The 93,272-nt window shown below is 60.4% G+C and carries 93 protein-coding genes and 1 pseudogene (1 of these 94 cut by a window edge); 53 read left to right on the top strand and 41 right to left on the bottom strand.

The window, feature by feature from the left end:
• Window positions 1–340: 340 nt before the first annotated feature.
• Together NPS56_RS06030 and NPS56_RS06025 are read right to left on the bottom strand one after the other, a co-directional pair.
• On the bottom strand, window positions 341–1,561 hold the full coding sequence (locus tag NPS56_RS06030) for a CaiB/BaiF CoA transferase family protein (RefSeq protein ID WP_274073866.1): 1,221 nt from the start codon (window positions 1,559–1,561) through the stop codon (window positions 341–343).
• A 12-nt stretch (window positions 1,562–1,573) separates the two neighbouring features.
• On the bottom strand, window positions 1,574–2,755 hold the full coding sequence (locus NPS56_RS06025; protein WP_008064832.1) for an acyl-CoA dehydrogenase: 1,182 nt from the start codon (window positions 2,753–2,755) through the stop codon (window positions 1,574–1,576).
• A 158-nt stretch (window positions 2,756–2,913) separates the two neighbouring features.
• On the opposite strand from NPS56_RS06025, the gene NPS56_RS06020 reads away from it, so the two are divergent.
• The 10 genes from NPS56_RS06020 to NPS56_RS05975 all read left to right on the top strand — a co-directional run bounded on the left by NPS56_RS06020 (window position 2,914) and on the right by NPS56_RS05975 (window position 12,799).
• Window positions 2,914–3,813 (top strand): LysR family transcriptional regulator, encoded by a 900-nt coding sequence (locus NPS56_RS06020; protein WP_274073865.1) that lies wholly within the window; start codon window positions 2,914–2,916, stop codon window positions 3,811–3,813.
• 435 nt (window positions 3,814–4,248) lie between these two features.
• The gene (locus NPS56_RS06015; protein WP_046818713.1) at window positions 4,249–5,370 is read left to right on the top strand and encodes a Re/Si-specific NAD(P)(+) transhydrogenase subunit alpha; all 1,122 of its coding nucleotides are present in this window, start codon (window positions 4,249–4,251) and stop codon (window positions 5,368–5,370) included.
• Window positions 5,371–5,381: 11 nt separating this feature from the next.
• Window positions 5,382–5,738, top strand: a complete 357-nt coding sequence (locus tag NPS56_RS06010; RefSeq protein WP_008064823.1) for an NAD(P) transhydrogenase subunit alpha — start codon at window positions 5,382–5,384, stop codon at window positions 5,736–5,738.
• Window positions 5,735–7,168 carry an NAD(P)(+) transhydrogenase (Re/Si-specific) subunit beta gene (locus NPS56_RS06005; RefSeq protein WP_274073864.1) on the top strand — a complete coding sequence of 478 codons (1,434 nt, stop codon included), beginning with the start codon at window positions 5,735–5,737 and terminating at the stop codon, window positions 7,166–7,168. Before NPS56_RS06010 ends, NPS56_RS06005 begins: the two co-directional genes overlap by 4 nt.
• A 215-nt stretch (window positions 7,169–7,383) precedes the next feature.
• Complete coding sequence (locus tag NPS56_RS06000) at window positions 7,384–8,877, top strand: acetyl-CoA hydrolase/transferase family protein (protein WP_274073863.1); 1,494 nt, start codon at window positions 7,384–7,386, stop codon at window positions 8,875–8,877.
• A 319-nt stretch (window positions 8,878–9,196) separates the two neighbouring features.
• Window positions 9,197–9,412 carry a DUF1127 domain-containing protein gene (locus NPS56_RS05995; protein WP_007902752.1) on the top strand — a complete coding sequence of 72 codons (216 nt, stop codon included), beginning with the start codon at window positions 9,197–9,199 and terminating at the stop codon, window positions 9,410–9,412.
• Between the two features lie 337 nt (window positions 9,413–9,749).
• Window positions 9,750–10,067 carry a DUF2388 domain-containing protein gene (locus tag NPS56_RS05990; protein WP_274073862.1) on the top strand — a complete coding sequence of 106 codons (318 nt, stop codon included), beginning with the start codon at window positions 9,750–9,752 and terminating at the stop codon, window positions 10,065–10,067.
• Window positions 10,068–10,174: 107 nt separating this feature from the next.
• Window positions 10,175–10,492, top strand: a complete 318-nt coding sequence (locus NPS56_RS05985; RefSeq protein WP_274073861.1) for a DUF2388 domain-containing protein — start codon at window positions 10,175–10,177, stop codon at window positions 10,490–10,492.
• Window positions 10,493–10,520: 28 nt separating this feature from the next.
• A complete protein-coding gene (locus NPS56_RS05980; protein WP_020798084.1) occupies window positions 10,521–10,841 on the top strand; it encodes a DUF2388 domain-containing protein in 321 nt (106 codons plus the stop codon).
• The gene (locus tag NPS56_RS05975) at window positions 10,838–12,799 is read left to right on the top strand and encodes a DUF4105 domain-containing protein (protein WP_274073860.1); all 1,962 of its coding nucleotides are present in this window, start codon (window positions 10,838–10,840) and stop codon (window positions 12,797–12,799) included. The genes NPS56_RS05980 and NPS56_RS05975 overlap by 4 nt, the downstream gene beginning before the upstream one ends.
• Before the next feature lie 71 nt (window positions 12,800–12,870).
• On the opposite strand, the gene NPS56_RS05970 is transcribed toward NPS56_RS05975, so the two are convergent.
• From NPS56_RS05970 to trpB, 3 genes are all read right to left on the bottom strand, one after another.
• The gene (locus tag NPS56_RS05970; RefSeq protein WP_274073859.1) at window positions 12,871–13,317 is read right to left on the bottom strand and encodes an anti-virulence regulator CigR family protein; all 447 of its coding nucleotides are present in this window, start codon (window positions 13,315–13,317) and stop codon (window positions 12,871–12,873) included.
• A 121-nt stretch (window positions 13,318–13,438) separates the two neighbouring features.
• Window positions 13,439–14,251, bottom strand: a complete 813-nt coding sequence (trpA, locus tag NPS56_RS05965; RefSeq protein ID WP_274073858.1) for a tryptophan synthase subunit alpha — start codon at window positions 14,249–14,251, stop codon at window positions 13,439–13,441.
• Window positions 14,251–15,486, bottom strand: a complete 1,236-nt coding sequence (gene trpB / locus NPS56_RS05960; protein ID WP_274073857.1) for a tryptophan synthase subunit beta — start codon at window positions 15,484–15,486, stop codon at window positions 14,251–14,253. Before trpB ends, trpA begins: the two co-directional genes overlap by 1 nt.
• 114 nt (window positions 15,487–15,600) lie before the next feature.
• Here trpB and NPS56_RS05955 point away from each other — a divergent pair, with 114 nt between their 5' ends.
• A complete protein-coding gene (locus tag NPS56_RS05955; RefSeq protein WP_274073856.1) occupies window positions 15,601–16,518 on the top strand; it encodes a LysR family transcriptional regulator in 918 nt (305 codons plus the stop codon).
• On the opposite strand, the gene NPS56_RS05950 is transcribed toward NPS56_RS05955, so the two are convergent.
• Window positions 16,491–16,817, bottom strand: a complete 327-nt coding sequence (locus NPS56_RS05950; RefSeq protein ID WP_077185133.1) for a DUF883 family protein — start codon at window positions 16,815–16,817, stop codon at window positions 16,491–16,493. The two genes, NPS56_RS05955 and NPS56_RS05950, sit on opposite strands and share 28 nt — an antisense overlap.
• Before the next feature lie 157 nt (window positions 16,818–16,974).
• Here NPS56_RS05950 and NPS56_RS05945 point away from each other — a divergent pair, with 157 nt between their 5' ends.
• Window positions 16,975–17,190 carry a dodecin gene (locus NPS56_RS05945; protein ID WP_010465710.1) on the top strand — a complete coding sequence of 72 codons (216 nt, stop codon included), beginning with the start codon at window positions 16,975–16,977 and terminating at the stop codon, window positions 17,188–17,190.
• 121 nt (window positions 17,191–17,311) lie between these two features.
• On the top strand, window positions 17,312–17,536 hold the full coding sequence (locus NPS56_RS05940; protein ID WP_274073855.1) for a DUF1161 domain-containing protein: 225 nt from the start codon (window positions 17,312–17,314) through the stop codon (window positions 17,534–17,536).
• A gap of 77 nt (window positions 17,537–17,613) precedes the next feature.
• Here the strand turns inward: NPS56_RS05940 and NPS56_RS05935 are convergent, their stop codons facing one another.
• Window positions 17,614–18,615, bottom strand: a complete 1,002-nt coding sequence (locus NPS56_RS05935; RefSeq protein WP_274073854.1) for an LLM class flavin-dependent oxidoreductase — start codon at window positions 18,613–18,615, stop codon at window positions 17,614–17,616.
• A 240-nt stretch (window positions 18,616–18,855) separates the two neighbouring features.
• Between NPS56_RS05935 and NPS56_RS05930 the strand changes: the two genes are divergently transcribed.
• On the top strand, window positions 18,856–19,287 hold the full coding sequence (locus NPS56_RS05930) for an OsmC family protein (protein ID WP_274073853.1): 432 nt from the start codon (window positions 18,856–18,858) through the stop codon (window positions 19,285–19,287).
• 146 nt (window positions 19,288–19,433) lie between these two features.
• Complete coding sequence (locus tag NPS56_RS05925; protein WP_274073852.1) at window positions 19,434–19,667, top strand: DUF1161 domain-containing protein; 234 nt, start codon at window positions 19,434–19,436, stop codon at window positions 19,665–19,667.
• 6 nt (window positions 19,668–19,673) lie between these two features.
• On the opposite strand, the gene NPS56_RS05920 is transcribed toward NPS56_RS05925, so the two are convergent.
• Window positions 19,674–20,093 (bottom strand): hypothetical protein, encoded by a 420-nt coding sequence (locus tag NPS56_RS05920; RefSeq protein WP_274073851.1) that lies wholly within the window; start codon window positions 20,091–20,093, stop codon window positions 19,674–19,676.
• A gap of 40 nt (window positions 20,094–20,133) precedes the next feature.
• Complete coding sequence (locus NPS56_RS05915; RefSeq protein ID WP_274073850.1) at window positions 20,134–20,556, bottom strand: hypothetical protein; 423 nt, start codon at window positions 20,554–20,556, stop codon at window positions 20,134–20,136.
• A gap of 59 nt (window positions 20,557–20,615) precedes the next feature.
• Between NPS56_RS05915 and NPS56_RS05910 the strand changes: the two genes are divergently transcribed.
• The gene (locus tag NPS56_RS05910; RefSeq protein ID WP_274073849.1) at window positions 20,616–21,692 is read left to right on the top strand and encodes an aminopeptidase; all 1,077 of its coding nucleotides are present in this window, start codon (window positions 20,616–20,618) and stop codon (window positions 21,690–21,692) included.
• A gap of 109 nt (window positions 21,693–21,801) precedes the next feature.
• Here NPS56_RS05910 and NPS56_RS05905 read toward each other — a convergent pair whose 3' ends face one another.
• Both NPS56_RS05905 and NPS56_RS05900 read right to left on the bottom strand, forming a co-directional pair.
• Window positions 21,802–22,452 (bottom strand): HAD family hydrolase, encoded by a 651-nt coding sequence (locus NPS56_RS05905; protein WP_274073848.1) that lies wholly within the window; start codon window positions 22,450–22,452, stop codon window positions 21,802–21,804.
• A 28-nt stretch (window positions 22,453–22,480) separates the two neighbouring features.
• Window positions 22,481–23,026 (bottom strand): gamma carbonic anhydrase family protein, encoded by a 546-nt coding sequence (locus NPS56_RS05900; RefSeq protein ID WP_274073847.1) that lies wholly within the window; start codon window positions 23,024–23,026, stop codon window positions 22,481–22,483.
• A gap of 89 nt (window positions 23,027–23,115) precedes the next feature.
• On the opposite strand from NPS56_RS05900, the gene prlC reads away from it, so the two are divergent.
• The 5 genes from prlC (at window position 23,116) to NPS56_RS05875 (ending at window position 29,213) form a co-directional block, all read left to right on the top strand.
• A complete protein-coding gene (gene prlC, locus NPS56_RS05895; protein WP_274073846.1) occupies window positions 23,116–25,167 on the top strand; it encodes an oligopeptidase A in 2,052 nt (683 codons plus the stop codon).
• A complete protein-coding gene (locus NPS56_RS05890; RefSeq protein ID WP_046818691.1) occupies window positions 25,164–25,451 on the top strand; it encodes a YheV family putative zinc ribbon protein in 288 nt (95 codons plus the stop codon). The genes prlC and NPS56_RS05890 overlap by 4 nt, the downstream gene beginning before the upstream one ends.
• A gap of 113 nt (window positions 25,452–25,564) precedes the next feature.
• Window positions 25,565–26,623, top strand: coding sequence for a PA0069 family radical SAM protein (locus tag NPS56_RS05885; protein ID WP_274073845.1), 1,059 nt, complete (start codon window positions 25,565–25,567; stop codon window positions 26,621–26,623).
• Window positions 26,624–26,864: 241 nt separating this feature from the next.
• Window positions 26,865–27,596 (top strand): carbonic anhydrase, encoded by a 732-nt coding sequence (locus NPS56_RS05880; protein ID WP_046818688.1) that lies wholly within the window; start codon window positions 26,865–26,867, stop codon window positions 27,594–27,596.
• A gap of 90 nt (window positions 27,597–27,686) precedes the next feature.
• Window positions 27,687–29,213, top strand: a complete 1,527-nt coding sequence (locus NPS56_RS05875) for a SulP family inorganic anion transporter (RefSeq protein WP_274073844.1) — start codon at window positions 27,687–27,689, stop codon at window positions 29,211–29,213.
• A 101-nt stretch (window positions 29,214–29,314) separates the two neighbouring features.
• Here the strand turns inward: NPS56_RS05875 and NPS56_RS05870 are convergent, their stop codons facing one another.
• Entirely contained in the window at window positions 29,315–29,965 is a 651-nt protein-coding gene (locus NPS56_RS05870; protein ID WP_274073843.1) for a hypothetical protein, read from the bottom strand.
• A gap of 370 nt (window positions 29,966–30,335) precedes the next feature.
• Here NPS56_RS05870 and coxB point away from each other — a divergent pair, with 370 nt between their 5' ends.
• From coxB to NPS56_RS05850, 4 genes are all read left to right on the top strand, one after another.
• On the top strand, window positions 30,336–31,463 hold the full coding sequence (gene coxB, locus NPS56_RS05865) for a cytochrome c oxidase subunit II (RefSeq protein WP_274073842.1): 1,128 nt from the start codon (window positions 30,336–30,338) through the stop codon (window positions 31,461–31,463).
• A gap of 82 nt (window positions 31,464–31,545) precedes the next feature.
• A complete protein-coding gene (gene ctaD / locus NPS56_RS05860) occupies window positions 31,546–33,144 on the top strand; it encodes a cytochrome c oxidase subunit I (RefSeq protein WP_274073841.1) in 1,599 nt (532 codons plus the stop codon).
• 123 nt (window positions 33,145–33,267) lie between these two features.
• Window positions 33,268–33,819, top strand: a complete 552-nt coding sequence (locus NPS56_RS05855) for a cytochrome c oxidase assembly protein (RefSeq protein ID WP_034149469.1) — start codon at window positions 33,268–33,270, stop codon at window positions 33,817–33,819.
• A 25-nt stretch (window positions 33,820–33,844) separates the two neighbouring features.
• A complete protein-coding gene (locus NPS56_RS05850) occupies window positions 33,845–34,732 on the top strand; it encodes a cytochrome c oxidase subunit 3 (protein WP_274073840.1) in 888 nt (295 codons plus the stop codon).
• Between the two features lie 100 nt (window positions 34,733–34,832).
• On the opposite strand, the gene NPS56_RS05845 is transcribed toward NPS56_RS05850, so the two are convergent.
• Complete coding sequence (locus NPS56_RS05845) at window positions 34,833–35,036, bottom strand: twin transmembrane helix small protein (RefSeq protein WP_075947087.1); 204 nt, start codon at window positions 35,034–35,036, stop codon at window positions 34,833–34,835.
• A gap of 70 nt (window positions 35,037–35,106) precedes the next feature.
• Here NPS56_RS05845 and NPS56_RS05840 point away from each other — a divergent pair, with 70 nt between their 5' ends.
• Genes NPS56_RS05840 through NPS56_RS05820 form a run of 5 tightly spaced genes read left to right on the top strand, consistent with a single transcriptional unit; the run spans window position 35,107 to window position 39,009 of the window.
• Window positions 35,107–35,847: an SURF1 family protein gene (locus NPS56_RS05840; protein ID WP_274073839.1), complete on the top strand. Its 741-nt coding sequence runs from the start codon at window positions 35,107–35,109 to the stop codon at window positions 35,845–35,847.
• A complete protein-coding gene (locus NPS56_RS05835) occupies window positions 35,813–36,406 on the top strand; it encodes a hypothetical protein (protein WP_274073838.1) in 594 nt (197 codons plus the stop codon). Before NPS56_RS05840 ends, NPS56_RS05835 begins: the two co-directional genes overlap by 35 nt.
• A gap of 10 nt (window positions 36,407–36,416) precedes the next feature.
• The gene (locus NPS56_RS05830) at window positions 36,417–37,490 is read left to right on the top strand and encodes a COX15/CtaA family protein (protein ID WP_274073837.1); all 1,074 of its coding nucleotides are present in this window, start codon (window positions 36,417–36,419) and stop codon (window positions 37,488–37,490) included.
• Complete coding sequence (gene cyoE, locus NPS56_RS05825) at window positions 37,478–38,377, top strand: heme o synthase (protein ID WP_274073836.1); 900 nt, start codon at window positions 37,478–37,480, stop codon at window positions 38,375–38,377. The genes NPS56_RS05830 and cyoE overlap by 13 nt, the downstream gene beginning before the upstream one ends.
• Window positions 38,374–39,009, top strand: a complete 636-nt coding sequence (locus NPS56_RS05820) for an SCO family protein (RefSeq protein ID WP_274073835.1) — start codon at window positions 38,374–38,376, stop codon at window positions 39,007–39,009. Before cyoE ends, NPS56_RS05820 begins: the two co-directional genes overlap by 4 nt.
• A 152-nt stretch (window positions 39,010–39,161) precedes the next feature.
• Here NPS56_RS05820 and NPS56_RS05815 read toward each other — a convergent pair whose 3' ends face one another.
• The 3 genes from NPS56_RS05815 to NPS56_RS05805 all read right to left on the bottom strand — a co-directional run bounded on the left by NPS56_RS05815 (window position 39,162) and on the right by NPS56_RS05805 (window position 41,706).
• Window positions 39,162–39,935 carry a MetQ/NlpA family ABC transporter substrate-binding protein gene (locus NPS56_RS05815; RefSeq protein ID WP_274073834.1) on the bottom strand — a complete coding sequence of 258 codons (774 nt, stop codon included), beginning with the start codon at window positions 39,933–39,935 and terminating at the stop codon, window positions 39,162–39,164.
• 89 nt (window positions 39,936–40,024) lie between these two features.
• Window positions 40,025–40,699 carry a methionine ABC transporter permease gene (locus NPS56_RS05810; protein ID WP_008027679.1) on the bottom strand — a complete coding sequence of 225 codons (675 nt, stop codon included), beginning with the start codon at window positions 40,697–40,699 and terminating at the stop codon, window positions 40,025–40,027.
• Complete coding sequence (locus NPS56_RS05805) at window positions 40,699–41,706, bottom strand: methionine ABC transporter ATP-binding protein (protein ID WP_274073833.1); 1,008 nt, start codon at window positions 41,704–41,706, stop codon at window positions 40,699–40,701. The genes NPS56_RS05810 and NPS56_RS05805 overlap by 1 nt, the downstream gene beginning before the upstream one ends.
• Window positions 41,707–41,906: 200 nt before the next feature.
• Here NPS56_RS05805 and katE point away from each other — a divergent pair.
• Window positions 41,907–44,054, top strand: a pseudogene (gene katE / locus NPS56_RS05800) (catalase HPII); the annotation flags it as partial.
• Window positions 44,055–44,138: 84 nt separating this feature from the next.
• Here katE and NPS56_RS05795 read toward each other — a convergent pair.
• From NPS56_RS05795 to NPS56_RS05780, 4 genes are read right to left on the bottom strand one after another with little or no spacing between them, the layout of a single operon-like run.
• Window positions 44,139–44,852 carry a PA5502 family lipoprotein gene (locus NPS56_RS05795; protein WP_274073832.1) on the bottom strand — a complete coding sequence of 238 codons (714 nt, stop codon included), beginning with the start codon at window positions 44,850–44,852 and terminating at the stop codon, window positions 44,139–44,141.
• 37 nt (window positions 44,853–44,889) lie between these two features.
• Window positions 44,890–45,678: a zinc ABC transporter permease subunit ZnuB gene (znuB, locus tag NPS56_RS05790; protein ID WP_274073831.1), complete on the bottom strand. Its 789-nt coding sequence runs from the start codon at window positions 45,676–45,678 to the stop codon at window positions 44,890–44,892.
• Window positions 45,671–46,456 carry a zinc ABC transporter ATP-binding protein ZnuC gene (znuC, locus tag NPS56_RS05785; RefSeq protein WP_274073830.1) on the bottom strand — a complete coding sequence of 262 codons (786 nt, stop codon included), beginning with the start codon at window positions 46,454–46,456 and terminating at the stop codon, window positions 45,671–45,673. Before znuC ends, znuB begins: the two co-directional genes overlap by 8 nt.
• Entirely contained in the window at window positions 46,456–46,938 is a 483-nt protein-coding gene (locus NPS56_RS05780; RefSeq protein ID WP_274073829.1) for a Fur family transcriptional regulator, read from the bottom strand. Before NPS56_RS05780 ends, znuC begins: the two co-directional genes overlap by 1 nt.
• 66 nt (window positions 46,939–47,004) lie before the next feature.
• Here NPS56_RS05780 and NPS56_RS05775 point away from each other — a divergent pair, with 66 nt between their 5' ends.
• Window positions 47,005–47,925 carry a zinc ABC transporter substrate-binding protein gene (locus tag NPS56_RS05775; protein WP_274073828.1) on the top strand — a complete coding sequence of 307 codons (921 nt, stop codon included), beginning with the start codon at window positions 47,005–47,007 and terminating at the stop codon, window positions 47,923–47,925.
• Window positions 47,926–48,033: 108 nt separating this feature from the next.
• Here the strand turns inward: NPS56_RS05775 and NPS56_RS05770 are convergent, their stop codons facing one another.
• Entirely contained in the window at window positions 48,034–48,984 is a 951-nt protein-coding gene (locus NPS56_RS05770) for a homoserine kinase (protein WP_274073827.1), read from the bottom strand.
• A gap of 59 nt (window positions 48,985–49,043) precedes the next feature.
• On the bottom strand, window positions 49,044–49,334 hold the full coding sequence (locus NPS56_RS05765) for a DUF2782 domain-containing protein (protein WP_046818667.1): 291 nt from the start codon (window positions 49,332–49,334) through the stop codon (window positions 49,044–49,046).
• Window positions 49,335–49,408: 74 nt separating this feature from the next.
• Here NPS56_RS05765 and polA point away from each other — a divergent pair, with 74 nt between their 5' ends.
• Complete coding sequence (polA, locus tag NPS56_RS05760; RefSeq protein ID WP_274073826.1) at window positions 49,409–52,222, top strand: DNA polymerase I; 2,814 nt, start codon at window positions 49,409–49,411, stop codon at window positions 52,220–52,222.
• Between the two features lie 336 nt (window positions 52,223–52,558).
• Here polA and yihA read toward each other — a convergent pair whose 3' ends face one another.
• On the bottom strand, window positions 52,559–53,203 hold the full coding sequence (gene yihA, locus NPS56_RS05755) for a ribosome biogenesis GTP-binding protein YihA/YsxC (RefSeq protein WP_046818665.1): 645 nt from the start codon (window positions 53,201–53,203) through the stop codon (window positions 52,559–52,561).
• Window positions 53,204–53,394: 191 nt separating this feature from the next.
• Here yihA and NPS56_RS05750 point away from each other — a divergent pair, with 191 nt between their 5' ends.
• The 7 genes from NPS56_RS05750 to NPS56_RS05720 all read left to right on the top strand — a co-directional run bounded on the left by NPS56_RS05750 (window position 53,395) and on the right by NPS56_RS05720 (window position 60,583).
• Window positions 53,395–53,685 (top strand): c-type cytochrome, encoded by a 291-nt coding sequence (locus tag NPS56_RS05750; RefSeq protein ID WP_274073825.1) that lies wholly within the window; start codon window positions 53,395–53,397, stop codon window positions 53,683–53,685.
• 43 nt (window positions 53,686–53,728) lie between these two features.
• Entirely contained in the window at window positions 53,729–54,358 is a 630-nt protein-coding gene (locus NPS56_RS05745) for a c-type cytochrome (RefSeq protein ID WP_274073824.1), read from the top strand.
• Window positions 54,359–54,558: 200 nt separating this feature from the next.
• Window positions 54,559–55,200 (top strand): thiol:disulfide interchange protein DsbA/DsbL, encoded by a 642-nt coding sequence (locus NPS56_RS05740; protein ID WP_274073823.1) that lies wholly within the window; start codon window positions 54,559–54,561, stop codon window positions 55,198–55,200.
• A gap of 14 nt (window positions 55,201–55,214) precedes the next feature.
• Window positions 55,215–56,090 (top strand): endonuclease/exonuclease/phosphatase family protein, encoded by an 876-nt coding sequence (locus NPS56_RS05735; RefSeq protein WP_274073822.1) that lies wholly within the window; start codon window positions 55,215–55,217, stop codon window positions 56,088–56,090.
• Complete coding sequence (locus NPS56_RS05730; protein ID WP_274073821.1) at window positions 56,091–58,013, top strand: GGDEF domain-containing protein; 1,923 nt, start codon at window positions 56,091–56,093, stop codon at window positions 58,011–58,013.
• 101 nt (window positions 58,014–58,114) lie between these two features.
• Entirely contained in the window at window positions 58,115–58,894 is a 780-nt protein-coding gene (locus NPS56_RS05725; protein WP_274073820.1) for an N-acetylmuramoyl-L-alanine amidase, read from the top strand.
• A gap of 75 nt (window positions 58,895–58,969) precedes the next feature.
• A complete protein-coding gene (locus NPS56_RS05720) occupies window positions 58,970–60,583 on the top strand; it encodes an EAL domain-containing protein (protein WP_274073819.1) in 1,614 nt (537 codons plus the stop codon).
• Between the two features lie 6 nt (window positions 60,584–60,589).
• On the opposite strand, the gene NPS56_RS05715 is transcribed toward NPS56_RS05720, so the two are convergent.
• Window positions 60,590–62,380, bottom strand: coding sequence for a KinB sensor domain-containing domain (locus NPS56_RS05715; protein WP_274073818.1), 1,791 nt, complete (start codon window positions 62,378–62,380; stop codon window positions 60,590–60,592).
• Between the two features lie 10 nt (window positions 62,381–62,390).
• Window positions 62,391–63,737, bottom strand: a complete 1,347-nt coding sequence (algB, locus tag NPS56_RS05710; protein WP_274073817.1) for a sigma-54-dependent response regulator transcription factor AlgB — start codon at window positions 63,735–63,737, stop codon at window positions 62,391–62,393.
• Window positions 63,738–64,172: 435 nt separating this feature from the next.
• Here algB and NPS56_RS05705 point away from each other — a divergent pair, with 435 nt between their 5' ends.
• The 5 genes from NPS56_RS05705 to NPS56_RS05685 all read left to right on the top strand — a co-directional run bounded on the left by NPS56_RS05705 (window position 64,173) and on the right by NPS56_RS05685 (window position 68,613).
• Complete coding sequence (locus NPS56_RS05705) at window positions 64,173–64,460, top strand: hypothetical protein (protein ID WP_274073816.1); 288 nt, start codon at window positions 64,173–64,175, stop codon at window positions 64,458–64,460.
• Between the two features lie 72 nt (window positions 64,461–64,532).
• On the top strand, window positions 64,533–64,697 hold the full coding sequence (locus NPS56_RS05700) for a DUF1328 domain-containing protein (RefSeq protein WP_003170804.1): 165 nt from the start codon (window positions 64,533–64,535) through the stop codon (window positions 64,695–64,697).
• A 2-nt stretch (window positions 64,698–64,699) separates the two neighbouring features.
• Entirely contained in the window at window positions 64,700–65,164 is a 465-nt protein-coding gene (locus NPS56_RS05695; protein ID WP_274073815.1) for an inhibitor of vertebrate lysozyme family protein, read from the top strand.
• Between the two features lie 673 nt (window positions 65,165–65,837).
• Window positions 65,838–67,169, top strand: a complete 1,332-nt coding sequence (gene gltP, locus NPS56_RS05690) for a glutamate/aspartate:proton symporter GltP (protein WP_274073814.1) — start codon at window positions 65,838–65,840, stop codon at window positions 67,167–67,169.
• Between the two features lie 214 nt (window positions 67,170–67,383).
• Complete coding sequence (locus NPS56_RS05685) at window positions 67,384–68,613, top strand: nucleoside recognition domain-containing protein (RefSeq protein WP_150773141.1); 1,230 nt, start codon at window positions 67,384–67,386, stop codon at window positions 68,611–68,613.
• A 91-nt stretch (window positions 68,614–68,704) separates the two neighbouring features.
• Here NPS56_RS05685 and NPS56_RS05680 read toward each other — a convergent pair whose 3' ends face one another.
• From NPS56_RS05680 to NPS56_RS05640, 9 genes are all read right to left on the bottom strand, one after another.
• Entirely contained in the window at window positions 68,705–69,331 is a 627-nt protein-coding gene (locus NPS56_RS05680; RefSeq protein ID WP_274073813.1) for an ABC-type transport auxiliary lipoprotein family protein, read from the bottom strand.
• The gene (locus NPS56_RS05675; protein ID WP_274073812.1) at window positions 69,328–70,266 is read right to left on the bottom strand and encodes an MlaD family protein; all 939 of its coding nucleotides are present in this window, start codon (window positions 70,264–70,266) and stop codon (window positions 69,328–69,330) included. The genes NPS56_RS05680 and NPS56_RS05675 overlap by 4 nt, the downstream gene beginning before the upstream one ends.
• A gap of 1 nt (window position 70,267) precedes the next feature.
• Complete coding sequence (locus tag NPS56_RS05670) at window positions 70,268–71,071, bottom strand: ABC transporter ATP-binding protein (protein ID WP_274073811.1); 804 nt, start codon at window positions 71,069–71,071, stop codon at window positions 70,268–70,270.
• Entirely contained in the window at window positions 71,068–72,216 is a 1,149-nt protein-coding gene (locus NPS56_RS05665; RefSeq protein WP_274073810.1) for an ABC transporter permease, read from the bottom strand. The genes NPS56_RS05670 and NPS56_RS05665 overlap by 4 nt, the downstream gene beginning before the upstream one ends.
• 54 nt (window positions 72,217–72,270) lie before the next feature.
• Window positions 72,271–73,299: a DUF5924 family protein gene (locus tag NPS56_RS05660; RefSeq protein WP_274073809.1), complete on the bottom strand. Its 1,029-nt coding sequence runs from the start codon at window positions 73,297–73,299 to the stop codon at window positions 72,271–72,273.
• A 64-nt stretch (window positions 73,300–73,363) separates the two neighbouring features.
• Window positions 73,364–74,740 (bottom strand): M16 family metallopeptidase, encoded by a 1,377-nt coding sequence (locus NPS56_RS05655; protein ID WP_274073808.1) that lies wholly within the window; start codon window positions 74,738–74,740, stop codon window positions 73,364–73,366.
• Between the two features lie 190 nt (window positions 74,741–74,930).
• Complete coding sequence (locus NPS56_RS05650; protein WP_274073807.1) at window positions 74,931–76,589, bottom strand: Na/Pi cotransporter family protein; 1,659 nt, start codon at window positions 76,587–76,589, stop codon at window positions 74,931–74,933.
• Between the two features lie 269 nt (window positions 76,590–76,858).
• On the bottom strand, window positions 76,859–77,626 hold the full coding sequence (locus NPS56_RS05645; RefSeq protein WP_274073806.1) for a TerC family protein: 768 nt from the start codon (window positions 77,624–77,626) through the stop codon (window positions 76,859–76,861).
• An 85-nt stretch (window positions 77,627–77,711) separates the two neighbouring features.
• The gene (locus tag NPS56_RS05640; RefSeq protein ID WP_274073805.1) at window positions 77,712–79,019 is read right to left on the bottom strand and encodes a CitMHS family transporter; all 1,308 of its coding nucleotides are present in this window, start codon (window positions 79,017–79,019) and stop codon (window positions 77,712–77,714) included.
• A gap of 400 nt (window positions 79,020–79,419) precedes the next feature.
• Between NPS56_RS05640 and NPS56_RS05635 the strand changes: the two genes are divergently transcribed.
• Entirely contained in the window at window positions 79,420–79,821 is a 402-nt protein-coding gene (locus tag NPS56_RS05635) for a GFA family protein (protein ID WP_274073804.1), read from the top strand.
• Here NPS56_RS05635 and NPS56_RS05630 read toward each other — a convergent pair whose 3' ends face one another.
• Window positions 79,822–80,148, bottom strand: a complete 327-nt coding sequence (locus NPS56_RS05630; RefSeq protein WP_274073803.1) for a DOPA 4,5-dioxygenase family protein — start codon at window positions 80,146–80,148, stop codon at window positions 79,822–79,824.
• Window positions 80,149–80,228: 80 nt separating this feature from the next.
• Here NPS56_RS05630 and NPS56_RS05625 point away from each other — a divergent pair, with 80 nt between their 5' ends.
• Window positions 80,229–80,894 carry an NAD(P)-dependent oxidoreductase gene (locus NPS56_RS05625; protein ID WP_274073802.1) on the top strand — a complete coding sequence of 222 codons (666 nt, stop codon included), beginning with the start codon at window positions 80,229–80,231 and terminating at the stop codon, window positions 80,892–80,894.
• Between the two features lie 45 nt (window positions 80,895–80,939).
• Here the strand turns inward: NPS56_RS05625 and NPS56_RS05620 are convergent, their stop codons facing one another.
• A complete protein-coding gene (locus NPS56_RS05620) occupies window positions 80,940–81,890 on the bottom strand; it encodes a choline sulfate utilization transcriptional regulator (protein ID WP_274073801.1) in 951 nt (316 codons plus the stop codon).
• A gap of 114 nt (window positions 81,891–82,004) precedes the next feature.
• Here NPS56_RS05620 and betC point away from each other — a divergent pair, with 114 nt between their 5' ends.
• The 3 genes from betC (at window position 82,005) to NPS56_RS05605 (ending at window position 86,166) form a co-directional block, all read left to right on the top strand.
• Window positions 82,005–83,519 carry a choline-sulfatase gene (gene betC / locus NPS56_RS05615; RefSeq protein WP_274073800.1) on the top strand — a complete coding sequence of 505 codons (1,515 nt, stop codon included), beginning with the start codon at window positions 82,005–82,007 and terminating at the stop codon, window positions 83,517–83,519.
• 16 nt (window positions 83,520–83,535) lie between these two features.
• Window positions 83,536–84,456, top strand: coding sequence for a choline ABC transporter substrate-binding protein (gene choX, locus NPS56_RS05610; RefSeq protein WP_274073799.1), 921 nt, complete (start codon window positions 83,536–83,538; stop codon window positions 84,454–84,456).
• Between the two features lie 141 nt (window positions 84,457–84,597).
• Entirely contained in the window at window positions 84,598–86,166 is a 1,569-nt protein-coding gene (locus tag NPS56_RS05605) for a SulP family inorganic anion transporter (protein ID WP_274073798.1), read from the top strand.
• 80 nt (window positions 86,167–86,246) lie between these two features.
• Here the strand turns inward: NPS56_RS05605 and aroE are convergent, their stop codons facing one another.
• Both aroE and hemF read right to left on the bottom strand, forming a co-directional pair.
• Window positions 86,247–87,068, bottom strand: coding sequence for a shikimate dehydrogenase (gene aroE / locus NPS56_RS05600; protein WP_274073797.1), 822 nt, complete (start codon window positions 87,066–87,068; stop codon window positions 86,247–86,249).
• Window positions 87,069–87,080: 12 nt separating this feature from the next.
• Complete coding sequence (hemF, locus tag NPS56_RS05595; RefSeq protein WP_274073796.1) at window positions 87,081–87,995, bottom strand: oxygen-dependent coproporphyrinogen oxidase; 915 nt, start codon at window positions 87,993–87,995, stop codon at window positions 87,081–87,083.
• A gap of 163 nt (window positions 87,996–88,158) precedes the next feature.
• Here hemF and NPS56_RS05590 point away from each other — a divergent pair, with 163 nt between their 5' ends.
• Window positions 88,159–89,136 carry an NADPH:quinone reductase gene (locus NPS56_RS05590; protein WP_274073795.1) on the top strand — a complete coding sequence of 326 codons (978 nt, stop codon included), beginning with the start codon at window positions 88,159–88,161 and terminating at the stop codon, window positions 89,134–89,136.
• A 99-nt stretch (window positions 89,137–89,235) separates the two neighbouring features.
• Here NPS56_RS05590 and NPS56_RS05585 read toward each other — a convergent pair whose 3' ends face one another.
• The 3 genes from NPS56_RS05585 to NPS56_RS05575 form a co-directional block, all read right to left on the bottom strand.
• The gene (locus tag NPS56_RS05585; protein ID WP_008064654.1) at window positions 89,236–89,793 is read right to left on the bottom strand and encodes an L-threonylcarbamoyladenylate synthase; all 558 of its coding nucleotides are present in this window, start codon (window positions 89,791–89,793) and stop codon (window positions 89,236–89,238) included.
• Window positions 89,794–89,847: 54 nt separating this feature from the next.
• Window positions 89,848–90,954, bottom strand: a complete 1,107-nt coding sequence (dprA, locus tag NPS56_RS05580) for a DNA-processing protein DprA (protein ID WP_274073794.1) — start codon at window positions 90,952–90,954, stop codon at window positions 89,848–89,850.
• Between the two features lie 80 nt (window positions 90,955–91,034).
• A complete protein-coding gene (locus tag NPS56_RS05575; protein WP_274073793.1) occupies window positions 91,035–92,060 on the bottom strand; it encodes a LysM peptidoglycan-binding domain-containing protein in 1,026 nt (341 codons plus the stop codon).
• Between the two features lie 172 nt (window positions 92,061–92,232).
• On the opposite strand from NPS56_RS05575, the gene def reads away from it, so the two are divergent.
• The gene (gene def, locus NPS56_RS05570) at window positions 92,233–92,739 is read left to right on the top strand and encodes a peptide deformylase (RefSeq protein ID WP_046818630.1); all 507 of its coding nucleotides are present in this window, start codon (window positions 92,233–92,235) and stop codon (window positions 92,737–92,739) included.
• A gap of 68 nt (window positions 92,740–92,807) precedes the next feature.
• Window positions 92,808–93,272, top strand: the start of a protein-coding gene (gene fmt, locus NPS56_RS05565; RefSeq protein ID WP_274073792.1) for a methionyl-tRNA formyltransferase. It continues 495 nt past the right edge of the window; the window shows 465 of its 960 coding nt (coding positions 1–465); it begins with the start codon at window positions 92,808–92,810; its stop codon lies beyond the right edge, outside the window.

The raw sequence follows: 93,272 nt of genomic DNA, 5'->3' as shown, positions 1-93,272 counted from the left end.
TTTTCAAGGAATCCTTAACAACTTCAACCACTTGCGCTTCAGATCTCTCATCAGCGGGAGGCGAATTCTACAGCGTTACGCGCTGCTGTCAACACCCCTTTTTCAACTTCCTGCTGGCTTCGATGAACTGAAGCAACCTGCTGTCAAAACTGCGTAACTCATTGTTTACCAAGGAGTTTTCCGTTTCGACTGCGCCGGAAGTGGGGCGAATTATAGGCTTCCAGAATCTGCCGTCAAGCATTGATTCCGGCGTTCTATCAATAACTTGCAGGAGGCGCCAAAACGCCCTGATTGAACCCTATCCAGAAAGACAAACGCTCCTCTATATAGAAAAGCGCCATCAGAGAACGCCCGAAGCCTTCAAAGCAGACACGGCTCCAGCCTCCAGGCCAAGCACCCGCTGCAGAACCTCCAGCGTATGCTCGCCCAGCAAAGGTGGCGCATACCGGTACTCCACCGGCGTCTCGGACAACCGAATCGGACTGGCCACCTGCGGCACCATGCCAGCCAGGGCGTGAGGCAACTCGATCGCCAACCCGCGCGCCTTGACCTGAGGGTCTTCAAACATCTGCGCCAGATCATTGATAGGGCCGCACGGCACACCGGCCTGTTCCAACTGAGCAACCCACTCAGCGGTCGTCTTGAACACCGTAGCCTGGCGGATCAGGGGAATCAGCACCGCCCGGTTTGCCACCCGCAGCTTGTTGGTCGCAAAACGCGGATCATCGGCCCACTGGGGCTGCCCCGCCACTTCGGCAAATTTGCGAAACTGCCCATCGTTGCCGACAGTCAGGATGAAATCGCCATCTGCCGTAGGAAAGTCCTGGTAAGGCACGATGTTCGGATGAGCATTACCCAGACGCTTTGGCGCATTGCCCGTTGTCAGGTAATTCATCGCCTGGTTGGCCAGGCACGCGACCTGGACATCCAGCAACGCCATATCGATATGCTGCCCGCCACCATCGTGGTCTCGATGCGCAAGCGCCGCCAAAATGGCAACCGTGGAATAGAGTCCGGTGAGAATATCCGTCAGCGCCACGCCAACCTTGACCGGCCCGGCTCCCTCTTCGCCTTCAGGTCGACCCGTCAGGCTCATCAGGCCACCCAGGCCCTGGATCATGAAGTCATAACCCGCACGCTTGGCGTAAGGACCGGTTTGCCCAAAACCGGTAATCGAGCAATAAATCAGTTCAGGATTGATCGCCTTCAGCGACTCATAGTCCAGACCGTAGGCCGCCAGGCCGCCGACCTTGAAATTCTCGATCAGGATGTCCGACCTGGCCGCCAGCTCACGCACCAGCTTCTGTCCCTCAGGGCGCGTGAAGTCTATGGTGACCGATTGCTTGTTGCGGTTGGCCGACAGGTAATAGGCGGCCTCGCTGGTATTTTCGCCATAGGCGTCCTTGAGGAACGGCGGGCCCCAGGCGCGCGTGTCATCGCCATTGCCCGGACGCTCGACCTTGATCACTTCGGCGCCAAGGTCGGCGAGGATCTGCCCGGACCACGGCCCGGCCAGCACCCGCGATAAATCCAGTACCCGTAGATGCGAAAGCGCGCCCATAACGTTCTCCTATTAATAGAACGCCTGGATGCCGGTCTGCGCGCGACCGAGGATCAGGGCGTGGACGTCATGCGTACCCTCATAGGTATTCACCACTTCCAGGTTGACCAGATGGCGGGCAACCCCGAACTCGTCCGAGATACCGTTGCCGCCCAGCATGTCGCGGGCCATGCGCGCGATATCCAGGGACTTGCCGCAGGAGTTGCGCTTCATCATCGAGGTAATTTCAACCGCCGCAGTACCTTCGTCCTTCATGCGACCCAGGCGCAGGCAGCCTTGCAGCGCCAGGGTAATTTCGGTCTGCATGTCGGCCAGTTTCTTCTGGATCAACTGGGTGGCGGCCAATGGGCGACCGAACTGCTGGCGGTCCAGGGTGTATTGACGGGCGGTGTGCCAGCAGAACTCGGCGGCACCCAGTGCGCCCCAGGAGATGCCGTAACGGGCCGAGTTCAGGCAGGTGAAAGGGCCCTTCAGACCACGGACGTCAGGGAAGATGTTTTCTTCCGGAACGAACACGTTGTCCATGACGATTTCACCGGTGATCGAAGCACGCAGGCCAACCTTGCCGTGAATCGCAGGGGCGCTCAGGCCTTTCCAGCCCTTTTCCAGCACGAAGCCACGGATGTCGCCGGCATCGTCCTTGCCCCAGACCACGAACACATCGGCGATCGGGCTGTTGGTGATCCACATCTTGCTGCCGGTCAGGCTGTAGCCGCCTTCCACTTTGCGAGCACGGGTGATCATCGCACCTGGATCGGAGCCATGGTTAGGCTCGGTCAGGCCGAAGCAACCGATCCACTCGCCCGACGCCAGTTTTGGCAGGTATTTCTGTTTCTGCGCCTCGGTACCGAACTCATTGATAGGCACCATTACCAACGAGGATTGCACGCTCATCATCGAGCGATAGCCGGAGTCGACACGCTCGACTTCACGGGCGATCAGGCCGTAGCTGACGTAGTTCAGGCCACTGCCGCCGTACTGTTCCGGGATGGTTGCGCCCAACAGGCCCACTTCACCCATTTCGCGGAAGATCGCCGGGTCGGTCTTTTCATGGCGGAAAGCTTCGAGCACGCGCGGCGCGAGACTCTGCTGGGCGAACTGCGCAGCGGTGTCGCGGATCATGCGTTCTTCTTCGGTGAGCTGTTGATCCAGCAGCAGGGGATCGATCCAGTTGAAGCTAGCTTTACCGGCCATGAGTGTGTCCTCTCGAAACAGGGTCAAATAACGTGCAGTGATCCTAGGCCGGGTTCGACGCTTGGGCAAACGAGGATTTCGCATACTGTTGTGCTAATTTCTCACTCCGAAACGTCGCAAATCCCTTTCAAGGCGATGTATTAGTGAGGTTGACGTACATGCGCAGGAAAATACCCAGCACAACGGCCCTGATCAGCTTCGAGGCGGCCGCACGCCATGAAAGCTTCACCAAGGCCGCCCAGGAGCTTTCGCTGACCCAAGGGGCCATTTGCCGACAGATCGCCAGCCTCGAGGAGTTCCTCAGCGTGGAACTGTTCCGACGCTCCCGGCGCGGGGTCAAGCTGACGGAGGCGGGCCTTTCCTACAGTCGCCGGGTGGCCACTCAACTCGATGCGGTCGAGCGCGACACCTTGTCCGTGATGGGCCAGCAGGGCGCCAACGTAATCGAACTGGCCGTGGTTCCGACCTTCGGCACCCAGTGGCTGCTGCCCAGGCTCAAGGACTTTCAGCAGAAACATCCGGAAGTGACGGTCAACCTGACCAACCGCACGCGCCCATTCCTGTTTGCCGACACCGATTTCGACGCCGCGATCTATTTCGGTGATGCGGATTGGTCGGGTACTGAATCCCACAGGTTGATGGGTGAAAACCCGATGCCCGTGTGCAGCCCTACCCTGCTGGGCAACAAGAATGTCCTGACACCCGCCGAAATCGCCGACCTGCCCCTACTGCAACAGACCACCCGCCCCTATGCCTGGCGCCAATGGTTCGCCTCTCAGCACCTGAATGTGCCGCGGGACATGACAGGGCCGCGCTACGAGCTATTCTCCATGCTGGCCCAGGCCGCGATGCACGACATGGGGATTGCGCTGATCCCGCCATTCCTGATTCAGCGCGAACTGGCCGAGGCGCGCCTGGTGATCGCCAACCCCCAGGCACTCTCCAGTATCAAGGCCTATTACCTGATGATTCCGGAGAGAAAGGTCGAATCGGCGTCTTTAAGGGCTTTTCGGGACTGGCTGGTAACTCAGGCCCATGGCTACAGCCTTGAAGGATAAGGCCCCCTGGCAATTATCTGACCTCGTAGTCAGAAAAATTAAAACCCTACAGATATAAGTATTTGTCGCATGGAGGAAAACTGTAAAACCAAGCAGTACAAACGTGCCACAAGCGCCTGACGACGCGGCTTTGCGCCACTATTTCATCACCATATCGCATCATTCATATGGCCGATGTGTAATTTGTTGGATTGGCCCCAGAATCCACGAAAGGCACGGCCTAGACGGGATTGAGCCGTTTGGTTGCGACATTCGGTCACGGGGTGACTTGTAGTTAATTTTCCGTCACCCGTCATAATCCCTTGAAGGGCACAAAGTTCGCCTGCAAAATGCCGCGCCCCGCCTGAATTTAGCGGGGTCGTGCTGATCGGCCGCCCCAGCCGCACCATCCGTAGTGCATGGGTTTACTCAATAAGATCACGCAGGAGATTTGACGTGCACATTGGTGTTCCTCTCGAAACCCAGACCGGTGAAACACGGGTTGCTGCAACCCCCGAAACCATCAAGAAGCTGATCGGCCAGGGTCACAAGGTCACTGTACAAAGCGGCGCCGGCGTCAATGCCAGCGTTGTCGACAGTGCCTATGAAGCTGCCGGCGCAACCATTGGCAGCGCCAGTGAGGCATTTGGTGCAGAGCTGATTTTGAAGGTCGTCGCCCCCAGCGACAGCGAGCTTGCGCTGATAAAGAGCGGCACCGTTGTGGTGGGGATGCTCAATCCGTTCAACAACGAAACCATCGCCAAGATGGCCGAGTGCGGCATTACCGCCTTTGCCCTGGAGGCCGCACCTCGCACCTCCCGCGCCCAGAGCCTGGATGTGTTGTCCTCGCAAGCCAACATCGCCGGCTATAAAGCCGTGTTGCTGGCCGCTCATCATTATCCGCGCTTCATGCCGATGCTGATGACCGCTGCGGGCACCGTGAAAGCGGCGCGGGTGCTGATTCTCGGCGCCGGTGTTGCCGGATTGCAGGCCATTGCCACGGCCAAGCGCCTGGGCGCGGTGATCGAAGCGTCCGACGTGCGTCCTGCGGTGAAGGAGCAGATCGAATCCCTGGGCGCCAAGTTCGTCGACGTGCCTTACGAGACCGATGAAGAGCGTGAATGCGCCGTCGGTGTCGGCGGTTACGCCCGCCCGATGCCGGCCAGCTGGATGCAGCGTCAGGCCGTGGCCGTGCACGAGCGCGCCAAGCAGGCTGACATCGTCATCACCACGGCACTGATTCCGGGTCGCAAGGCACCGACACTACTCAGCGCGGAAACCGTGGCGCAGATGAAACCCGGCTCGGTGGTCATCGACCTCGCCGCAGCCCAGGGTGGCAACTGCCCTTTGACCGTGGCCGATCAGGTGGTCGTCGAAAACGGCGTGACCATCGTTGGCCCGACCAACCTGGCTGCCGCCGTAGGCGCCGATGCCTCGGCCCTGTATGCACGCAACCTGCTGGACTTCATGAAACTGTTGTTCGATAAAGAAGGACAACTGGTGATCAACCTTGAAGACGATATCGTCGCCGCGTGCCTGATGTGCCGCGACGGCCAGATCGTGCGCAAGAACGGCTGAGGATAAAAACAATGGAAGACATGCTGATCTCTCACGGTATCTACAACCTGATCATCTTCGTGCTGGCCATCTATGTCGGCTACCACGTGGTCTGGAACGTGACGCCTGCACTGCACACCCCACTGATGGCCGTGACCAACGCGATCTCGGCCATCGTCATCGTCGGCGCCATGCTCGCTGCCGCCCTCACCGTGACCCCGCTGGGCAAGACCATGGGCACCCTGGCCGTGGCCCTGGCCGCGGTCAACGTGTTCGGTGGCTTCCTGGTCACCCGGCGCATGCTGGAAATGTTCAAGAAGAAAGCGGCTCCAGCAAAGGCTCCGGCAGCCAAGGCCGAAGCAATCAAGGCTGAGGTGCAGCAAGCATGAGCATGAACCTGGTTACTTCCCTGTATTTGATCGCCTCGGTCTGCTTCATCCAGGCGCTCAAGGGACTCTCGCACCCCACCACCTCGCGTCGCGGCAACCTGTTCGGCATGCTCGGCATGGGCCTGGCGATCCTCACCACGGTCGGCCTGATCTACAAGCTCGGTGCTGAGCTGGCCCATGACGGCATCGTCTACGTGATCGTCGGCCTGCTGATCGGCGGCACTGTCGGTACGATCATGGCCAAACGCGTTGAAATGACCAAGATGCCCGAGCTGGTCGCCTTCATGCACAGCATGATCGGCCTGGCAGCGGTGTTCATCGCCATTGCGGCGGTAGTCGAGCCGCAGTCGCTGGGTATCGTTGCGCAGCTGGGTGACGCGATCCCGGCCGGTAACCGCCTGGAGCTGTTCCTCGGTGCCGCCATTGGTGCGATCACTTTCTCCGGTTCGGTAATCGCCTTCGGCAAGCTGTCGGGCAAGTACAAGTTCCGCCTGTTCCAGGGCGCACCCGTACAGTTCACCGGCCAACACAAGCTGAACCTCCTGCTGGGCGTGGCGACACTCGGCCTGGGCATCACCTTCATGTTGACGGGAGACCTCAGCGCCTTCGCCTTGATGCTGGCCCTGGCCTTCATCATGGGTGTGCTGATCATCATCCCGATCGGTGGCGCGGACATGCCAGTGGTCGTATCCATGCTCAACAGCTACTCCGGCTGGGCGGCGGCAGGCATCGGCTTCTCGCTGAACAACTCGATGCTGATCATTGCAGGCTCCCTGGTGGGCTCGTCCGGTGCGATCCTCTCGTACATCATGTGCAAGGCGATGAACCGCTCCTTCTTCAACGTACTGCTTGGCGGCTTCGGCAATACCGCCGAGGCAGGTCCTGCAGGCGCCAAGGAAGCCCGTCCGGTGAAATCCGGTTCGGCTGACGACGCGACCTTCCTGCTGACCAACGCCGACACCGTGATCATCGTTCCGGGTTACGGCCTGGCGGTAGCACGGGCACAGCACGCACTGAAGGAACTGACCGAGAAGCTGACCCATCGCGGCGTGACCGTGAAGTACGCGATCCACCCGGTCGCCGGTCGTATGCCCGGCCACATGAACGTCCTGCTGGCCGAGGCCGAAGTGCCTTACGACCAGGTGTTCGAGATGGACGACATCAACTCCGAGTTCGGCCAGGCCGACGTGGTGCTGGTGCTGGGTGCCAACGACGTGGTCAACCCTGCCGCGAAGAACGATCCGAAATCGCCGATTGCCGGCATGCCGATCCTCGAAGCGTTCAAGGCCAAGACCATCATCGTCAACAAGCGCTCGATGGCCAGCGGCTACGCCGGCCTGGACAACGAACTGTTCTACCTGGACAAGACCATGATGGTGTTCGGCGACGCCAAGAAAGTCATCGAAGACATGGTTAAAGCCGTCGAGTAAGACCGCTTGGCAATACCACAACGCCCCGACTCGTCGGGGCGTTTTTGTTTGCGTTAATCGTCGGGAAAAGGGCCGCTTTGTTACCGAAACGGTAACGGTGTTTTGTCTGGAAGTGCCGAAATAGACGCCTCGTTTGCGACCTTGGTAGCGGGACAGGGCATCAACAAATTCTCTAGACTGGACATCCTGCTACCCGTTGCCCGAGATAACAATTCATGTACCGTGACCGTATTCGCCTGCCTTCGTTGTTGGATAAAGTGATGAGCGCCGCCGAGGCTGCCGCTCTGATTGAGGACGGCATGACCGTCGGCATGAGCGGCTTCACCCGCGCCGGCGAAGCCAAGGCCGTACCCCACGCATTGGCCGAACGGGCCAAGGTCACTCCGCTGAAGATCAGCCTGATGACCGGCGCCAGCCTGGGCAACGACCTCGACAAACAACTCACCGAGGCCGGCGTATTGTCGCGACGCATGCCGTTCCAGGTGGACAGCACCCTGCGCAAGGCGATCAACGCCGGCGAGGTGATGTTCATCGACCAGCACCTCTCGGAAACCGTCGAGCAACTGCGCAATCAGCAACTGAAGCTGCCGGACATCGCGGTGATCGAAGCCGTGGCCATTACCGAGCAAGGCCATATCGTGCCGACTACGTCCGTGGGCAACTCGGCCAGTTTCGCGATTTTCGCCAAGCACGTCATCGTCGAGATCAACCTGGCGCACAACGCGAACCTCGAAGGCCTGCACGACATCTATATCCCGACCTATCGTCCGACTCGTACGCCGATTCCCCTGGTCAAGGTCGACGATCGCATTGGCAGCAGCGCCATCCCGATTCCACCGGAAAAGATCGTCGCGATCGTGGTCACCAACCAGTCCGACTCACCGTCCACCGTGCTGCCACCGGATGTGGATACCCAGGCCATCGCCGATCACCTGATCGACTTCTTCAAGCAGGAAGTCAGCGCCGGGCGCATGACCAACAAGCTCGGCCCGTTGCAAGCCGGTATCGGCACCATCGCCAACTCGGTGATGTGCGGCCTGATCGATTCGCCGTTCGAAGACCTGACCATGTACTCCGAGGTCCTGCAGGACTCGACGTTCGACCTGATCGATGCCGGCAAGCTGAGCTTTGCATCCGGCAGTTCGATCACCTTGTCGAGCCGGCGCAACGCTGACGTGTTCGGCAACCTGGAGCGCTACAAGGACAAACTGGTCCTGCGCCCCCAGGAAATTTCCAACCACCCTGAAGTGGTCCGTCGCCTCGGCATCATTGGCATCAACACCGCCCTTGAGTTCGATATCTATGGCAACGTCAACTCCACCCACGTCTGCGGCACGCGGATGATGAACGGCATTGGCGGCTCGGGCGACTTCGCGCGCAACGCCCACCTGGCCATCTTCGTGACCAAGTCGATCGCCAAGGGCGGGGCGATTTCCAGCGTGGTTCCGATGGTCAGCCACGTTGACCACACGGAACATGATGTCGACATCCTCGTCACCGAGGTCGGCCTGGCGGACCTGCGTGGCCTGGCACCCCGGGAGCGGGCGCGCGTCATCATCGACAACTGCGTACACCCGGGTTACCGCCAGGCCCTGAACGACTACTTCACGGCGGCCTGCGCAATCGGCGGGCACACGCCGCATATCCTGCGTGATGCACTGAGCTGGCACATGAACCTGGAAGAAACCGGAAGAATGATCGCCGTGTAATTGATACAGATGGCAGCTGACGCAAACACAGTTTCGTCAGCTTGCCGTTGCCGAGCAGAATCCCGACAAAAACTGTACTGCTGTACCGGTCATTTCCTACCGAATTTTCCTACACCACCCCCTCAAATCACCAAAATTGCACCACAATAGAGCAGACAGGTACAGTTGCCTCATTTTCGACCAGTACACCCCCTATAAACAGTTAACTGAGCTCTCACAATACAGATGAACTGTATCTACAGAGACTAGGCAAACGAGAGGATCATGGGCACCAGTCAAGCCACTACCTAATCCCGCCATAAGCGGAAGGATGTAAACCATGGAACGTACACTCAGTTCCGAACTGTTCTTCGAAGACACCGCTGCAAAAACCCAGGCTTCCATGCCTCTGCGCGTTATCGCCAACCTGATGCTGTGGCAGCGCCGCATCTCCAGCCGCCACCAGCTGGCTCGCCTGGATTCGCGTCTGCTGGCTGACGCCGGGATTAGCGAAGCACAACGCTACGAAGAGCTGAGCAAGCCGTTCTGGCGCTAAGTTAGCGTCGCTGGCTCTGACCTCAGGGTCCACCGCCAGCAACCCGAATTGAACAAGCAAAGCCCGTCGTGGGAAACCACGACGGGTTTTGTCGTTTCACCGGCTGTTAACGCATAACCAGTACAGTTTTCTCATTTATCGATTACACCGCTACAGTTGAGCAAACGGTTTTTCATCCGTTCAAACTGATTTCCAGCAACCTTTTCTCTTATAGGCTGTTCGAAACGTCCTGCTCAGGCCTAATATCAAGCCAGAACGTGGCGCCCCCCGAGTGTCTGGCGTCTGATCATCAGACACTGCACCACCTCTTTATCGTCACATCCAAAGGAGTTACACCATGTCCCGTCTTCGTCTGCTCAGCGCTGCAGCCCTGCTTGCCGTGGCGGCCAATGCCCACGCCACCAGCTTCATCGTGACGACCGATGCCGTCGTCGGTGCACTCAAAGCCACCTCCGACGCGACTTCCGACATCACGTCTTCGTTCAAGGATGACAAGATCGTGCTCGCGGCCCGTGACGACGCTGCCAGCTTCGTCGCCAGCGAAGGCAGCATCCGTGGGGTAAAACTGGAAAGCGCACTCGATCACATTCGCCATCAGGCTCCACAGCTGAACGCAACAGACGCACAATTGGCCCAGGCCATCCTGACCATCTAAGCGTTTGCCTTGATGTGGGACACGCATGCCGTGTCCCAATGTTTCCGCGCTGGCTCTAGCCCGGGCCTTGCGCTAGCCTTGGGACTCACTTTCAACTGTCGAGTCTCATGCGTTTTCTTTCAAATCTGTTGATAACCCCAGTATTTCTTGCAGCCAGCTACTCGGGGGCGGCCCATGCCTTCGATGCGTTCAACCTGTCTACCCAGGGCATTGTGGCCAGCAGTTATGCCTCAAGCCTGGTGACCTCTGCCCCCTTCGACCATAAACTGTTGCTCGCCGCCCGGGATGATGCCGCGGCATTCGTCGCCAGTGATGGTCAAATGAGAGGCGTACGACTGGAATCGGCCTTGTCTTACCTGCGCCACGCCCAGCCAAAACTTCATGCCAGCGACCTTGAACTGGCACAGGCAATTCTCGTCCAATAGTTATCCCAAGTTCCTCCGGAGTCGTTCCATGCGTAACCCGCTGATTGTTGCCACCCTTGGCCTGCTGTTGTTGGCTGATGTGGCCCAGGCCCAAACCCTGGTTGCCACCAGCAACATCCTCATTCGTGCCACCCAGCGCACACTGGACTTCACTTCCGACACGACGACGTCGATCCGCGACTCGAAAATCGTCCGCGAAGCCCAGGACGATGCTGCGAGCTTCGTCGCCAGCAACGGCGATATTCGTGGCGCGCACCTGGAATCCGCTCTCAATTTGTTGCGCACTCGCGTTCCGGAAGCCCGCGATGCCAGTGACCAGGATCTCGCCGAAGCCATCCTCGCACTGTGAGGTCTCCAGTTGCCTTGCTGTTGGCCGGGGTCGTGCTGCTGTTTGGCAGCACGGCCCACGCCGACCTCGAACTGCACCTCAAGACCGAAGGCCTGAGCCCCGCGCAACAACAGGCCAGCCAGGCGTTGCTTAATGAAGCCATGCAGGCATTGCCGCCGCGGTTCATCGAGCAACTCGACCGGCGCATCGACGTCGGCTGGACCGATGACATGCGCAGCGATGCCTATGGCCAGGCGTCGCCGGTATCCGAACTCGACCTGAATCGCAAACTGCTGGCCAGCCTCACCGACGGCAGTGCGGCGAGCAAAAAAACCAATCGCCCCCATGGCACTGTGCGCCGGGAACTGCTGGCCACGGTGTTGCACGAGCTGACTCACATTTATGACCGCTCGCGCTTGTGGCCTACGTCGGAACGCACGTTGATTCAACGCTGCACCCGCCAGGAGAGCAGCTCGGGGCTGGTGGGCATTCCCGACCAATGCCGTGGTCAATCGGGCCGGCGCTTCACGCTCAGCGATGACCCGCGCCTGCTCGACCTCGCCGGTTGGCAGCAATACGTTGGCCGGCGTGGCGAGCGCGAACAGCACAACCGCCAGATCGCCCGCAGCCCGGACATCTACGAGATCAGCAGCCCGAAGGAATTCGTCGCGGTCAACATGGAGTATTTCCTCCTCGACCCGAGCTACGCCTGTCGTCGCCCGGCGCTGTACCGCTACTACGAGGAGCACTTCGGCTGGGCTCCCGCCGCCAAAGGCGATTGCGCCAGGACCTTCGCATTCCTCAACGCCGGCAATGACTTCGCCAAGACCCCCCTGGGCCAGGTCGATCCGGAGCGGGTCTACGCCGTCGACTACTTGCTGGCAGAGGCCAACCAGAACTGGGTCAGCCGTTGGGGCCACAGCATGTTGCGCCTGGTGATCTGCGCCCCGGGCAGACCCCGCGGGCCGGATTGCCGCCTGGACCTGGACCAGCACCTGGTACTGTCCTACCGCGCGTTCGTGGGCGACGTGCAGCTATCGAGTTGGGATGGCCTGGTGGGTAAATACCCGTCCCGCCTGTTCGTGTTGCCACTGGCCCAGGTGATCGACGAATACACCAAGACCGAGTTGCGCAGCCTCGCCTCCGTGCCACTGAACCTGTCGCGTGACGAGATTGAAAACGTGGTGGAGCGTGCCGCCGAGATGCACTGGAGTTACGACGGCAACTACTTCTTCCTGTCGAACAACTGCGCCGTGGAAGAGCTGAAGCTGCTGCGTGGTGGCACCAACAACTCAAAACTGGTTGCCCTGGACAACATCATGCCCAATGGCTTGCTGGAAGTGTTGAAGGGCCGCGGGCTGGCGGATACCAGCGTGCTGGACGACCCGCGTGAAGCCCTTCGCCTGGGTTATCGCTTCGACTCTTTCCGCGATCGCTATCAAGCGATGTTCGAGGTGTTGAGAAAGCGCCTGCCGATCAAACAGGAAAAGGTCGAAGACTGGTTGTCCCTGACTGCAGCAGAGCGCCGCCAATGGTTCGATCAGGCAGACTTGCGTACCAGCGCGGCATTGCTCCTGCTGGAGCAGGCAAGCTATCGCCAGCAGTTGCTCCTGGCCCAGGACGAGGTAAAGCAACGGTATCTGGGAGCCCGTGAGCTGAAAAACGGCGGAATGGACAAAGCCAACGCGACTCTGAGGCAAATTCTCGACAACAGCGGTTTCCTCAGTCGCCCGGCGGAACTGCTCGGCAGCGGCGGCTATGGCCTGCCGCAACCTGCTGAATGGCAACGCCTGGAATCGGAAACCAGCCTGCGGCAGAAGCAGCTTCAGGTATTGACCGGGGATCTGGACAAGGAAGTCAGGGCGCTCCTCGATCCAGATCGTGCAGCGGAAATGGCAGCCAATGAAGCCAACGTGAGACAGATTGGCGAACATTTGCGCAAGTTGCACAAGGCATCGGGTGGATTGGAGTTGCCATGAGGTCATAAAAGCAAAGATCGCAGCCTCCTGTAGGAGCTGCCGAAGGCTGCGATCTTTTCACGCTGGCCCCATCAATACAAAACGCCCTGCAACACCTCGTAGACAATCCCCGTACCCGCAGCAATCAGCACAACATCCCCGCCCGCACGACGCCATTCGTAACCCGGGTAATACGGCAGTCGCTCCAACGCCCTGTTATCCAGGCGTTCGCCGTAATAACCACGGGGCAGCGGCCGACCACGCTCCAGATGAATGCCTGGTGGCAACGGCGCACCACGGACGAAATACTCGCGCTGGTCATGAATCGTCTGACGCACCGGGGCAAAGTCCCGAGGAGGCGGCCCACCGCGATGATTGTCCTGCCCGCCACGATGGTCATTGTCACGGTTATCGTAATGGCCCTGTTGCGGGCCGCCGTGGTCATGATCGTCGCGCTGATCGGCGCTGGCGTGCAGCAATGGGGTCGCACTGAGCATCAGCACACCCAGGCTGGCAATCAGACGTTTCGGCATTTTCATTGGGTCTTTCCTCAGAACACCTGCAGCAAAAAGGGCTTCAGAACATGGTCCTGAAGCCCTCGGTCTTGCTGGTTAGTCTGTGTTGGGAGGCTCTAATTCCTCTGTATCAGGAACTTTACCTTCAGCTGACACGGGCCTTACGCACGCCATCGGCCAACGCCGAGCACAGGCTCAAAACGCCATCGACCGCTTGCTCCGCAGTCGTGGCATTGGCGATCTGATCGATCAACGCCGAACCCACGACCACGCCATCGGCCAGACGCGCGATGTTCGCCGCCTGCTCCGGCGTGCGGATGCCGAAACCGATGCTGATCGGCAGGTCGGTATGGCGACGCAGACGCGCCACTGCTTCTTCGACGTGCTCCAGGGTTGCCGCGCCCGCACCGGTCACACCGGCCACCGACACGTAGTACACAAACCCGGAGCTGCCGTTGAGGACGGTTGGCAGACGCACATCATCGGTGGTCGGTGTGGTCAGGCGGATGAAATCGATGCCCGCGGCCTGGGCCGGGTCGCACAGTTCACCGTTATGCTCGGGTGGCATGTCGACCACGATCAAGCCGTCGACACCCGCTTCTTTCGCCTCGGCAATGAACCGCGGCACGCCGTATTTGTGGATCGGGTTGAAGTAGCCCATCAGCACCAGGGGCGTTTCGTTGTTGTCCTTGCGGAACTCACGCACCATTTCCAGGGTTTTCGCCAGGTTCTGCTTGGCCTCCAGGGCACGGATGTTGGCCAGCTGGATCGCCGGACCGTCAGCCATCGGATCGGTGAAGGGCATGCCCAGCTCGATCACGTCGGCGCCCGCCGCTGGCAGGCCCTTGAGGATCGCCAGGGAGGTGTCATAGCCCGGGTCGCCCGCGGTAACGAAAGTCACCAAAGCGGCGCGATTCTGTTCCTTGAGTTCGGCAAAACGCGTTTGCAGGCGGCTCATCAGTGTTTCTCCTGCTTGGATGGCTCTTGTTGAGAGTGTTCCATGTGGTGCATCACGGTCTGCATGTCCTTGTCGCCACGGCCAGACAGGTTGACCACCATCAGGTGATCCTTGGGCAGGGTCGGCGCGCGCTTGAACACTTCAGCCAGGGCATGGGCGCTTTCCAGAGCAGGAATGATTCCTTCCAGGCGGCAGCACTGGTGGAAGGCCGCGAGTGCTTCGTCGTCGGTCACCGAGGTGTACTGGACACGGCCGATGTCATGCAACCAGGCGTGTTCCGGGCCGATGCCCGGGTAGTCGAGGCCAGCGGAGATCGAGTGGGCGTCGATGATCTGGCCATCGTCATCCTGCAACAGGAAGGTGCGGTTGCCGTGCAGTACACCCGGTACGCCGCCGTTCAGGCTGGCCGCGTGCTTGCCGGTCTCGATGCCGTAGCCGGCCGCTTCCACGCCGATGATCTCGACGCTCTTGTCGTCCAGGAACGGGTGGAACAGGCCCATGGCGTTGGAACCACCACCGATGCACGCCACCAGGCTGTCGGGCAGGCGGCCTTCCTGGGCTTGCAGCTGGTCACGGGTTTCCTTGCCGATCACGGCCTGGAAGTCGCGAACCATCGCCGGGTAAGGGTGCGGACCGGCCACGGTGCCGATCAGGTAGAAGGTGCTGTCGACGTTGGTCACCCAGTCGCGCAGGGCTTCGTTCATCGCATCCTTCAGGGTGCCGGTACCGGCCACGACCGGGATCACTTCGGCGCCCAGCAGCTTCATGCGGAACACGTTGGCCTGCTGGCGTTCGATGTCGGTGGTGCCCATGTAGATCACGCAGTCCAGGCCGAAACGCGCGGCCACGGTGGCCGTCGCCACGCCGTGCATGCCGGCGCCGGTTTCGGCGATGATGCGTTTCTTGCCCATGCGCCGCGCCAGCAGGATCTGGCCGATGCAGTTGTTGATCTTGTGCGCGCCGGTGTGGTTGAGCTCTTCACGCTTGAGATAGATCTTTGCGCCGCCACAGAATTCGGTCAGGCGCTCGGCGAAATAAAGCGGGCTTGGACGACCGACGTAATCGCGCTGGAAGTAGGCAAGTTCTTCCTTGAAGGCAGGATCTTCCTTGGCCGATTCGTATTCACGGGCCAGGTCGAGGATCAACGGCATCAGGGTTTCGGCAACATAACGGCCACCGAACGCGCCAAACAGGCCGTTGGCGTCAGGGCCGTTGCGCAGATTAGTCTGGGTCATGGGGCGCTCCAGTTGAATTGCGTAGGAATACAATGGGCACCACTCTACCCCCTGACGCCCCGGGCTGAAAACCGATAAGATCGCTGCAACCTGTCAGGAAAACTCACAGATCAAATGAGCCACGACCTCCCACCGTTGAACGCCCTGCGCGCCTTTGAAGCCACGGCCCGCCTGAACAGCGTCAGTCAGGCTGCCGAACAGCTGCACGTCACCCATGGTGCGGTCAGCCGGCAGTTGAAAGTGCTTGAAGAACACCTCGGCGTGAGTCTGTTCATCAAGGATGGGCGCGGCCTGAAACTCACAGATGCCGGCATGCGTTTGCGTGACGCCAGCGGCGAAGCGTTCGAGCGCTTGCGCAGCGTGTGCGCCGAACTCACGCAAAGCACCGCGGATGCGCCGTTCGTCCTCGGCTGCTCGGGAAGCCTGCTGGCGCGCTGGTTCATACCGCGTCTAGGACGGCTGAACGCCGACCTGCCCGACCTGCGCCTGCACCTGTCAGCCGGTGAAGGCGATCTCGATCCCCGTCGCCCGGGGTTGGACGCCCTGCTGGTGTTTGCCGAGCCACCCTGGCCCGCGGACATGCAGGTCTTCGAACTGGCCAGCGAACGGATCGGCCCGGTCATGAGCCCTCGGTTCGCCGGATATGAGCGCCTGCAAACGGCGCCGGCCCAGGCGCTGCTCACTGAATCGTTGCTGCACACCACTTCGCGTCCGCAAGCCTGGCCCAGTTGGGCGCAGCAAAGCGACCTCGACGCCAAGGCGTTGAAGTACGGTCAGGGGTTCGAACATCTGTATTATTTGCTGGAAGCAGCCGTGGCCGGGCTGGGCGTGGCTATCGCCCCCGAGCCGTTGGTGGCCGAGGATTTGAAGGCGGGTCGCCTGGTTGCCCCATGGGGATTTTGTGAAACCCCCGCTCACCTGGCCTTGTGGTTACCCAAGCGCGCCGCGGACGGGCGCGCCAGGCAACTGGCGCAATGGCTCAAGAATGAGCTGCGCCAGACCGATCATTCCCCGCGTTTAAACAGCAGGTAGGCCGCCAGCAGGCCCAGCGCACCGACAGCAACCCCGGCGGTCGTCCAAGGGTGCTCCTGCGCGTAGTCCCGAGTGGCAATGCCGGTCTCACGGGTTTTGACCTTGACCTCTTCATAGGCATCGGTGAGCAGATGGCGCGAATGCCTCAGAGCGTTCTCCGCATTGCCTTTCAACACCTTGAGGGTTTTACGCGACTCGTCCGAGGCGTCGTCCTTCAGGCTTTCCAAGGATTTGAGCAGACTCTCGATCTCCGCTTCCATGCTTTGCAATGAGGCTTTACGTAACGAGCTGTTGGCCATGGTGGCTCTCCTGCATTGTTGATGAGTGGCGTGTGTTGGTTGGGACTTCAGGGACTCGAGAAAGTGCAGTAAATGTGAGCATCCATGTCGCACCGACCGAAGGCAGTAAGACGGAAAATCACTGCTAGGCTGTAATTCACACCCTAAGGAGAACGCCATGACTGACCATCACACCTATAAGAAAGTCGAACTCGTCGGCTCATCCACCAGCAGTATCGAAGACGCGATCAACAACGCCTTGGCCGAGGCCAACAAAAGTATCAAGCACTTGGAATGGTTTGAAGTGACCGAAACCCGCGGACACATCAAGGACGGCAAGGCTGCGCACTTCCAGGTGACGCTCAAGGTCGGGTTCCGGATTGCCAGCAGTTGAGGTTGGTCTAGTCTTCTGAACTTGCGCGCTGGCCGAGTGCCATAGGGAATGGCAATGCGCTAGATGCGTTTCCGGCCAATGGCTGGATGCCTTTTTTTGATCCGACCAGAGAATGCGACCGATGAAGAAGTTTATTTTGGCGGTAGGCTTGTTGAGCCTGGCGGGTACTGCCTTCGCTGAAGGCGGCAAGTCCTGCGAAGAATTGAAAGCCGAGATCGCGGCAAAGCTCGATGCCAAGGGCGTTTCCGGTTATTCGCTGGAAATTGTCGATAAAGGCAATGCGTCTGGCGGAAAAATCGTCGGCACCTGCGAAAAGGGCAGCAAGGAAATAGTCTACAAGCGATAGCCCCGACAAACGGTGGCCCCAACCAATTGCTAGCAAAAAGCCGACGCCATCGCGTCGGCTTTTTGCGGTTAGCTTGCTTAGCCCTTCATGACCTGCGCCAGCAGCTCATAGGAATGCAGACGGTCCGCGTGTTCGTACAGGTCGCAGGTGAAAATCAGCTCGTCGGCTTGGGTCTGCTCGATCAGGACTTCCAGCCTGGCGCGGATTTTTTGCGGGCTGCCGATCATCGCCAGCCCCAGGAAATCACTGACGGCTTCCTTCTCATGAGGCAGCCATAGCCCGTCCATGGTTTTCACCGGCGGACGTTGCACCAGGCTCTGGCCACGCATCAGGGCGAGAATGCGCTGGAACACCGAGGTCGCCAGATAGTCGGCCTGTTCATCCGTGTCGGCGGCCACCAGCGGCACGCCAAGCATCACGTAAGGCTTGTCCAGCACGGCCGAAGGTTTGAAATGATTGCGGTAGACACGAATAGCCTCATGCATGAAGCGCGGAGCGAAATGCGAGGCGAAGGCATAGGGCAAACCGCGTTCGCCTGCCAGCTGCGCACTGAACAGGCTTGAGCCCAGCAGCCAGATCGGAACATTGGTGCCGGTGCCCGGCATCGCGATGATGCGCTGGTCCGGTGTGCGTGGGCCGAGATAACGCACCAGTTCGGCCACGTCTTCCGGGAAGTCGTCGGCACTGCCGGAGCGCTCGCGGCGCAGTGCGCGGGCAGTCATCTGGTCGGAACCAGGCGCACGGCCCAGCCCCAGGTCAATGCGCCCCGGATACAGGCTTTCCAGCGTGCCGAATTGTTCGGCGATCACCAGTGGCGCGTGGTTGGGCAGCATTATCCCGCCAGAACCGACACGAATGGTCGAGGTACCACCGGCCAGATAGCCGAGCAGCACGGAGGTCGCGGAACTGGCAATGCCGTCCATGTTGTGGTGTTCGGCGACCCAAAAGCGGTTATAGCCGAATTTCTCGACGTGTTGCGCCAGGTCCAGCGAGTTGCGCAACGATTGCGCGGCGCTGCCGTTCTCCCGAACGGGCACCAGGTCGAGGGTCGAAAACTTGATATCGGACAGTCGTTTCATGAACCTGCTTCTCCAATTGAGGGCGCAGGTTTCTTGATACAAACGAAAACCTGCCGAATCCATAAGCGTGTTTCATGCAATGAGGGCATATACCCGAGTTTCAATAGCACAGAGAAATTTACTGACAAAATGACGCTGCGATCAGATGCGCTGAACTTTGCTGCCCGGTCTATCCTCAGAACCCTAGCGAACGAAACCACAACGGCGCGACGCTTCGCGCCGGATCTTGAGGAGACAGGCATGGCTATCACAAAGAAAGCATCGGCCCACTGGGAAGGCGATCTGAAAACCGGCATCGGCTCGATTTCCACCGAAACCGGTGTGCTCAGGGACGCGCCGTATGGCTTCAAGGCCCGCTTTGAAGGCGGCAAGGGCACCAACCCGGAAGAGCTGATCGGCGCCGCCCACGCGGGCTGTTTTTCAATGGCGTTTTCCATGATTCTCGGCGATGCCGGCCTCAAGGCCGACAGCATCGACACCAACGCCGAAGTGACCCTGGATCAGGTAGAGGGTGGTTTTGCAATCACGGCGGTGAAATTGATTCTCAAGGCAAAAATCCCCGGCGCGAGCCAGGCGCAATTCGATGAGTTGAGCAACAAGGCCAAGGAGGGATGCCCGGTATCCAAGGTGCTGAACGCGAAAATCAGCCTGGATGCGACTTTAGTCAGTTGAATCCAAAAGATCGCAGCCCTGTAGGAGCTGCCGAAGGCTGCGATCTTTTTTGCGTTATGTAAGATTTGCCGGGCAAAACTGTGGTCGAATAAATGACAGCAGCAAAAACGCATGACCTGTGCGCGCTGCCTGAAGGAGCTTCAACCATGAAACGTTTTGCCTTGGTGGTTATCTGTTGCGCCCTGGCCACTTCGGCCCTGGCGGCACCTAAACCTTGTGAAGAACTCAAGGCCGAAATCGAAGCCAAGATCCAGGCCAGCGGGGTGGCGTCCTATACCCTGGAAATCATTACCAATGACGAAGTGCACGATCAGAACATGGTCGTTGGCTCGTGCGACGGCGGCACCAAAAAAATCATCTACCAGAAGAATGACCGCTGACCGCTCCTACGGCACACAGTTGACCTGGCTGTCTTCGGCGACGATCTCGCGCTTGGCGTTATAGAGGCGCGCTTCAGGGGTGAACGCCATGGAGCGGGCTTGCAGCAGATATCGCTGACCGGCTTCGAAATGATCGTATTTGATGATCATGTAGCACAGCCGCTCGGTGGAGCCGCCGAACAAGTCCGAGCCTCCGCCTGGCACCTCGAAATCGAAGCGCACGGTGAGCACATGGCTACCGGGAGTGACCTGGAAAAATCGTCCGTCGCGCAAGCGCTGGTTATCCAATCGCTCGCCCATCAGCAATTTATCGTTGGGGAATGGCGTAGAGAAGTCGACCCACGCCATATTGGGATTGGCCGCCGGCATCGGCGACAAACAGCCGGCCACTGCACTTGCGGCGAGTAACAGCATCATCCTGCGCATGATGAATGTCCCAATGTCGGGATACTCAGAATAGCGCCGATCAGGTCCGTTGGCAGCCAGCCGGTGTGCCCTGTCCAATCACTTTTCGCTGCTGATCATAAAGCTTGGCCCATGGCCGGAAGCCGATATTCCCCGCTTGCAGCTGGTAGCGCTCGCCCGCATTGAAGTCGCTGAATTTCACATTCATCTGGCAGTCACGCCACAGAGGTTCCGCATTGGGGCCGATATTGGTGGGCTGGACCGGGAACTGGTAACGAACGGTCAGCTCATGGCTGCCGGGTTGAACCTCGAAATAGCGCTTGTCGGTGGCTGCTTTGTTGTCCACCTCCAGCGCCACCAGGGCCGAGTCTTCCTGATGGGATTCCAGATCGATCCAGGCTTGCGTCGGATCATGGTGAGGTAAGCCGAATCCGGCACAACCGGCCAGCGTCAGCAGGCCTCCCGTCAGCATCAACTTGCGCATAGCGGAGCTCCAGTCAAGCGGGATAGTCTTGCGAGCAGACTCTCCAGGGATTTTTTATTTTGATCAGGCCGCGTCGAAGCCATGGGTTACTTGATCGCGTTTTACGCATTTTGTTTCCGGGTGTGTTGTTTTTGTTACTCAACGGTTGTTCCAGCATCAGCTACTACAGTCAGTTGGCGAGTGGCCAGCTGCAACTGCTGCGGGCACGGGAGCCCGTTGCCCGGGTAATTGCCGATCCACAGCGCGATCAGAAATTGCGTACGCACCTGGCCCAATCACAAAGGGCCCGGACCTTCGCCAGCCAGCAACTGCACCTGCCGGACAATCAGAGTTACCGCTTGTATGCCGACATTGGCCGCCCCTATGTCGTCTGGAACGTGTTTGTCACCCCGGAATTTTCCCTGAAACCGCAAAACCACTGCTTCCCCATCGCCGGTTGCGTGGCCTATCGCGGCTATTACAGCCAGGGCGCGGCTCGCGGCGAGGCGGCAGTGCAACGCCTGCAAGGCATGGACGTGTCCATCGGTGGCGTAGAGGCCTATTCGACCTTGGGCTGGTTCAACGACCCGATCATGAACTCCATGATGGGCTGGGGCGATGAACGCCTGGCCACGCTGATCTTTCATGAGCTCGCGCACCAGCGCGTTTATGTGAAGGACGACACTGAGTTCAACGAGTCATTCGCCACCTTCGTCGAGCAGGAAGGCACCCGCCAATGGCGGGCGTTTCGGGGCCTGCCGCCGGACAGCACCTTGCTGTCGCAACAACGGGACCAGTTCATTGCGCTGGTGCTGGATACCCGCACCCGGCTGGAAAAACTCTACAGCCAGCCGCTGCCGCCTGAGCAAATGCGCCAGCGAAAAGCAGCGGAATTCGAGCGCCTGCGCAGCGAATACCGACAGCTGCGTGACAGCCAATGGGCCGGGGACAAACGTTATGACGCGTGGATCAATGCGCCGATGAACAATGCGCGGTTGCTGCCGTTTGGCCTGTATGACCAGTGGGTGCCGGCGTTTGCGGCGCTGTTCAGGCAAGAGGGCGGGGATTGGGTGAGGTTTTATGCGCAGGTCGAGAAGTTGGGTGTGTTGCCGGTTGTTGAGCGCAAGACGGCGTTGAAGGAGTTGGCTGGATCCTGAATCTTCGGTGGCAGTGAGGTCCTCTTCGCGGGCAAGCCCGCTCCCACAGTGATTTGTGTCGACGACGCAATACCCTGTGGGAGCGGGCTTGCCCGCGAAGGCGTTCTGATCAACGCTGCAAAAACGCCTGATGCATCTCATCCAGCGTTTCAAAATGATAGGTCGGCGCTTCTGCGCTTAACTCTTCCCGACTGCCAAACCCATACCCAACAGCCGCCACATCCAGCCCATTGCTGCGCGCACCGATCAGGTCATGCTTGCGGTCGCCAATCATCAGGGTATTGGCCGGATCCAGGCCCTCCTCGGCCACCAGATGGGCAATCAGTTCGACCTTGTTAGTCCGGGTGCCGTCCAGTTCGCTGCCGTAGATCACCTTGAAGTGTCTGGCGAAGTCGAAATGCCGAGCGATTTCCCGGGCGAAAACCCAGGGCTTGGAGGTCGCGATGTACAGCTGTCGCCCTTGCCCGCCAAGCATTTCCAACAACGGCGTGACCCCGTCGAATACGCGATTTTCGTACAGCCCGGTGACCTTGAAGCGTTCACGATAGAAGTTCACCGCCTCCCAGGCCCTGGCCTCGTCGAAGTCATAGAACTGCATGAAGGCCTGTAACAAGGGCGGACCGATAAAGTGCTCGAGCTTGCTCAGGTCGGGCTCATCGATGCCCAGCTTGCCCAGGGCAAACTGAATCGAACGGGTAATGCCTTCGCGCGGGTCGGTCAGGGTGCCATCAAGGTCGAACAGTACGGTTTGGTAATGCATGAAAATTCCTGGGCAATAGCGAGACGTTTCAGATCCGGTCGTAGCCTTCGGCCAGATGCAGGTCCTTGAGCTTCACGTAGTTCGCCGCGCTGTAGGTGAAAAAGGCTTGTTCCTTATCGGTCAGCGGGCGGATCTGTTTCACCGGGCTGCCCACATACAGGAAACCGCTGTCCAGGCGTTTACCCGGAGGTACCAGGCTGCCGGCACCGATGATGACGTCGTCGGCGACCACCGCACCGTCCATGACGATACTGCCCATGCCGATCAACACCCGGCTGCCCACGGTGCAGCCATGCAGCATGACTTTGTGGGCGATGGTCACGTCATCGCCGATCAACAACGGGAAACCGTCGGGGTTGAACGGCCCGGCATGGGTGATGTGCAGTACGCAGCCATCCTGCACGCTGGTGCGAGCACCGATGCGGATGCGGTGCATGTCGCCGCGGATCACCGTAAGGGGCCAAACGGAGCTGTCTTCGCCGATCTCGACATCGCCGATCACCACCGCCGAGCCGTCGACAAAAGCGCCCTTGCCGAGCAGTGGCGAGTGATTCTGGTACTTGCGAAGGTTCACGATAGGATTTCTCTCTGTTGCTGATAGCTGCGGTGAGCGTCGATTGTAATTAAGATGGCTGCATGTTTCTTCCAGCCAAGGTGCCAACCGTGAGCGTGAACAACCCTCTTTTGCAGTCCTACGACCTGCCGCCGTTCTCCGCGATCCGTGCCGAGCACGTGCAACCGGCCATTGAACAGATCCTGGCTGACAACCGCGCCGCCATTATCGAGATCCTCAAGACCCAGGGCAAACAACCGACCTGGGCCGGGCTGGTGCTGGCAATGGACGAGCTCAACGACCGCCTGGGTGCGGCCTGGAGTCCGGTCAGCCACTTGAATGCCGTGTGCAACAGCGCCGAACTGCGCGAAGCCTACGAGGCTTGCCTGCCGGCGTTGAGCGCCTACTCCACCGAAATGGGCCAGAACCGTGAACTGTTCCAGGCCTATGAGGCCCTGGCCAACAGCCCGGAAGCAGGCGGTTTCGACGTAGCGCAGAAAACTATCCTGGAACACGCCCTGCGCGATTTCCGTCTATCGGGTATCGACCTGCCGGAAGCCGAGCAGAAACGTTACGCCCAGGTGCAAAGCAAACTGTCGGAGCTGGGCAGCCGCTTCTCCAACCAGCTGCTGGATGCTACCCAGGCCTGGACCAAGCACATCACCGACGAGTCCACCCTCGCCGGCCTGACCGATTCGGCCAAGGCGCAAATGGCCGCCGCCGCGCAAGCCAAGGACCTCGATGGCTGGCTGATCACCCTGGAATTCCCGAGCTACTACGCGGTGATGACCTACGCCCACGACCGCGCCCTGCGCGAGGAAGTCTACGCCGCCTACTGCACCCGCGCGTCGGACCAGGGCCCGAATGCCGGCCAGAATGATAACGGCCCGGTCATGCAGGAAATCCTCGACCTGCGTCAGGAACTGGCAAAACTCCTGGGTTTCGCCAGTTTCTCGGAACTGAGCCTGGCCACCAAAATGGCTGAATCCAGCGATCAGGTACTGAGTTTCCTGCGCGACCTGGCCAAGCGCAGCAAACCGTTCGCCGCCCAGGACCTGGAACAGCTCAAGGCTTACGCCGCCGAACAGGGCTGCCCGGACCTGCAAAGCTGGGACAGCGGTTTCTATGGCGAAAAACTTCGCGAGCAGCGTTACAGCGTTGCCCAGGAAGCCCTGCGCGCCTACTTCCCGATCGACAAGGTGCTCAGTGGGCTGTTCGCCATCGTTCAGCGTCTGTACGGCATCGAGATCGCCGAGCAAAAAGGTTTTGATTCCTGGCACCCGGATGTCCGCCTGTTCGAAATCAAGGAAAACGGCCAGCACGTCGGCCGCTTCTTCTTCGACCTGTACGCCCGCGCCAACAAACGCGGTGGTGCCTGGATGGACGGTGCCCGTGATCGTCGTCGCACCGCCGAGGGCGTGCTGCAGAGCCCGGTGGCGAACCTGGTGTGCAACTTCACGCCGGCCGACAGCGGCAAGCCTGCCCTGCTGACCCACGATGAAGTCACCACCCTGTTCCACGAGTTCGGTCATGGCCTGCATCACTTGCTGACCCGCGTCGAACATGCCGGCGTGTCCGGCATCAACGGCGTGGCCTGGGATGCGGTCGAGCTGCCAAGCCAATTCATGGAAAACTGGTGCTGGGAGCCCGAGGGGCTGGCGTTGATCTCCGGTCACTACGAAACCGGTGAACCACTGCCCCAGGACCTGCTGCAGAAAATGCTCGCGGCGAAAAACTTCCAGTCCGGCCTGATGATGGTTCGCCAACTGGAATTCTCGCTGTTCGACTTCGAACTGCACGCCACCCACGGTGACGGTCGCAGCGTGCTGCAAGTGCTTGAAGGCGTGCGCGACGAGGTGTCAGTGATGCGCCCTCCGGCCTACAACCGTTTCCCTAACAGCTTCGCGCACATTTTCGCCGGCGGTTACGCGGCGGGTTACTACAGCTACAAATGGGCTGAAGTGCTCTCGGCCGATGCTTTCTCGAAGTTCGAGGAAGAAGGTGTGCTCAATGCCGATACCGGCCGGGCGTTCCGTGAAGCCATCCTGGCGCGCGGCGGTTCCCAGGAGCCAATGGTGCTGTTCGTCGACTTCCGTGGTCGTGAGCCTTCGATTGACGCACTCTTGCGCCACAGCGGCCTGAGTGAGGGCGCGGCAGCATGAGTGAGGGTCCCGTGATTACCAAACGACGCTTTATCGCCGGCGCGGTCTGCCCGGCCTGCAGCGAGCCGGACAAATTGATGATGTGGAGTGAAGACGATGTACCGCATCGCGAGTGCGTGGCCTGCGGTTATTCCGATACGCTGAATGAACAAGGTCTGTCCGTTCCCAAGGAACTGGGCACGCGGGTCAACACATCCGCGCTCAAGCCTGCGGACACCAAGGTTCAGGCGGTGCAGTTTTTTCCGAATCCGAAACTGAAGAAAAAGCCTGACGAACAGCACTGAGTAGAAAGCGCCATCTCCCACGGCGCAATGCCGTGGGAGAAGCTGCCAAACGGCACTGGTCACTCAAGCCTTCGCCGTATACTGTATAGACATACAGCATGCGAGCTATCCCCATGAACACGCCCTTGCCCCCTCGCGGTCGCGGCACCGCGACCAACCCGCACAATCGCTTCGCCCCCCATCGTTCGGTGGCCGAGGACGACGGCTGGTTTCAGGAAGCGCCGATGACCCAAGGCACCGAGGTGTCCATCGAGACTGCGAAAACCATCATCACCCGCAACAACTCACCGGACCTGCCCTTCGACCGATCGATCAACCCTTATCGCGGCTGCGAGCACGGGTGCATCTACTGTTATGCGCGACCCAGTCACGCCTATTGGGACATGTCGCCAGGCCTGGATTTCGAGACGAAGCTGATCGCCAAGACCAATGCTGCAGACATACTGGAGGAACAGCTTTCCAGGCGTGGCTACCAGTGTGCCCCCATCAACCTGGGGTCCAACACCGACCCTTACCAGCCCATCGAGCGTGAGTACAAGATCACCCGCCAAACCCTCGAAGTGCTGCTGCGCTACCGTCATCCGGTGACAATCGTGACCAAAGGCTCGTTGATTCTGCGCGACCTGGACCTGTTGGCCGAACTGGCCCGACAACGGCTGGTGGCGGTGATGATCAGCCTGACCACGCTGGACGACGAACTCAAACGCATCCTCGAACCCCGTGCTGCGGCGCCCAAGGCCCGGCTGCGGGCAATCCGGGTGTTGCGCGAAGCCGGGGTTCCGGTGGGCGTGCTGTGTTCACCGATGATTCCGATGATCAACGACAGCGAAATCGAAAACCTGCTTACAGAGGCCCATGCGGCCGGGGCACAGAGCGCCGCCTACATGATGTTGCGCCTGCCCCTGGAAGTCGCGCCGCTGTTCGAAGAATGGCTGGCTGCCCACTATCCGCAACGGGCGGCGCATGTCCTGAGCCTGATTCGCCAGACCCGAGGCGGCGAGCTATACGACAGTCGCTTCGGCGCCCGCATGCGCGGTGAAGGTCCCTTTGCCGATCTGTTGGCCCAACGTTTTGCCAAGGCCATCAAGCGCCTGGGGCTCAACCATCGGGAGGGTTTCAACCTGGACTGCGAAGCCTTTTGTCCGCCCGGTCGCCAAATGTCGCTGATTTGAGGACAATTGGCCTATGGTTGATTACTGGGAACACGCGCACATCATGGGCCAGTCACGTTTTTTGTGACCTGGAACACAGGTTCTAGAGCGGTTTTTTCAGTTTGAGTTAAGATTCGAGGGCTACCTTGTTCATCGAGTGACTGACGGGTCGAGCTTCACGACCTGGATGTTTTTTAAACAGCCACTGGCTTCACACCGGACAAAACGGGATTATCCCTGACTCCGCCAAAGAGGATGAATCATGAGTGACAAGGATAAACAGCCGTTGGCTGCGTCGGCTTCTGCCCAACCCGAGGCGGAAACCGCCGATGCAGCGCTGCAGCATATCGTTGACGGCTTTTTGCATTTTCATCATGAGATCTTTCCGCAACAGGAAGAACTCTTCAAGAAACTCGCCACGGCCCAGCGCCCGCGCGCCATGTTCATTGCGTGCGCCGATTCGCGCATCGTTCCCGAACTAATTACCCACAGCGCCCCCGGCGACCTGTTCGTGACCCGCAACGTCGGCAACGTCGTGCCACCATACGGGCAAATGAACGGCGGCGTTTCCACGGCCATCGAGTACGCGGTGCTGGCGCTGGGAGTGCACCACATCATCATTTGCGGGCACTCCGATTGCGGCGCCATGCGAGCGGTACTCAACCCGCAGAGCCTGGAAAAGATGCCCACGGTCAAAGCCTGGCTGCGGCATGCCGAAGTGGCCAAGACCATGGTCCAGGAAAACTGCAACTGCGCCGATGAAAACGAAAGCATGCACATCCTCACCGAGGAAAATGTGATCGCCCAGTTGCAGCACTTGCGCACGCACCCCTCGGTGGCTTCACGCATGGCCAATGGTCAGTTGTTCATCCACGGTTGGGTCTACAACATCGAAACCAGCGAAATAAAAGCCTACGACGCCGACAAGGGTTGTTTCCTGCCGCTCAATGGCAGCCTGCCTATTCCGGTCGCGACGCCCAAAGCGCGCTTCTAAATCCTCCTAAATACCCGTGTGGTTCAGTCGAGGCTGCCGATCAGGCAGCCTGGCTTCGCCATGCCTGAAGAAATCTTCGGGAGAATCATCATGCGTGCTGCGCAACTTAAAGCTGTGCTGCCACGGGAGCTGTTGGCTTCGGTGGTTGTGTTTCTGGTCGCCCTGCCCTTGTGCATGGGCATTGCCATTGCTTCGGGACTGCCACCGGCCAAAGGCCTGATCACCGGGATCATCGGTGGACTGGTGGTCGGCTGGCTGGCCGGCTCGCCGTTGCAAGTCAGCGGCCCGGCGGCAGGCCTGGCAGTGCTGGTGTTCGAACTGGTTCGCCAGCATGGTGTGGCCATGCTCGGGCCGATCCTGCTGTTGGCGGGCTTTCTGCAACTGGTCGCCGGTCGGCTGAAACTGGGGTGCTGGTTTCGCGTGACAGCACCCGCCGTGGTCTACGGCATGCTCGCCGGGATCGGGGTGTTGATCGTCCTGTCACAGATACACGTGATGCTGGACGCCACGCCCAAGCCCTCGGGGCTGGATAACCTGGCAGCCTTCCCCGCCGCCGTGTCCCAGGCGTTGCCCTCCTTTGGCTGGCAGGCCGGTTTGCTCGGGCTGGGAACGATCGCGGTGATGTGGCTGTGGGAAAAGCTGCGCCCCCATTCCCTGCGCTTCGTGCCCGGCGCACTGCTAGGAGTCGGGATTGCCACCGTCGCCAGCCTGGTACTGGCGCTGCAAGTCAAACGGGTGGAAGTGCCGGCCAACCTGGCCGAAGCCATCGACTGGCTGAAACCTGCGGATTTGCTCAACCTGGCTGACCCTACACTGCTGATCGCGGCGTTCGCGGTAGCCTTCATCGCCAGCGCCGAAACCCTGCTGTCCGCCGCCGCGGTCGACCGCATGCACAGCGGCCAACGTTCGGACTTCGATCGCGAACTGTCTGCCCAGGGCGTCGGCAACATGCTTTGCGGATTGCTCGGCGCGTTGCCGATGACCGGGGTGATCGTCCGCAGTTCGGCCAACGTCCAGGCCGGTGCCACCACGCGCTACTCGACGATTTTCCACGGATTGTGGCTCCTGGCGTTCGTGATGTTGCTGTCGAGCGTGCTGCAAAGCATTCCGGTAGCGAGCCTGGCCGGTGTGTTGGTGTACACGGGTTTCAAGCTGGTCGATCTCAAGGCATTTCGAGGTTTGGGTCGCTACGGTCGGATGCCGATGTTCACGTATGCCGCGACAGCGCTGGCGATCATCTTCACTGACCTGCTGACAGGCGTGCTGGTCGGCTTCGGTTTGACCCTGGTGAAACTGGCGTTGAAAGCCTCGCGCCTGAAGATCAGCCTAATCGACTTGGCGCAGGACGGCGAAATGGAGCTGCGCCTGGTGGGTGCGGCGACTTTTCTCAAAGTGCCGGCGTTGACGCAGGTACTGGGCAGCATTCCAGCGGGTGCGACGGTGCATGTGCCGCTCAATAACTTGAGCTACATCGATCACTCGTGCCTGGAGTTGCTGGAAGAATGGGGTCGGGCGAATGCGGCCAAAGGGTCAAGGCTGCTGATTGAGGCGCGGGGGTTGAAACGCAGGTTGGAAGGGCGGGTGCGGACCAACACCGGCGTAGGCTCCACCACCTGAAACTTGCAGGAGCCGGTTTGCTGGCGATCCAGGCGACGCGGTGTGTCAGGCAGACCGTGTCGTCTGGATCGCCAGCAAGCCGGCTCCTACAAGGAATGGAGTCAGGCGACGGGCTGATCCAGCTCCAGGCCCACGCCCAGGCGACGGGACATGCACGGCCAGCGCTTCCAGGCAGCGCCGGTGTCCGGACTGCTGAGTTTCTCGCGGTAGGCCTCCACCGACTCCAGCGCAAAGCTCTCTTCGTTAAGCATCTCGTCGATGGCGTGATGCACAGCTTCATCAAGTTGGTTGGCAAATTCCTCACCGATCAATTGATGAGCAATCAGGTTGGCGACAGTCATGTCCAAGGGGATCAGTGGCTGGCCAAGATGCTTGATGTACAGGTCGTTGACCTCTTCGACGAACCGGTGTGCCAGATAGGCTTCGTCCAGCAGGCTGTCGAGCCCGACGTGCCCTGCCATGATCGCTGGCGGCTGGAGGAAGTACTGCTCGGCGATTTTCAGCACCGGTTTGATCTGTGACTCGATGCCCGCTTCCCTGGCAACTTCATTGGCTGCATCCAGCAGATCCGGAACTTCGTCGATGTAAGCGGCGACAAAACGCGTCAGCACGCCGTTGGCGTCCGCTTCCGGCAATTGGATAGCCGGGTGCAAATGAGGCAGCTTGGTTTCAAGTTGACGCGTCAGCAGGCCGGTCTCGGTTTCGTGTTGTTGGGCTTGTTGGATCTGCTCGCGCAATGCGGCGGTGTTCATGAAAACTCCAGGAAACAAAGGCAATGAAATAGGGAAGACATAACTTAGCTGGCTTACGAAAAATGCTAAGACGCATTTGTCATAATTATTTCATCCTTGAGACGCCTCCGTTATATCGGTTTGCCACCACTCGTCTGCATCCTTCTCCATTCGTGCCCTGCAACGCAAGTTAATGCTGTTTCAGTTGATTTACGCCAGCACATTGCGAGGTGGGAGTCGCTGTCTATACTCGGGTTGGAATGGAGTTAGCTGATGACGCCCGACTGCACTGCAGCAAGGCCCGGCGATTCAAGTTCGTAGTCTGATGCAGCCGCTCCCTTGCCGCAGGTGAAAGCCGGCGGGATAACAAGAACGATAAGGGGAACCCGCAATGATGCGACATCCACATGTCTGGATGGGCCTCCTGTTGTGGTCGATTTTCAGTCAGGCGCAAGCGGCCTGGACTGTGAATATGGCGCCTGGAGCGACTGAAATCAGTCACGCTGTGTTTGACCTGCACATGACCATTTTCTGGATCTGTGTAGTGATCGGCATCATCGTCTTTGGCGCCATGTTCTGGTCGATGATCCTCCATCGCCGCTCAACCGGGCAGGTGGCGGCAAAATTTCATGAAAGTACCACCGTCGAAATCCTCTGGACCATCGTGCCCTTCGTGATCCTGGTGGCCATGGCGGTTCCGGCGACCGCCACCCTGATCAAGATGTACGACGCCAGTGAGCCGGATATCGATATCCAGGTCACCGGCTATCAGTGGAAATGGCACTACAAATACCTGGGCCAGGACGTCGAGTTCTTCAGCAACCTGGCCACTCCCGCCGATCAGATCCACAACAAGGAAGCCAAGACCGAGCACTACCTGCTCGAGGTCGACAAGCCCCTGGTGCTGCCGATCGGCGCCAAGGTGCGCTTCCTGGTGACCTCCGCCGACGTGATCCACTCCTGGTGGGTGCCGGCCTTCGCGGTCAAGCGCGATGCGATCCCGGGGTTCGTCAATGAAGCCTGGACCCGTGTCGAAAAACCCGGCATCTACCGCGGTCAATGCGCCGAGCTGTGCGGCAAGGACCACGGGTTCATGCCGATCGTGGTCGAGGTCAAGGAAAAGGCCGACTACGAAAAATGGCTGGGCGAGCGCAAGGCTGAAGCCGCACAACTCAAGGAGCTGACCAGCAAGGAATGGACCCTCGACGAGCTCAAGGAGCGCGGCGACAAGGTCTATCACACCGCCTGCGTGGCCTGTCACCAGGCCGAGGGTCAAGGGCTGCCGCCGATGTTCCCGGCACTCAAGGGCTCGAAAATCGCCACCGGACCCATCAAGGATCACCTGAGCATTGTCTTCCACGGCAAGCCTGGTACCGCCATGGCGGCGTTCGGCAAGCAACTGTCGGAAGTCGATATCGCAGCGGTCGTGACCTACGAGCGTAACGCCTGGGGCAACAATAAGGGCGACATGGTCACCCCTAAAGAAGTGCTGGAGCTGAAACAGGCGGAAAGCAAATGACCCGGTCTATTGCGCACCCAAGGAATCGGTCGGGGCATCGCGCCCCGGCCTGCCCAGCTCATCTGTTTGCAGGAGACAGGACATGACTGTTGTAGTCGATGACCATGTTCATACCGGCGCGGCCCACGACCACGCCCACGGCCCTGCCAAAGGCCTGATGCGCTGGGTGCTGACCACCAACCACAAGGACATCGGTACGCTGTACCTGTGGTTTGCGTTCTCCATGTTCCTGCTGGGCGGCTCGTTCGCGATGGTGATCCGCGCCGAACTGTTCCAGCCAGGGCTGCAGATCGTCCAGCCGGAATTCTTCAACCAGATGACCACCATGCACGGCCTGGTGATGGTCTTCGGTGCGGTGATGCCGGCCTTTGTCGGCCTCGCCAACTGGATGGTCCCGCTGATGATCGGCGCACCCGACATGGCGTTGCCACGGATGAACAACTTCAGCTTCTGGCTGTTGCCGGCGGCGTTCATCCTGCTGGTTTCGACCCTGTTCACCCCGGGCGGCGGTCCCAACTTCGGCTGGACGTTCTACGCGCCGCTGTCGACGACCTATGCACCGGAAAGCGTGACGTTCTTCATCTTCGCCATCCACTTGATGGGGATCAGTTCGATCATGGGGGCGATCAACGTGATCGCGACCATTCTCAATCTGCGCGCCCCCGGCATGACGCTGATGAAAATGCCGCTGTTCGTCTGGACCTGGCTGATCACCGCGTTCCTGCTGATCGCGGTGATGCCGGTACTGGCCGGATGCGTGACGATGATGCTGATGGACATTCACTTCGGCACCAGTTTTTTCAGTGCCGCTGGCGGCGGTGACCCCGTGCTGTTCCAGCACGTGTTCTGGTTCTTCGGCCACCCCGAGGTGTACATCATGATCCTGCCGGCCTTCGGTGCCGTCAGCTCGATCATTCCGGCCTTTTCGCGCAAGCCATTGTTCGGCTACACCTCGATGGTCTACGCCACGGCGAGTATCGCGTTCCTGTCGTTCATCGTCTGGGCGCACCACATGTTCGTGGTCGGCATTCCACTGGTGGGCGAGCTGTTCTTCATGTACGCCACCTTGCTGATCGCGGTGCCCACCGGGGTCAAGGTGTTCAACTGGGCCAGTACCATGTGGCAAGGCTCGCTGACCTTCGAAACGCCCATGCTGTTTGCCGTGGCGTTCGTGATCCTGTTCTCCATCGGCGGTTTCTCGGGGCTGATGCTGGCCATCGCACCCGCGGATTTCCAGTACCAGGACACCTACTTCGTGGTCGCACACTTCCACTACGTACTGGTGCCCGGCGCCATCTTCGGGATCTTCGCCTCGGCCTACTACTGGATGCCGAAATGGACCGGTCACATGTACGACGAAACCCTCGGCAAGCTGCATTTCTGGCTGTCGTTCATCGGCATGAACATGGCCTTCTTCCCGATGCACTTCGTAGGGTTGGCAGGCATGCCGCGGCGGATTCCGGACTACAACCTGCAATTCGCCGACTTCAACATGGTGTCGTCGATCGGCGCCTTCATGTTCGGCGCCACGCAGATTTTCTTCCTGTTCATAGTGATCAAGACCATCCGCGGCGGCCCGCCAGCACCGGCCAAACCGTGGGATGGGGCTGAGGGTCTGGAATGGAGCATCCCGTCGCCGGCGCCGTATCACACCTTCACCACGCCGCCGGAAGTGAAATGAACATGGCCCTTGTAGGAGCCGGCTTGCTGGCGATGAACGATAACGCGGTTCATCAGACAGGCCGCGGTGCCTGCATCGCCAGCAAGCCGGCTCCTACAGGAATTTCGGCGGAGGTTTGGAATCATGGCTGATTCAATTTCGATGAAGAAGCTCGTCACTCGCCTATTGCTCGTGGTGGTAGCGATGTTTGTCTTCGGCTTTGCCCTGGTGCCGATCTACGACGTGATGTGCAAGGCATTCGGCATCAATGGCAAGACCGCCGGGCAGTATGAGGGCGAACAGACGGTCGATACCTCGCGGCAGGTTCGCGTGCAGTTCCTGTCGACCAATTCCGCCGACATGTCCTGGGATTTCTATCCCAAGCACGATGAATTGACGGCCAACCCCGGGGCGGTGAACGAGATGATCTTCATCGCGCACAACCCCACCGACAAGCCGATGAGCGCCCAGGCGGTCCCGAGCATCGCGCCCAGCGCGGCAGCGGCGTACTTCCACAAGACCGAATGCTTCTGCTTTACCCAACAAGTGCTGCAGCCCGGTCAACGGATCGAGATGCCGGTACGTTTCATCGTTGACCGTGACATGCCCAAGGATGTGAAGCACCTGACGCTGTCCTACACGCTGTTCGATATCACCGCCCGACATCCACCGGTCGCAGTCAATACTGGCGGTTGAGCGTGCCCGATAAGGAGAACAATAAATGGCAACTCATGAACATTATTACGTTCCGGCCCAGAGCAAATGGCCGATCATCGCCACGGTCGGGATGTTCGTCACAGTGCTCGGCCTGGCCACCTGGTTCAACGATCTGAAAGCGGCGCGGCCGGAATCCCACGGCCCGCTGATCTTTTTCGTTGGTGGGCTGCTGCTGGCCTACATGCTCTTTGGCTGGTTCGGTACGGTGATCAAGGAAAGTCGCAGCGGCTTGTACAGCGCGCAGATGGATCGCTCGTTCCGCTGGGGCATGAGCTGGTTCATTTTCTCGGAGGTAATGTTCTTCATCGCCTTTTTCGGCGCGCTGTTTTATGTGCGCCATGTGTCCGGCCCGGCACTCGGCGGTGAAGGCGCCAAAGGCCTGGCTCATATGCTCTGGCCGAATTTCCAGTTCACCTGGCCGCTGCTGAATAACCCGGATTCCAAACTCTTTCCGCCGCCCAAGGAAGTCATCAGCCCCTGGGGCCTGCCGCTGCTCAACACGGTTTTGCTGGTGAGTTCCAGCGTGACCGTGACCATCGCCCACCATGCCTTGAAAAAGGGCCATCGCGGCGCGCTGAAAATCTGGCTGGCGCTCACCGTGCTGCTGGGCTGTGCCTTCCTCGGCTTCCAGGCCGAAGAGTACATCCATGCCTACCATGAACTGGGCCTGACCCTGGGTTCAGGCATCTACGGCGCCACGTTCTTCATGCTCACGGGGTTTCACGGCGCGCATGTGACGATCGGCACCATCATCCTGTTCGTGATGCTGATGCGGGTCATGCGTGGACACTTCGACAACGAACACCAGTTTGCCTTCGAGGCTGCGAGTTGGTACTGGCACTTCGTGGATGTGGTGTGGATCGGGCTGTTCGTTTTCGTCTATGTGCTTTAAGAGCAGCTGCAAGCTACGAGCTACGAGCTACGAGCTACGAGCTACGAGCTACGAGCTTGAAGCTTGAAGCTTGAAGCTTGAAGCTCGCGCTTTGCGCGCCCTACCAAGGGGCATGGGAAACCAGCTGGCCGCTGAAAAAACCCCAGGCGATCAAGCCGACGGTAATGGCGGCCAGCGCGACACGAACACTCAAGGCAATGACGAGGCGGTTCGAACTGCTGTCGTCCTTGACCAGAAAAAACAGGCCGCTGAACAGGCTGACAACCGTGGCAATCAGCATCAGGACGATGGCTGTTTTGAGCATGGTGGGACTCCGGGGGACAAGCGATGCACTTGAGTATAGCTATCGCGACGACCGACTTTCTGGCCAGGCCATGAAGCGCTTTCGGCCGGGCATCATTCCGACACTGGTGGTGGCGCTGTTGCTGCCGCTGCTGGTGTCGCTCGGGTTCTGGCAATTGAGTCGGGGCGCGGAGAAAAGCGCGCTGCTGCAAAGCTACGCCGAGCGCCGGGCCGCCGAACCGATGGCCAGCACCGAGCTGCAACACACCGCAGATCCGGCCTTCCGCCGGGTTCACCTGCACGGCCAGTTCGACGCCGGCCACAGCCTGTTGCTGGATAACCGCCAGCGCGATGGCAAGGTCGGGGTCGAATTGTTGCAACCGTTTCACGATCAAGCCACCGGGCTGTGGCTGCTGGTCAACCGCGGCTGGCTGCCCTGGCCGGACCGCCGTACACCGCCGCAATTCACCACGCCCGACACCCTCTTGAGTCTCGACGCCTGGGTCTACGTGCCTCCCGGTGCCACTTTCCAGCTCCACGCTGACCCCAATACCCGTACCTGGCCAAAACTGCTGACGGCCATTGATCCGAACGCTCTCTGGAAAGCCCTGGACCGCGAAGGCTACGCCTACGAATTACGCGCAGAAACCGGACCCGCCACGTACCAGGCCGATTGGCCAGTCGTGGCCATGGGCCCGGAAAAACACCTCGCTTATGCCGTGCAGTGGTTCGCCCTGGCGATCGCCCTGTTCGGTCTTTATCTCTACCTCGGCTGGCACAACGCAAAGGAGAAACACCATGGGAGCGGCCATGAATCCACCCAGCATGTCTGAGGCCAAAACGCTGGCGAGTCGGCGCAAGGGTCGCCTGCAACTGCTGCTGATTGTGCTCGGGGTGATCGGTCCGATGATCCTCGCCACCGGCATGTACAAATTGCAGTTCTGGGTGCCGGAGGGTCGCAGTTACCACGGCGAACTGATCGGCAACGGCCAGACCCGCGCCAACCTTGGCGTGCAGGCCGATGAACAACGCTGGCAGTTGCTGGTGACCGCACCCAAGGAGTGTGCGGTGGACTGTCAGCAACTGGTGTACCTGGCACGGCAGGTCCAGATCGGCCTGGGCCGCGATGCCGGGCGCGCCAGCCATGCCATTGCCGTCGCGCAGCCGCTGGGCACTGATTACGACGCCAAGTTGACGCGGGAGTATCCTCAACTGCAGCGCTATCCGCTGGACGTGAACACCTTCAACAAAACCACCGGTGGCAAGGCGGTGCCACAGCTGTGGATCATCGACCCCCACGGCAATCTGGTGCTGCGCTACGACCCGTCAGTCAAAGGCAAGGACCTGCTCAACGACCTGCGTCACCTGTTGAAACTGTCGAACATCGGATGAGGGCATCGTCATGGCCAAGCCTGGATTTCGCCTCGCGTTGTTTGCCACCTTGCTGGCACTGATTGTGGTGTTGCTCGGGGCTTATACCCGCCTGACCCACGCAGGCCTGGGCTGCCCGGACTGGCCCGGCTGCTATGGCTTTATCAGCGTGCCGAAAAGCGAAGCGCAATTGGCCCATGCCGAATTGCATTTCCCGGACACGCCTGTCGAAGCCCATAAAGGCTGGAATGAGATGATCCACCGCTACTTCGCCGGCACGCTGGGGCTGCTGATCTCGGTGTTGGCCGGTCGGGCCTGGGTCCATCGCCGGCATCCGGGGCAACCGGTGAAGCTGCCGTTGTTCCTGCTGGCGGTGGTATTCGCCCAGGCGGCGTTCGGCATGTGGACGGTGACGCTCAAGCTCTGGCCGCAAGTGGTCACCGGGCATCTGCTGGGCGGCTTTGCGACCTTGAGCCTGCTGTTTCTGCTGACCTTGCGCCTGTCCGGAGTTCTACCCGCACTGACGGTGCCGCGGCGCTTGCAGTACTGGGCGACTGCCGGGTTGTTGCTGGTGATCGGGCAAATTGCCCTCGGCGGTTGGGTGAGTTCCAACTACGCCGCTGTGGCCTGTATCGACTTTCCGACCTGCCATGGTCAATGGCTGCCGCCAGCCGACTTTGCCAATGGTTTTCACCTGACCCAACACATCGGCCCGAACTACCTCGGCGGGCAACTGGACAGCGACGCCCGCACCGCTATTCACCTGACTCACCGTATCGGCGCGCTGCTGGTCACGCTGGTGCTGCTCGGCCTGGCGTGGCAACTGAAAGTCGTGGGCATGACGCGCCTGGCGGGGCTGGTGCTGATCGCTCTCGCCGCGCAAATCACCCTGGGCATCAGCAACGTGCTGTTTCATCTGCCGCTGCCAGTGGCCGTCGCCCACAACGCCGGGGGCGCGGCGCTGCTGCTGACGATGGTGCTGGTCAACTATCACGCCCGGACCAGCCTGGTTCGGGTCAAGCAGCCGACTCGCTGGCGCTTCAGCCCGCGTAAACACTCAGCCGGGCCCATAACAATAAAAGGAGAGATGCCATGGCGATTCTGATCGGCGCGCGTCACAGCCAGGCGATCTGGCGTGACTACCTGGAGCTGACCAAACCGAAAGTGGTGGTGCTGATGCTCATCACTTCGCTGGTGGGGATGTTCCTCGCGACGCGCGCCGGAGTGCCATGGACGGTGCTGGTGTTCGGTAACCTGGGCATTGCCCTGTGTGCAGGCGGTGCGGCGGCGGTCAACCATGTGGTGGACCGGCGGATCGATGCGGTCATGGCACGCACCCACAAGCGGCCGCTGGCTGAAGGCCGGGTGTCTCCGGCCGCCGCGCTAACCTTTGCCCTGGTGCTGGCGCTGCTCGGCCAGGCCTTGTTGCTGGCCTTCACCAACCCACTGACAGCATGGCTGACACTCGCCTCCCTGCTCGGCTACGCGGTGGTCTACACCGGTTTCCTCAAGCGCGCGACGCCGCAGAACATCGTCATCGGAGGCCTGGCCGGTGCCGCCCCACCGCTGCTCGGCTGGACCGCCGCCACCGGCCACGTCAGTGCCGAACCGCTGCTGCTGGTGCTGATCATCTTCGCCTGGACCCCGCCGCACTTCTGGGCGCTGGCCATCCATCGCAAGGAGGAATATGCCAAGGCCGACATCCCGATGCTGCCGGTGACCCACGGCGAGCACTACACCAAAATCCACATCCTGCTTTACACCTGCGCGCTGTTGGCCGTCAGCCTTATGCCCTACGTGATCCACATGAGCGGCCTGCTCTACCTGATCTGCGCCATCGGTCTTGGCGCCAGATTCCTGCAATGGGCCGTGGTGCTGTACCGTGGCACTCGGCCGCACGCGGCGATCAACACCTTCAAGTACTCTATCTACTACTTGTTTCTGCTGTTCATCGCCCTGCTCGTTGACCACTACTTATTGTTGAATCTATGACCCGAACCCAGAAAACCATCTTCATCCTTGTCGCCCTGATCGCGCTGGTCCTGGGCCTGACCATCAATAAAGTGCTGTCCGGCAAAGGCCAGGGCGACCCGACGGCACTGATCGACGCCGGGATCATCCTGCTGCCGCAAAGCCGCAACCTGCCGAGCGTGACGATGACCGACCAGGACGGCAAGCCGGTGGCGGTCAACGAACTCAAAGGCAAATGGTCGCTGCTGTTCTTCGGCTACACCTTCTGCCCGGACATCTGCCCGACCACCCTCGCCCAACTGCGCCAGATAAAAAGTGAACTGCCGCCCGAGGCGGTGGACAAGTTGCAGATCGTTTTGGTCAGCGTCGATCCCAACCGCGATACGCCCAAGCAGCTCAAGCAGTACCTGGGTTACTTCGATCCACAGTTTGTCGGCCTGACCCCCACTTCTATTGAAGACCTGCAGAAAGTGGCCAACGCCGTGAGCATTCCGTTCATTCCGGCGGACACCAGCAAGCCGAACTACACCGTTGACCACAGTGGCAACCTTGCTGTCATCGGGCCGGACGGAACCCAGCGCGGGTTTATTCGGGCGCCGTTGAACAATGTGAAGCTGGTGGCGCAATTGCCGGTGATGCTTAACCGTCAGTGAGAACACCACGCAACCTGTAGGAGCCCGGCTTGCCGGCGAAGGGGCCCGTGAGATCGCCTTCGCCGGCAAGCCGGGCTCCTACAAGGGCAGTGTTTCAGGCGAAAAAAAGGGGCGCATTCAATGCGCCCCTTTTTTTTCGTCATAGCTACAAATCAGAACGCCGGCACGACCGCGCCTTTGTACTTCTCGAGGATGAAAGCCTTCACTTCCGGACTGTGCAGCGCAGCTACCAGCTTCTTCATCGCTTCGCTGTCCTTGTCGTCCGGGCGGGCGACAAGGATGTTCACGTAAGGCGAGTCGCTGCCTTCGATGACCAGCGCGTCCTTGGACGGATCGAGCTTGGCTTCCAGCGCGTAGTTGGTGTTGATCAGCGCCAGGTCGACCTGGGTCAGTACACGCGGAATGGTCGCGGCTTCGAGCTCACGGAACTTCAGGTTCTTCGGGTTCTCGGTAATGTCCTTGACCGTCGACAGGATGTTGTTCGAATCCTGCAACTTGATCACACCGGCCTTGGCCAGCAGCAGCAGCGCACGGCCGCCGTTGGTGGCGTCGTTCGGGATCACCACGGTGGCGGTGCTTGGCAGTTCTTCCAGGGTCTTGTACTTGCTGGAGTAAGCGCCCAGGGGCTCCAGGTGCACGCCGGCAACCGAAATCAGGTTAGTGCCCTTGGCCTTGTTGAATTCATCCAGGTATGGCTGGTGCTGGAAGAAGTTGGCGTCCAGGCGTTTTTCCGCGACCTGCACGTTCGGCTGGATGTAGTCGGTGAAGACCTTGACCTTGAGGTCGACGCCTTGCTGGGCCAGTGCCGGTTTCACGAACTCGAGGATTTCCGCGTGCGGAACCGGAGTCGCCGCGACAGTCAGGGTGTCGGCGGCATGGGCGGAAAAGGCTGCAACGGCAGCGAACGCGACGAGTAGTTTTTTCATTCAGCTAACTCCTTGTGGGTACCCGCTTGCGGCGCCCGTTTGGCGCCTGCCAGCGAATGGCCGGCTCATTGATCATTAACGAGAGCTTTTTATTTCCGGGAAAAATGCACAACCAGCTTGTCGCCGACGGTTTGCAGGACCTGCACCAGCACCAGCAGCAACACCACCGTGACCACCATTACATCAGTCTGGAAACGCTGGTAACCGAAGCGGATCGCCAGGTCGCCCAGGCCACCGGCACCGACCACACCGGCCATTGCCGTGTAGGACACCAGTGTAATGGCTGTCACCGTAATCGCCGCGAAGATGCCCGGGCGGGCTTCGGGCAGCAAGGCATTGGTGATGATCTGCCGTGTCGTTGCGCCCATGGCCTGGGTCGCTTCGATGATGCCGCGATCCACTTCACGCAACGCGGTTTCCACCAGTCGCGCGAAGAACGGTGTGGCCCCCACCACCAGCGGCGGGATTGCACCGGCGACGCCGAGGGAAGTCCCGGTGATCAACACGGTGAACGGAATCATCACGATCAGCAGGATGATGAACGGCAGCGAACGCAGAATGTTCACCACCAGGGACAACATCGCGTACACGCCTTTGGCTTCCAGCAACTGACGCGGGCTGCAGAGGAACAGCAGCACACCCAGCGGCAGGCCCAGCAACACGGTGAACAACAGCGAACCGCCGAGCATCAGCAGGGTGTCGCCGGTGGCCAGCCAGATTTCGAACCAGTCGATATTGGCGAAGAAAGTTGTCAGGGCTTCCATTAGCGCAGCACCTCCATGTGGACGTCGGCCGCGGTGAAGCGGGCGAAGGCCGCTTCCATGTCACCGCCGGTCACGGCCAGGGTCAGTTGCCCGTAAGGGATGTCCTTGATGCGGTCGATACGACCGGCCAGGATGCTGTAGTCCACACCGGTTTCCCGAGCGACGGTACCCAGCAGCGGAGCGTAGGTCGCTTCGCCCTGGAAGGTCAGACGCACGATGCGGCCTGGCACGTGAGCGAAGTCGTCGCGCTGTTCGCCTTCGTCGATCTGCTCGTCTTCTTGCACGAAGCGCTTGGTCGTCGGGTGTTTTGGATGCAGGAACACCTCGGCCACCGTGCCTTGCTCGACGATCACGCCAGCATCCATCACCCCGACCTGGTCGCAGACCCGGCGAATCACGTCCATTTCATGGGTGATCAGCACGATGGTCAGCTTCAGCTCGCGATTGATTTCGGCCAGCAGTTGCAGGACCGACGCCGTGGTTTGCGGGTCGAGGGCGCTGGTGGCTTCATCGCACAGGAGGATTTTCGGCTTGGTCGCCAGAGCGCGGGCAATGCCGACGCGCTGCTTCTGGCCGCCGGACAATTGCGCCGGGTACTTGTTGGCGTGGTCGGACAGACCGACCCGGGCCAGCAACTCGGCGACACGCTGATTGATCTCGGCGCGGGACATTTCACCCGCCAGCGTCAGTGGCAGGGCCACGTTGTCGGCAACGGTCTTGGATGCCAGCAGGTTGAAGTGCTGGAAAATCATGCCGACCTGCTGGCGGAAACGGCGCAGCCCGTTGGCGTCGAGCGCCGTGACTTCTTCGCCATCCACGATGATCTTGCCGCCACTGGAGTTTTCCAGGCGATTGATCAGACGCAGCAGGGTACTTTTTCCCGCACCGGAATGGCCGATCAGACCAAAAACCTGACCATTCTCTATCGTCAGACTGGTCGGATGCAGGGCGGGAATATCCTTACCGGCGACGCGGTAGGTTTTATGGACGTTTTGAAACTCGATCACGTAGCGAACCTTGTGGGGCGCGTTGGAATAGGATCAGCGGTTAGCCGGGCGCGCATTTTAGCCTGTCCGTATAGCAGTTCTTAGCATTTATTTTGCATTCGACCAGTCATTTGGCAATAACGCGATCAAAGGTCAGATAAAAGGAACGGCGCAAAACAACATCAGTCACTAATAAGGTCACTCGAAAAAAATCCGAGGAGTCTTGCCTGATGAGTACGAAGAAGCCTGCCGCCCCTAAAAGCGCACTGGCCGGGACCGATACCCCGGACCGCAGCAACACCAACACCAAGCTCGATAGCCTGGAAACATTTCGCTCCGACGCCACCGGTCAGGCCTTGCGTACCAATCAAGGCGTGAAGGTGGCAGACAATCAGAACACCTTGAAAGCAGGCGCCCGTGGGCCGTCGCTGCTGGAAGATTTCATCATGCGTGAAAAGATCACGCATTTTGACCATGAGCGCATCCCGGAGCGCATCGTGCATGCCCGCGGCACCGGTGCCCATGGTTTCTTCCAGTCCTACGAGAATCACTCCGTATTGACCAAGGCCGGTTTCCTGCAAGATCCTGCAAAGAAAACGCCGGTGTTCGTGCGTTTTTCTACTGTGCAGGGGCCCCGTGGCTCAGGCGATACCGTACGGGACGTACGCGGTTTCGCCGTGAAGTTTTTCACCGACGAAGGCAACTTCGATCTGGTGGGCAACAACATGCCGGTGTTTTTTATCCAGGACGCCATCAAGTTCCCCGACTTTGTCCACGCAGTAAAACCCGAGCCTCACAACGAAATCCCTACTGGCGGCTCGGCCCACGATACGTTCTGGGACTTTGTTTCGCTGCAACCTGAATCAGCGCATATGGTGATCTGGGCCATGTCCGACCGGGCCATCCCGAAAAGCCTGCGTAGCATGCAAGGCTTCGGCGTGCACACTTTTCGCCTGATCAACGCCGAAGGAAAGTCGCGCTTCGTCAAATTCCACTGGCGCCCTGCCGCCGGGACCTGCTCGCTGGTGTGGGATGAGGCGCAGAAACTGGCGGGCAAGGACACCGACTATCACCGTCGCGATCTCTGGGAAGCCATCGAGATGGGCGACTACCCGGAATGGGAACTGGGCGTACAGGTGATTGAGGAGGAAAACGAACACGCCTTCGATTTCGACATCCTCGACCCCACCAAGCTGATTCCTGAAGAGCTCGTGCCCATCACGCCGCTGGGGAAGATGACGCTCAACCGCAACCCGGACAACTTCTTCGCTGAAACCGAGCAGGTGGCTTTCTGCCCGGGGCACATCGTGCCCGGGATCGACTTCTCCAACGATCCGCTGCTGCAAGGTCGGCTGTTTTCCTACACCGACACGCAGATCAGCCGACTCGGTGGGCCGAACTTTCACGAAATCCCGATCAACCGTCCGGTAGCCCCCTTCCACAACGGCCAGCGTGATGCGTTGCATCGCACCACCATCGACAAGGGGCGCGCGTCCTACGAACCAAACTCGATCGATGGCGGCTGGCCGAAAGAGACGCCCGCGGCCGCACAGGATGGCGGCTTCGAGAGTTACCAGGAGCGCATCGACGCCAACAAGATTCGTCAGCGCAGCGAGTCATTCGGCGACCACTTCTCCCAGGCTCGGCTGTTTTTCCACAGCATGAGCAAGCACGAGCAGGAGCACATCATTTCGGCGTACAGCTTTGAGCTGGGCAAGGTCGAACGGGAATTCATCCGCGCACGCGAGGTGAACGAGATCCTGGCCAACATCGATCTGGAACTGGCCAAGCGCGTGGCGCAAAACCTTGGCCTGCCGGCACCCAAAGCCGGAACGGTCGACGTACCGAAGATCTCGTTGGATCGTTCGCCAGCCCTGAGCCAGGCCAACTTGCTGCCGGGGGACATCAAGACCCGGAAAGTAGCGATTCTCGCGGCCAACGGCGTCGATGGCAATGCGGTCGATGCGATGAAAAAAGCCCTGGAAGCCGAAGGTGCACACGCCAAACTGCTCGGGCCCACCTCGGCGCCGGTCACCACTGCTGACGGCAAGATGCTGCCGGTGGATGCGTCGATGGAGGGCTTGCCGTCCATTGCGTTCGATGCGGTATTCGTGCCCGGAGGCGCGGCCTCGATCAAGGCGCTGAGCACCGACGGCGTGGCGTTGCATTACCTGCTTGAAGCCTACAAACACTTGAAGGCAATTGCCCTGCACGGCGAGGCGAAGCAACTGCTGGATGTGTTGAAACTGGAGGCTGATGCGGGATTGATCGTGGGAGTGGACGGCAAGTTGGCCAAGCCGTTTTTTACGGCGATCGGGCAGCATCGGGTTTGGGACAGGGAGCCTAAGGCTAAAGCGATTCCGGCCTGACCCCTTCGCGAGCAAGCCCGCTCCTACATTGGATTCGTGACCGACACGGAACCAATGTGGGAGCGGGCTTGCTCGCGAAGCTTTTTACGGTTTGCGAGGGCTCAAGACCATCTGCGCCGGAACGCTGCGAATGATCTGCCGCTCCAGATTCAAATCAAACTGCGGATCGAGCTTTTTCACCCGCTTGGTCAGCAAGTTAGCCAACCATGGGTAATCATCGGTACGCGGCGCCTGAATGCTCACATCACACTGAAAATTCACCACATCGGCGGCAATAGCGTCCAGTTGGCGACGTAGTTTGGCCATATCATTGATATTCAACGCAACCGTCGTGCTCTCCGCCGTCAGGTCGATGACCTTGGCTTTTGGCTGGGCTTCGGCGGCCTTCAGGGCTGCCTCGGCTTTTTCCAGTTCCGCCTTGCGGGCCTCGGCGATGGCGCCATTGACCCCGCCGGTCAGTGCCGGCGCCTTGGGCATCAGCACACGGGCTCGGCTCAGGGCGGTGGCGGCGGCGTTAACATCGCCTTTTTGCAACACAATCTGGCTGCGCAGCAGATAGGCTTCGGCCAGCTGACGCTGATATTGCTCAAGGGATTGATCGTTGGGTGAATCGGCCTGCAATGCCGCCAACTGACCCTCGGCCGTGGCCAGTTCGCTGCTGGCCAGACTTTGTTCCAGCTGTGCAATGGCCGTAGCCCGCGCATCCGGGACCTCGGGGGCCGGTGGCGTGCTTTGGCAGGCGCCCAGCAGCAAAGAAAATGCGACAAGGAGCAGATAACGGGAGGCGAACGACTTCATTCCTGCGACTCTCTATTTGCGCAAAAAACGAGCAAGTCTACACCCCTCGACGGGGCAGAACAAAACTCAGCAGAAACAGCGCGGCGGCTGTCACTACGATCGATGGGCCCGCCGGGGTGTCCTTGAACCAGGACATCGCCAATCCGCCACATACGGCGAGTACGCCCAGCAGGCTCGCACCCAGTGCCATTTGCTCCGGTGAGCGGGCGTGCCGTTGTGCCGCAGCCGCCGGAATGATCAACAACGACGTGATCAGCAACACGCCGACGATTTTCATCGCCACCGCAATCACCACGGCGATCAACAGCATCAGCGCCAGGCGCAAACCCGCCACCGGCAGCCCTTCGACCCTCGCCAACTCTTCGTGCACAGTGATTGCCAGCAATGGCCGCCACAACGTTACCAGCAACGCCAGCACCGCCGCGCTACCCCCGAGGATCCACGCCAGATCGGTCGGACTGATCGCCAGCAAGTCACCGAACAGATAGGCCATCAGGTCGATCCGCACTTCGTGCATGAAGCTTAGTACCACCAGGCCTAAAGAGAGGGTGCTGGGTGCGAGAATTCCCAAAAGCGTGTCGGAGGCCAGCGGCTGGCGTTGTTGCAAGGTCACCAGCAACACCGCCAGCAACAAGCAGCCGACGGTCACGGCCACGGTCGGGCTGACATCCAGCAGAAAACCCAGCGCCACGCCGAGCAATGCCGCGTGAGACAGGGTGTCGCCGAAATAGGCCATGCGCCGCCAGACCACGAAGGAACCCAAGGGGCCCGCCACAACCGCCAGGGCCAGACCTGCAAGCAGGGCGTAGAGCAGAAAATCAGCCATGCTTGCAGCTATCTCCATGAACATGGGTATGGCCCGAGGGGGGCGCCTTGACCACCGAGCCGTGCAAATCGTGGGCGTGGTCGTGATGGTGGTGATAAATCGCCAGGCTTTGTGCGTTTTTTCCGAATAGTTCGACGAAGGCCGGATCGCCGCTGACCTGCTCGGGGTGGCCGGAGCAGCAGACATGGCGATTCAGGCAAACCACCTGGTCCGTGGTGCTCATCACCAGGTGCAGATCGTGAGAAACCATCAACACGCCGCAGCCGTGACGGTCTCGCAGGCGGGTGATCAGGCTATAGAGTTCTGCCTGACCGGCCACGTCGACGCCTTGGACCGGTTCGTCGAGCACCAGCAATTGCGGCTCGCGCAACAAGGCCCGGGCCAACAGGACGCGCTGCATTTCACCGCCGGAAACACTTTGCACGGGGCTATCGATCACCTGTTCGGCGCCGACTTCCTTGAGCGCGGCCAAGGCCATCGCCCGGTCCACACCCGGCACCAGGCGCAGGAAGCGCAGGACCGAGAGCGGCAGGGTCGGATCGACATGCAGTTTTTGCGGCATGTAGCCCACCCGCAGTTTCGGCTTGCGCCAGACGCTGCCGCTGTCGGGTTTCAGCAGGCCGAGCACGGCACGCACCAGAGTGGTCTTGCCGGCGCCATTGGGCCCGATCAGGGTCACGATCTGCCCTGGTTCGACGCTCAATTCGATGTTATCCAGCACAGGTTGGCCGGCAAAGGTGACGGCAACCTGCTCGAGGCGGATCAGCGCGTTACTCATCAGGCCCCCTGGCAACCCGAACAGAGACCGATCACTTCAACGGTCTGGCCTTCGACGACAAACCCGACGTCCCTGGCGCTGGCGATGATCGCGTCGCTGATGGATTTCTGTTCGAGTTCGATGGCGGCGTGGCATTCACGGCAGATCAGGAACTGGCCCTGGTGAGCGTGCGCCGGGTGATTGCAGCCAATGAAGGCATTGAGCGAAGAGATGCGGTGTACCAGACCGTTTTCCAAAAGGAAGTCCAGCGCGCGGTAGACCGTGGGGGGTGCAGCCCGGCGCCCGTCCTGCTCACTGAGGACCGCGAGAATGTCGTAGGCCCCCAGCGGTTTATGGCTTTGCCACACCAGTTCCAGCACCCGCCGACGCAACGCGGTCAGGCGCAAGCCCTTGCGTGCGCACAAGGCATCGGCCTCAGACAGAGCGCTGTGAACGCAATGAGAGTGGTCGTGGGGACGACTTGCAATCGGTGTTTTAGGCATGAGCGGCGACGAATTTTGTGAGAGACGTTATTATATTACCCGTTCTCGCCTCTTCGAGTGGTCATCGTGTCCCGACTTTTTTCCATCTTTGTCGCTTTTTTCGCAAGTTTCCTGCTGCTCGGTTCGGCGCAAGCTGAGGTCAAGGTCCTCACCAGCATCAAGCCGCTACAGCTGATCGCCGCTGCCGTACAGGACGGCGTGGCGATTCCGGAAGTCCTGCTACCACCCGGCGCCTCGCCGCATAACTATGCCCTGCGCCCGTCCGACGTACGGAAGGTGCAATCGGTGGATCTGCTGTACTGGATCGGGCCGGACATGGAAGGTTTCATGCCGCGAGTGCTCAATGGTCGTACGTTGCCGAGCGTTGCCGTGCAGGACCTACCTGGCCTGAAACTGCGACATTTCGCCGAGGACAACCACTCCCATGCCGAAGAAACCGACGAACATGACCACGACCATCGCCCAGGTACTCTGGATGCGCATTTGTGGTTATCGCCGGTCAACGCCCGGGTCATCGCGGCGAAAATGGCCGCGGATCTGAGTGCCGCCGATTCCGCCAACGCGGCGCGCTACCAGAGCAACCTCAAGGCCTTTGATGAGCGCCTGGACGCGTTGGATGCACGCTTGAAGCAACGTCTGGCGGGTGTTGAAGGCAAACCTTACTTCGTATTCCACGAGGCTTTCGACTACTTCGAAGACGCCTACGGCCTCAAGCACGCCGGCGTGTTCAGCGTCGCGGCCGAAGTGCAGCCCGGCGCCCAGCACGTCGCGGCGATGCGCGCGCGGTTGCAGGAAGTCGGCAAGACCTGCGTATTCAGCGAACCGCCGCTACGCCCACGCCTGGCGGAAACCCTGGTGGCGGGCCTGCCGGTGAAACTGGCGGAACTGGATGCGCTGGGCGGGTATACGCCGGCGACTGCCCAGGGGTATGAGCAGGTGCTGGAGAAGTTGGGGAATGATTTGGCGGGATGCCTGGAGTCGTTGTAATTCGAAAACTGCGTCGCCCCATTCGCGAGCAAGCCCGCTCCCACATTGGACCGAGTGCTTCCAGATGGAACGCGGCCCTATGTGGGAGCGGGCTTGCTCGCGAAGATTTTAAAGGGCGAACGGCAACGGTGTATTGACCTTCTGCCGCTGCGCCAACCGCAGCTCGAACTCCATCGGATCGTGGATCAACACGTCCTGCCCGGCAAAAGACTCCGCCGCGATCAAGCGCGACAACCAGAAGCGTACGCACGCCACCCGCAGCATGGTCGGCCACAACTCGGCTTCGGCCGCGGTGAAAGGACGCAATGCGGCGTAAGCACCCAGCAACGCCCGCGCCCGTGGCCCGTCGATCAAGCCGTCATCGTCGGAGCACCAGTCGTTCAAGGCAATCGCCACGTCGTAGAGCATCGGCCCCGAGCAGGCGTTGTAGAAATCGATCAGCCCGGTCAGGTGTGTGCCTTCGAACATCGCGTTATCGCGGAACAGGTCGGCGTGGATGTTGGCCCGTGGCAACGCGAGGATTTTCTCTTTCTGCTCGGTGATTTCTTCCAGTGCCCGTTGCAACAGATCTTTCTGCTGCGGTTTGAGGTGCGAAAGAAACTGCGTGCCTTCTTCCAGCATCCAGTCCAGGCCACGATCGGTCTTGCGCTTGATCATGTTGGCCTGGGTCGCCAGGTGCAGGTGCGCCAGCAACTCACCCACTTGGCTGCAATGCTGCGCATTGGCTTGCTTGATGTGCTTGCCGGCCAGGCGCGGTTGCAACAGCGCAGGCTTGCCGGCCAGTTCGCGCAGGGCCACGCCGTCGGTGGTACGCAGGGCGTAAGGCACCGGCAGGTCGGCCTGGTGCAGCACGTCGAGCAATTCGATGAAGAATGGCATCTCCTGCACCGGGCCACGCTCGATCAGGGTCAGGACGAATTCGCCCTGCTCCAGGCTGATAAAGAAATTGGTGTTTTCGCTACCGGCGGCAATCCCCTGGAAATCAAGCAGGCGGCCGAGGCCATAAGGGGCGAGAAAAGCTTCCAGCTCGGGCCGAGCCAGGGGGGTAAACACAGACATGGTTAAAACTGCCAGTACGAGGCGTTGCTCTTGAGCCAACGCCGGTTGAAATTAAGAAACTACTTCCACTCGAAGATCTTCCACGACGGTATCAGCATATCCGGCTGATCCGAGCGGATGAAGTTTGCATCGGTCCCGTCTGCGCGCACCAGGAAATAAGGCGGTGCGCCCTTCGGCGTAACCTTGATCGCATACAGGAAACCGTTCTGGCGGTATTCCTGGATGACCTTGTCGCCTTCCGTGCGGATCGTAACTTCCGGCTCAGGTGTCGGCGCATCGTCCGCCGCCATGACGGCCAACGGTGTGATTGCAAACAAGCCAGCCAGCAACAGGCGATTTAGTGTGCGCATGATAACCTTGTCCCTTTGTCGTCAACGGTCCCGCTATTCTAGCGCCGGACCCGCCGAAAAGGTTGATCCTGCTCATGAGCCAAGCCCCCCTCGTCCTGGTGGACGGTTCTTCTTACCTGTACCGCGCCTTTCACGCGCTGCCACCGCTGACCACGTCCAAAGGCCTGCCGACCGGCGCCGTCAAGGGCGTGTTGAACATGCTCAAGAGTCTGCGCAAGCAGTACCCGGACAGTCCCTTCGCCGTGGTGTTCGACGCCAAGGGTGGGACGTTTCGCGATGACATGTACGCCGAATACAAGGCCAACCGGCCGAGCATGCCCGACGACATGCGCGTGCAGATCGAGCCCCTGCATCAAAGCGTGATCGCCCTGGGCTTCCCGCTGTTGTGCGTCGAAGGCGTCGAGGCCGATGACGTGATCGGCACGCTGGCCCGCAGCAGCGCGGCGGCCGATCGCCCGGTGGTCATCTCCACCGGCGACAAGGACATGGCGCAACTGGTCGACGGCCACATTACCTTGGTCAATACCATGACCGGTAGCAGCATGGACGTAGAGGGCGTGAAGGAGAAATTCGGCGTCGCTCCCGAGCAGATCATCGACTATCTGGCACTCATGGGCGATTCTTCCGACAACATTCCGGGCGTTCCCGGCATAGGTCCAAAAACCGCTTCCGGCCTGCTGGTGGGCGTGAATGGCGGCCTGACCGAGCTCTACGCGCAGCTCGACATCGTCCCGACCCTGCCGATCCGTGGTGCCAAGACCCTGCCGGCCAAGCTCGAAGAGCACAAGGAGATGGCCTTCCTCTCCTATCAACTGGCGACCATCAAGGTCGATGTACCGTTGGACATCGGTCTCGATGACCTGCAGATGGGTGCGGAAGATCCGGCCAAACTCTACGAGCTCTACACCCTGCTGGAATTCAAGAGCTGGCTGAACGATCTTGATCGGGACGCCAAACGTCTTGAACTGAGCACTGCTGCCGCCGAGCCTGCGCCGGCTGCAGATCTGTTCAGCGCATCCGAGGCCGAGGTCGAGACACCGGCCGCCGCCCCTGAGGCCGCTTATGAAACCATCCTTGATCAGGCCCGTTTCGACGTCTGGCTGGAAAAACTCAACAGCGCCAAGCTGTTCGCCTTCGACACCGAAACCACCGGCATCGATGCCCAACAGGCGCAGCTGGTAGGCCTGTCGTTCGCCGTGCAGGCCAACGAAGCCGCCTACATTCCGCTGACCCATTCCTACATCGGCGTGCCAGAACAACTGGACCGCGACACTGTGCTGCGCGCCCTCAAGCCGATTCTGGAAGACCCGAACAAGCTCAAGGTCGGCCAGCACGCCAAGTTCGACATGAACATCCTGGCCAACTGCGCCATCGGCGGCGATCAGGCCAACGGCATCACCGTGCGCGGCATTGCCTTCGACACCATGCTTGAGTCCTACGTGCTCAACTCCACGGCCACTCGCCACGACATGGACAGCCTGGCGTTGAAATACCTGGATCACACCACGGTGAGTTTCCAGGACATTGCCGGCAAAGGCGCCAAGCAGCTGACGTTCGACCAGATTGCCCTCGAGCAGGCCGGCCCGTACGCCGCCGAGGACGCCGATATCACCCTGCGCCTGCATCAGGCGCTGTTCGAGAAGCTCAACGCCATTCCGAGCCTGGCCAGCGTCCTGACCGACATCGAAATCCCGTTGGTGCCGGTGCTGGCGCGTATCGAACGCCAGGGCGCGTTCGTGGATGCCGCGCTGCTCGGCGTGCAAAGCATCGAACTGGGCGACAAGATGGTGGCGCTGGAGCGCGAAGCCTTCGAGATCGCCGGTGAGGAATTCAACCTGGGTTCGCCCAAGCAACTCGGCGTCATCCTCTACGAGAAGCTCGGCCTGCCCGTGCTGAAGAAGACCGCCAAGGGCCAGCCGTCCACCGCCGAAGAAGTGCTGGCCAAACTGGCCGAGGACGACTACCGGCTGCCGAAAGTGCTCATGGAATACCGTTCCATGAGCAAGCTCAAGAGCACCTACACCGACCGTCTACCGGAACAGATCAATCCGCGTACCGGCCGCATTCACACTTCATATCACCAGGCCGTTGCATCCACCGGGCGCTTGTCCTCCAGCGATCCGAACCTGCAGAACATCCCGGTGCGCACGGCTGAAGGGCGGCGCATCCGCCAGGCCTTCGTCGCCCCGACCGGCTACAAGCTGCTGGCTGCCGACTATTCGCAGATCGAACTGCGGATCATGGCGCACCTGTCCCGCGATGAAGGCCTGATGAATGCCTTCCGTCACAACCTGGACGTGCACACCGCAACCGCCGCCGAAGTGTTCAAGGTCGAACTCACTGACGTGACCTCCGACCAGCGCCGCAGCGCCAAGGCGATCAACTTCGGCCTGATCTACGGCATGGGCGCGCAGAAACTCGGCAAGGACATCGGTGTCGATACCAAGACGGCCAAGGCCTATATCGATACCTACTTCGCCCGTTACCCCGGAGTTCGCGAGTACATGGACCGCACCCGCGCCCAGGCCGCGGATCAAGGCTATGTGGAAACCTTCTTCGGGCGCCGGCTGTACCTGCCGGAGATCAATTCGAACAAGCCGCAGGAGCGTGCAGCCGCCGAACGCACGGCCATCAACGCACCGATGCAAGGCACGGCCGCCGACATCATCAAGAAAGCCATGGTCGCTGTGGATAACTGGCTGACCAGCTCCGGCCTCGACGCCAAGGTCATCCTGCAGGTGCACGATGAATTGGTGCTGGAGGTGCGTGAAGATCTGGTCGAGCAGGTCAGCGAAGAGATTCGCCTGCACATGAGCGGCGCGGCGAAACTGGATGTGCCATTGCTGGTCGAGGTCGGGGTGGGCAATAACTGGGATGAGGCGCACTGAGTTGCCGATGCTGCTGCGGCATGATGCCGCGGCAGACTGCGCAAACGCTGCTTAGTCCAAAAGGCGCTTGGGGTTATTCCAAAGCGCGCGAAAAAAAATTGAACTAATTCTGCTTCCAGCCACTCAGATTTACTGAATGGCTGGTGAAGCCCTTCGATGCTCCTATGTTGTGTTAAGTGTTGGCAGATATCTGGACCCCGCCCTAGCGGTCTAGAACTTGAACCCCGGAACTTCCCCCTCCCCATTGAAGTCCGGGGTTTTTTTTGCCTGTAGAAAACTGCCTGCTGCGATCAAGCCGCACTGGCCTGACCGCACTTCAGACTATTTTTTACACACTTATCCGGTGACTTCTTCGGCGCCCTTGTCCGCCAGTTCCATCCAGCCTGCCAATACAGTGTAGGCGTCTTCCAGGCCCATGCGTTTGGGCGCCGAAAACAACTGGATCGTCACGGCATCGCCCCAACCCTTGCGGATTTCCGACTGCACCTTGAGCAGCGTGTTCTTGGCCGCGCCGTAGGTCAGCTTGTCCGCCTTGGTCAGCAGGATGTGCATCGGCATGCCGGCGGCAACGGCCCAATCGAGCATCAGCAGGTCGAAGTCGGTCATCGGGTGACGGATGTCCATCATCAGGATCAGTCCCTTCAAACTCTCGCGACCACCCAGGTAGGCCTCGAGGTGACGCTGCCAGTGTTGCTTGAGTGGGATCGGTACTTTTGCATAACCGTAGCCCGGCAGGTCGACCAGACGGCGTTCATCGTCTAGCTTGAAGAAGTTCAAGAGTTGCGTGCGCCCCGGGGTTTTCGAGGTGCGCGCCAGGCTGGCATGCGTCAGGGTGTTCAGGGCACTGGACTTGCCGGCGTTGGAACGCCCGGCGAAGGCGACTTCAAAGCCTTCGTCATCCGGACATTGGTCGACTTTGGCGGCGCTGAGCATGAAGGTGGACTGTTGGCACAGACCGAGGATGGGATTCTTGAGTTGCATGGGATTTCCGATGTGGGCGGCGCCAGGAATAGGTGCGGCAAGCAGTGTCGCTTCCGTTTCAGTGACGCCAGTATATAATGCCGCAGATTTTGTGTGCGCTTTGTCCCGACGCAGGATGAAGTTCACGAGAGCGACAGACCTTGATTGCGCACTAGAACGCAGATCGCTCTCAACCCTGAAAAGGTCGTTTTATGACGAAATGGCTGCTAGCTGCCGCAATCCTGATGCCGCTTTACAGCGCGCAGGCTACACAGGATCCGGAAGCTGTGTACAACCGTGTTTGTGGTGCCTGTCATTCCGGCCAACTACCCATGGCGCCCCGCAAGGGCGATCAGGAAGCTTGGACGCCGAGGTTGGCGAAAGGTATGGAGACGCTGGTGCAACACGTGACCCAGGGTTTCAAGGCGATGCCGCCGCGTGGTTTGTGCATGGACTGCAGTGCCGAGGATTACCAAGCCATCATCCACTGGATGAGCGAGTAAACCCGGTCCATAACTTAACCCTTAGCCGTAGTTGGATTAGCTGATGAACAAATTGATCGTGAGTCTGCTGTTGACCGTGGGGATCTCCGGCATTGCCCATGCTGCAGGTGAGCCAGTCAAACCTGGTGACGCCGCCGCAGGCCAGGCAAAAGCCGCCGTATGTGGCGCCTGTCATGGCCCGGATGGCAACAGCATGGCGCCTAACTTTCCAAAACTGGCAGGCCAGGGCGAACGCTACCTGACCAAGCAGTTGCACGACATCAAGTCGGGCAAGCGCACCGTTCTGGAAATGACTGGCCTGCTGACCAACCTGAGCGACCAGGACCTGGCGGACATCGCGGCCTACTTCGCCAGCCAGAAGGGCAGCGTCGGCGCCGCCGACCCGAAAGTCGTGTCACGCGGTGAAGCACTGTTCCGCGGCGGTGATCTGGCCAAGGGCTTGCCATCGTGCACCGGCTGCCACTCGCCAAACGGCGCGGGCAACGCAGCCGCCGGCTTCCCGCACCTGGGCGGTCAACACGCTCAATATATCGCCAAGCAGCTCACTGACTTCCGCAAGGAAGAAGGTGGCCGCAATAACGACGGCGATACCAAACCGATGCAGAGCATTGCCAAAAAGCTGAGCGACGAAGACATCGCGGCAGTGTCCAGCTACATCCAGGGCCTGCACTAAGACCGGTGAATCGGGCGTTGATCGGGATCTTCAACTCCTGCAACGTTAACGCTCCATTAATCCGTCGCAGCAAGTATAAAAAGGGTGGCCTTGGCCGCCCTTTTTTGTGGCCGCTGCCGTTACACTACAGAACTCAGGCCCGCCATGATCTGTCTTAATCCAGGTCCCGCGAGGCGATAAAATTTGTCCAGGAGTAAAGCATGCGTAATCTGATCATCAGCGCCGTTTTTGCCGCTGCCAGCCTGCTCGGCATGACTGCCCAAGCCGCTGAAGCCCCCGCCGCACCTTACGTCGAGCTGAGCAATCCGGTGCCGGTCGCCGTGCCTGGCAAGATCGAAGTGGTGGAGCTGTTCTGGTACGGTTGCCCGCACTGCTACAAATTTGAACCGGTGATCAATCCCTGGGTGGAAAAACTTCCATCCGACGTGAATTTCAAGCGTATCCCGGCAATGTTCGGCGGCCCTTGGGATGCTCACGGTCAAATGTTCCTGACCCTCGAATCCATGGGTGTCGAGCATAAGGTTCATGCTGCGGTGTTCAAGGCGATTCAGGAAGAACACAAAAAATTGACTACCCCGGATGAGATGGCCGAATTCCTGGTCACCCAAGGCGTAGACAAGGATAAATTCCTCGCCACCTTCAATTCCTTTGCCATCAAGGGCCAGGTCGTTCAAGCCCGTGAACTTGCCAAGAAATATGAAATCACCGGCGTACCAACCATGATCGTCAATGGTAAGTACCGTTTTGACATCGGCTCTGCCGGCGGTGCCGAACAAGCCCTGCAACTGGCCGATAAACTGGTCGACCAAGAGCGAGCGGCTAACAAGGCTGCCGCCAACTAAGCGAGGCGCCTGCCATGCGCCGCTGGGGAACCGAACGTGTCGTTGGCCTGCATGATCCGCAGGTCAACGAGCATCACCTGGAATCGACGGGCCTGCCCGCAGACAGCCGTCTGCGCTTGCTCAGCTTCAATATCCAGGTCGGTATCAGCACCGAGCGGTATCGGCATTACCTGACCCGGGGCTGGCAACATCTGTTGCCGCATACCGGGCGTGCGGACAATCTGCAAAAAATCGGCAATCTGCTGGGCGACTTCGATCTGGTCGCCTTGCAGGAAGCCGATGGCGGCAGCCTGCGCTCAGGCTACGTCAATCAAGTCGAACACCTGGCCCAGCTCGGTGCCTTCCCCTACTGGTATCAACAGCTCAATCGCAATCTCGGTCGCCTGGGCCAGCACAGCAACGGTGTGCTCAGCCGCCTGCGTCCATGGGCGATCGAAGACCATCCACTGCCGGGGCCAAAAGGTCGCGGAGCGATTCTGGTGCGCTTCGGCGAAGGTCCGGAAGCACTGGTGGTGGTCATGATGCACCTGGCACTTGGCGCTCGTACCCGCAGCCTGCAACTGGCTTACATCCGCGAGCTGATCGGTGGCTACAAGCACCAGGTATTGATGGGTGACATGAACACCCACGCCAGTGACCTGCTGCAAAACTCTCCATTGCGCGACCTCGGCCTACTGGCCCCGCAACTGGATGCGACATTCCCCAGCTGGCGCCCGCAGCGCTGCCTGGACCATATTCTGCTGAGCCCGAGCTTGACCCTGGAAAAGGTCGAGGTGCTGGCGCAACCCATTTCCGATCACCTGCCGGTCGCGGTAGAGATTCGTCTGCCGGGTTCGCTCACGGCCGATGCATTGCCCGCGTTGAGTCCTGCCCCCCCGCGGAACCCATGAATGAGCGAAGAAGCACAGCGCTGGAAAGAGAAGTACCTGCAAAGCATCGAACAACAGGAAAAGCTCGAACGTCGCTGGGACGCCCGGCTCGACCTGCTGCGCCGGGGCCTGGTGCGCAGCACGCTGGCAGCGGAAGGCACCGACCGCGTCGTTGATCAATGCATGAAGGAGATGCGCGAAGTCGTGCGCACCGACGACATGGACGCCGGTCTTGCCGCCCTGCTGCCTCGCCTGGAAAAAGCCGTACTCGACTCCGAGCAGCGCCGGGAAACCCGGATCAACCAGACCAGCGCCGCCCTCAACGCCCTGGTCACGCAGCTGCAGACATTGCCTCTGCCCCGGGAAGTGAGCCGCCCCCTCAAGCACTTCGCCAAGCAACTGGATAGCCGTGTCAGCCAGGCGCGTGAGATCCCGTTGCTGCTCGGCGAACTGAGCGGGCTGCAAGGCAAGGCCCTGAGCCAACTGGAGAGCCCGGCGGAACCCGAACGCCCTGGCCTGCTGCAGCGGCTGTTCGGTCAACGTGAAGCCGAAGAAGCCATACCCGCGCAACAGGCGCTTTTCGCGCACACGGGCGAAAACGTTTTGGCGCCTGTGGTCGCGCCCCCGCCAGTCATTGCTGACACCGCGCCGCAGGCGACTCCGGACATTCCGGCTGCAACCCAGCCTGAAGCTGTTGCGCCAACCCTTGAGGCGCAGCAAGCGCCTGTCAAACCCGTACCTCAGACTGAACAGGCACTCAATCCCGACGAATTGAGCCCGGCGCTGTTGCTCGACACCCTGCCGCTGCCCGCGCCCATGGCCCAGGCCCTGGCAGCCATCGATCCGCAGCAGCCCGAGCAAGACATGCTCTACGCCCTGCCCGACTCGCCCGAACCGTCCTACAGTTCTGTGGCCAAACACATCGAAGACACCCTGTTGGGCTTGCTCGACGACCTGACACTACCCGAGCGTCATCGTCCACAAGCCGAATCGATGCGTGAACGTCTGAAAAATGGCCTGAACTGGTACGAGTTGCTACCGATTCTCGATGATCTGGCGACGTTGATGCTGGCCATCTCCGACAGTGGCCAACATGAATTCGAAGCCTATCTGCAGCGGCTCAATGAACGCCTGGAATCGTTCCAGAGCAATCTGCAGGCCGCCAGCGCCGGCCATGCCGACAGCCGATCCGCCGCCCATGCGATGGACACGCAGATTCGCGAACAGGTCGACGGCTTACAGAGCAGCGTGCAGGAAGCGGCCGACCTGGATGACCTCAAGCACGTCCTGGAGAACCATCTGGAAGGCTTGCTCGGCACCATGGACCAGCACCGCCAGCAGCGCGACGAGCGCGAGCAGGAGGTGGCAGCCCGCCTGCACAGCCTGGCCGAACGGGTTGCGCACATGGAACAGGAAGCCCAGGGCTTTCGCGAGCACCTCGAAGAGCAACGCCAGAAAGCCCTGATCGACCCGCTGACCGGCCTGCCCAACCGCGCGGCCTGGAGCGAACGCCTGGAGCATGAGATCGGCCAATGGCAGCAGCACGGCAACACGCTGATGCTGGCCATGCTCGACCTCGATCATTTCAAGCGCATCAATGATAACTACGGGCACCTGGCGGGCGACAAAGTGCTGAAAATCATTGCCAGTGTGCTGCGCAAACGCCTGCGCGGAACGGATTTCATTGCGCGCTTTGGCGGCGAGGAATTTGTCCTGTTGATGCCGTCCACAGTTCCGGCGAACGGCCTGAAACTCCTGGAAACTCTGCGCGCCGCTATCGAAGCTTGCCCTTTTCACTTCAGGGGTGAACCGGTAACGATAACCCTCTCCATCGGCCTGGCGGCATTCAAACCCGGTGAGCATAGCGATCTGGTGCTCAAAAGAGCCGATCAGGCGCTATACCGCGCCAAAAATGCCGGGCGAAACCGGGTGGAGTTGGGCTGAAGGCTGTTGCCCCATTTTGTTCAAATCGTTGCGATCGGCCAACACGCACAAGGCAGTACGTTACACTGTTGCATTACTGTCTTTAGCGCGTTGGCTTTCCCATGAAATATCTTGCTCTCATCGTGTCGCTGATCCTGTTGGCTGGTTGCGCCAGCGGCCCCCGATACGACACCAGCCACGCTTCGGCCAACCACGACAGTCGCATTCAGTTCGTCGTGCTCCATTACACCTCCGCATCGCTGGAGCGCTCGCTGCAACTGCTGACCCACGGCGAAGTCAGCAGCCACTACCTTGTCGGCGACGACAAGAACGCGACCATCTACAAGCTGATGGATGAAAATCTGCGGTCCTGGCACGCCGGGGAAAGCCAGTGGCAAGGCCGGACCTGGATGAACTCCAGTTCCATCGGTATCGAAATCGTCAATCCAGGCTTCAAGGACACTCCGACCGGGCGCCTGTGGTACCCCTACACCGAAGCGCAGGTCCAGTCCCTGGTCGTCCTGCTCAAGGACATCAGCCAGCGCTACGCAATCAGCCCGCGCAACATCGTCGGACATAGCGACATCGCCCCCCTGCGCAAGCTTGATCCAGGGCCACTGTTCCCCTGGAAGCGCCTGGCTGAGCAAGGGATCGGCATTTGGCCGAACGAGCAAGCCGTAGCGCGCCAGCAAAGCCGCTTCGAAACACAGCTGCCGAGCATCAGCTGGTTCCAGTCACAACTGGCTCGCGTCGGTTACGATACGCCGCAAACCGGCGAACTGGATGTCGCTACCCGCCATGTGCTGGCGGCCTTCCAGATGCATTTTCGACCGTCGCGCTATGACGGTACGCCGGACGCACAAACAGCTGCGATGCTTCAGGTATTAATTCAGACAAAATAATGACGATCGCCCGACGGTCAGCGCGTTTCTCAAATAGCAGCTATAACTCATTGGTAATTCGTCGGATATTCCATAATGACTGCTGCTCGAGAGACACTCAGAAGTTGGTTCTATCGCCCCTGGTTTCTGGCGATGCTGGCTGCTGTCTTGAGCGCTACCCTGATGATGGCCGGCAGTTACTTCGTTGCCATTCACCAGGTTGAGCAAAACGAAAGCTGGGAAATGAATGCCCAGGGCGAACGCTTTCTCGCCCGGCTCGAGCAACTATTCGGGCAGTTGCGCGAAAGCCTCGATGACCTGGAAGCCCAGCCACTGCGTAGCTGCGACGACGACATGATCGCGACCCTGCAGCAGGTCAGCTTCAATTATCGCTTCGTCTATGAGGCGGCCTACATGGACGACTCGCGAATCTGCTCCAACCGTCCGCGCCAGGAAGGCCTGTCACTGTTACGCCCACCGGACATCAAAGGCCCCACCTACACTTACTGGTTGAACACCACTACCGAGCCGGATGAAAACCGTGCCGCGCTGATGCTCGGACGCGGCAACTTCCGGGTCGCGACCTCCCGCGGCCATTTGACCGACATGGTCGACCTGTCGCCCGGAAGCAGCCTGCTGGTGGTACTGGATCATGGCACCCGAGCCATTCCGGTGCTGGGCGTCGCGCAAGCCTGGCCACCGACCGGCCATTGGCCGCCGGAAGCTCGCGATGCGCTGCAGGTCACCCAGAACAGGCTGATTTACCGCATGCCCACCGATAACCCGGAATACCAGCTGGTGCTGATCAGCCCGCGCAGCGGCACCCATATACCGCCTGTGTGGTGGTGGCTGCTGCCCGCTTGCGTGTTATTGGCCCTGTGCGTGGGTTTCCTGGTGTTCTTGCTGGTGCGCCAACGCCAGTCCCTGGACGCTGAACTGACGGGCGCCATTCGTCGAGGCGAGTTGCAGGTACTGTATCAACCGATCTTCGACCTCGACAGCCGCAACTGCGTCGGGGCCGAGGCCTTGCTCCGCTGGCGCAGGCCGGACGGCACCCTGACCAGTCCCGACCTGTTCATTCCGATGGCCGAGAACACCGGGCAGATTCGCCAGATGACCGACTTTGTCCTGCAACGCCTGCTCGAGCAGCTGGGGCAACTGCTGCGGGCCAATCCGCAGTTGTATATCTCGGTCAACCTGGCGGCCTGCGACGTCATGGTCCCGCGGATCGGCCAGGTGATGGCCCGCCTGTTGACCCTGCACCGGGTCGCGGCCAAGCAAATTGCCTTCGAAGTCACTGAGCGCGGATTGATCGACGTGGTGGTGGCCCGGGAAAACCTGCAAGCCTTGCGCGATGTCGGGCATCAGGTCCTGATCGATGACTTTGGCACCGGTTATTGCAGCCTCGCCTACCTGCAAACCCTGCCAGTGGATTGTCTCAAGATCGACAAGGCGTTCATCGATGCCCTGGGCCATGACGCGGCGAGCAGCGGTGTCGCCCCGCATATCATTCACATGGCTCAGTCACTGCACTTGAAGGTGATTGCCGAAGGCATCGAGCATGAAGCCCAGGCGGCGCTCCTGAGCAGTGAGGGGGTGAAGTTCGGTCAGGGCTGGCTTTTCGCCCATGCTCTGAGCGCGGTACAGTTCATCGAGCTGATTACCCGAGGCCGCCGACTGGCTGGCCGACGCCTGGATGACGAAGCGTAAGAGCGCTTACACGGTCAAGGTCATATAGAACTGAGTGCCCTGCCCCGGTCGCGAGTAAACGCCCATCCGGCCACCGTGCAGCTGCACGATCTCCTTGCACAACGCCAGACCGAGCCCGGCCCCGCCTTTCTTGCGGCCGACCTGGACAAAGGGCTCGAAGATCCGCCCCTGTTGCCCATAGGCAATGCCTTCACCGTTATCTTCAACGCTGATGATGACCCGGTCCCCATGTCGCCGGGCTTGCAACCGTATCAGTCCGCCACTGGCGGTATGGCGCAGGGCATTGTCGATCAGGTTGTCGAGCACCCGGTCCAGTTGCGGCTGATCGGCTTGCAAGCGTGGCAAGGGCTCCTGGACTTCGATCAGGAGCTCGACGCCTTTGTCCTGCGCACCGTCGCTGAAGCGAATCTGCGCTTGTTCCAGCAACTCCTCAATGGAGCACGGCGCCAGGGTGAGCTTCTGCAGGCCATTCTGGTAGCGAGAGAAATTCAGCAAGTCGTTGATCAGTTGCATCAGGCGCTGCATTTCTTCATTGACCGTGTCCAGCAGGTCGGCTTCTCGGGATTCTGGCGGGAAATGCGCGCGCTCGCGAAACAGGCCGAATGCCATGTGCATCCCGGTCACGGGCGTGCGCAGCTCATGGGAAGCGCGTAGGACGAACTCGCTGCGCACCCGTTCGAAGGCACGTTGTTCGGTCACATCGTGCAGCACCATCACCGCACCGAGAATCTGCCCTTGGGTATGAATGACCGGCGTCAGGCTATAAGTCAGCAATCGCGTCTCGCCATCGACCTCGATGCCCAAGTCATCCGGCACTCGCTCCAGCGTACCGCCACGCAGTACCAGCTGCAGCTGTTCATCGAGTTCAGGGTGCTCCAGCGCCTCACCCAGGCCTCGCCCAAGTCGATCGGTGTCCCAGCCCAACTGACGCTGCGCGACCGGGTTGAGGTGCTCCAGGTGCCCCTGGCGGTCGATCATCAGCAAACCGTCGTCGATGCCGTCGAGCACCGCCTGCAAACGCTGCTGCCCTGCCAGCAACTCATCGACATTGGTGGCCTGGTGCTGGCGTAGCGCCTCGGCCATGATGCCGAAGCGCCGGGTCAGCTGATTCAACTCCACAGACGAGGACACCGGCAGCGTGACGTCGAAATTACCTTGGCCGATATGATCCGCTGCCTGCGCCAGTGCCTCGATGGGCTCGCCGAAACGCCGGGCGATGGCATGCGCAGTCACGAACCCGATGATCAACACCGCCAGCCCGACCAGGCCAAGCAGTCCGGCGATCAGCAGCGCACGCTCGCGTGCCTTGCGTTCGATGGTGCTGATGTCGTCCAGCGCCCGCTTGTGTTCGGTAATCAAGCCATTGCGCAGCAGATTGAATTTTTCGGTCAGCTCATCGTTGCCGTTCAGCACTCGCGTCGGGTCAGCGGACACCTCATACGCACGAATAAAGTCCAGATAGTCGGCCTTGGCCTTTTTGAAACCGTGTTCGAGATTTTCGCCCGCCGGCTCCTGGGCAATACCTTCCTCCAGCAGCTCAAGGTAACGCCGTCTGGATGCTTCGAAGGCGGCGGGATCGTTGTTTTCGCTGAGCATGATGATTAACTGATCACCCAGGGTCTGGCGCAGCTTGAGCCCCAGATCCAGGGTGACGAAGTTGTTGCGCACCAGCGCTTCCTGGCTCCCGGCCATCTGCAACACACTGACAAGACCAAGCAGCAGGCCCAGCAGTGCAACAGTGATCAGCGCGGAAATGCTGAGAAAAAGCCGGGTCTGCAACTTCATCGTCAGTTTCATCGGCGCTGACTCACAGGTTGTACTGCTTGCGCTTGCGATACAGCGTCGACGCGTCGATCCCCAAAGTCTTGGCGGCTTGATCCAGGGTCCCCGCAGTGGCGAGGACGGCTCCGATATGGGCTTTTTCCAGCTCATCCAGGCTTAACGGCGCTCCAATGCGCGGGGCGTTATTGATCGGCGCTTCGGCCATGCCCAGGTGGCTGATTTCGACCCGTTCCTGCGGGCAAATAATGCTCGCCCGCTCCACCACGTTACGCAGCTCGCGAATGTTCCCTGGCCAGCGGTAACCCAACAGCGCTTCACGGGCCTCGTCACTGAAGCCCCGTGCCGGACGCGCGTATTCCTTGACGAACCGGGCCAGGAACCGGTCGGCGAGGTTGAGAATGTCTTCCCGGCGTTCGCGCAGCGGCGGCAGGTGCAAGGTAATGACATTGAGGCGATACAAAAGGTCTTCGCGGAAACGGCCGTCGCGGACCATGTCCTCAAGGTTCTGGTTGGTGGCCGCGAGAATGCGCACATCAGCCCGACGAGTCACCGGATCCCCTACCCGCTCGTATTCCTTGTCTTGAATGAAACGCAGCAATTTTGGTTGTAAAACCAATGGAAAATCGCCGATTTCGTCAAGAAACAAGGTCCCCCCGTCGGCCTGGTTGACGCGTCCCAAAGTACTTTCGCTGGCGCCGGTAAAGGCGCCCCGGCTGTGGCCGAACAGCTCGCTTTCCATGAGTTCGGCCGTCAGCGACGGGCAGTTGATGGTGATGCAGGACTTCTTCGCGCGCTTGCTCCAGCCGTGAATCGCCTGGGACAACTCACCTTTACCGGTGCCGGACTCACCGAGAATCAGGATGTTGGCATCGGTATTGGCTACTTGGCGTGCGGTCTCGAGCACTACTTTCATCGCTGGGCTATGTGAGTCCAGTCCGTCCTTGGGTTTGCGTATCTCACCTTCCAGGGCCTCCAGACGTGCCGACAACTGCCGCACTTCCAGCTGCTTGGCCGTGGCCAGGCGCAACTGATCGGGACTGCACGGCTTGACCAGATAGTCGGCGGCACCCGCCTGTATCGCATCCACGGCAGTGTCCACAGCCGAATGCGCAGTCACGATCACCACACGCATCCACGGAGCCTGGATGCGCATCTGCGCCAGAACGTCCAGGCCGTTGTCCTCTCCGAGTCGCAAATCGAGGAAGCACAGGTCGAAGACCTGACGTTGCAGCAAGGCTTCCGCTTGCGCGGCGCTGTTTGCGGTCGCCACGCTGTAGCCTTCATCTTCAAGGCAATAGCGGAAGGTTCGCAGGATGGCAGACTCATCATCTACCAGAAGAATGCGGCCTTGATGCTCAGTGGCGGATTCCATTTTCCTACGCTCCTTAATGAATGATCTTTAGTTAGTCACGGAAAAATCGGGCAAGTTGCATGGTTCATTCTGATCCATTCCTGCCATGGCAGGGTAGCTATCTCCTGCCCCCTCGCTTCAGCACCCGGGTTCGCGCGTCTTTCAAAGAAAAGCGCGGATCAGAGATGTCTTGCGTCCATTTCTGACAGCTGCGCCCTCCTCTCAATTCAAAAATATTGCGATCTCTTTGCGACTAGTCGTGCATTACGCACGACCGCACGAGGGCTCATCGTGCAGGATGCGTCTGGACGCATTTATGGCATATCACTAACTTATTGTTTTTAAAGGTTTTTTTAAAGGAAAAAAGCTGGCATGCAGGCTGCAATAAGCTGATTAACGCAGGGCAACAACAAAAGCCCTCAACCCGATATTCCCCAGCGTGGGAGGAGCTTCAGGATGAATCGTCAACGTGCCGCCCAATTGCATCTCTCGCCACTGCATGTTCAGCAAGGCCTGTTTGCGGTACTTGCACTGTTGATCACCTTGTTTGCCGGCCAACAGTTTCTTCTTTGGGAACAGAGCCAGCAGCCAGAAGCCCCGAGCGTATCGTTTGAACGTCCGACCCAAACCCACTTCAGCGCAGCAGGCAGCGGTTTGGCAGACAACACCCCGATGCGAATGATGGACGTCGACCAGGCACAGCCGGCCGATGAGATGCCGCGTCAGGAACGCTGGGTGTTTTAAGCACATTCGACTTGGTGCGCTTGACGCGCCGGGAATGCAGCACCTTTAAATAGAAACGTAAGGAGAATCACCATGTTGAGCTGGGCAATCACATTCTTGATCATTGCCATTGTCGCCGCAGTCCTGGGCTTCGGTGGTATCGCGGGCACCGCCACGGGTATCGCCAAGATTCTCTTTGTCGTGTTCCTGGTGATGTTCATCGCTTCCTTCTTCTTTGGCCGTCGCGGCCGAGGGTGAACATGAGCGTTTCGTTAAAGACACTGGCAGCCGCCCTGCTACTGGGCGGTAGTGCCATGGCAATCGCCGCCAATGATGGGCAGGCACGGGTCAACGAGCTCTTGAACGCGGATCCGCAGTACCGCGAAACCTGGCAAGGCGTAGTGAAAAAAGAAGAACGGCTGCCGGAATGGGTGATCAACCTGTCCGGCGATGCTGAACAAATGAACGGCGTTGAAGAGGATGGCGACAAGTATCTGGTGGGGCCGCTGTGCCAATCGCAGGCCAGTTGCACCAACGAACGCCTGATCGTCGCGGTCAGTTTCGACAAAAAGGAGGCCTACGCCATGCTGGTCGAAGTACCGGCAGGTTTACCGGCCGACAAGTCGCCGACACGGCATGCCAACTACCGTTTCCTCGGAAAACCGGACCAGGGTATGCAGGACTTGTTGATGGAGCAGCTGAGAAAAGATCCAAAGTGGTACTGATTTCCAGACGCGAAAGAAGCGCACTGCTTCTTTGCCGCTGCGCCACCTGAGGAAGGCAGGCGCATGACCAGGGGGTCGGGACGTTCTGCCTGCTTCAGGGGCGGAGTGACCTACGGGTACAGGGAGTGCCTGCGCAAGGGCCGGGTCAGGGTAAAGCTGCCACGCAAGTTCGCCAGCCAACCGCGGCTCGACGGACTTGCGTAGAGCTTGAAGGCTAAAGTCGTTGTACTGCCCCAAGCCTTTGTTTTTCCGTTCGCGGTGCTCCATGAGCGACCGTACATCGAGAAAAATCGCCTTTCTTTTGTGCCCGGGTCTCGGCGCACATAAGGGGTTTTTCTGCCTTTTCAGCACCCTTCCCAGCTGATCAAAAAACACCCAATCTGCTCTGTGATGGCCGGTTCACGGCACTTATGCCTGCCAATATGTCGTATTCGAACCGGTTGGGACGCGCGTTTCACTGAAAAAACCTCATGCCGATTCGGCATAGGGTAGGCGTTTACGGCATTAGACGTCGCTTCCTTGCATCGGAATAGTTGCGCCTTTTTTCGCCTGCCAGAGAGCCACTAACAAGCGCTCCGGGGCTCCTTATACGGGGGCAAGTGCTCTGACATTTTCGCCACAAGCGAAACCGTTTCTGCATCTGTCCGAGTCAAACTGAAGTAAGGGTAAAGATATGAAGAAGGCAAAGCTTAGCCTCGCCTGGCAGATCCTCATCGGTCTGGTATTGGGGATTGCAATCGGTGCGCTGCTCAACCATTTCAGTGCCGAAAAAGCCTGGTGGATCAGCAATATCTTGCAACCAGCGGGCGATATCTTTATCCGTTTGATCAAGATGATCGTGATCCCGATCGTCATCTCCTCCCTGATCGTCGGCATTGCCGGCGTGGGTGACGCCAAGAAGCTGGGGCGCATCGGCTTCAAGACCATCATCTACTTCGAAATCGTCACCACCATCGCCATCGTGGTCGGTCTGCTGCTGGCCAACCTGTTCCATCCGGGTGCCGGCATCGACATGAGCACCCTGGGCACTGTGGACATTTCCAAGTACCAGGCCACGGCGGCCGAGGTTCAGCATGAACACGCGCTCATCGAAACCATCCTCAACCTGATCCCGTCGAACATCTTTGCGGCCATGGTTCGCGGCGAAATGCTGCCGATCATCTTCTTCTCCGTGCTGTTCGGCCTCGGTTTGTCGAGCCTGCAGGCGGACCTGCGCGAGCCGCTGGTGAAGATGTTCCAGGGCGTATCGGAAAGCATGTTCAAGGTCACTCACATGATCATGAACTACGCCCCGATCGGCGTGTTCGCTTTGATCGCGGTGACTGTGGCCAACTTCGGCTTCGCGTCGCTGATTCCGCTGGCCAAACTGGTGATCCTGGTTTACTTCGCCATCGCCTTCTTCGCTTTCGTGATCCTGGGCCTGATCGCTCGCCTGTTCGGCTTCTCGGTGATCAAGCTGATGCGCATCTTCAAGGATGAGCTGGTACTGGCTTACTCCACCGCCAGTTCCGAAACCGTGCTGCCGCGTGTGATCGAGAAGATGGAAGCCTATGGCGCGCCTAAAGCCATTTGCAGCTTCGTGGTGCCAACCGGTTACTCGTTCAACCTGGACGGTTCGACCCTGTACCAGAGCATTGCAGCCATCTTCATTGCCCAGCTGTACGGCATCGACCTGTCGATCAGCCAGCAATTGCTGCTGGTACTGACCCTGATGGTCACCTCCAAAGGCATCGCCGGCGTTCCGGGCGTGTCCTTCGTGGTGCTGCTGGCGACCCTGGGCAGCGTCGGTATTCCGCTGGAAGGCCTGGCATTCATCGCCGGTGTCGACCGCGTGATGGACATGGCACGTACCGCCCTGAACGTGATCGGCAACGCCCTGGCCGTGCTGGTCATCGCTCGTTGGGAAGGCATGTACGACGACGCCAAGGGCCAGCGCTACTGGAACTCCCTGCCGCACTGGCGCAGCAAGGAAAAGCTGGCGGTTGGTGAAACCTCCAGCAACTGATCTGAACCCTGTGGTGGCTTTTCTGTGGGAGCCAGCCTGCTGGCGATAGCGGTACATCAAACAACAGAGATGTTGAATGTGTCGGCCTCATCGCCAGCAGGCTGGCTCCCACAGTGATCCGAGTCAGCCTCCCCAACAAACCCCGGAGAAATCCGGGGTTTGTCGTTTCTGGTCACCCCGCTATCATTCGCGCATCTTTTGGGGGATTTGACTGATGCTTAATGGCCTGTGGCTTGGCTTCTTCATCGTGGCTGCCGTGTCGGCGCTGGCGCAATGGTTGATCGGCGGCAACGCCGGGATCTTCGCGGCGATGGTGGAGAGCATCTTCGCCATGGCCAAGTTGTCCGTCGAGGTCATGGTCCTGCTGTTCGGCACGCTCACCCTGTGGCTGGGCTTCCTGCGGATCGCCGAGAAAGCCGGGATCGTCGAATGGCTGGCCAGGGCCTTGGGTCCACTGTTTTTGCGCTTGATGCCGGAAGTCCCGCCCGGCCACCCCGCCATCGGCCTCATCACCCTGAACTTCGCCGCCAACGGCCTGGGCCTGGACAATGCCGCCACGCCCATCGGCCTCAAGGCCATGAAGGCCCTGCAGGAGCTCAATCCCAGCGATACGATCGCCAGTAACGCGCAGATCCTGTTCCTGGTGCTCAACGCCTCCTCCCTGACCCTGCTGCCGGTGACGATCTTCATGTACCGCGCCCAGCAAGGCGCGCCCGACCCGACGCTGGTGTTCCTGCCCATCCTGCTCGCCACCAGTTGCTCGACCATCGTCGGCTTCCTGGCCGTCGCCTTCATGCAACGCCTGCGCGTCTGGGACCCGGTCGTGTTGGCGTACCTGATTCCCGGCGCCCTGGCCCTCGGTGGTTTCATGGCGTTACTGGGGACAATGTCAGCCACCGCGCTGGCGGGTCTGTCGTCGATCCTCGGCAACCTCACGCTATTTGGCTTGATCATGCTGTTTTTGTTGATCGGTGCAATGCGCAAGGTAAAGGTCTACGAAGCGTTCGTCGAGGGCGCCAAGGAAGGCTTTGATGTGGCGAAGAACCTGCTACCGTACCTGGTGGCGATGCTCTGCGCCGTGGGCGTGCTGCGGGCGTCCGGCGCCCTGGATTTCGGCCTGGACGGGATTCGGCACCTGGTGGAGTGGGCCGGCTGGGACACGCGCTTCGTCGACGCGCTGCCGACCGCGATGGTCAAGCCGTTCTCCGGCAGCGCCGCCCGCGCGATGCTGATCGAAACCATGAAAACCTCTGGCGTGGACAGCTTCCCGGCGCTGGTGGCGGCAACGATCCAGGGCAGTACCGAAACCACGTTTTACGTACTGGCGGTGTACTTCGGCGCGGTGGGTATCCAGCGCGCGCGCCATGCGGTGGGGTGTGCGTTGTTGGCGGAATTGGCGGGTGTGCTGGGGGCGATTGGGGTTTGCTACTGGTTCTTTGGGTGAATCCGACATTTATCGCTGGCAAGCCAGCTCCTACAGAGAGCGCGCTGTACCTGTAGGAGCTGGCTTGCCAGCGATAAGGTCCGCAGGACTTTCAAAATCTCGCGGGCGGCGCTAACTTTTGTCCTTGCTCCACCGCCCACGCCACCACCTGCGTCGTGATCTGATCGCTGGCCTGGCCAAACCCGGCCACCACCGCCGGCACCTTCAAATCGCTCAACGGCTGGCGCACTTCAAAGCGTTTGCTGGCGAGGATTCGCTGGTCATACCCACGCACCAACAAGGCATCCAGGCGCACGACCACGCTGGCGCTGGTGCCCTGATACTCAGTCTGAAACGCCTGCAAGCTGCCGCCCAGCTCCAGATCCGCCTGGAAGTTGCTGTCATCGGTACTCAGCAGCGTCACCCGACCATCACGCTGGAAACCATCGAGCAGCCGGTTGCGCAGCAATACCGGCGCCGGGTCGCTCCAGCGCGAGCCCTTGTAGCTGCTGATCACGTCGCCCTGGGGGATGACGGCAATGTTCGGGCTGTTCAACGCTTCGCTGGCCTGGGGTTTGTTCAGGCGCAACGACCAGCGCTGCGGTGTGACGTGACTGGCCGGTATGCTGCTTTGCGCCGACGGCAATCGATAAAGATCGAAGGGTTCCGACTTGGGCAGGATCGAGCACGCGCTGATCAGCGTGAAGCTGGCGAGGAGGGCGAGGCGGGTCAGCCTCATGGAGTGAATTCCTTACTCTTGTCACGGCCCAGCAGGTAGCCGCTGGGGTTGGATTCCAGGCGTTGGGAAATAGCCCGCAACGAGGTGAGGGTCTCGCGCAGCTCACGCACCGCCGGCGCCAGGCCATTGAGACCCTGCATGCCGTTGTTGAGCGACTCCTGATTGGTGCTCAGCAGCTGGTTGATGGTCGCGGTGCTCTGTTCCAGCGACTTCATGGCCTGTTCGGCGCTGCCGAACATCTGCTTGCCCTGGTCATTGAGCAAGCCGTTGGCGTTGCGCATCAACGCCGACGTCTGCTCCATCATGGTACCGGCCTGCTTGCCGACCGAGGCCAATTGCTGCATGGCCTGGCGAATGTCGCCGCGCTGGTCGGCAATGACCCCGGTGGTTTGCTCCAGATGCTCCAGGGTCTTGCTGATGCGCTCGATGTTTTCCGTGGAAAACATCAGGTTGGCGTTGTGCATCAAGGTGTTCACCCCGGCCATCAAGTCGTTGCTGTCATTGAGCAGGCGAGCGATGGGCGAGGGCGACGCAATGATGGTCGGCAGCTTGCCGTCCTTGCCCTTGAGCGTCGGGCTCTGAGGCGTACCGCCGCTGAGCTGGATGATCGAGGTGCCGGTGACCCCGGTCAGCGCCAGTTTGGCCTGGGTGTCTTCCTTGATCGGGGTATCGCCGCCCAGGCGGATCCGCGCCAGCACCCGGCGCGGGTCTTTCGGGTCCAGGCGCAGGGTCACCACGTCACCGACCTTGATCCCGCTGTACTGCACCGAACTGCCCTTGGACAGGCCGCTGACCGCCTCGTTGAACACGACCTCGTAATCCTTGAACTCGGTGTCGACACTGGATTTGGCCAGGAACAAACCAAAGAGAAGGGCGCCCGCCACCACGATCACAGTGAACAGGCCGATCAATACATGATGGGCTCGGGTTTCCATGTCAGACCTCGTTGAGCTGTTGAGCGGCACTCAGCGCCGCGCGGCCGCGAGGGCCATGGAAGTATTCGTGAATCCACGCGTCGTCGGTTTCCGAGACCACGTCAATGGCATCGGCCACCAGCACTTTCTTCTGCGCCAGCACCGCCACCCGGTCGGTGATGGTGTAGAGCGTGTCGAGGTCGTGGGTCACCAGGAAAACGCTCAGGCCCAGGGCATCACGCAGGGTCAGGATCAGTTGATCGAAGGCGGCCGCACCAATCGGATCGAGGCCGGCGGTGGGTTCGTCGAGAAACAGGATGTCCGGGTCCAGCGCCAGGGCCCGCGCCAGTGCTGCGCGCTTGATCATGCCGCCGGACAGGGACGCGGGGTACTTGTCCGCCGCCGACAGCGGCAAGCCGGCCAAGGCTAGCTTCACCGCCGCCAGGTGCTCGGCATCGTCGCGGCTCAGACCGGCATGTTCGATCAGGGGCAGGGCGACGTTCTCGGTCACGGTCAGCGAAGAGAACAGCGCGCCTTTCTGGAACAGCACGCCGAAGCGCCGCTCGATCAGGGACCGCTCGTGCTCGGGCAGGCTCGGCAGGTTTTTCCCGAAGACTTTCACCACGCCCTCGCTGGGCTGGCGCAAACCGACAATGCTGCGCAGCAGCACTGATTTACCGCTGCCGGAACCGCCGACCACGGCAAGGATCTCGCCCTTGTACAGATCCAGGTCGAGGTTCTCGTGCACGCTCTGGCTGCCGAAACGATTGCACAGCCCACGGACTTCGATCACCGCCTCGGCGGGGGCTCGGTGTACTCGACTCACCAGCTCATCTCCATGAAAAACAGCGCGGCCACGGCGTCGAGCACGATCACCACGAAAATCGACTGCACCACGCTCGATGTGGTGTGGGCACCGACGGACTCGGCGCTGCCGCTGACCTTGAAGCCTTCCAGGCAACCTATCGCGGCAATGAGAAAGGCGAAGATCGGGGCTTTGACGATCCCCACCAGAAAGTGCTGAACGCCGATGTCCGACTGCAGCAGCGACAGGAACATTGCCGGCGAAATATCCAGCGATACCGCGCAGACCACGCCGCCGCCGATAATCCCCGAGACCATCGCCAGGAAGGTCAGCATCGGCAACGCGACCAGCAAGGCCAGGACCCGCGGCACCACCAGCAATTCCATCGGATCGAGGCCCAGGGTGCGGATGGCGTCGATTTCCTCGTTGGCCTTCATCGAGCCGATCTGCGCGGTGAACGCACTGGCGGTGCGCCCGGCCATCAGGATCGCGGTCAGCAGCACGCCGAATTCGCGCAGGAAGGCAAACGCCACCAGGTCCACCGTGAACACGCTGGCGCCGAACGTGCTCAGCACTGTCGCCCCGAGAAACGCCACCACGGCGCCCACCAGGAAGGTCAGCAGGGCAACGATGGGCGCGGCGTCGAGGCCGGTCTGTTCGATGTGCGCCACCATCGGCGTAATGCGCCAGCGCTTGGGACGAAACAGGCCACGGACGATGGTTTCCAGGATCAGGCCGACGAACCCAAGCAGTTGCAGGGTGTCCTGCCAGACTGTGTCCACCGCACGGCCGATGCGGGTCAGCAATTGAATGCCGACGCTGATTTCCGGCTCCTTGATGGGCACGCAGAAATCCGTCAGCGATTGATAGACGGTTTGCAACAACGCGCGGTCGGCGGAGGAAAGGGTGCAATCAGGATGTTGCGCGGAGCGGCCCAGGCGTTCCGAGCCCAGCAGTTCCACCAGCAGCGAGGCGCCGGCCGTATCAAGGGCGCCGAGGCCGTTGAGATCGATGAGGGTGCTGTCGTTGTACTGGCCTTCGAGCTTTTCGCTCAGGTGCTTGAGGTCGGCGTAATGGGCGAGCGTCCAGTCTCCCGTCACCCGTATCTGAGGCGGGGAGTGCGAGGTGTCCAATTGGGCATTGCCGGCCATTGTGCTGCTGGTCATAAGCTCCGTGCTTTTTCGGCTGTTACGCAGAGCTACGTAATAGCACGAACTGCCTTACTTTTCTTTGACCGGTGTGCTGTCAGCCACCTTGAAGCGCAATACGCCGATCAATTGGCCGTCTTCGGTCAACACCCGAACCTGCCATTTGCCTGCCGGATTGCCCGGGAAATTCTGCTTGTGGGTCCAGGCCCGGTAACCTTCCTTGCGACCGCCGTGGATATCGAGTGGGATTCGGTCGACCTCTTTGCCGTTGAATTGCCAGACGTGATAGATCCGCTCGTCCAGGCCGCGCGGCGCATTGATCGCCGTGTAGGCATAGAGGCCGCCGCCGCGAATCTGCTCGGCGCTGACTTCATCGAGACTGGCGCCGGGGGTGCGATCCTGCATCTGCGTGCTGATGGCCACGTCGGTCATCCACAGGGTTGCCGGCGGCACCCACGAGCGCAGCACCCAACCGACACCGCCGATACCCACGGTAATGCTCAGGATCGCCAGGGCGTTGCGCAGGGTGCGGATCGGAAAGATCGATGCCAGGCTCGGAAACGACAACAGCACGGCGATGCCCAGCGCCCACTTGAAACTTTGCGCGGTGGTCAGGTGCATGATCACCGGCAGCGCGGTGAGCAGGGCGGCGAACAGGGTCAGGGTGTGAAGCGCCAGGAACGCCCAGCGCCGCGGCGCCAGCCACTTGTAGTAGAGCGGGTCGATGATGGAAATCAGCGCCGCGATGCCCAGCAGCCCGGTAAAGAACAGCTGGCCGCTGTTCCAGGTCGTGGTGATGAAGAAGAACGGCAGGACGAAGAACAGGCTTTCCTGGTGAATCATCTGCGTCGCATAACGCAGCAAGGGCTGGGGGATCTCCCGCTTGAAGATTCGGGTGAATAGCTTGGTCAGGCTGTTTTCCAGCATCAGCCAGACCCAGCTGATCAGCATGATGGTGGTGATCCAGCTCGCCAGGCCCTGCTGGCGATCCACCAGGATGAAGCTGCCGATCCCGGAGACGAAACCACCGAGCGCAATGACCCCGGGGTAGCGTTTCATCAGCTCGAGGATGCGCTGGACGAATAGGGTCAGGGTCGGCATTCGGCGGTTCACAGTAGTCGTAGGAAAAATCCCTGACAGGTTACCGCCTCATCGGTGAAAGCGCTTACTTTCTGCGATGAAAACGCCATGCCGCCAGGCCCAACAGCAACAACCCCGACAGCCCGGCAATCGCCCACATCAATTGGTCATAACTGACCAGGGGTTTTTCGATCCGCACATACCCCGGCTGCAGGAGCAGTTCGCGCATGGCCTTGTTCGCTTGCGCCAGCGTGACCGCCTGCAATTCCTTGACCGGGTTGGCGAATCGGCCGTCTGCGTAGTCCCCCAGGGCACTCCAGTAGTAATCGGCCAGTGCGCTGTTGCCTTGCACCGCCCAGGACTGGCGGGCGATGGCGGCCTGTTTGAGGCGATTGAAGGTCTCGGCGTTGAGACCGTCCTTGAGCATACCGGCCTTCAAGTCATCCAGCACTTCCAGTGCCTGGTTCACGTCGTCGCGCTCCAGGTCGGCATTCAGGCTCATGAAGCCAACGCCGCCAAACACCTCGCGCTCGGCCCAGGGGCCATAGGACAGGCCGTGCGCCAGGCGCAGCTGGCGATAGAGCGCCCAGTCCAGATAGTCCTTGAGCAGGTCGAAGGTTTCGTCGTGCTGATCGTCCAGCACCGGCTCCGGTACCAGCCAGTGCAGCTTGGCCCCGCCACCGACGAAGCCATGGATCAGGCTGCGCTCATGGGCGGCGCTGGCCTGGATCTGGGGCAGGGGCGGGTGCTCTGTCGGAGTGATGGGGGCAAGCTCGCCATAAGTGCGATCCAGATAGGCCGGCAGTAAGCGGTCGAGATCGCCGACGACGATCAGGGTCATGTTGTTCGGCGCGTACCAGTCCTTGCGCACGTTCTCCAGCTGTTCGCGGGTCAGGTGATCGACTTCCGCGCGCTCAGGGCATTTGAGGCCCAGTTCCACGGCCAATTGATTGCTGGCGGTATGGCCCAGGTCCTGGCGATCCAGCCAGCGTTGCAGGTGCGTGTAGTGCCCGCCGTCTTCACGCTCGACCACTTGCTTGGCGGCGTTGATGGCGTCGTCGTCGAAATGGGTCTGGGTCAGCAGCGCCAACAGCAAATCCAGGACCTTGCGCTGGTTTTTCGCCGGGGCTTCGATCACGAAGGTGGTGTCGGCGTTGCTGGTGAAAGCGTTCCACTCGCCACCCAGCGCCTGCATGCGCTCCTCCAGGCCGCCTTCACCGCTGGCGTCGATGCCGCTGAACAGCAAGTGTTCGAGCAGGTGCGGCAGTTCTTTATCGGTGCAACCGAAATCATCCAGGCCTACCCCGACCACCAGCCGGATCGCCACGTGCCCGCGCTCGGTACCGGGCTTGAGCAACATCTGCAAACCGTTGCGCAGGGTATAGCCCTCGACCTGGAAGCGATCCAGGGCAAACGAAGGGAGTGAACCAAGCAACAGACAGGCGAACAACAGACAACGCATAACGAGCTTCCCGGCAACCAATCGGAGATCCGTTTCGTCCTTCCGTCCGCCATCGCGAGCAAGCTCGCTCCCACAGAATCCGGGCTGATCCATTCATTGTGGTCAACTCGAAACCTGTGGGAGCGAGCTTGCTCGCAATAACGGCCTTGAGGCTGAATCAATGTTACTGACTGATCACCTTGCCAGACGTTCAAGGCGAATGCGTGATATCAGCCAAATCGTCCACAACCAGCGCGCCGGTGTCGGACGCTTCCAATACGACGTAGGCACTGCTGCAGAACAGCGAATTCAGACGCTTCATGTCGGCAATCAACTCCAGGTGCAGCGAACTGGTCTCGATACTCTGCACGATCTTACGTTGCAAACGGCTGACATGCGCGTGGGCCAGGCGGCGTTCCTGTGCGCGAAAGCGACGTTTTTCACGCAGCAACTGGCGGGCACTTTCCTTGTCGGCACTGAGAAAGACCGACAAGCCCAGGCGCAGGGTGGAAATCAACTGGCTGTGCAGCCCGGCCAGCTCTTCCAGGCCCACTTCGGAAAACGATCGGCGCTGGGAAGTTTTTTGCTGCTGGACTTTGCGCAGCATGCGTTCGATCAGGTCGCTGGCGAGCTTGAGGTTGATCGCCAGTTCGATGATTTCCGCCCAGCGCCGGCTGTCCTGATCACTGAGGTCTTCCCGGGGCATCTGCGCCAGATACAGCTTGATCGCGCTGTAGAGCGCCTCGACATCATCGGTCAGGCGCCGCATTTCCTGGGTCACGGCGGTTTGCTTGCCGTGCAGCACGTCGAGCATGGCCTCGAGCATGTTGTCGATCAGATCACCCATGCGCAGGGTTTCCCGGGCCGCGTTGGCCAACGCCAGGCTGGGCGTGACCAAGGCTGTCGGGTCAAGGTGCCGGGGCTTGGCCATGCCGTTGGTTTGCGGGCGCTCCGGCAGGATCCACGCGCAAAACCGGGCCATCGGCCCGACGGTGGGCAGCAGGATCAGACAGCGTGCGGTGTTGTAGAGCAGGTGAAAGCCGATGACCATTTCCTGGGGGCTGAAGTCGAGGCTGTCGATCCAGTGCACCAGAGGGTCGAGCACCGGGATGATCAGCAACAGGCCGATCAGCTTGTACAACAGGCTGCCCAACGCCACCTGGCGACCGGCAGCGTTCTGCATGCTGGTGCTGAGGAACGCGAGAATGCCGCTGCCGATGTTGGCCCCGATCACCAGGCCGATGGCTACTGGCAGGCTGATTACGCTGGCGCCGGCCAGGGTCGCGGTCAGCAGGACTGCCGCCAGGCTGGAGTAGGAAATCATCGCGAACAAGGCGCCGACCAGGGCGTCGAGCAGGATGTCGCCGGTCAGCGAGGCGAAAATCACCTTCACCCCTTGGGCATGGGTGATCGGCGCGGCCGCCTCGACGATCAGTTGCAGCGCCAGGATGATCAAGCCCAGGCCGATGCTGACGCGGCCCATTTGCCCCAGCCGCGTCTGTTTGCGCGACAGGAAAAAAATCACCCCGAGAAAAATCAGCAGTGGCGACAGCCATGACAGGTCGAAGGTCAGCACCCGCGCCATCAATGCCGTACCGACATCGGCCCCGAGCATGGTTGCCAGGGCAGGGGTCAGCGCCATCAGGCCCTGACCGACAAACGAGGTGACGAGCATCGCCGTGGCGTTGCTGCTCTGGACCATCGCGGTCACGACGATCCCCGCGATGAACGCCAGCCAGCGCTTGGACATGTTCTGGCCGATGACGTGGCGCAGGTTGGAGCCGTACACCCGCAGGATGCCGGTTCGGACGATATGCGTGCCCCAGATCAGCAAGGCCACGGCTGAGAGCAAATTGAGCAGGGTGAGCATGCAGGCCCCCTGTGGTGGTAGCGCCCCAGAGGGGCAAGTTAGCGGTGCCGCGCGACGTTCTACGTTCTGTACTTAAGCTGTAGTTGGCTAACGGTCTGTGCGCCAGCATCGCATAGCTAAAGTGCTGATTGAAACAAAACTGTCATGAAACCAATGTGGGAGCGGGCTTGCTCGCGAAAGCGGTGTATCAGGCAACAATGATGTCGACTGACACTCCGTCTTCGCGAGCAAGCCCGCTCCCACAGTTTTGCGTACATACCGCTTACGGGTTACTGCCCCGGAATGTCCTTGCGCAGTTTCACTGGATCCTGCCGCTTCTTCTTTTTCGCAATCGCGGTGCGCATCTTGATGTTGATCGCTTCCACCGCCAGCGAGAACGCCATGGCGAAGTAGACGTAGCCTTTTGGTACATGCACGTCCAGGGATTCGGCAATCAGCACCATACCGACGATCAACAGGAAGGACAGCGCCAGCATCTTCAGCGAAGGGTGCTTGTCGATGAACGCGCTGATAGTGCCCGAGGCCAGCATCATCACCAGTACCGCCACGACGATTGCCGCGACCATGACCGGTACGTGGGACACCATGCCGACTGCAGTGATCACCGAGTCCAGGGAGAACACGATGTCGATGATCGCGATCTGGATGATGGTGTAGAGGAAGTTGCCACCCTTGAGGTTTGGCTCGTCGTCGGTTTCGTCTTCACCTTCCAGCGCGTGGTACATCTCTTGCGAGCTCTTCCACAGCAGGAACAGGCCACCGAAGAACAGGATCAGGTCACGCCCGGAGATACCCTGGCCGAACACTTCGAACAGATCGGCAGTGAGGCGCATGACCCAGGTGATGGACAACAGCAACAGGATCCGCGTGACCATGGCCAGCGCCAGGCCGAAAATCCGGGTGCGCTGCTGCATGTGCTTGGGCATGCGGCTGACCAGGATCGAAATCATGATGATGTTATCGATACCCAGGACGATTTCCAGGGCGGTCAGGGTAAAGAAGGCAACCCAGATTTCAGGGTTGGTCAGCCATTCCATGTGTATTCCTTTAAGCGATTGTTAAACCAAAAAGGGCCCCGACTTCAAACCGCGAAGCCAGGACCCGAAATGGTGAGTCTTGGGCTTATAGAGTGCTGAACAGCGGAAAAATCCCCATCAGCAATGCGGCAACCAGTATGCACATGCACACCAGCACTGCCCACTTCAGGGTGAAGCGCTGGTGATCACCGAAGTCGATACCCGCCAGGGCCACCAACAGGTAGGTCGATGGTACCAGCGGGCTCAACAAGTGGACGGGCTGACCGACGATCGAGGCACGTGCCATTTCCACTGCGGTAATCCCGTAATGGCTGGCGGCTTCGGCCAGTACCGGCAACACGCCATAATAAAACGCATCATTGGACATGAAGAAGGTGAACGGCATGCTCACCAACGCCGTGATCACCGCCAGGTACGGGCCGAGGAAATCCGGAATCACCGACAGCAGGCTCTTCGACATGGCATCGACCATGCCGGTGCCCGACAGGATACCGGTGAAGATGCCCGCGGCAAAGATTAGCCCGACCACCGCCAGCACGCTACCGGCGTGGGCCGCGACGCGATCTTTTTGCTGTTGCAGGCAAGGGTAGTTGACGATCATGGCGATACTGAACGCCACCATGAACAGCACCGGCAGCGGCAACAGGCCGGCGATCAGGGTGCACATCAGGGCCAGGGTCAGGGCGCCGTTGAACCAGATCAGGTTCGGACGACGGGCATCCGGGAATTGCGAAACGGTGATCTCGCTGTGGTCGATCTCGTCGCCCACCAGGTGCAACTCACCCAAACGCGCACGTTCACGCTTGCCGTAGAAGTAGGCAATGGCGAGGATGGCCAGGACACCGGCCGCCATCGCTGGAACCATCGGCACGAAGATGTCGGACGGGTCGACATGCAGCGCACTGGCCGCACGGGCGGTCGGGCCACCCCAGGGGGTCATGTTCATCACGCCACCGGCGAGGATGATCAAGCCCGCCATGATCCGCGGGCTCATGCCGATGCGGCTGTAGAGCGGCAGCATGGCGGCCACGCAGATCATGTACGTGGTCGCGCCGTCACCGTCGAGGGAAACCACGAGCGCCAGTACCGCGGTACCGACCGACACTTTCAACGGGTCGCCCTTGACCATCTTGAGGATCTTGCGCACGGCCGGGTCGAACAGGCCGGAGTCGATCATCAGGGCGAAGTACAGGATCGCGAACATCAGCATCACGCCGGTCGGCGCGAGCTTGGTAATGCCTTCGAGCATCATCGGGCCGATTTTCGGGCCGAAACCGCCGAACAGGGCGAAAACGATCGGGATGATGATCAGGGCGATCAACGCGGACAGGCGCTTGGTCATGATCAGGAACATGAACGTGATGACCATGGCGAAGCCAAGGAAAGTCAGCATGGGAATACTCCAGGCGTAGCGCGGCTAGGGAATGAGCGGATCGGACGGGATCAGCGCAGAACGGGAAGCACGAGACGTACGGGCGGAGTTGCAGCGAAGCGGCGGATAGAAGAGGACATCAGGGTCACCATTGTTGTTGTTAAATGGGCCGGGCGAACAATCGAACATTCGCTGTAGCCAACCGGTCTGTTGCCGGCAGTGAGGGCGATCCTAATCGGGGAAGCTTTCAGCCAGCTTTCGCCGATGAAAGCATTGACCGGATGTGCAACCGGTCGTCGGACCGGATTGAGGCGTTCGCGAGCAAGCCCGCTCCCACAGTGGTTTTGTGTACGACATAGATCCAGTGTGGGAGCGGGCTTGCTCGCGAAGGCGTCAGTCAAGACGCATCAGGAGGAACAGCATGGTCGAATTCCACCCCGGCGGTTGCCACTGTGGACAACTGCGCTATCAATTCAGCGGGCCATTGCACGATATCGCCCACTGCCATTGCTCGATCTGCCGGCGAGTCAGCGGCGGGATCGTGACGACCTGGATCACCGTCCCGGCTTCAGCCTTTCAATGGCTGCTTGGGACACCGGCGCGATACGACTCTTCACCCACCTGCACGCGCTATTTCTGCGGCAACTGCGGGGCGCAACTGGCATTGGTGACTCACCTGAGCCCGGACAGCATCGACGTGACCATTGCCACCCTCGACCACCCGGAACAGGCCCCGGCCGAACGGCACATCTGGACCGACAGCCGCCTGCCGTGGCTGCACCTGGATGAGCATCTGCCGGGCGAAGCCGAAGAAACGCTCTGATCAGAAAATAGACAGGTCCAACGGCCGAACCGCGCCCATCCAAATCGCGTGATCGCGGTGATCCAGCAAGTCGTTGCCGGTGTCCGGATGCAGGAATACCACCAGCCCCTTGCGGTTGAGCGCCAGCCACGGCAGCACCTCGCCGATCAGCTCGGGGCCGAACGCCAGCTGGCAGCTCCAGTCCGGGTGCGGGCCGACCGGGCGCTCATGTACGCGGCCCATCTGCAGCGGGAATAACTGTGCGGCTCGCTCACACAGGGCCCGCGCCTGGTCGATGGTGCTGGCGTCGAAATACACATGGGCGTGATAGCCCTTGATCCGTTGCATCTGAATCCTCCAAACCGAGTCGAACCCTCACCGTTTCCGGCAGGTCACACGCCATATACCCCGCAACAACGGAGCCAGCCATGAAAAATGCCGAAACCCCGGTGGTGAAAGTGGTGCTTTATGGTGCCATGAGTAGCCTGGGCAGTGCGCTGATGGCTGAAATGCTGCGGCGTCAGCATGAAGTGATCGCCATTCTCGATGATCTGACGGCCCTGGCGCCGCGACCGGGTTTGCGTACCAAAACCGGCGACCTGTTCGATGCCGAGCGTGTGAAGCAAAGCGTGGCCGGCAGTTCGGCTGTCGTCTGCTTATTAGACGCACCGGGGCTGCCCTTTAACAGTGAGCATGTGGAAAAAACCATCGTGCCCGGCCCGGTCGAGCAAGTGCTGGCGGTGGATGCATTGATCGATGGCATGCAGGCGGCGGGCATTGCGCGGTTGTTTCTGGTGGGTGATTTCGAGATTCTGGACGATCCGGAGTTCGAGGACGGATTGGAACTGCACGCCGCCGAGGAAATCCGCGAAGCGCTACAAAGCAGTGCCTTGCACTGGACGATGGTGAATGCCCCGCGCGGAGTGCCGGGGCTGACCATTGAGCACTTCAGCCAGGTCAGCAGCAGTCTTGAGCCGGGGCTGGCCGAACCGCTCGCACGCCTGGCCCGCACGGCGGTGGGGATCGCTGATGAGCTGCATCTAAACCTGCATATCAGCGAGCACGTCAATTTCATCGCGACTTCTGAGCCGTAAAGCATGTCCCTGTAGGAGCTGCCGCAGGCTGCGATCTTTTGATCTTCAAACCGCAATCGAAGGAAACGACATTCCCGTCAACGATTGCGCACTGCTGGCCTGCTCAGCCATCAGCCAATCAACGAACTGTTGAATCAGCGCCCCACGTCGCTTGCGCTGTGGCAACACCACGTAATAACCCAGCCTGGAAATCACCGTTTCGGCAATCGGCCGGCACAACAATCCCTGCGCCAACAAGTTATCCACAAGGTGCCGCCAGCCAATGGCCACGCCCTGTCCGCCAATGGCGGCCTGAATCAGCAAGGTGTAATTGTCGAAACGCAACTGGCCGGGGGCCGGGGCCGAGGTGATGCCCAGCTCGCGAAAGACACCGCTCCAGTCAAACCAGTGACTGCTGTTTTCGCCACGCAGGTGCAGGAGCGGAAACTCCAGCAACGACTGGGCGGGCAGGGGCAGGGCACGATCATTCAACAACTGCGGGCTGCACACCGGGAACACTTCCTCGCTGAACAGCCAATGGCTCTCGCCCTGCTTGAAACGACCATCGCCGAACAGCACCGCTACGTCGATATCGCTGCGCAGCATGTTGTGGCTGCGCTCACTGGTCACCAGGCTGACGTCGACCTGTGGATTGGCCGCATGAAAGCGGTGCAACCGGGGCATCAACCAGTAGGCGGCGAAGGCGAAATCGGTGGCGACCTGCAGCACCTCGTGCTGGTGTTGCGCGCTGATTGCCGCCAATCCTGCGTCGATATTCTGCAAACCCAGCTGAACCTGCTCAAAAAGGATGACCCCGGCCTCGGTCAGTTCGATACCTCGATAGATTCGGTCGAACAGTCGAGTCGCCAGTTGCTCCTCCAAGCGCTTGATCTGTTGGCTGATCGCCGGCTGTGTGGTGCCCAGCTCGACCGCCGCCGCCGTGAAGCTGCGCTGACGGGCCGCCGACTCGAAAGCACGAAGTAAATCCAGAGAGAGGTCACCAAGTGCGTCATACATAAGCTATGCTTATCCTAGTCATTGCCGGCCATGGGCTTTACCGCAAAGTGTGGGGGTTACATCCTCGATCCCAGCACTCTCGCATAAACATCCACTATGGAATGCCGCGAACACATGAAGCGCAAGAACATTCTTTTCATCATGGCCGATCAAATGGCCGCGCCAATGTTGCCCCTCTACGGCCCATCGCCCATCAAGCTGCCTAATCTGAGCCGCCTCGCCGCCGGCGGCGTGGTGTTCGACAGCGCCTACTGCAATAGCCCGCTTTGCGCGCCTTCGCGCTTTACCCTGGTCAGCGGCCAGCTGCCGAGCAAGATCGGCGCTTATGACAATGCGGCGGATTTTCCTGCCGATGTGCCGACTTATGCCCACTACCTGCGCCGCCTCGGATACCGCACCGCGCTGTCGGGCAAGATGCATTTCTGTGGTCCGGACCAGTTGCACGGCTATGAAGAGCGCCTGACCAGCGATATCTACCCCGCCGACTATGGCTGGGCGGTGAACTGGGATGAACCGGACGTGCGTCCGAGCTGGTACCACAACATGTCGTCGGTGCTGCAGGCGGGCCCCTGCGTGCGCACCAATCAACTGGATTTCGACGAAGAGGTGGTGTTCAAGGCCCAGCAGTACCTGTTCGACCACATCCGCGAAGATGGCGACCAGCCGTTTTGCCTGACGGTTTCGATGACGCACCCCCACGACCCGTACACCATTCCCAAGGCATTCTGGGATCTGTACGACGACGCCGACATCCCGCTGCCGGTTACACCGGACCAAGCCGGACTCGATCCGCACGCCCAGCGATTGCTCAAGGTCTATGACCTGTGGGACAAGCCGCTACCTGTGGATAAAATCCGCGACGCGCGCCGCGCCTACTTCGGTGCGTGCAGCTATATCGACAACAACGTCGGCAAACTCCTGCAAACACTCGAAGATACAGGGCTGATCGACGACACCATCATCGTATTCTCCGGCGACCACGGCGACATGCTCGGTGAACGAGGGCTCTGGTACAAAATGCACTGGTACGAGATGGCAGCTCGTGTACCGCTGTTGATAAGTGCACCAGGGCAATTCGGTGCCGGCAGGGTCAGCGCTTCGGTGTCAACCGCCGACCTGTTGCCGACCTTCGTAGAACTGGCCGGCGGCTCTCTGGAACCGGGCTTGCCTCTGGATGGTCGCTCGCTGGTGCCGCACCTGCAAGGGCAGGGCGGTCACGACGAAGTGTTCGGCGAATACATGGCCGAAGGCACCATCAGCCCGCTGATGATGATTCGCCGTGGCGCCTACAAATTCATCTACAGCGAAGACGACCCTTGCCTACTCTTCGATGTACACAATGACCCACGAGAGCTGGAAGAACTCAGCCATTCGCCGCAACATCGCCAGCTGTTCGACGATTTTCTCACCGAAGCGAGGGCCAAATGGAATATTCCGGCGATCCACCAACAGGTGCTCGCGAGCCAGCGGCGCCGGCGTTTCGTTGCTGATGCCCTGACCATCGGCAAGCTGAAGAGCTGGGATCACCAGCCGCTGGTGGACGCCAGTCAGCAATACATGCGCAACCACATCGACCTCGACGATCTGGAGCGCAAAGCACGTTATCCACAACCCTGCCAAAATCAATAATCTCAAGGGGAAGTCCATGCAAAGGTTATCCACAGTACTGACGGTCGGGCTCCTGGCCCTGGGCAGTGCGTCGGTCTATGCCGATCAGAGTTGCGAGACGGTGAAGATGGCCGACCCGGGCTGGAGCGACATCGCCGCGACCAACGCCATCACCGGGTTTCTGCTGGACGGCATGGGCTACAAGGCCAAGGTCGATACCCTCGCCGTGCCGATCACCTTTGGCGGGCTCAAGGACGGCCAGGTGGATGTCTTCCTCGGCAACTGGATGCCGGCGCAGCAGGGCTTCTACGACAAGTTCGTCGCCACCGGTGACGTCACGCAACTGGCGAAGAATCTCGACGGCACCGAGTTCACCCTCGCTGTGCCGGACTACGTGTGGGACGCGGGTGTGCATAACTTTGCCGACCTGAACAAGTACGCCGACAAGTTCGACCACAAGATCTATGGCATCGGCTCTGGCGCACCGGCCAACATCTCGCTGCAAGAGATCATCAAGAAAAATGATTTCGACATGGGTAAGTGGAAACTGGTCGAATCCAGCGAGCAAGCCATGCTGGCCGAAGTGTCTCGGGCGGTGAAGAAGCAGAAGTTCGTAACCTTCCTCGGCTGGACGCCGCACCCGATGAATGTGCAGTTGAAAATGCATTACCTGAAAGGCGGCGAGAAATATTTCGGTGACACCGGCAGCGTCCACACCCTGACCCGCAAAGGTTATGCACAGGCCTGCCCGAACGTCGGCAAGCTGCTCACCAATCTGAGCTTCACCCAGGAGATGGAGAACAGCATCATGGCCGAGGTGGTGAACAAGAAAGTCAGCAATGCCGATGCGGCCAAGGCGTGGATCAAGGCCAATCCGGCCGTGCTGGACAAGTGGCTCGATGGCGTGAAGACCGTGGATGGCAAGGATGCATTGCCGGCCGTGAAAGCCAAGCTCTAATCCATGTGGGAGCGGGCTTGCTCGCGAATGCGGTGGATCAGTCGACATTGAAGTTGCCTGATCCACCGCATTCGCGAGCAAGCCCGCTCCCACAATGCGTGGTGCTGATACCCTTATGCAAAACCCAACCCGAGAGGACCCATGGCCCTTCCCAGCCGCCATTCACTCTTCCCATTCCTTTCATGGTTACCCCGGCAAACCCGCGCCAGCGTCGGTCGTGACCTGGTCGTCGGCCTCAGTGGCGCGATTCTCGCGTTACCGCAATCCATCGCCTACGCACTGATTGCCGGCCTTCCACCGGAGTACGGCCTGTATGCGGCGATCATCCCGGTGTTGATTGCTTGCCTGTGGGGCTCGTCGTGGCATTTGATCTGCGGTCCTACGGCGGCCATCTCCATCGTCCTGTACGCCAGCGTCAGTCCACTGGCCGTGCCGGCGACGCAAGACTACGTCACCCTGATCCTGTTACTGACCTTCCTGGCCGGGATTTTCCAGTGGCTGCTGGGATTGCTGCGCTTTGGTGCGCTGGTCAATTTCGTCTCTCATTCAGTGGTGCTTGGCTTCACCCTCGGCGCGGCGGTGGTGATTGCCGTCGGCCAGTTGCCCAACCTGCTGGGCCTGGACCTGCCCAGCCAGGCCACCGCCCTGGACAGTTTCATCACCTTGTTCAAACACCTGGGTGAAGTGGATAAACCCTCGCTCATGCTCGGCTTGGCTACTGTCGTGGTCGGCGTGATCCTCAAGCTGTGCCTGCCGCGCTGGCCGACCCTGTTGATAACCCTGGTGCTGGCAGCCCTGCTGGTCTGGCTCTGGCCATCGATGTTCGGGCATGTGCGACTGGTCAGCGCCTTCACTGGCCAGCTGCCGCCCCTGAGCCCACTGCCGCTTGACCTGGACCTGATCCTGCGCCTGCTGCCCAGCGCCGTGGCAGTCGGCATGCTCGGGCTGGTCACCAGTTTGTCGATTGCCCGCTCGATATCTGCACGTTCGCAGCAACTACTCGACGCCAACCAGGAAGTTCGCGCCCAAGGCCTGTCCAATATCGTCGGTGCGTTTTTCTCCGGATCGCTCTCGGCCGGCTCGTTCACCCGTTCGGGGCTGAGCTACGAAGCGGGTGCCTGTTCGCCACTGGCGGGGATTTTTTCGGCATTGTGGGTGGCGCTGTTTGCGATTTTTGGCGCGAACCTGATCGCTCACATTCCTATCCCGGCCATGGCCGGCAGCATTTTGCTGATCGCCTGGGGCCTGGTGGATCATCGGGGTATTCGTGCGTTGCTGCGGGTCAGCCGCGCCGAGTTCATGGTCATGAGCCTGACCTGCATCGCCACGCTGCTGTTGGAACTGCAGACGGCGATCTATGCCGGGGTGTTGGCGTCGCTGTTCTTTTACCTCAAGCGCACCTCACAACCACGGGTGCAGCATTTACGCGACGGCGATGAAGACATTCTGCGGGTCGGCGGCTCGATCTTTTTCGGCGCCAGCCATTACCTGCAAGTTCGCCTGCAACGCATGCACGGTGCACGCGTGGTGATCGAGGCGCAGCAGATCAATTTCATCGACTATTCAGGGGTGGAGATGCTGCATCAGGAAGCGCGGCGGCTATTGCGCCAGGACCGCAGCCTGACCCTGCGCCGGGCCAGGCCGCAGGTGGTGGATGAATTGAGGAAGCTGGAAGGGGCAGAAAAATGCCCGATACGCTTTGAAGACTGAAAAGATCGCAGCCTTCGGCAGCTCCTACATGGGCTTGCGCTCACCCTGTAGGAGCTGCCGAAGGCTGCGATCTTTTGATCTTAAAGCGCCAATTGCCGACGAAGCTCCGCCAACACCGGTGCCGTATCCGGGCGCACCCCGCGCCACAGGAAGAACGCTTCCGCCGCCTGCTCGGCCAGCATCCCCAGGCCATCCATCGACACCGCCGCGCCGTGTTCGCTGGCCCAACGGCAGAACGAAGTCGGCTCCTTGCCGTACATCATGTCGTAGCAAACCGTTTTGCCCGGCTCGATCAGGCTTGGCGCAATCGGCGGCACATCGCCCGTGAGGCTCGCGGACGTCGCATTGATGATCAGGTCCACCGACTCCTGCAGCCAGTCATAACCACTGGCCGCTACCGGGCCCAGATCGCAGAACAATTCCGCCAGTAATTCGGCCTTATCCACCGTGCGATTGGCGATGATCACCGACGCCGGCTGCTCGGCCAGCAACGGCTCCAGCGCACCGCGCACCGCGCCACCGGCACCCAGCAGCAGGATGCGTTTGCCCTTGAGGCCGAACCCGGCGTTGACCGTGAGATCCCGCACCAGCCCGGCGCCATCGGTGTTGTCCCCCAGCAAGGTGCCGTCGGCCAGCTTGCTCAGGGTGTTCACCGCACCGGCTCGTTGCGCCCGCGCCGTCAGGCTGTCCGCGAGGCGAAAGGCATCTTCCTTGAACGGCACCGTCACATTCGCACCACGACCTTCAAGGAAAAATGCCCGGGCGCAGCCGGAGAAGTCGTCGAGGGGCGCCAGCGAGGTGCTGTAGTCGAGTTTCTGCGCGGTCTGCTCGGCGAACAGGCGATGAATCAGCGGCGATTTGCTGTGGCCAATCGGGTTACCGAAAACGACATAACGGTCCATCAACATTCCTCTTCAGGCCTGGGCCAACCAATCGCGGTCTTGCAGGAAGTACTCGGTCAGGCGCGCTTCTTCACTGCCAGGCTCGGCTTTCCAGTCGTAACCCCAGCGTACCTGCGGCGGCAGCGACATGAGGATCGACTCGGTACGGCCACCCGATTGCAGGCCGAACAGGGTGCCACGGTCATAGACCAGGTTGAACTCGACGTAGCGCCCACGGCGGAACTCCTGGAATTCCCGCTGTTTGGCGGTGTAGGCAGCGTTCTTGCGGCGTTGCACGATCGGCAGGTATGCCTCGATGAACGCATCACCGATGGCCCGCATGAACGCGAAGCTGGTGTCGAAGTCCCACTCGTTCAGGTCGTCGAAAAACAGGCCGCCGATACCCCGGGGCTCGTGCCGGTGCTTGATGTGGAAATAGCTGTCGCACCAGGCCTTGTAACGCGGGTAGACGTCCGCACCGAACGGCGCGCAGGCCTGCTCGGCGACGCGGTGCCAGTGCACGCAATCTTCTTCGTTACCGTAGTACGGCGTCAGGTCGAAACCGCCGCCAAACCACCAGACCGGCTCTTCACCTTCTTTTTCGGCGATGAAGAATCGCACGTTGGCGTGCGAAGTCGGTACATGCGGGTTGTGCGGGTGGATCACCAGCGACACGCCCAGGGCCTCGAAGCCACGCCCGGCCAGTTCCGGCCGATGGGCGCTGGCCGACGGCGGCAAACCGCTGCCGAAGACGTGGGAGAAGTTGACGCCGCCCTTTTCGATGACCGTGCCATTTTCGACCACCCGCGTGCGCCCGCCACCGCCGGCGGGCCGGGTCCAGGCATCTTCGACGAAGCGCGTGCCGCCGTCTTCGGCCTCCAGGGCAGCGCAAATACGGTCTTGCAGATCGAGCAGGTAGGCTTTTACGGCCTCGGTGCGGGTAGTCATGGCATCACCTTGGATCGGGCAAAGCTACGCGGCGCTCCAGCGGAGCCGAGCCTGCGCAAATGGGCGCGTAGCATAACACCGCCGATGCGCTCGTCGCAGTTGACGAAGATCACGCTTCGGCGCCAGATAGCGCACTTGGTAAAACGATCTCAGGAGAGTGCAGATGGCAAAGCGTATCCAGTTCCGTACCCATGGCGGCCCGGAAGTACTTGAGTATGTGGACTACCAACCCGCCGAGCCCGGCCCGCAGCAGGTCCGCGTGACCAACAAGGCCATCGGCCTGAACTTCATCGACACCTATTACCGCAGCGGCCTCTACCCGCCACCGGCCCTGCCATCGGGTCTGGGTTCGGAAGGCGCGGGCGTGGTCGACGCGGTCGGCAGCGAAGTGACCCGGTTCAAGGTCGGCGATCGCGTGGCTTATGGCAGCGGCCCGTTGGGCGCTTACAGCGAAGTTCACGTGTTGCCCGAAGCCAACCTGGTGCGCCTGCCAGACGCCATCACTTTCGAACAGGCTGCCGGAGTGATGCTCAAGGGCCTGACCGTGCAGTACCTGCTGCGCCAGACCTATGAACTCAAGGGTGGCGAAACCATCCTGTTCCACGCCGCTGCGGGGGGTGTCGGCTCCCTGGCCTGCCAATGGGCCAAGGCCTTGGGCGTGAAGTTGATCGGCACGGTGAGTTCGCCAGAGAAAGCCGCGCTGGCCAAGGCCAATGGTGCCTGGGCGACCATCGACTACAGCCATGAAAACGTCGCGCAACGGGTACTGGAATTGACTGACGGCAAGAAGGTGCCGGTTGTGTACGACGGCGTCGGCAAGGATACCTGGCTGACTTCCCTCGATAGCGCGGCGCCCCGTGGGCTGGTGGTGAGCTTCGGTAATGCATCCGGGGCTGTGGACGGGGTGAACCTGGGGATTCTGGCGGGCAAAGGCTCGTTGTACGTCACCCGGCCGACGCTGGCGACCTACGCCAACAATGCCGAGAACCTGCAGCGCATGGCCGATGAGTTGTTCGAGATGATCATCAGCGGCAAGCTGACGGTGGACATCAGCCAGCGTTTTCCACTGGCGGATGCAGCGAAGGCGCAGACCGAGTTGTCGGCGCGGCGCACTACCGGGTCGGTTGTTCTGTTGCCCTGACTGACGCCATCGCCAGCAGGGCTAGCTCCCACATTGGATCTGTGGCGTTCACAAAACCAGTGTGGGAGCTAGCCTGCTGGCGATGGGCGCGCCTCGGTCTTAATCGGGGCGCACAACATGCCCGGTCGCCAGATCCCGAATAACACTCGGATTCTTGCGCCCACCCAGGTTCCCGCCCAACACCAGGTCAACCTGACCCCGGAAATACTGCTCGACGCGAATCCGCGTACGCGCCGCCGGCCGGCCCTGGGGGTTGGCGGACGTCGACACCAGCGGCCCGACCAACGCGCACAAATCCCGCACCTGAGGATGATCGCTGACCCGCAACGCCACCGTTTCATGCACCCCGGTAATCCACTCCGGCAACATGTTCTGATGGGGCACCAGCCAGGTGTTCGGCCCCGGCCAGGTACTGGCCATGCGGTCCATCCACAGTTCGGGGAAGTCTTCGAAGAGGAAGTCGAACTGGCGGATATTGTCGGCGACAAGGATCAGGCCCTTATCAACCGAGCGCCCCTTGATCAGCAGCAACCGATCCACTGCCTCTTCATCCCACGGGTCGCAACCCAGCCCCCAGACTGCTTCGGTTGGGTAGGCAATCACCGCCCCTGCGCGAATTGCTCGTGCGGCTTGCTGCACACGCCAACTGTTGACCATGAAAAACTCTCCAGAATAAGGCTCTGCGCAGTTTACCGTTCTTCCTCGTAAAACCTAGCTCACCCGCGCAAACCAGCGTCCGTTTTCACAGACAGCACGGCCGTCCATTTCCAGCTCCGTCAACGTCGCCAGGACCTTGGGCAAGGTCCAACCGCTGGCATCGGCCAGCGCTTCACTGGTGTGGGGGGCGGCGTGGAGCAGGGTCAGCAGCGGATGGCTCGATGTGGCCGCGGGTGTTTGCGTTGAAAAAGGCAGCTGCTGCCAGCCCCGCAAGCCTTCAAGGATATGCTCGATGGTTTCCACCAGCACGGCGCCGTCGCGGATCAGCTGATGGCATCCGCGGGCGCCGGGATGATGAATCGACCCGGGAATCGCATACACCTCGCGCCCCTGTTCCGCCGCCAGCCGGGCCGTGATCAATGAACCGCTGGCAACGCTGGCTTCGACCACCAGCACGCCCAGGGACAGACCGCTGATGATCCGGTTGCGTCGGGGGAAGTTGCCGGCGCTGGGCGCGGTGTCCAGCGGAAACTCCGAAAGCACCGCGCTACCCGACGCGATCATGGCGTCCGCCAGGCGCCGGTTGCGCTGTGGATAAAAGTTTTCAAGACCCGTGCCAAGTACCCCGACCGTTCGCCCGCCAACGTCCAGTGCCGCCTGATGCGCGGAAGCATCGATGCCCAGCGCCAGGCCGCTGGTGATGACGAACCCGGCACCAGCCAGGCTGCGGGAAAACGCGGTGGCGGTGTCCATGCCGGGCCGTGAAGCACGACGACTGCCGACCATCGCCAGCTGCGGTTTTTCCAGGATCTGCGGATCGCCGGCTACGAACAGCAACGGCGGCGCGTCGCTGATCTGCGCCAGCAACGCCGGGTAGTCAGGCTGGTCCCACATCAGTAAATGCTGGCCCTGACGCTCTAGCCAGGCCAATGCATGGCTGGCGCCGTCACGAATCTCCGGGGCGCGCCGGGCCTCGCAACACACCTGCGGCAAGCCCAGCGCTCGCCAGGCACTGGCCGGTGCGCTGATGGCTTTGGACGCCGAACCGAAGGCTTCCAGCAATTTCCTGAATCGCGCCGGGCCAAGTTCCGGTAGACGGTGCAGACGCAGACGCGCCTCCAGTTCCGCAGGGGAAACCGGTGTAACAGCGGGTATCGACATGGATCATCCTTGATCGTTATGAGCCCCCGTCGAAACGGGAATAAGCTGTGGATAACTCTGTTGGTAACTTGTGCAGTGAGCTAAGGATTTTGCACCTTGTCCAGCACTGCCAATGAACGTGACGCATGGAGCACCAGCCCATAGCTGAGCTTGTCGTAGGTGCGGAAAACCATCAGCAGGCCGGCGCGCTCATCCGGAATTTTCACTGGCTGGCCGGTGATCCGGTCGCGCACGGTTTCCCCGGTTTTCATCACCGCCAGCACATTGCCTTCGGCCAGGCCGTCGCGTTGCCCCTTGTTCAGGGTGACCACGTCCAGCGCACCGATCTGCGTGACCCCGCGTGGCACATCGATGATCAGGCCGTTGACCTGGGTCTCTGGGGCGCTGGGCATGAAGGTCGAATTGATCGAGCGTTCTTCGCCGCTGAACAGGCGGTCGCCGAGACGCACCTCCTGGGTCGTGCGTTGCAGCGCCAGAGTCGTGACGTCGCCCTCGGTGGCAATGATCTCGCCACCGCCAATGTCATCGGCGTTGATCCCGAGGAACTCGTGGGTCTGCGGATCGCTGTAGACCTTGCCCTGGCGGAAGATGCCATACACCGGCTGAGCCGGGTCAAAGTGGCCGCGGGCGAAGATACGGTCGCCGGTGCCACTGAGTACGCGCTCGGCATCACCGGCAACGATATAAGGCGCCTGGTCGAAATCCTCGGCCTTGTCGACGATGCGGTTGCTCAGCAAGAAGCTGTTGATCGATTTCAGCGGGATGCTCGGGATGGCGTCGGCCACCGGACTGCTGCGCACCCGTGGCGAAAGCTTGATGGTCCCCCGCGAGGCGCCGCGATCGAGGGTCAGGCGCGGCTGGCCGTTGACGTAGACCAGCGACAGGCTGTCACCGGGGTAGATGATATCTGGATTTTCAACCTGAGGATTGGCCTGCCAGAGTTGCGGCCACTGCCATGGCTCACGAAGATATTTGCCCGAGATGTCCCAGAGTGTGTCGCCCGTTGCCACGGTGTATTGCTGTGGAAAACCCTCCCTGAGTTGCACTTGCCCGTGCGCAAAACCTGCCGAGGCCAGGAGTAGCAGGGCGAGTAGTGATTTCCTCATGCGATGAATCCCTTTATTATGTGAGTTCGCGTGAAACGCCAGAGCCCTCGGTGGCTCGCTCCCGGCTTGCTTATGAAGAGAAGGGAGCTACGTTTTACACCGGTAGCCTGCATCTTCGGATCGGCCAGGCCATCGACCCGACCTTACTTCACATGTGCAGTCATCAAAGCTTATGGCCATTTTAAACATCCTCGAATTCCCTGACCCGCGCCTGCGTACGATCGCCAAGACAGTGACCGTAGTGGACGACGAAGTGCGTCAGCTGGTCGATGATATGTTTGAAACAATGTATGAGGCGCCAGGCATCGGCCTCGCCGCGACCCAGGTCAACGTGCACAAACGTATCGTCGTGATGGACCTCTCCGAAGACCGCAGCGAACCCCGGGTGTTCATCAACCCCGAGTTCGAGTCCCTGACCGACGAGATGGAGCAATACCAGGAAGGCTGCCTCTCGGTGCCGGGTTTCTACGAAAACGTCGATCGCCCGCAGAAGGTCAAGGTCAAGGCCCTGGACCGCGACGGCCAGCCTTACGAACTGATCGCCGAAGGCCTGCTAGCCGTTTGCATCCAGCACGAATGCGACCACCTGAACGGCAAATTGTTCGTCGACTACCTGTCCACGCTCAAACGCGATCGCATCAAGAAGAAACTGGAAAAGCTTCACCGCCAGAACGCTTGATGCACTCTTCAAAGGCTTGCCGCGGCAAGCCTTTTTCTTTTCAAGATGCTTTGTAATCGAGAGCTTTCATGACTGAGCCACTGCGCATTGTCTTTGCCGGCACCCCGGAATTCGCCGCCGAACACCTCAAGGCCCTGCTCGACAGCCCTTACGAGATCGTTGCGGTCTACACCCAGCCGGATCGTCCGGCGGGCCGCGGGCAAAAGCTGATGCCGAGCCCGGTCAAGCAGCTTGCCCTTGAAAATAACATTGCGGTGTTGCAACCGCCGACCTTGCGCAACGCAGACGCCCAGGCCGAATTGGCCGCGCTGAAGCCGGACTTGATGGTGGTGGTTGCCTACGGCCTGATCCTGCCGCAAGTGGTGCTGGATATTCCGCGCCTGGGCTGCATCAACAGCCACGCGTCCTTGTTGCCTCGCTGGCGCGGTGCGGCTCCGATCCAGCGCGCCGTCGAAGCCGGTGACAGCGAAAGCGGCGTGACCGTGATGCGCATGGAAGCCGGCCTCGACACCGGGCCGATGCTGCTCAAGGTC

Source organism: Pseudomonas putida (genome assembly GCF_028682635.1).
GTDB lineage: Bacteria > Pseudomonadota > Gammaproteobacteria > Pseudomonadales > Pseudomonadaceae > Aquipseudomonas > Aquipseudomonas putida_AE.
The sequence above is the reverse complement of the archived record's forward strand: the minus strand, read 5'-3'. Positions and strand labels throughout refer to the sequence as shown.

Coding starts and splice junctions, on each gene's coding strand:
- NPS56_RS06030 (WP_274073866.1), bottom strand. CDS start 1,561: ATGGGCGCGCTTTCGCATCTACGGGTACTGGATTTATCGCGGGTGCTG.
- NPS56_RS06025 (WP_008064832.1), bottom strand. CDS start 2,755: ATGGCCGGTAAAGCTAGCTTCAACTGGATCGATCCCCTGCTGCTGGAT.
- NPS56_RS06020 (WP_274073865.1), top strand. CDS start 2,914: ATGCGCAGGAAAATACCCAGCACAACGGCCCTGATCAGCTTCGAGGCG.
- NPS56_RS06010 (WP_008064823.1), top strand. CDS start 5,382: ATGGAAGACATGCTGATCTCTCACGGTATCTACAACCTGATCATCTTC.
- NPS56_RS06005 (WP_274073864.1), top strand. CDS start 5,735: ATGAGCATGAACCTGGTTACTTCCCTGTATTTGATCGCCTCGGTCTGC.
- NPS56_RS06000 (WP_274073863.1), top strand. CDS start 7,384: ATGTACCGTGACCGTATTCGCCTGCCTTCGTTGTTGGATAAAGTGATG.
- NPS56_RS05995 (WP_007902752.1), top strand. CDS start 9,197: ATGGAACGTACACTCAGTTCCGAACTGTTCTTCGAAGACACCGCTGCA.
- NPS56_RS05990 (WP_274073862.1), top strand. CDS start 9,750: ATGTCCCGTCTTCGTCTGCTCAGCGCTGCAGCCCTGCTTGCCGTGGCG.
- NPS56_RS05985 (WP_274073861.1), top strand. CDS start 10,175: ATGCGTTTTCTTTCAAATCTGTTGATAACCCCAGTATTTCTTGCAGCC.
- NPS56_RS05980 (WP_020798084.1), top strand. CDS start 10,521: ATGCGTAACCCGCTGATTGTTGCCACCCTTGGCCTGCTGTTGTTGGCT.
- NPS56_RS05970 (WP_274073859.1), bottom strand. CDS start 13,317: ATGAAAATGCCGAAACGTCTGATTGCCAGCCTGGGTGTGCTGATGCTC.
- trpA (WP_274073858.1), bottom strand. CDS start 14,251: ATGAGCCGCCTGCAAACGCGTTTTGCCGAACTCAAGGAACAGAATCGC.
- trpB (WP_274073857.1), bottom strand. CDS start 15,486: ATGACCCAGACTAATCTGCGCAACGGCCCTGACGCCAACGGCCTGTTT.
- NPS56_RS05955 (WP_274073856.1), top strand. CDS start 15,601: ATGAGCCACGACCTCCCACCGTTGAACGCCCTGCGCGCCTTTGAAGCC.
- NPS56_RS05950 (WP_077185133.1), bottom strand. CDS start 16,817: ATGGCCAACAGCTCGTTACGTAAAGCCTCATTGCAAAGCATGGAAGCG.
- NPS56_RS05945 (WP_010465710.1), top strand. CDS start 16,975: ATGACTGACCATCACACCTATAAGAAAGTCGAACTCGTCGGCTCATCC.
- NPS56_RS05940 (WP_274073855.1), top strand. CDS start 17,312: ATGAAGAAGTTTATTTTGGCGGTAGGCTTGTTGAGCCTGGCGGGTACT.
- NPS56_RS05935 (WP_274073854.1), bottom strand. CDS start 18,615: ATGAAACGACTGTCCGATATCAAGTTTTCGACCCTCGACCTGGTGCCC.
- NPS56_RS05930 (WP_274073853.1), top strand. CDS start 18,856: ATGGCTATCACAAAGAAAGCATCGGCCCACTGGGAAGGCGATCTGAAA.
- NPS56_RS05925 (WP_274073852.1), top strand. CDS start 19,434: ATGAAACGTTTTGCCTTGGTGGTTATCTGTTGCGCCCTGGCCACTTCG.
- NPS56_RS05920 (WP_274073851.1), bottom strand. CDS start 20,093: ATGCGCAGGATGATGCTGTTACTCGCCGCAAGTGCAGTGGCCGGCTGT.
- NPS56_RS05915 (WP_274073850.1), bottom strand. CDS start 20,556: ATGCGCAAGTTGATGCTGACGGGAGGCCTGCTGACGCTGGCCGGTTGT.
- NPS56_RS05905 (WP_274073848.1), bottom strand. CDS start 22,452: ATGCATTACCAAACCGTACTGTTCGACCTTGATGGCACCCTGACCGAC.
- NPS56_RS05890 (WP_046818691.1), top strand. CDS start 25,164: ATGAGTGAGGGTCCCGTGATTACCAAACGACGCTTTATCGCCGGCGCG.
- NPS56_RS05885 (WP_274073845.1), top strand. CDS start 25,565: ATGAACACGCCCTTGCCCCCTCGCGGTCGCGGCACCGCGACCAACCCG.
- NPS56_RS05880 (WP_046818688.1), top strand. CDS start 26,865: ATGAGTGACAAGGATAAACAGCCGTTGGCTGCGTCGGCTTCTGCCCAA.
- NPS56_RS05875 (WP_274073844.1), top strand. CDS start 27,687: ATGCGTGCTGCGCAACTTAAAGCTGTGCTGCCACGGGAGCTGTTGGCT.
- NPS56_RS05870 (WP_274073843.1), bottom strand. CDS start 29,965: ATGAACACCGCCGCATTGCGCGAGCAGATCCAACAAGCCCAACAACAC.
- coxB (WP_274073842.1), top strand. CDS start 30,336: ATGATGCGACATCCACATGTCTGGATGGGCCTCCTGTTGTGGTCGATT.
- ctaD (WP_274073841.1), top strand. CDS start 31,546: ATGACTGTTGTAGTCGATGACCATGTTCATACCGGCGCGGCCCACGAC.
- NPS56_RS05855 (WP_034149469.1), top strand. CDS start 33,268: ATGGCTGATTCAATTTCGATGAAGAAGCTCGTCACTCGCCTATTGCTC.
- NPS56_RS05850 (WP_274073840.1), top strand. CDS start 33,845: ATGGCAACTCATGAACATTATTACGTTCCGGCCCAGAGCAAATGGCCG.
- NPS56_RS05845 (WP_075947087.1), bottom strand. CDS start 35,036: ATGCTCAAAACAGCCATCGTCCTGATGCTGATTGCCACGGTTGTCAGC.
- NPS56_RS05840 (WP_274073839.1), top strand. CDS start 35,107: ATGAAGCGCTTTCGGCCGGGCATCATTCCGACACTGGTGGTGGCGCTG.
- NPS56_RS05835 (WP_274073838.1), top strand. CDS start 35,813: ATGGGAGCGGCCATGAATCCACCCAGCATGTCTGAGGCCAAAACGCTG.
- NPS56_RS05830 (WP_274073837.1), top strand. CDS start 36,417: ATGGCCAAGCCTGGATTTCGCCTCGCGTTGTTTGCCACCTTGCTGGCA.
- cyoE (WP_274073836.1), top strand. CDS start 37,478: ATGGCGATTCTGATCGGCGCGCGTCACAGCCAGGCGATCTGGCGTGAC.
- NPS56_RS05820 (WP_274073835.1), top strand. CDS start 38,374: ATGACCCGAACCCAGAAAACCATCTTCATCCTTGTCGCCCTGATCGCG.
- NPS56_RS05815 (WP_274073834.1), bottom strand. CDS start 39,935: ATGAAAAAACTACTCGTCGCGTTCGCTGCCGTTGCAGCCTTTTCCGCC.
- NPS56_RS05810 (WP_008027679.1), bottom strand. CDS start 40,699: ATGGAAGCCCTGACAACTTTCTTCGCCAATATCGACTGGTTCGAAATC.
- NPS56_RS05795 (WP_274073832.1), bottom strand. CDS start 44,852: ATGAAGTCGTTCGCCTCCCGTTATCTGCTCCTTGTCGCATTTTCTTTG.
- znuB (WP_274073831.1), bottom strand. CDS start 45,678: ATGGCTGATTTTCTGCTCTACGCCCTGCTTGCAGGTCTGGCCCTGGCG.
- znuC (WP_274073830.1), bottom strand. CDS start 46,456: ATGAGTAACGCGCTGATCCGCCTCGAGCAGGTTGCCGTCACCTTTGCC.
- NPS56_RS05780 (WP_274073829.1), bottom strand. CDS start 46,938: ATGCCTAAAACACCGATTGCAAGTCGTCCCCACGACCACTCTCATTGC.
- NPS56_RS05770 (WP_274073827.1), bottom strand. CDS start 48,984: ATGTCTGTGTTTACCCCCCTGGCTCGGCCCGAGCTGGAAGCTTTTCTC.
- NPS56_RS05765 (WP_046818667.1), bottom strand. CDS start 49,334: ATGCGCACACTAAATCGCCTGTTGCTGGCTGGCTTGTTTGCAATCACA.
- polA (WP_274073826.1), top strand. CDS start 49,409: ATGAGCCAAGCCCCCCTCGTCCTGGTGGACGGTTCTTCTTACCTGTAC.
- yihA (WP_046818665.1), bottom strand. CDS start 53,203: ATGCAACTCAAGAATCCCATCCTCGGTCTGTGCCAACAGTCCACCTTC.
- NPS56_RS05750 (WP_274073825.1), top strand. CDS start 53,395: ATGACGAAATGGCTGCTAGCTGCCGCAATCCTGATGCCGCTTTACAGC.
- NPS56_RS05745 (WP_274073824.1), top strand. CDS start 53,729: ATGAACAAATTGATCGTGAGTCTGCTGTTGACCGTGGGGATCTCCGGC.
- NPS56_RS05740 (WP_274073823.1), top strand. CDS start 54,559: ATGCGTAATCTGATCATCAGCGCCGTTTTTGCCGCTGCCAGCCTGCTC.
- NPS56_RS05735 (WP_274073822.1), top strand. CDS start 55,215: ATGCGCCGCTGGGGAACCGAACGTGTCGTTGGCCTGCATGATCCGCAG.
- NPS56_RS05730 (WP_274073821.1), top strand. CDS start 56,091: ATGAGCGAAGAAGCACAGCGCTGGAAAGAGAAGTACCTGCAAAGCATC.
- NPS56_RS05725 (WP_274073820.1), top strand. CDS start 58,115: ATGAAATATCTTGCTCTCATCGTGTCGCTGATCCTGTTGGCTGGTTGC.
- NPS56_RS05720 (WP_274073819.1), top strand. CDS start 58,970: ATGACTGCTGCTCGAGAGACACTCAGAAGTTGGTTCTATCGCCCCTGG.
- NPS56_RS05715 (WP_274073818.1), bottom strand. CDS start 62,380: ATGAAACTGACGATGAAGTTGCAGACCCGGCTTTTTCTCAGCATTTCC.
- algB (WP_274073817.1), bottom strand. CDS start 63,737: ATGGAATCCGCCACTGAGCATCAAGGCCGCATTCTTCTGGTAGATGAT.
- NPS56_RS05705 (WP_274073816.1), top strand. CDS start 64,173: ATGAATCGTCAACGTGCCGCCCAATTGCATCTCTCGCCACTGCATGTT.
- NPS56_RS05700 (WP_003170804.1), top strand. CDS start 64,533: ATGTTGAGCTGGGCAATCACATTCTTGATCATTGCCATTGTCGCCGCA.
- NPS56_RS05695 (WP_274073815.1), top strand. CDS start 64,700: ATGAGCGTTTCGTTAAAGACACTGGCAGCCGCCCTGCTACTGGGCGGT.
- gltP (WP_274073814.1), top strand. CDS start 65,838: ATGAAGAAGGCAAAGCTTAGCCTCGCCTGGCAGATCCTCATCGGTCTG.
- NPS56_RS05685 (WP_150773141.1), top strand. CDS start 67,384: ATGCTTAATGGCCTGTGGCTTGGCTTCTTCATCGTGGCTGCCGTGTCG.
- NPS56_RS05680 (WP_274073813.1), bottom strand. CDS start 69,331: ATGAGGCTGACCCGCCTCGCCCTCCTCGCCAGCTTCACGCTGATCAGC.
- NPS56_RS05675 (WP_274073812.1), bottom strand. CDS start 70,266: ATGGAAACCCGAGCCCATCATGTATTGATCGGCCTGTTCACTGTGATC.
- NPS56_RS05665 (WP_274073810.1), bottom strand. CDS start 72,216: ATGACCAGCAGCACAATGGCCGGCAATGCCCAATTGGACACCTCGCAC.
- NPS56_RS05660 (WP_274073809.1), bottom strand. CDS start 73,299: ATGCCGACCCTGACCCTATTCGTCCAGCGCATCCTCGAGCTGATGAAA.
- NPS56_RS05655 (WP_274073808.1), bottom strand. CDS start 74,740: ATGCGTTGTCTGTTGTTCGCCTGTCTGTTGCTTGGTTCACTCCCTTCG.
- NPS56_RS05650 (WP_274073807.1), bottom strand. CDS start 76,589: ATGCTCACCCTGCTCAATTTGCTCTCAGCCGTGGCCTTGCTGATCTGG.
- NPS56_RS05645 (WP_274073806.1), bottom strand. CDS start 77,626: ATGGAATGGCTGACCAACCCTGAAATCTGGGTTGCCTTCTTTACCCTG.
- NPS56_RS05640 (WP_274073805.1), bottom strand. CDS start 79,019: ATGCTGACTTTCCTTGGCTTCGCCATGGTCATCACGTTCATGTTCCTG.
- NPS56_RS05635 (WP_274073804.1), top strand. CDS start 79,420: ATGGTCGAATTCCACCCCGGCGGTTGCCACTGTGGACAACTGCGCTAT.
- NPS56_RS05630 (WP_274073803.1), bottom strand. CDS start 80,148: ATGCAACGGATCAAGGGCTATCACGCCCATGTGTATTTCGACGCCAGC.
- NPS56_RS05625 (WP_274073802.1), top strand. CDS start 80,229: ATGAAAAATGCCGAAACCCCGGTGGTGAAAGTGGTGCTTTATGGTGCC.
- NPS56_RS05620 (WP_274073801.1), bottom strand. CDS start 81,890: ATGTATGACGCACTTGGTGACCTCTCTCTGGATTTACTTCGTGCTTTC.
- betC (WP_274073800.1), top strand. CDS start 82,005: ATGAAGCGCAAGAACATTCTTTTCATCATGGCCGATCAAATGGCCGCG.
- choX (WP_274073799.1), top strand. CDS start 83,536: ATGCAAAGGTTATCCACAGTACTGACGGTCGGGCTCCTGGCCCTGGGC.
- NPS56_RS05605 (WP_274073798.1), top strand. CDS start 84,598: ATGGCCCTTCCCAGCCGCCATTCACTCTTCCCATTCCTTTCATGGTTA.
- aroE (WP_274073797.1), bottom strand. CDS start 87,068: ATGGACCGTTATGTCGTTTTCGGTAACCCGATTGGCCACAGCAAATCG.
- hemF (WP_274073796.1), bottom strand. CDS start 87,995: ATGACTACCCGCACCGAGGCCGTAAAAGCCTACCTGCTCGATCTGCAA.
- NPS56_RS05590 (WP_274073795.1), top strand. CDS start 88,159: ATGGCAAAGCGTATCCAGTTCCGTACCCATGGCGGCCCGGAAGTACTT.
- NPS56_RS05585 (WP_008064654.1), bottom strand. CDS start 89,793: ATGGTCAACAGTTGGCGTGTGCAGCAAGCCGCACGAGCAATTCGCGCA.
- dprA (WP_274073794.1), bottom strand. CDS start 90,954: ATGTCGATACCCGCTGTTACACCGGTTTCCCCTGCGGAACTGGAGGCG.
- NPS56_RS05575 (WP_274073793.1), bottom strand. CDS start 92,060: ATGAGGAAATCACTACTCGCCCTGCTACTCCTGGCCTCGGCAGGTTTT.
- def (WP_046818630.1), top strand. CDS start 92,233: ATGGCCATTTTAAACATCCTCGAATTCCCTGACCCGCGCCTGCGTACG.